General features: G+C 61.2%; 103 protein-coding genes and 3 pseudogenes (2 of these 106 only partly in view). 35 read left to right on the top strand and 71 right to left on the bottom strand.

The annotated features are described in order from the left end of the window. The 3 genes from KHO33_RS00795 to KHO33_RS00785 form a co-directional block, all read left to right on the top strand. Positions 1–1,554: the 3' portion of an efflux RND transporter permease subunit gene (locus KHO33_RS00795; RefSeq protein WP_200562072.1), read on the top strand. The gene continues 1,584 nt to the left of window position 1, outside the view; the window shows 1,554 of its 3,138 coding nt (coding positions 1,585–3,138); its start codon lies beyond the left edge, outside the window; the stop codon is at positions 1,552–1,554. A gap of 31 nt (positions 1,555–1,585) precedes the next feature. Next, positions 1,586–2,392, top strand: a complete 807-nt coding sequence (locus KHO33_RS00790) for an oxidoreductase (RefSeq protein WP_054041351.1) — start codon at positions 1,586–1,588, stop codon at positions 2,390–2,392. A gap of 169 nt (positions 2,393–2,561) precedes the next feature. Beyond that, entirely contained in the window at positions 2,562–3,095 is a 534-nt protein-coding gene (locus KHO33_RS00785; RefSeq protein WP_054041336.1) for a MarR family winged helix-turn-helix transcriptional regulator, read from the top strand. Positions 3,096–3,678: 583 nt separating this feature from the next. Here KHO33_RS00785 and KHO33_RS00780 read toward each other — a convergent pair. The 4 genes from KHO33_RS00780 to KHO33_RS00765 all read right to left on the bottom strand — a co-directional run bounded on the left by KHO33_RS00780 (position 3,679) and on the right by KHO33_RS00765 (position 7,991). After that, positions 3,679–4,563: an NmrA family NAD(P)-binding protein gene (locus tag KHO33_RS00780; RefSeq protein WP_054041338.1), complete on the bottom strand. Its 885-nt coding sequence runs from the start codon at positions 4,561–4,563 to the stop codon at positions 3,679–3,681. A 148-nt stretch (positions 4,564–4,711) separates the two neighbouring features. Further along, a complete protein-coding gene (locus KHO33_RS00775) occupies positions 4,712–5,881 on the bottom strand; it encodes an alpha/beta fold hydrolase (RefSeq protein WP_236074646.1) in 1,170 nt (389 codons plus the stop codon). Further along, a complete protein-coding gene (locus tag KHO33_RS00770) occupies positions 5,874–6,779 on the bottom strand; it encodes an aldo/keto reductase (RefSeq protein WP_200562074.1) in 906 nt (301 codons plus the stop codon). Before KHO33_RS00770 ends, KHO33_RS00775 begins: the two co-directional genes overlap by 8 nt. A 117-nt stretch (positions 6,780–6,896) precedes the next feature. Next, positions 6,897–7,991 carry an alpha/beta fold hydrolase gene (locus tag KHO33_RS00765; protein ID WP_200562076.1) on the bottom strand — a complete coding sequence of 365 codons (1,095 nt, stop codon included), beginning with the start codon at positions 7,989–7,991 and terminating at the stop codon, positions 6,897–6,899. 226 nt (positions 7,992–8,217) lie between these two features. Between KHO33_RS00765 and KHO33_RS00760 the strand changes: the two genes are divergently transcribed. After that, entirely contained in the window at positions 8,218–9,165 is a 948-nt protein-coding gene (locus KHO33_RS00760) for a GlxA family transcriptional regulator (RefSeq protein WP_054041342.1), read from the top strand. A gap of 502 nt (positions 9,166–9,667) precedes the next feature. Here the strand turns inward: KHO33_RS00760 and KHO33_RS00755 are convergent. Further along, positions 9,668–9,901 (bottom strand): hypothetical protein, encoded by a 234-nt coding sequence (locus KHO33_RS00755; RefSeq protein ID WP_407946150.1) that lies wholly within the window; start codon positions 9,899–9,901, stop codon positions 9,668–9,670. Between the two features lie 223 nt (positions 9,902–10,124). Beyond that, the gene (locus KHO33_RS00750) at positions 10,125–10,844 is read right to left on the bottom strand and encodes a Crp/Fnr family transcriptional regulator (protein ID WP_200562080.1); all 720 of its coding nucleotides are present in this window, start codon (positions 10,842–10,844) and stop codon (positions 10,125–10,127) included. A gap of 313 nt (positions 10,845–11,157) precedes the next feature. Between KHO33_RS00750 and KHO33_RS00745 the strand changes: the two genes are divergently transcribed. From KHO33_RS00745 to KHO33_RS00735, 3 genes are all read left to right on the top strand, one after another. Then, a complete protein-coding gene (locus KHO33_RS00745) occupies positions 11,158–11,748 on the top strand; it encodes a BPSL1445 family SYLF domain-containing lipoprotein (RefSeq protein WP_054042588.1) in 591 nt (196 codons plus the stop codon). A 60-nt stretch (positions 11,749–11,808) separates the two neighbouring features. Beyond that, entirely contained in the window at positions 11,809–12,618 is an 810-nt protein-coding gene (locus tag KHO33_RS00740) for a PRC-barrel domain-containing protein (RefSeq protein ID WP_200562082.1), read from the top strand. A gap of 94 nt (positions 12,619–12,712) precedes the next feature. After that, a complete protein-coding gene (locus KHO33_RS00735) occupies positions 12,713–12,946 on the top strand; it encodes a hypothetical protein (RefSeq protein ID WP_200562084.1) in 234 nt (77 codons plus the stop codon). A 131-nt stretch (positions 12,947–13,077) separates the two neighbouring features. Here the strand turns inward: KHO33_RS00735 and KHO33_RS00730 are convergent, their stop codons facing one another. The 4 genes and pseudogenes from KHO33_RS00730 to KHO33_RS00715 all read right to left on the bottom strand — a co-directional run bounded on the left by KHO33_RS00730 (position 13,078) and on the right by KHO33_RS00715 (position 18,235). Continuing rightward, positions 13,078–13,308 (bottom strand): chaperone modulator CbpM, encoded by a 231-nt coding sequence (locus KHO33_RS00730; RefSeq protein ID WP_236074645.1) that lies wholly within the window; start codon positions 13,306–13,308, stop codon positions 13,078–13,080. 138 nt (positions 13,309–13,446) lie between these two features. Then, positions 13,447–13,783: pseudogene (locus tag KHO33_RS00725) on the bottom strand (DnaJ domain-containing protein); the annotation flags it as partial. A 59-nt stretch (positions 13,784–13,842) separates the two neighbouring features. After that, positions 13,843–14,103, bottom strand: a pseudogene (locus tag KHO33_RS00720) (alcohol dehydrogenase); the annotation flags it as partial. 94 nt (positions 14,104–14,197) lie between these two features. Next, a complete protein-coding gene (locus tag KHO33_RS00715) occupies positions 14,198–18,235 on the bottom strand; it encodes a CheR family methyltransferase (protein ID WP_200562090.1) in 4,038 nt (1,345 codons plus the stop codon). A 165-nt stretch (positions 18,236–18,400) separates the two neighbouring features. Between KHO33_RS00715 and KHO33_RS00710 the strand changes: the two genes are divergently transcribed. After that, a complete protein-coding gene (locus KHO33_RS00710; RefSeq protein WP_200562092.1) occupies positions 18,401–19,120 on the top strand; it encodes a Crp/Fnr family transcriptional regulator in 720 nt (239 codons plus the stop codon). 192 nt (positions 19,121–19,312) lie between these two features. Here KHO33_RS00710 and KHO33_RS00705 read toward each other — a convergent pair whose 3' ends face one another. The 7 genes from KHO33_RS00705 to KHO33_RS00675 form a co-directional block, all read right to left on the bottom strand. Beyond that, on the bottom strand, positions 19,313–20,440 hold the full coding sequence (locus KHO33_RS00705; protein ID WP_200562094.1) for an aminotransferase class V-fold PLP-dependent enzyme: 1,128 nt from the start codon (positions 20,438–20,440) through the stop codon (positions 19,313–19,315). A gap of 336 nt (positions 20,441–20,776) precedes the next feature. Continuing rightward, a complete protein-coding gene (locus KHO33_RS00700) occupies positions 20,777–21,985 on the bottom strand; it encodes a hypothetical protein (RefSeq protein WP_200562096.1) in 1,209 nt (402 codons plus the stop codon). A gap of 430 nt (positions 21,986–22,415) precedes the next feature. Next, on the bottom strand, positions 22,416–22,922 hold the full coding sequence (locus tag KHO33_RS00695) for a hypothetical protein (protein ID WP_200562098.1): 507 nt from the start codon (positions 22,920–22,922) through the stop codon (positions 22,416–22,418). A gap of 166 nt (positions 22,923–23,088) precedes the next feature. Then, positions 23,089–24,558 (bottom strand): MFS transporter, encoded by a 1,470-nt coding sequence (locus tag KHO33_RS00690; RefSeq protein ID WP_200562100.1) that lies wholly within the window; start codon positions 24,556–24,558, stop codon positions 23,089–23,091. A gap of 136 nt (positions 24,559–24,694) precedes the next feature. Continuing rightward, entirely contained in the window at positions 24,695–26,653 is a 1,959-nt protein-coding gene (locus tag KHO33_RS00685) for an aconitase family protein (RefSeq protein WP_200562102.1), read from the bottom strand. 106 nt (positions 26,654–26,759) lie between these two features. Then, positions 26,760–27,662, bottom strand: coding sequence for a LysR family transcriptional regulator (locus KHO33_RS00680; RefSeq protein WP_200562104.1), 903 nt, complete (start codon positions 27,660–27,662; stop codon positions 26,760–26,762). A 57-nt stretch (positions 27,663–27,719) separates the two neighbouring features. Continuing rightward, on the bottom strand, positions 27,720–28,961 hold the full coding sequence (locus KHO33_RS00675) for an ammonium transporter (RefSeq protein WP_200562106.1): 1,242 nt from the start codon (positions 28,959–28,961) through the stop codon (positions 27,720–27,722). 528 nt (positions 28,962–29,489) lie between these two features. Between KHO33_RS00675 and KHO33_RS00670 the strand changes: the two genes are divergently transcribed. The 4 genes from KHO33_RS00670 (at position 29,490) to KHO33_RS00655 (ending at position 34,740) form a co-directional block, all read left to right on the top strand. Further along, the gene (locus KHO33_RS00670) at positions 29,490–30,221 is read left to right on the top strand and encodes a gluconate 2-dehydrogenase subunit 3 family protein (protein ID WP_200562108.1); all 732 of its coding nucleotides are present in this window, start codon (positions 29,490–29,492) and stop codon (positions 30,219–30,221) included. Continuing rightward, the gene (locus KHO33_RS00665) at positions 30,221–31,999 is read left to right on the top strand and encodes a GMC family oxidoreductase (RefSeq protein WP_200562110.1); all 1,779 of its coding nucleotides are present in this window, start codon (positions 30,221–30,223) and stop codon (positions 31,997–31,999) included. The genes KHO33_RS00670 and KHO33_RS00665 overlap by 1 nt, the downstream gene beginning before the upstream one ends. Then, positions 31,996–33,363: a c-type cytochrome gene (locus KHO33_RS00660; RefSeq protein ID WP_200562112.1), complete on the top strand. Its 1,368-nt coding sequence runs from the start codon at positions 31,996–31,998 to the stop codon at positions 33,361–33,363. Before KHO33_RS00665 ends, KHO33_RS00660 begins: the two co-directional genes overlap by 4 nt. A gap of 183 nt (positions 33,364–33,546) precedes the next feature. Beyond that, a complete protein-coding gene (locus KHO33_RS00655) occupies positions 33,547–34,740 on the top strand; it encodes a porin (RefSeq protein ID WP_200562114.1) in 1,194 nt (397 codons plus the stop codon). Positions 34,741–34,781: 41 nt separating this feature from the next. Here KHO33_RS00655 and KHO33_RS00650 read toward each other — a convergent pair whose 3' ends face one another. From KHO33_RS00650 to KHO33_RS00620, 7 genes are all read right to left on the bottom strand, one after another. Next, a complete protein-coding gene (locus tag KHO33_RS00650; protein ID WP_200562116.1) occupies positions 34,782–35,639 on the bottom strand; it encodes a helix-turn-helix domain-containing protein in 858 nt (285 codons plus the stop codon). 149 nt (positions 35,640–35,788) lie between these two features. Continuing rightward, positions 35,789–36,337, bottom strand: coding sequence for a carboxymuconolactone decarboxylase family protein (locus KHO33_RS00645; RefSeq protein WP_200562118.1), 549 nt, complete (start codon positions 36,335–36,337; stop codon positions 35,789–35,791). A gap of 197 nt (positions 36,338–36,534) precedes the next feature. After that, on the bottom strand, positions 36,535–37,755 hold the full coding sequence (locus KHO33_RS00640) for a porin (protein ID WP_200562120.1): 1,221 nt from the start codon (positions 37,753–37,755) through the stop codon (positions 36,535–36,537). Positions 37,756–37,835: 80 nt separating this feature from the next. Beyond that, positions 37,836–38,390 (bottom strand): hypothetical protein, encoded by a 555-nt coding sequence (locus KHO33_RS00635; protein WP_234480412.1) that lies wholly within the window; start codon positions 38,388–38,390, stop codon positions 37,836–37,838. 86 nt (positions 38,391–38,476) lie between these two features. Then, complete coding sequence (locus KHO33_RS00630; RefSeq protein WP_054042533.1) at positions 38,477–39,820, bottom strand: MFS transporter; 1,344 nt, start codon at positions 39,818–39,820, stop codon at positions 38,477–38,479. 112 nt (positions 39,821–39,932) lie between these two features. Then, positions 39,933–40,292, bottom strand: coding sequence for a protocatechuate 3,4-dioxygenase (locus KHO33_RS00625; RefSeq protein ID WP_200562122.1), 360 nt, complete (start codon positions 40,290–40,292; stop codon positions 39,933–39,935). Beyond that, entirely contained in the window at positions 40,289–41,134 is an 846-nt protein-coding gene (locus KHO33_RS00620) for a gallate dioxygenase (RefSeq protein ID WP_054042528.1), read from the bottom strand. Before KHO33_RS00620 ends, KHO33_RS00625 begins: the two co-directional genes overlap by 4 nt. 467 nt (positions 41,135–41,601) lie before the next feature. Here KHO33_RS00620 and KHO33_RS00615 point away from each other — a divergent pair, with 467 nt between their 5' ends. Further along, entirely contained in the window at positions 41,602–42,855 is a 1,254-nt protein-coding gene (locus tag KHO33_RS00615) for a LysR family transcriptional regulator (protein ID WP_054042526.1), read from the top strand. A 17-nt stretch (positions 42,856–42,872) separates the two neighbouring features. Next, complete coding sequence (locus KHO33_RS00610; protein WP_200562325.1) at positions 42,873–43,274, top strand: hypothetical protein; 402 nt, start codon at positions 42,873–42,875, stop codon at positions 43,272–43,274. Between the two features lie 319 nt (positions 43,275–43,593). On the opposite strand, the gene KHO33_RS00605 is transcribed toward KHO33_RS00610, so the two are convergent. The 13 genes from KHO33_RS00605 to KHO33_RS00550 form a co-directional block, all read right to left on the bottom strand. Then, positions 43,594–45,213: a methyl-accepting chemotaxis protein gene (locus KHO33_RS00605; RefSeq protein WP_200562124.1), complete on the bottom strand. Its 1,620-nt coding sequence runs from the start codon at positions 45,211–45,213 to the stop codon at positions 43,594–43,596. A gap of 109 nt (positions 45,214–45,322) precedes the next feature. After that, positions 45,323–46,450 (bottom strand): porin, encoded by a 1,128-nt coding sequence (locus KHO33_RS00600; RefSeq protein ID WP_200562126.1) that lies wholly within the window; start codon positions 46,448–46,450, stop codon positions 45,323–45,325. Positions 46,451–46,642: 192 nt separating this feature from the next. Further along, on the bottom strand, positions 46,643–46,774 hold the full coding sequence (locus KHO33_RS42560) for a hypothetical protein (RefSeq protein WP_267914186.1): 132 nt from the start codon (positions 46,772–46,774) through the stop codon (positions 46,643–46,645). Positions 46,775–46,875: 101 nt separating this feature from the next. Beyond that, positions 46,876–47,889, bottom strand: a complete 1,014-nt coding sequence (locus KHO33_RS00595; RefSeq protein ID WP_200562128.1) for an ABC transporter substrate-binding protein — start codon at positions 47,887–47,889, stop codon at positions 46,876–46,878. A gap of 276 nt (positions 47,890–48,165) precedes the next feature. Next, positions 48,166–48,324 carry a hypothetical protein gene (locus KHO33_RS00590; RefSeq protein ID WP_172737769.1) on the bottom strand — a complete coding sequence of 53 codons (159 nt, stop codon included), beginning with the start codon at positions 48,322–48,324 and terminating at the stop codon, positions 48,166–48,168. A 143-nt stretch (positions 48,325–48,467) separates the two neighbouring features. Continuing rightward, positions 48,468–49,037 carry a phasin family protein gene (locus KHO33_RS00585; RefSeq protein WP_200562130.1) on the bottom strand — a complete coding sequence of 190 codons (570 nt, stop codon included), beginning with the start codon at positions 49,035–49,037 and terminating at the stop codon, positions 48,468–48,470. 103 nt (positions 49,038–49,140) lie between these two features. Next, complete coding sequence (locus tag KHO33_RS00580) at positions 49,141–49,338, bottom strand: hypothetical protein (RefSeq protein ID WP_054038930.1); 198 nt, start codon at positions 49,336–49,338, stop codon at positions 49,141–49,143. Positions 49,339–49,914: 576 nt separating this feature from the next. Continuing rightward, entirely contained in the window at positions 49,915–51,021 is a 1,107-nt protein-coding gene (locus KHO33_RS00575; protein ID WP_200562132.1) for a 4-oxalomesaconate tautomerase, read from the bottom strand. A 15-nt stretch (positions 51,022–51,036) separates the two neighbouring features. Then, positions 51,037–51,732, bottom strand: coding sequence for a 4-carboxy-4-hydroxy-2-oxoadipate aldolase/oxaloacetate decarboxylase (locus KHO33_RS00570; RefSeq protein ID WP_200562134.1), 696 nt, complete (start codon positions 51,730–51,732; stop codon positions 51,037–51,039). Next, entirely contained in the window at positions 51,729–52,457 is a 729-nt protein-coding gene (locus KHO33_RS00565; RefSeq protein ID WP_200562313.1) for a PIG-L deacetylase family protein, read from the bottom strand. The genes KHO33_RS00570 and KHO33_RS00565 overlap by 4 nt, the downstream gene beginning before the upstream one ends. Before the next feature lie 217 nt (positions 52,458–52,674). Further along, positions 52,675–53,781 (bottom strand): porin, encoded by a 1,107-nt coding sequence (locus KHO33_RS00560; RefSeq protein ID WP_200562136.1) that lies wholly within the window; start codon positions 53,779–53,781, stop codon positions 52,675–52,677. 68 nt (positions 53,782–53,849) lie between these two features. Then, positions 53,850–55,178 carry a uracil-xanthine permease family protein gene (locus KHO33_RS00555; protein WP_200562138.1) on the bottom strand — a complete coding sequence of 443 codons (1,329 nt, stop codon included), beginning with the start codon at positions 55,176–55,178 and terminating at the stop codon, positions 53,850–53,852. Positions 55,179–55,208: 30 nt separating this feature from the next. Next, complete coding sequence (locus KHO33_RS00550) at positions 55,209–56,324, bottom strand: aryl-sulfate sulfotransferase (RefSeq protein WP_200562140.1); 1,116 nt, start codon at positions 56,322–56,324, stop codon at positions 55,209–55,211. A gap of 104 nt (positions 56,325–56,428) precedes the next feature. Here KHO33_RS00550 and KHO33_RS00545 point away from each other — a divergent pair, with 104 nt between their 5' ends. Continuing rightward, entirely contained in the window at positions 56,429–57,385 is a 957-nt protein-coding gene (locus KHO33_RS00545) for a LysR family transcriptional regulator (protein WP_200562142.1), read from the top strand. 15 nt (positions 57,386–57,400) lie between these two features. On the opposite strand, the gene KHO33_RS00540 is transcribed toward KHO33_RS00545, so the two are convergent. Beyond that, positions 57,401–59,557, bottom strand: coding sequence for a tetratricopeptide repeat protein (locus KHO33_RS00540; RefSeq protein WP_200562144.1), 2,157 nt, complete (start codon positions 59,555–59,557; stop codon positions 57,401–57,403). Between the two features lie 272 nt (positions 59,558–59,829). Here KHO33_RS00540 and KHO33_RS00535 point away from each other — a divergent pair, with 272 nt between their 5' ends. From KHO33_RS00535 to KHO33_RS00495, 9 genes are all read left to right on the top strand, one after another. Further along, positions 59,830–60,231 carry a DUF2946 domain-containing protein gene (locus KHO33_RS00535; RefSeq protein WP_200562146.1) on the top strand — a complete coding sequence of 134 codons (402 nt, stop codon included), beginning with the start codon at positions 59,830–59,832 and terminating at the stop codon, positions 60,229–60,231. Between the two features lie 82 nt (positions 60,232–60,313). Further along, the gene (locus KHO33_RS00530) at positions 60,314–62,698 is read left to right on the top strand and encodes a TonB-dependent receptor (RefSeq protein WP_200562148.1); all 2,385 of its coding nucleotides are present in this window, start codon (positions 60,314–60,316) and stop codon (positions 62,696–62,698) included. A gap of 99 nt (positions 62,699–62,797) precedes the next feature. Then, on the top strand, positions 62,798–64,282 hold the full coding sequence (locus KHO33_RS00525; RefSeq protein ID WP_200562150.1) for a PepSY-associated TM helix domain-containing protein: 1,485 nt from the start codon (positions 62,798–62,800) through the stop codon (positions 64,280–64,282). A 36-nt stretch (positions 64,283–64,318) separates the two neighbouring features. Beyond that, positions 64,319–64,768 carry a copper chaperone PCu(A)C gene (locus KHO33_RS00520; protein ID WP_054038941.1) on the top strand — a complete coding sequence of 150 codons (450 nt, stop codon included), beginning with the start codon at positions 64,319–64,321 and terminating at the stop codon, positions 64,766–64,768. Between the two features lie 158 nt (positions 64,769–64,926). Beyond that, positions 64,927–65,190: a BufA1 family periplasmic bufferin-type metallophore gene (locus tag KHO33_RS00515; protein ID WP_054038944.1), complete on the top strand. Its 264-nt coding sequence runs from the start codon at positions 64,927–64,929 to the stop codon at positions 65,188–65,190. A 37-nt stretch (positions 65,191–65,227) separates the two neighbouring features. After that, a complete protein-coding gene (gene bufB / locus KHO33_RS00510; RefSeq protein ID WP_200562152.1) occupies positions 65,228–66,124 on the top strand; it encodes an MNIO family bufferin maturase in 897 nt (298 codons plus the stop codon). Beyond that, a complete protein-coding gene (locus KHO33_RS00505; protein ID WP_234480413.1) occupies positions 66,096–66,971 on the top strand; it encodes an HvfC/BufC N-terminal domain-containing protein in 876 nt (291 codons plus the stop codon). The genes bufB and KHO33_RS00505 overlap by 29 nt, the downstream gene beginning before the upstream one ends. Positions 66,972–67,118: 147 nt before the next feature. After that, positions 67,119–67,913 carry a DeoR/GlpR family DNA-binding transcription regulator gene (locus KHO33_RS00500; RefSeq protein ID WP_200562154.1) on the top strand — a complete coding sequence of 265 codons (795 nt, stop codon included), beginning with the start codon at positions 67,119–67,121 and terminating at the stop codon, positions 67,911–67,913. Beyond that, entirely contained in the window at positions 67,910–69,088 is a 1,179-nt protein-coding gene (locus KHO33_RS00495) for an MFS transporter (RefSeq protein ID WP_200562155.1), read from the top strand. The genes KHO33_RS00500 and KHO33_RS00495 overlap by 4 nt, the downstream gene beginning before the upstream one ends. Here the strand turns inward: KHO33_RS00495 and KHO33_RS00490 are convergent. The 20 genes from KHO33_RS00490 to gltP form a co-directional block, all read right to left on the bottom strand. Then, positions 69,085–69,807 (bottom strand): methyltransferase family protein, encoded by a 723-nt coding sequence (locus KHO33_RS00490; RefSeq protein WP_200562156.1) that lies wholly within the window; start codon positions 69,805–69,807, stop codon positions 69,085–69,087. The two genes, KHO33_RS00495 and KHO33_RS00490, sit on opposite strands and share 4 nt — an antisense overlap. Positions 69,808–69,814: 7 nt before the next feature. Next, complete coding sequence (locus tag KHO33_RS00485; RefSeq protein WP_200562157.1) at positions 69,815–71,152, bottom strand: vWA domain-containing protein; 1,338 nt, start codon at positions 71,150–71,152, stop codon at positions 69,815–69,817. A gap of 49 nt (positions 71,153–71,201) precedes the next feature. After that, positions 71,202–71,834, bottom strand: a complete 633-nt coding sequence (locus KHO33_RS00480) for a TadE/TadG family type IV pilus assembly protein (protein ID WP_200562158.1) — start codon at positions 71,832–71,834, stop codon at positions 71,202–71,204. 1 nt (position 71,835) lies between these two features. After that, complete coding sequence (locus KHO33_RS00475) at positions 71,836–72,351, bottom strand: TadE/TadG family type IV pilus assembly protein (RefSeq protein ID WP_200562160.1); 516 nt, start codon at positions 72,349–72,351, stop codon at positions 71,836–71,838. After that, entirely contained in the window at positions 72,348–73,214 is an 867-nt protein-coding gene (locus KHO33_RS00470) for a sterol desaturase family protein (protein ID WP_200562162.1), read from the bottom strand. Before KHO33_RS00470 ends, KHO33_RS00475 begins: the two co-directional genes overlap by 4 nt. 34 nt (positions 73,215–73,248) lie before the next feature. Further along, on the bottom strand, positions 73,249–74,217 hold the full coding sequence (locus KHO33_RS00465; protein ID WP_200562164.1) for a type II secretion system F family protein: 969 nt from the start codon (positions 74,215–74,217) through the stop codon (positions 73,249–73,251). Positions 74,218–74,269: 52 nt separating this feature from the next. Beyond that, complete coding sequence (locus tag KHO33_RS00460; protein WP_200562166.1) at positions 74,270–75,247, bottom strand: type II secretion system F family protein; 978 nt, start codon at positions 75,245–75,247, stop codon at positions 74,270–74,272. Between the two features lie 34 nt (positions 75,248–75,281). Then, on the bottom strand, positions 75,282–76,667 hold the full coding sequence (locus KHO33_RS00455; RefSeq protein WP_200562168.1) for a CpaF family protein: 1,386 nt from the start codon (positions 76,665–76,667) through the stop codon (positions 75,282–75,284). Between the two features lie 56 nt (positions 76,668–76,723). Further along, positions 76,724–77,953, bottom strand: a complete 1,230-nt coding sequence (locus KHO33_RS00450) for an AAA family ATPase (protein WP_200562170.1) — start codon at positions 77,951–77,953, stop codon at positions 76,724–76,726. Between the two features lie 46 nt (positions 77,954–77,999). Beyond that, positions 78,000–78,293, bottom strand: a complete 294-nt coding sequence (locus KHO33_RS00445) for a hypothetical protein (protein ID WP_200562172.1) — start codon at positions 78,291–78,293, stop codon at positions 78,000–78,002. Positions 78,294–78,316: 23 nt separating this feature from the next. Continuing rightward, positions 78,317–80,335, bottom strand: a complete 2,019-nt coding sequence (locus KHO33_RS00440) for a type II and III secretion system protein family protein (protein WP_234480414.1) — start codon at positions 80,333–80,335, stop codon at positions 78,317–78,319. Between the two features lie 89 nt (positions 80,336–80,424). Next, positions 80,425–81,258 (bottom strand): Flp pilus assembly protein CpaB, encoded by an 834-nt coding sequence (gene cpaB, locus KHO33_RS00435; RefSeq protein ID WP_200562173.1) that lies wholly within the window; start codon positions 81,256–81,258, stop codon positions 80,425–80,427. A 34-nt stretch (positions 81,259–81,292) separates the two neighbouring features. Then, positions 81,293–81,829 (bottom strand): A24 family peptidase, encoded by a 537-nt coding sequence (locus KHO33_RS00430; protein ID WP_200562175.1) that lies wholly within the window; start codon positions 81,827–81,829, stop codon positions 81,293–81,295. A 135-nt stretch (positions 81,830–81,964) separates the two neighbouring features. After that, a complete protein-coding gene (locus KHO33_RS00425; protein WP_200562177.1) occupies positions 81,965–82,141 on the bottom strand; it encodes a Flp family type IVb pilin in 177 nt (58 codons plus the stop codon). A gap of 1,066 nt (positions 82,142–83,207) precedes the next feature. Next, positions 83,208–83,921, bottom strand: a complete 714-nt coding sequence (locus KHO33_RS00420; RefSeq protein ID WP_200562179.1) for an OmpA family protein — start codon at positions 83,919–83,921, stop codon at positions 83,208–83,210. Positions 83,922–84,033: 112 nt separating this feature from the next. Beyond that, a complete protein-coding gene (locus tag KHO33_RS00415; protein ID WP_054038978.1) occupies positions 84,034–84,798 on the bottom strand; it encodes a flagellar motor protein in 765 nt (254 codons plus the stop codon). Positions 84,799–84,868: 70 nt separating this feature from the next. Further along, positions 84,869–86,107 carry a Crp/Fnr family transcriptional regulator gene (locus KHO33_RS00410; protein ID WP_200562180.1) on the bottom strand — a complete coding sequence of 413 codons (1,239 nt, stop codon included), beginning with the start codon at positions 86,105–86,107 and terminating at the stop codon, positions 84,869–84,871. Positions 86,108–86,380: 273 nt separating this feature from the next. Beyond that, positions 86,381–86,584: a hypothetical protein gene (locus KHO33_RS00405; RefSeq protein ID WP_054038980.1), complete on the bottom strand. Its 204-nt coding sequence runs from the start codon at positions 86,582–86,584 to the stop codon at positions 86,381–86,383. A 239-nt stretch (positions 86,585–86,823) separates the two neighbouring features. Continuing rightward, on the bottom strand, positions 86,824–88,098 hold the full coding sequence (locus KHO33_RS00400) for an aminotransferase class V-fold PLP-dependent enzyme (RefSeq protein WP_200562182.1): 1,275 nt from the start codon (positions 88,096–88,098) through the stop codon (positions 86,824–86,826). Positions 88,099–88,157: 59 nt separating this feature from the next. Next, positions 88,158–89,483 (bottom strand): glutamate/aspartate:proton symporter GltP, encoded by a 1,326-nt coding sequence (gltP, locus tag KHO33_RS00395; protein ID WP_054038983.1) that lies wholly within the window; start codon positions 89,481–89,483, stop codon positions 88,158–88,160. Positions 89,484–89,599: 116 nt separating this feature from the next. Here gltP and KHO33_RS00390 point away from each other — a divergent pair, with 116 nt between their 5' ends. Then, positions 89,600–90,511: a LysR family transcriptional regulator gene (locus KHO33_RS00390; protein ID WP_200562184.1), complete on the top strand. Its 912-nt coding sequence runs from the start codon at positions 89,600–89,602 to the stop codon at positions 90,509–90,511. Between the two features lie 58 nt (positions 90,512–90,569). Here the strand turns inward: KHO33_RS00390 and KHO33_RS00385 are convergent, their stop codons facing one another. The 5 genes from KHO33_RS00385 to KHO33_RS00365 all read right to left on the bottom strand — a co-directional run bounded on the left by KHO33_RS00385 (position 90,570) and on the right by KHO33_RS00365 (position 96,465). Beyond that, on the bottom strand, positions 90,570–91,673 hold the full coding sequence (locus KHO33_RS00385; RefSeq protein WP_200562186.1) for a nucleoside hydrolase: 1,104 nt from the start codon (positions 91,671–91,673) through the stop codon (positions 90,570–90,572). A 134-nt stretch (positions 91,674–91,807) separates the two neighbouring features. Beyond that, a complete protein-coding gene (gene rbsK / locus KHO33_RS00380) occupies positions 91,808–92,740 on the bottom strand; it encodes a ribokinase (protein ID WP_200562188.1) in 933 nt (310 codons plus the stop codon). Between the two features lie 59 nt (positions 92,741–92,799). Next, positions 92,800–93,801 carry an ABC transporter permease gene (locus KHO33_RS00375; protein WP_054038990.1) on the bottom strand — a complete coding sequence of 334 codons (1,002 nt, stop codon included), beginning with the start codon at positions 93,799–93,801 and terminating at the stop codon, positions 92,800–92,802. Between the two features lie 3 nt (positions 93,802–93,804). Continuing rightward, positions 93,805–95,430: a sugar ABC transporter ATP-binding protein gene (locus KHO33_RS00370; protein WP_200562190.1), complete on the bottom strand. Its 1,626-nt coding sequence runs from the start codon at positions 95,428–95,430 to the stop codon at positions 93,805–93,807. 72 nt (positions 95,431–95,502) lie between these two features. Beyond that, positions 95,503–96,465: a sugar ABC transporter substrate-binding protein gene (locus KHO33_RS00365; RefSeq protein WP_054038992.1), complete on the bottom strand. Its 963-nt coding sequence runs from the start codon at positions 96,463–96,465 to the stop codon at positions 95,503–95,505. 205 nt (positions 96,466–96,670) lie between these two features. Here KHO33_RS00365 and KHO33_RS00360 point away from each other — a divergent pair, with 205 nt between their 5' ends. The 4 genes from KHO33_RS00360 (at position 96,671) to KHO33_RS00345 (ending at position 100,567) form a co-directional block, all read left to right on the top strand. Further along, positions 96,671–97,543, top strand: a complete 873-nt coding sequence (locus KHO33_RS00360; protein WP_200562194.1) for a LysR family transcriptional regulator — start codon at positions 96,671–96,673, stop codon at positions 97,541–97,543. 242 nt (positions 97,544–97,785) lie between these two features. Next, complete coding sequence (locus KHO33_RS00355; protein WP_200562196.1) at positions 97,786–99,075, top strand: NRAMP family divalent metal transporter; 1,290 nt, start codon at positions 97,786–97,788, stop codon at positions 99,073–99,075. A 204-nt stretch (positions 99,076–99,279) separates the two neighbouring features. Then, on the top strand, positions 99,280–99,999 hold the full coding sequence (locus tag KHO33_RS00350) for a Crp/Fnr family transcriptional regulator (RefSeq protein ID WP_200562198.1): 720 nt from the start codon (positions 99,280–99,282) through the stop codon (positions 99,997–99,999). Positions 100,000–100,039: 40 nt separating this feature from the next. Beyond that, entirely contained in the window at positions 100,040–100,567 is a 528-nt protein-coding gene (locus KHO33_RS00345) for a universal stress protein (protein WP_093645387.1), read from the top strand. A gap of 46 nt (positions 100,568–100,613) precedes the next feature. Here the strand turns inward: KHO33_RS00345 and KHO33_RS00340 are convergent, their stop codons facing one another. From KHO33_RS00340 to acs, 3 genes are all read right to left on the bottom strand, one after another. Beyond that, complete coding sequence (locus KHO33_RS00340) at positions 100,614–100,853, bottom strand: hypothetical protein (protein WP_054039003.1); 240 nt, start codon at positions 100,851–100,853, stop codon at positions 100,614–100,616. Positions 100,854–100,934: 81 nt separating this feature from the next. Further along, on the bottom strand, positions 100,935–101,534 hold the full coding sequence (locus tag KHO33_RS00335) for an acetate uptake transporter (protein ID WP_093645383.1): 600 nt from the start codon (positions 101,532–101,534) through the stop codon (positions 100,935–100,937). Between the two features lie 54 nt (positions 101,535–101,588). Then, entirely contained in the window at positions 101,589–103,562 is a 1,974-nt protein-coding gene (gene acs / locus KHO33_RS00330) for an acetate--CoA ligase (protein ID WP_200562199.1), read from the bottom strand. A 520-nt stretch (positions 103,563–104,082) separates the two neighbouring features. Between acs and KHO33_RS00325 the strand changes: the two genes are divergently transcribed. From KHO33_RS00325 to KHO33_RS00300, 6 genes and pseudogenes are all read left to right on the top strand, one after another. Then, the gene (locus tag KHO33_RS00325) at positions 104,083–104,433 is read left to right on the top strand and encodes a DUF4148 domain-containing protein (protein ID WP_200562201.1); all 351 of its coding nucleotides are present in this window, start codon (positions 104,083–104,085) and stop codon (positions 104,431–104,433) included. Positions 104,434–104,472: 39 nt separating this feature from the next. Continuing rightward, positions 104,473–104,910: pseudogene (locus KHO33_RS00320) on the top strand (peptidase S53); the annotation flags it as partial. Between the two features lie 393 nt (positions 104,911–105,303). Then, positions 105,304–107,649, top strand: coding sequence for a TonB-dependent receptor (locus tag KHO33_RS00315; RefSeq protein ID WP_200562203.1), 2,346 nt, complete (start codon positions 105,304–105,306; stop codon positions 107,647–107,649). Between the two features lie 27 nt (positions 107,650–107,676). Then, positions 107,677–108,330, top strand: coding sequence for a MotA/TolQ/ExbB proton channel family protein (locus KHO33_RS00310; protein ID WP_200562205.1), 654 nt, complete (start codon positions 107,677–107,679; stop codon positions 108,328–108,330). Next, positions 108,327–108,725, top strand: a complete 399-nt coding sequence (locus tag KHO33_RS00305; RefSeq protein ID WP_054039016.1) for an ExbD/TolR family protein — start codon at positions 108,327–108,329, stop codon at positions 108,723–108,725. The genes KHO33_RS00310 and KHO33_RS00305 overlap by 4 nt, the downstream gene beginning before the upstream one ends. Before the next feature lie 157 nt (positions 108,726–108,882). Continuing rightward, complete coding sequence (locus KHO33_RS00300) at positions 108,883–109,446, top strand: TonB family protein (protein ID WP_234480435.1); 564 nt, start codon at positions 108,883–108,885, stop codon at positions 109,444–109,446. Positions 109,447–109,487: 41 nt separating this feature from the next. Here the strand turns inward: KHO33_RS00300 and KHO33_RS00295 are convergent, their stop codons facing one another. The 5 genes from KHO33_RS00295 to KHO33_RS00275 form a co-directional block, all read right to left on the bottom strand. Beyond that, entirely contained in the window at positions 109,488–110,339 is an 852-nt protein-coding gene (locus KHO33_RS00295; RefSeq protein ID WP_054039020.1) for a carbohydrate ABC transporter permease, read from the bottom strand. A 10-nt stretch (positions 110,340–110,349) separates the two neighbouring features. Beyond that, on the bottom strand, positions 110,350–111,348 hold the full coding sequence (locus KHO33_RS00290) for a carbohydrate ABC transporter permease (RefSeq protein ID WP_200562209.1): 999 nt from the start codon (positions 111,346–111,348) through the stop codon (positions 110,350–110,352). Between the two features lie 118 nt (positions 111,349–111,466). Beyond that, positions 111,467–112,720 (bottom strand): ABC transporter substrate-binding protein, encoded by a 1,254-nt coding sequence (locus KHO33_RS00285; protein ID WP_200562211.1) that lies wholly within the window; start codon positions 112,718–112,720, stop codon positions 111,467–111,469. A gap of 74 nt (positions 112,721–112,794) precedes the next feature. Further along, positions 112,795–114,783 carry a beta-galactosidase gene (locus tag KHO33_RS00280; protein ID WP_200562213.1) on the bottom strand — a complete coding sequence of 663 codons (1,989 nt, stop codon included), beginning with the start codon at positions 114,781–114,783 and terminating at the stop codon, positions 112,795–112,797. Positions 114,784–114,794: 11 nt separating this feature from the next. Next, positions 114,795–115,343, bottom strand: the 3' portion of a protein-coding gene (locus KHO33_RS00275) for an ABC transporter ATP-binding protein (RefSeq protein WP_200562215.1). Its footprint extends 609 nt past the window's final position; the window shows 549 of its 1,158 coding nt (coding positions 610–1,158); its start codon lies off the right edge, out of view; its stop codon occupies positions 114,795–114,797.

Here is a 115,343-nt window from a genome sequence, read left to right as displayed (position 1 = left end):
CTGGTCGCCGGTTCGGTCGTTGGCCTCTTTGCCCTGGCCATCCTCGGTATGGGCGTGGTCAAGAAGCAGTTCTTCCCGATCTCCGATCGCCCCGAAGTGCTGGTCGAAGTGCAGATGCCCTACGGCACATCGATTTCGCAGACCAGCATCGCCACGCGAAAGGTGGAGGCATGGTTGTCTGAACAGAAGGACGCCAGGATCGTCACCGCGTACGTCGGGCAAGGTGCACCGCGCTTTTTCCTGGCGATGGGACCGGAACTGCCCGATCCGTCGTTCGCAAAGATCGTGATCCGCACGGACAGTCAGGAGGAGCGCGATGCACTGAAGGCGCGACTGAGGCGAGCCATCGCCGATGGTCTTGTGCCCGAAGCGCGCGTGCGCGTCACGCAACTCGTGTTCGGGCCATATTCGCCGTTCCCGGTCGCCTATCGCGTCACCGGTCCGGACCCGGACAAACTGCGTGGAATCGCGGCTCAAGTCCAGCAGGTGATGGAGGCCAGTCCGATGATGCGCACGGTCAACACGGACTGGGGCACGCGCTCACCGACGCTGCACTTCACGTTGCAGCAGGATCGCTTGCAGGCGGTGGGATTGACGTCCAGCGCCGTCGCGCAACAGCTGCAGTTCCTGCTCACCGGCGTGCCTGTCACCGCCGTGCGTGAGGATATCCGAACCGTGCAGGTGATCGCGCGCTCGGCCGGCGATGTGCGTCTCGACCCTGCCCGGCTCGGCGACTTAACGCTAGCCGGCGCCAACGGGCAGCGCATTCCGCTGTCGCAGGTCGGCAAGGTCGACGTGCGGCTGGAGGAGCCGATCATGCGCTGGCGCGACCGCGTGCCGACGATCACGGTACGTGGCGACATTGCCGAAAATCTGCAGCCACCGGACGTATCGACGGCAATCACCAGGCAGCTTCAGCCGATCATCGCGAAGCTGCCGACCGGCTACCGGATCGAGCAGGCTGGCTCCATCGAGGAATCGGGCAAAGCGACGACTGCGATGCTGCCGCTGTTCCCGATCATGCTGGCGATCACGCTGATCATCATCATTCTCCAGGTTCGCTCGATCTCGGCGATGGTGATGGTGTTCCTGACGAGTCCGCTCGGCCTCATTGGCGTCGTTCCGACATTGATCCTGTTCCGGCAGCCGTTCGGCATCAACGCGCTGGTCGGCCTCATCGCGCTCTCGGGCATCCTGATGCGCAACACGCTGATCCTGATCGGGCAGATTCACCAGAACGAACATGCCGGGCTGGATCCGTTCCATGCGGTCGTCGAAGCCACTGTGCAGCGGGCGCGCCCGGTGATCCTCACGGCCATGGCGGCGATCCTGGCATTCATCCCGCTGACGCATTCGGTGTTCTGGGGAACGCTCGCCTACACGCTGATCGGCGGCACGTTAGCCGGAACGATTCTCACGCTGGTGTTCCTGCCGGCCATGTTCGCGATCTGGTTCAGGATCCGCCCCGGCAGCCCTGCGGGTTCGCACAAGAGCCGGAATCACCAGTCTTCGCGCTCCGAACCGATGACCCAGGATGCGCTCGACGCGCGTTGAAACACCATCAAATCACCAAACGGAGCTTTTCATGTCGCATTCCAGGGTTGTCGTTGTGACCGGCGTGTCATCGGGTATCGGACGCGCCACCGCCGAGAGGTTTACGAGGCGAGATTGCCGCGTGTTTGGCACAGTGCGCAGCATTGCAAAAGCGGTGCCTATCTCCGGAGTCGAGCTTGTCGAGATGGATGTTCGCGACGATGCTTCGGTCCAGGCCGGAATCCAGTCCGTCATCGAATGCACCGGGCGAATCGACGTCCTCGTCAATAATGCGGGAACGAGCCTGATCGGTGCCGTGGAGGAAACTTCGGCTGCCGAGGCCTTGTCGCTGTTCGATACCAACGTCTTCAGCATTCTGCGCACGACGCAGGCAGTACTTCCCCATATGCGTGCACAACATGGCGGAAGGATCATCAATGTCAGTTCGGTGCTCGGGTTCTTGCCCGCCCCCTACATGGGACTCTACTCCGCGTCCAAGCATGCCGTCGAAGGGCTGACCGAGACCCTGGATCATGAGGTGCGCCAGTTCGGTATCCGAGTATCGTTGGTCGAGCCGTCCTTTACCCGCACAAATCTCGATGTCAATGCACCGGAGGTGAGTTCGAAGATCGCCGACTATGATCGCGAGCGGGTCCTTGCATCAAGTGCAGTCGTCAACAGTGTCAATGGCGCCCCCGCGCCCGACGGCGTAGCGAAGACAATCGTTGAAGCGGCGCTCGGTACCTGGCGTATGCGTCGCACGCCGGCCGGCGAAGCATCCCTGTTGCGCAAATTGCGGCGCTTCATGCCCTCCGGCCCCGTGGATGCAAGCTTGAGGAAAACATTCGGGCTCGCGTGAAATCCTCTCTCCCGCGGCAACGTGCATCACGTTCGCGGGCCCGCCCTGCGCCGACGAGTGATTAGCTTCAGGCGTCTATGGTCATGACAACTTCGGCGCCTTTCAACGACGGCCCGCAGCAGCACGGAACTCTTTGCAACCGAGCCCGTACGCACCCGGAACCGCACATATGGAAAGTCAGAATTTCGAGTCGTCGATGCTCGCAATCGGAGAAATCTCCGCTCTCGCGCTCAACCATTTTTTCGCCCAGCGCGCAATGCGCGCTTTATGGGCTCATTTCGACGAAGCGCTGCGGGATACGGACGTCAACGCATCCCAGTTTTGTATGCTCGCCTTGCTACATCTACGCGAACCAATGGTTTTCGGCGACATGGCAGCAGAACTGGCAATGGACCGATCGAACCTGTCAGCCAATCTGGCACCATTGTTCCGTCGCAAGCTCATCTCATCGATCACCCACAAGGGAGATCGGCGGACACGTCAGCTCGCCGTGACGACCGAGGGACGAAAAGCTGTGGCTTCCGCAATGAGCCCCTGGATGCGAGCTTATCAGGATACCTTTGCGTTTTTGAGACTGATTGATCTTGATTCAATGCGTGATCGTTTCCACGTGATTCGGGATTTGAAAAGGCTCGACGACCTGAACGACGCCAGCGGCGCTCCTGCTCGCCCGGAATCTCGACTGCTGCTGCGCAATGACTAGCCTGGTGAGCCACAAGACGGCCTGAGAGCCTGGAGGATCATCGTGACCTGACATACGTCGGCCGCGTCGATCCAGTTCGGAGCACGGGGGAATCGGTGCGAAGGGGCAATCGCGTGGCCATCAGCTCGAAGCGACCTACCGGGCTTGGTGCGAGTCGATGGAAGCGCGCATTGTCGGCCCGAGTCTTTCAGCAACACCTGTCGAACGGCCGGTTGCCGGTGTGCAGCGATCGCCTTGATGTCCAATCGACGCTGCCGGCGAACGACTCTTGGTGGCCGAACTCAGTCGGATGATGAGCGGCTCTGATCGACCCGGAACTGCCAGTCGGCGCCGCCACAGGAACGACTCCTTTGCATTCGGTAGCGGCCGTATGCACAGTCCGCTCTCTCGGGTCAAAGTTTCGAATCCGATTCAGAATCAACTACGTCATATATCGCGGGTATTGGAACCGGAAGGGTTCGCACTTTGCGCTCAGTGCCAACTACTTCATGCGTTCTCTGGTGATCGGGATACCTGCTCACAAAGCGTCCTTCGCAAGTCCAGACAATCGCGAGCAGCTTCTGTCGAGGGCAGGACTAGACCGTCAGTCTGCGAAGACCGCCACGTGCTTCCGGATGAACGCCTCGACGGTCATGGGCGGGGTGCCCGTTAGTTCCTCGACCAGCGTATTGGTACCGGCGAAAACGCCATTTTGATAGTCGACAGCGACAGACAGGAGATGCTGTGAAAATGCATCGCTAAATTTCGAATCGGTATTCAAACGCTTTTCGAACATATCGAGGTCGATCGGCTGGTACTTCACTTCCCGGCCCAGAACCTTGCTCATTTCATCAGCAATCTGATGGTGGTTCATCTCGACGGGACCGTATAGCGGGTAGACCTTGCCAGCGTGCGGAGCTGGATCACGAAGAATCGCGGCGATGACGCGGCCCTGGTCTTCTGCTGCAATCGGTGCATGACGTCCGTTACCAAACGGCAGTCGCAACGTTCCGTCCTTTTTGACGTTTGCAACCTGGCCGGGATAAGTTAACCATTGTGCGAAGAACGTCGGGCGAATGTGGGTGACCGGGATTCCCGACCAGTCAAATACCCTCTCCGAGATCCAGTGGTCACGTGCGGCGTGACTCGTTGCGTTCCTGCGAGCGGAAATTTGCGACATGTTCACGATCCCGCTGATTCCAGCCTCCCGGGCCGCCTGAGCAAAATAGACGCTCGCCTGTATTCCCCCTGCTTCGATTGGATAGACAAAGTACGCGGAAAAAATGCCCTCGAGAGCTTGTGCCACGTCGTCCAAACTGGAAAGGTTACCGACCAAAACCTCGACTCCACGCGACTTCAGTCGTTCCGAACGTTGGTCCTCCTTCCGCACCAGCGTGCGTACCTTTTCACCAGCCGCTACAAGTGCTTCGGTAGCTGCTCCACCGGTATCGCCTGTCGCTCCGGCAACAAAAATTTTCTTATCGGACATTTCGAACACTCCACGCTGTAGGGAAAGGGCTGTTGGATCTGTGGCACGTCGGGATGCTTGATTAACCTCATGCGAGGAAGCTTTGCCTCAGCCAATCGACGAACTGGTTCACTTCGACCGGGAAACGTTCATGAGGCCGGTCCACCCGCTACAACCCGCTTGTCTTAAGCCACGAACGAATCGCTTGGACAAGTTCAGCCTTACGCTCAAGCGGAAGCCAGTGACCAGCGGGCAGGTTCGTTACGGAAAGGTCGGCGCAGGCGCTGCGCATGGGTTCTCCGAGGCGACTGCGGTTGATGTCGCAGATTGCGTCCCAATCACCGTTGACGAACAAAACAGGCTGGCGTAGCTGGCCGCCTTTCGGCGCTGTGCGCGCGTAGGCAATGTTGGCGGTGTCGTTCAGGTACCAGGCATTGACCGAACGGAAACCACTGACATCGAACGCATCGACCAGCGCGTTAAAGTCGGTGGGCGTCCAGAGCGCCGGATCAGGCGGCGTCGCCGGAGCGCGACGCGCCGAGCCATAACGCCCACCGTTCTTTGTGATCAAGGCGGACGGAGAGACCTGGCCGACAGACGCAGGATTGCCGCGCCGATAGAGCGACGCGAGCGTTGCCGGGGTGTCCGCCTCGAAATCGCTAACCGTCTGGCTGAAGTGCGTCAGGTAAAAGCGGAAGTAATCCCACTGCCCATCCGGATATTGATCCGCAGGGTACAACTGACGGTCGATCAGCGGCACGAGATTGGGCAGCGCGAAGCCCTCCGGAAAGTAAGGGACTGAGATCAGCACCACGCCGCGACTGCGCGCCCCGTGGTGTGCAGCGAGCGCTCCGGCCACGGGGCTTCCCCAGTCGTGGCCAACCCAGATTGCTGGGCGCGCCCCCAAATGGTCGTGCAGTTCGACCATGTCGTGGACGATCTCGTTCAAGGCATAGGCCTCGGAAGCGGCCGGTGCCGATGAGCCGCCATAGCCACGCATATCCGGTGCAACGCAGCGCCAGCCTTCGGATGCGAACGCCTCGATCTGCGCGCGCCACATCAGGCCGATCTCTGGCCAGCCGTGGAGGAAGATCATCAAAGGCCCATCGGCCGGGCCAGCCTCCAGGTAGCGCGTTGTGTGACGCGGCGAGCTGAAGGTATGCACGGTCAGGTTAGGGACATTATCTGAACTGGCACCGACGACCACCGTGCCGCCGGCAGCGCTAGACCCAGACCCAAAAGCTGCCTTACTCATCAACAGACTTGCACCAAAGGCGGTTCCATTGGCGAGCAGACTGCGGCGCGACATGGCTGGCATAAAGAGGTCTGGTTTAGTCACGATTGATTATAGGAAAGGTTTGCGGACTCACCTGCTCCGGGTCCGGTCCGCCACGTTCGCCGGTGTCGAGCGCGCTGATTGCCTGAACTTCCTCCGACGTAAGTGCGAAGCCGAAGATATCGATGTTCTCGGCAATCCGTTCCGGGCGCACGGACTTCGGGATGGGAGACGTGCCCAACTGGATCTGCCAGCGCAGGATAATCTGCGCCGAGGTCTTTCCATATTTCCTGGCGAGCAGCACCACTGTCGGATGGGAGAGAGGATCATGCATCTCCTGCGAGGTCTTCGCCTTTTCTCCGTCGCGTTTGATGCCGCCAATCGGGGACCACGCCTGGGTGATGATTCCGTGCTTCTCATCAGCTTCGCGAAGTTCACGCTGAACGAAGAATGGATGCAGTTCTACCTGATTCACAGCGGGAATATGACCCGTCTTCTCAATCAGACTGTGGAGATGGTTGGAACTGAAGTTGCACACGCCAATCGCTCGAACGCGCCCTTCCTCAAGGAGCTTCAGCGCGGCTTTGTAGGCATCGATAGTTGCCTCAAAGGCCGAAGGGACCGGCCAATGAATCAGATACAGGTCCAGGACATCGAATCCCAGCTTCAGAAGACTTCGGTCGAAAGCACGAAGGGTCTGGTCATAGCCGTAGTCGGTGATCCACACCTTGGTCGTCACGAAGACGTCCTCCCGAGGGACGCCAGACGAGCGGATACCTTCTCCAACCTGCTGCTCGTTCATATAGGCCGCAGCGGTGTCGATCAGCCGGTATCCATTTGCGACTGCCGATCTGACCGCAGCTACGGTTTTCTCAGGCTCGCTACGAAACACCCCAAGTCCGAATGCGGGCATCTCAATTCCATTGTTCAACCTGTACACGGGGCTTTTGCCTGTCACCATCGTTAAATCCGTTTCAGTTGGATGTAGTTCTTGCCGGCGCGGCTGCTGCAAAGTGCGTGGGATCGGGTGCCATCACGCAGGATAGATGTCTCTTCCCCGTATCAATCCCATTGCGAGTCAGGTGGGCGTTACGGTTTGCAGAAACTTCACGAGTTGCTCATTGACCACATCAGGGGCTTCGTGTTGTACCCAGTGGCCCACATTGTCGAGTTCGAGACCGCCAACGAGACCGGGAACGCCGGAGCGCATCTGATCCATGGTCAGCGGATAAAGCTCTTTCAAGCCATCCGCCTTCCCCCAGATGAAAAATGAAGGCTGGGTAATCCTGGCGCCCTTCCAAGGAGCGGACAGGTAGAAGTACGGTTCAGCGGCCCGATAGTAGTTCAGGGCACCGTGAAAGCCGGTGCGCTGAAATTCCGCCACGTTATAAGCGACGTAATCAGGCTCCGCCCATGACGGTAACGGTCCGGGGGCCGCACGGTGAAGGCTGCGTGCCGGATCCATCGGACTCCACCGCTTGTCTGCGGGAGCGGAGCCCGATGCCCAGTACAGCATTCCTGGAATGGTCACCGTGGCGTCGGCCCAGATCTGATCGGCGTCCGGCCGGATCTGTTCGAACATGTAGAAATCATCCTGGTGGCCGGACCTGCGCATCTTCTCGAAGACGCTGACATCCCCACGAGGAACGAATGGCACGCTCAGACAGAACACGGCCTTGAATCGATCGGGACGCATCAACGCTGCTTGCCACACATGCGTTGCACCCCAGTCATGACCCACAAGGACAGCGCTTGGAATCTTCAACGCATCGAGCAGGCCAACCAGGTCGCCGACCGTTTGCAGTGGCGTGTACAAGGTTGGGTCCGTCGGCGCCGAACTGCGTCCATAGCCGCGCATATCGGGAGCAATTGCCCGATATCCGGCAGACGCCACCGCTTTCATCTGCCGGCGCCACGTGTAGGAAGTGTCCGGAAACCCGTGGCAGAAGAGTACGGCTGGCCCATCTCCCTGTTCGGTTACGTGCAGGGTGATGCCATTGGTATTGACGTCGTACTCCTTGATACCCGGTACGCCGCCGGTTCCAGGGCTTTGCGCCTGCGCCCCGCGATCCAGCAGCAGGCTTGCACCAAAGGCCGTCCCGCTCGCAAGGAACACGCGGCGCGAGATAGAGGGTGCAGGAATAGACACTGTTCCAGAGAGGTTGCTTTCCATAGGGGTTTCTCGATTGGTCCGATGTGAGACTCGGGAATCCGCTAATGGTAGAAGCCCTCAACGAGGCGGGAGGGACGTATTTCCGACAATTCTGGCCATGCTGGCGCGGCCACTCTTATCGGCATCGGGATCGCTGGTTAGAATCACAGCTCAGCAGGCGACGGCTCGCGCCAGGCGCCAGCGTGCAGGACGTAACGGTATGTCCTGCTATTTTCCGGGACCTATCATGCTGCGCATTGGCTACATCGTCGTTCCAGGCTTCCAGGTCATGGTTTTCGGCGGACTAACAGTGTTTGAGCTCGCAAACCGACTGACCAAGGAGCCGTACTACGAGATACGTCTGATATCTGAAAGCGGTGGGCCGGTTCAAAGTTCTCTCGGATACTCCGTCATGACGGATAGTTTCGCTGAAGGTGGGTTCGATACGGTGATCATCGGCGGCGTCATCACTGGCGCGTACCCGGCGAGCGCCGCGCTGATTGAATATTTAAGAGGCGCGGTGAAAAACACCCGGCGCGTTGCCTCAATGTGCACGGGTGCGTTCTTTTTGGCTCAAGCCGGCGTTCTGGACGATCGGCGTGCCACGACTCACTGGGCACACGCGCGCGAATTGCAGACGACGTATCCGAAAGTCAAAGTCGAAGAAGATCGGATATTTATCGTGGATGGTCCAGTATGGACATCCGCGGGCATGACTGCGGGGACCGATCTTGCGGTTTCGATGGTGGAAAGAGATCTTGGTGCAAAGGTAGCGCGAATTGTCGCCAAGCGAATGGTCATGTTCCATCGACGTGCCGGCGGACAGCTACAGCACTCCACACTGCTGGACCTCGATGCAAAAACTGACCGAATACAAACCGCGCTGGTCTACGCGAAAAGCAATTTGCACACCCCACTGACGGTAGACAGACTCGCTGAAGCCGCCAATCTGAGTGTGCGGCAATTTAGCCGGGCGTTCCGTGAGGAGACCGGGCAATCACCTGCGAAAGCTGTCGAGAACTTGCGGTTGGAAGCAGCGCGACTCATGGTCGAGCAGGGCAGGCTGCCGATTGACGTCGTTGCGCGGGAAACGGGTTTTGCTGATCCAGACAGAATGCGCCGTGCGTTTCTGCGAGCTTTCGGTGAGCCACCTCAGGCTATTCGCCGCAACGCGCGTGAGCACGCCGACAATTGAGGTATCAACTAGCTGTCATGAGCACGGCGCACGGTCCAGAATTTCGCATCAATCGAATGACCGATAACGTCGAAGCTGCGGCCGTCGCTCGCACATTCGCGACTGGCCCTTAGTGGCCGCAAGCTAACAGCTAGGCTATGGAGGCTACCGCCCCTCGTGTTCGTCTGCCTCGCCGTCGCGGAGTATCCGCAGCACGGCGTTTGCTGATTGTCGCCCTTCACGACAATCACTTAACGAAGGAAGCAATTCGGGTGAGGGCGAAGAAGCGGCCGCGGCCGCCGCCGTATTGGCAAGCTGATCGCCGTTACTCAGCGATTGAAAAGCGCGCCGGGCGGCGTTGCGGCGATTTGGTGGTCCGCTCAACGCGCGGGCTGGCGCCGCGGATGAAGAGGATCGCGCAGATAGCTACCATCGTCCAAATGCTGAGAATTACGGTCAAGGCACTCATTTCAGTCTTCAGAAGTTCGACACTGCGATTAGTTCTGTCTGGCCTGACGGCCAATCAATGTGTCGTAGGTTGGTCGGTACCTTTGAGCAATAGCTCATCGATCAGGCACGTGGCCAGTGCCAGTTGCTTTTCGAGCGATACGCGCGCTACTTCCGCACCCACCGTGTCGCCACGTGCGACAGCGTTGTGAGTCTGCGTCGCGAGGCGCAACACGGACTCCGACGCGAGGTGCAGGCCGCGCATCATGCCCGCGTCGGAGTACGGCGCAGGACCGTTCCAATCGGACATAGATACGTCCGGCAGGTCAACTTCGAACTGGTAACTTTTGTCGTGGCGGAAAGACATCTCAAGCTCCCTGCGCGATTGGCACGATGTCAGTGTGCGCCGACGATGGGGAGTCCAATCCGTTAAAAAGAAGCCAATTTTGGAGTTAATCCGTCGCCATCGAAAGAACGAAAAATTTGCTAAAAATGGGGCCGGGCCGCTACTCGCCCGACGGAATAATGCGCGTCTATATCGCCCTCAGATCAGGCAACAACCGGTCGAACTCCCGTTTCACCACGCCATAGCACTCGCACACACGCTTTTCGAGTCCAGGTCGATCCAGTACCTCGATGTGGCCATGACCGTAGCGGATCAGCCCCGCGTCCTGGAGTTTCAGCGCCGCTTCCGTCACGCCGGATCTGCGCACGCCAAGCATGTTGGCGATCAGCTCCTGTGTCATCTTCAGCTCGTTTGACGGCAAGCGGTCCATGCTGAGCAGCAGCCAGCGGCACAATTGCTGGTCGATCGAATGATGCCGGTTGCAGACGGCGGTCTGGGCCATCTGTGTAATCAATGCCTGGGTATAACGCAGCAATAACCGCTGCACCGGGCCAGCGCGATGGAATTCCTCTTTCAGGATGCGCGCATCCAGTCGATACGCCTGTCCTGCGCTTTGCACGACTGCCCGGTTTGGCGTTGTTTCACCGCCCATGAAGAGCGCAATACCGATGATCCCTTCGTTGCCCACAATTGCGATCTCGGCGGACGCGCCGTCCTCCATCACATAGAGCAGCGATACGATGGACGTTGTCGGAAAATAGACATGATCAAGGCGATCGCCAGACTCGTACACGACCTGCCCCAAGGGCATTTCGACCGGTACGAGATACGGCTCCACGCGCGCCCGCTCTGCTTCCGGCAGAACCGAAAGCAGGTGGTTTTCTTTGAAATGTTGCTCGCTTTCCATTTATCGCTCCCCGACATCCCGTCCAGAAACTGCACCGTTTTCGCAGAATTGTTCTTAACAGTATCAGGCATCAGCAGTAGTTGCATGAATGCGCCAGACGAATGGGGCGAGGACGTCGAACCAGACTAAACCCTGTTTAAATTATAGTTCGCGTGCGTCTGGTGGTACGTCGCGACGCGCCACCGACCACGCCTTAACGGGTCTGCGCGGATTGTGCGTTTGAACATAGACAGATCTCTGTACGTTGTCGTACCGCTTTCTGCCGCGCGTGCGCGTAGCGTGACTTCTATCGTTGACCAGCGCGGAGAAAATCATGCTTAGACGAACCTTTATCTGGAGCACATCCGGATCGCTTCTGGTGCTCGGCGCAGCGCTCTCGGGTTGCACTACCACCTCTTCTTCCGATGCGAGCCGCAGTCAGCAGATGGACAAGCGCCGCACCATCGATGCAGGCGTCGACTCGACTCTGACTCGCCTGTACGGTATGGCAAGCGGATCACGCGAACTGGTCGGCAAGGCGCACGGTGTACTGACGTTCCCGTCGGTGATCGATGCCGGCTTCGTGGTCGGCGGTCAGTATGGCGAAGGCTCCTTGCGCGTCGGCGGACACACGGTCGGCTACTACAGCACGGCGACCGGTTCGATCGGCTGGCAGATCGGCGCGCAATCGCGCGCAATCGTCTTCCTGTTCATGACCGACGAGTCACTCAACCGCTTCCGTAGCAGGGACGGATGGTCGGCTGGCGGCGACGCCTCCGTGGCCCTGCTGAAAGTCGGTGCGAACGGCAATCTCGACACTAGCACCGCGACCGGACAGGTCGACGCTTTCGTGTTGACCAACACTGGCCTGATGGCGGGCGCGTCGCTGGAAGGCACAAAAGTCACGCGGCTCACGTCGCTTTGAAATTGAGGCCGAGGGACGCGCGTGATGTGCGCCCTCGTCGAAACACAGGGTAGAGAAACCATGTTACGAAGCATGCGAGACTTGCACGGAAGCACAGTTAGCGCAGTGGACGGCGACATCGGCTCAGTTAGCCAGGCCTATTTCGACGACGAGTCATGGGGTGTGCGCTACCTGGTGGTCGAAACAGGCAATTGGCTCAATGACCGGCAAGTGCTGGTTTCGCCGTATTCGGTGAAACACACCGATCCCGGATCGAGCGTCGTGCATGTCGGCCTCTCTCAGCAGCAAGTGAGGGACAGCCCAATGCTGGACGCCCACAAGCCGGTATCGCGGCAGCACGAGATCGAGTATCTGCGCTACTACAGCTATCCGACCTATTGGGGCGGCCCAAATCTATGGGGGATGGGCGCCTACCCGGCCTATGACCCAACGGGTGTAGCGCCTGACGCCCTGCCCGATGAGCCACCAGGGCCAACCCAGGATACGACCAAACCGCAACCCGACGTCCATCTGCGTAGCACCGACGAGGTCAAGGGCTACCACCTCAAGACGGCCGACGGCAGCATCGGTCACGTATCGGACTTCATTTACGACGACACCGACTGGGCGATTCGTTACCTGGTCGTAGAGACGCACAACTGGTGGCCCGGTGGCAAGGCCGTGCTCATCGCGATTCACTGGATAGACGAAGTCGACTGGTTCGATTCAACCGTATCGACGAAATTGACGCGTGACGTCATCAAGAATAGCCCAGCTTATGACGACTCGATGCCGATCGACCGGCGTTACGAGGTCGTGCTGCACCAATTTTACGACAAGCATGGATATTGGTCGGACGCAGGCGCCGACGAGCCAGTCGCATCGGAATAAATCGCCGCACGGACCACGGTCCTCATCAAGTCCGGACCGTGCCAGATCAACCGAAAACGAGAACCTTCAAAGGCGTTTAAGGCGGGAGCAGGTCATGAGGCAGAACATTCAGAAGTTGTATCAAGCCCGTATCCATACATTCACCCCCGAATGTCAGGAACTACAGGACGGGACATTCGATTTTCATCTTCGGCACGCTGTTGAAGGCTGCCTTCCTTCGGCCGACAAGCACTACGACGTCGGCGTTTTTGCGACGAGCAAGGAAGGCTATGCGGCAGCACTTGCGTACGGCGACAAATACATTGCGGAACATAAGTTCGGAATGTAGCCGCGCCGACTGTTATCGATGAACCGCGAGCTTTACCCAGCAGCGACGACGGCCAATGTGGCTGTCGTTTACTCAGACGGGCGACACCATCGCGGACAGAATCATCTCAAGCCTGCGTGAAGCGAACTGCCCTATCGCCTCAGATACCGCGCTCGCAAGGCTTCGATTTCATCAAGCAGATCAAGTGCGAGCGCGATGCCGGCAGCGTTGATCTCGAGATCCTGCGCGAGATGGCGAGCCTTGCGGGCGCGGCGCAATGAGACGCCGTCGAAGTGCGGGCCATCGTCCTCGCTGACGTATTTCGGCTCAATCGCGCCTTGCTCGATCCATTCAACGAGCTGGACTTCAGAAGCACCGGACACCCGGCACAATTCGAGTAGCGTGAACTCCACCTGCTCCTCGACGATCAGGCATTCGAGCCAGCCAGTGCGCGATACGTTCATGATGCATCACCTGAAAAATGCGCGCGCGGGTTGAAGTCGCATGCCTGGCATGTTCTCCGCGAAACAGTGCCTCGAAGAATTCGCTGAAGCGTGCATCCTCGGCTCCGCGGTCTTCCCCGCCGCTGAATTCGAAGCCCTCGTCCCACTGCGGCGGCGGCTCGAAGTCCTGACCATTGCGCCACTGGTCGCCCATCCGGTCGTAGGCCGCGCGCTTTTCCGTGTCTTTGAGCACGCTGTACGCCTCGCCGACCTCCTTGAAGCGTGGCTCCGCGTCGTCGAGTTTGCTCAGGTCCGGGTGATATTTGCGAGCGAGCTTGCGATACGTCCGCTTGATATCGTCCTGCGTCGCGCTGCGCGGCAATCCCAGCACTTCGTAATAGTCTTTGTATTTCATATCGAAGGCCTATGAGAGAGGCCGCGCTAGAGCGGTAACACTATCGTCGCGGCGAACGGCTATGCCGAGATGATCACCTTCAGCGCGCGCGTGTCCGCAGCACGCTCGAAGGTCTCGTAGGCGTCAAGAATCTGATCGAGTCGGAAGCGATGCGTAACAAGAAGCCTGGCGTCGAGCTTGCGGGCGCGCAACGTGTCCGGCAGCATCGGTGTACTGACGGTATCGACCAGCCGCGTGGTGATGGTGATATTTCGGTCCCGCAGGTTTTCCAGATGAAGATCCACCTTCACGCCATGCACGCCGACATTCGCAATCGTCCCGATCAGGACGCGTTCGCCGGGCTTGAACCCACTCTGCCGTATCACCCGGAAAAAGTCGGTATGGTGGCAGACCGCATGGCGGCTGAGGGAACCTCTACATGCGTGGTGTCCCCTGCGTCCCTGCGCCAAATAACCGGATCAAGGCTTCATAGTCGACCGGCTTGGTCAGATGATGGTCGAACCCAGCCTCGACTGATTTGAGGCGATCCGCCGGCAGTCCGTATCCGGTGACGGCCACCAGGATCACATTTCGATTTGCCCCGGATTCGCGTAGCCTTCTCGCTACTTCGTATCCGTCCATGCCTGGGAGTCCGATGTCGAGAAGTACGAAGTCAGGGTTGAAGGTTGCCGCAGCGCTGAGCCCCGAAACACCATCTACGCGCGTCTCGACCTGATGACCCTCATTGGCGAGAAGCATGCCCAACGCCTCACTCGCATCGGCGTTGTCATCAATAATCAGAATTCGCTGCGGGCGTGCGGCGACCGGTGCCGGCTGCGCACTGATCCGATCTCCGGGGACGGGTCCCGGACCGAGAGGCAAATCGACGACAAACTCACTGCCAGTCTTGCCGTCGCTAATGGCCCGAACCGAACCGCCATGCAACTCGACCAGTCGCCGCGCCACGGACAGGCCAACACCCAGGCCGTTGTTGCGCTGGCTGCCGGATGCGGGCCCCTGGACAAACATGTCGAAAAGACTCTCCAGCATCGAGGACGGGATACCATTCCCGTTGTCTTTGATGCTGAGCGAAAGCCGATGTGCCGCGGTGGTCGCCCGCAGTTGTATGGAACCGCCCGGCGCGGTGTATTTCGCCGCGTTGATGATGATGTTCTCGATGACCTGCGACAGGCGGGTCGAGTCTGCGTTTAACCAGATGGGCTCTTCAGGCAGGGAGACGGACAATGAATGGCGGCGCTCATCGACGATCGGCTGGCAAACTTCGATGGCGCTCTGGACGATTGTTTTCAGCAGAACCGTCTGTCGATTCAACTCGATGCTGCCACTCGTTATCCGGGTGATATCGAGCATGTCGTTCACGAGGTGCATCATTGCGCGCCCCTGCCTTTGAATGACGCCGGCGGCCCAGTCCTTCTGCGTGACCGGAACCGTTTTCGACGCGAGCAAATCTCCGGCGGAAACCAGCGCCGCAAGTGGATTGCGCAGCTCATGGCCGAGCATGGCCAGAAATTCGTTTTTTCGACGGTCGGCGACCGCCAGCTGTTCGGCACGCTCGCGAAGGTGAGCATTGCTCACGCTGCGGTTGACGAGATCGCGCTCAGTTGACGACACCGCAATAGCGTTGCCCGCGTCGTCCGACAGGACCGACAGCGTGAGCCAGATATCAACCACGCGTCCGTCCTTCGTTACCCGCTGTGTCTCGTAGGAATGCAGCGCCTCGTTGTGCTCAGCGTGGTGGATGAAGTCGAGATGATCCTGCCTGGCACCGCGTGGCACCAGGTCGGAGACGGTCATACGCAACGCTTCAGTCTCGCTATAGCCGTACATCGCGCTAGCCGCGCGGTTCCAGGCGAGAAAGCGGCCTTTGAGGTCGAATACCGTCACCGCGTCGTTCGAATCCTGAACTACTGCGGCAAGGCGCCGGGCGCGTTCGTCGGACAGCTTGACCTGGGTGATATCGGTCCAGGTGACCACGACGCCAGCAGGCGGCATTCCGCGAACCGCAATATAGGGCGTAATGCGGCGGACATACCATTCCGCGGTCGCGGTTTCGATTTCCTTTTCCACCTTCTCGTTGAGGCCCAGAAGTATCCTGTCGACCTCCTCCGGCAACGCGTTGCCGAGCGGGTTGCCGAGAACCTCTACGATCCTGCGCCCGATGTCCGGCGGCGCAAGTCCCAGGATCCTCGCCGCGCTGGGCGTAAACCGTTTGATCAGACCCTGCCTGTCGAGAAGCAGTGTTGATATTTCCGTGCTGGCAAGCAGATTCGTGACGTCCTCACTGAGAACCTCCAACTGATGGAGCTTCTGCTCGAGCTGGGAATTGACGACATTCAACTGTTCGTTGACAGCCTGTAGCTCCTCTTTCGACGTTTCGAGCTCTTCGTTCGCGGAGCGCAGTTCCTCATTCATCGAAAGGATTTCTTCGTTCGATACCCGCAATTCGCTATTGCTCTCCTCCAGTTCCTCGATTGTGCTGCCAAGCTCCACCTGCGTTGTGCGAAGCTCGCTCTCGAGGTGCCAGAGGTCGGAATCCGCGCCGGAGGGCGCCGTCGACACAGACCGGTCGGCCGTCGGCAACCTGGCGAAGATGACAAGCAATGCCTTGCCGGCATGCGTCGTGTCGAACGGTCGCGTCACCGTGATTTTCACCGCGGGCGCACCACCGTCAGCGACGATTTCACTGACCGACGAGGCTGCCTGGTCCTGGATCGCCCGGCGCAATACGATCCGCAGCTTGAGGCGCAGGCCGTCGCGCGCCATGTCGAGAATATTGCCGGTTGGCTCACCTGCCGGCTGCATCAGATATTCGTCCGTCGAGCCGCTCACGTAGAGCACCTGGTGAGCAGAATTGATCAGCACGGAAGCGGCATGGTGCTCTTCCAGCAGCGTGGCGTTGACCAGTTCCGCGTAACCCTTGCTGCGGACACCGACGCGGCTTGCGGGCGGGAATTCCTCGCGGCGTGCCGTACTTGCGGAAAACCGGTAGCCAGTGACAGCCGGTGCGATGACCGGACTGCGCTGGTAAATACGCCAGGCTCTCGACACCTCCTGGAACTGGGTGGAATCGGGATCGGTACTTTCCGATCGTCCGAGAAACAGATAGCGCTTCGGATTGAGCGCGAAGTGGAATAGCTCAAATACCCGCTGCTGGGCTTCGGGCTCGAGGTAGATCAGCAGGTTCCGGCAACTGATCAGATCGACGCGGGAAAACGGCGGATCGGCAATAAGGTTCTGCGGGGTGAACAGAACCGTTTCGCGAAGTTCCTGCCGGATCTGGAATCCATCGCTGTGCGCCTGAAAGAAACGCTCGAGCCGCGCTTCACCCACCGGTGACGCGACGCTGGCCGAATAGATGCCCTGACGTGCGCGTCCCAGCGCAACGCGGTTCACGTCGGAGGCAAGGATCATGAACGGCCGCGTCACCCGGCGCTTCTCGATCTCCTCGGTCAGCAGCATGGCCATCGAATAGGCTTCTTCGCCCGTTGCGCATCCCGGCACCCATACACGAATTGGCTGCTCGCTCTGCGGCTCCTCCAGCAGTACGCTCAGCACGCGTTCGGACAGCGCGGTCCACGCATCAGGATCGCGGAAGAACTCCGTCACACCGATCATCATATCGAGACTGAGTGCCTGAACCTCCTCCGGCGAGGCCGACAGGACGCCGCAATAGGCATCAAGGCTATCAATCCGGTTGACCGCCATGCGGCGGGCAATGCGACGCTGAAGCGTCCCCCGTTTGTAGCCCCTGAAATCTGATCCGGCAGCCGCAAGCGCCCTGAGCACCGGTTCAAGATCGACTGGCCGCGCGGCATCCACCGCGGCTAGCGACGTCCCGGCCGTGGATCGTGTGATGTAATCGAACAGCGCAGCAGGCATGTTTTCGACCGGCAGCACATAATCGACCAACCCCGTTGCGATTGCATGGCTTGGCATTGCGCTGTGCTCCGCCGTGTCAGGCGTTTGCGCCATTACCATGCCGCCCTCGGCCTTGATCGCTCTCAGGCCCGCTGAACCGTCCGCGTTCGCGCCAGTGAGCACGATCCCGATAGCACGGTCCCGTTGGTCAGCCGCTAGTGACGTGAAGAACGCGTCGATCGGCATGGGGATTGCTGGACGATCAACGGCGGCACGCAGCCTGAAGGTATCTTGCTCGATAACGACAGACACCTTCGGCGGAATGACATAGACATGTCCCGCGCGCAGTGTTGCGCCATCCTCAATGGCTGACACGGGTAAACGCGTGTCTTTGGCCAGCAATCCGGGGAGGTGACTCTCCGAACCTGGCGCCAGGTGGACCACGATGACGAAGGCAACATCGCTCGGAATTGCGGAAGCCGCCCTGAAAAACAGGCTCAGCGCGTGAAGGGCACCGGCCGACGCGCCGATCGCGACTATGCGGGGGGCGACTGTTGTACCGGGCGCGGTGGAATTGTTAGTGAAATTATTCATGGCGCACCGCAGGAGACTGCTGGATCGCCAGTGTAGCGCCTATTACATCGCGACCGATCGAACTTGAGGTACAGGCGTATTTCTTATGTCGTCCGGCGTTGCGAACGGACCTGACGAAAATGACCAACTGTAAAGTTGCCTGACCGTCTGCGGGGGATGCAATAAATGTTGAAAGAAGATAGTCGGAACGGTAATAACCTGCTCTCCGTGCTGAACGAAGTGGAGTGGGCTCGCGTCGCTCCGCATCTGATGCCGGTGGATATGCCATTGGGACAGGTCGTGTACGAGGCTGGCGATCGTCTCAACCACGTCTATTTCCCGGCGACATCGATCGTTTCGTTGCTGTACGTATTGGAGAACGGCGCATCCGCCGAGATTGCCATAGTGGGTAACGAAGGGATCGTTGGCATCGCGCTCTTCATGGGCGGTGAAACCACACCGAACCGGGCGGTTGTGCAAAGCGCCGGACGCGCATATCGACTGGATGCCCGTGTCCTGAAAGAGGAATTCCATCGCGCGGGTGCGCTGCAACGCCTGTTGTTGCGATATACCCAGACATTGATCACGCAGATCGCGCAGACAGCCGCGTGCAACAGGTACCACTCAATTGACCAGCAACTGTGTCGATGGCTGCTGCTGAGTATTGACCGGCTACCGTCGAATGAACTGACGATGACGCAGGAACTGATCGCCAACATGCTTGGCGTCCGGCGTGCTGGCGTGACAGAAGCGGCAGTGAAACTGCAGGATGCGGGGCTGATCCGTTACAGCTATGGCCGCATTGAGGTGCTGGACCGAACTGGACTCGAAAGGCGCGTGTGCGAATGCTACAGCGTTGTCAGGACAGAGTGCGAAAGACTGCTGCCAGATCCGAAGGCGGCGTGACGGTTCCTGGCCGGTTGCTCCCTGACGCGGAACAGGCTGCAAGCGAACATTCATCGGCAATACCAGGTAACAACGAACGTCGGCAACGGCCGAACAGTGCGCATAGCCCATCCGCCAAGCCTCGGGTTCCACCTCCCGAGGCGGTCGCGATGACAAGCAATACGCACATCCTCCGCAAAAGGAAAAACCGCCCTAAAGAATACTGTCGAGCGCCTTCGCGAGCCTGGCCACCGCACCTTCAACGTCATGCAGTTTGTCCAAGCCGAATAACCCAATACGGAAGGTCTTGAAATCGTCAGGCTCGTCGCATTGAAGGGGAACGCCAGGCGCGATCTGCAAGCCGGCATCAGCAAACTTCTTACCGGATCGTATTCCGTCATCGTCCGTGTAGCTGACGACGACGCCCGGAGCCCCAAAACCTTCGGCCGCCACGCTTTTAAAACCCTTGTCCACGAGGAGTGAGCGAACGCGCTTGCCGAGTTCAAGCTGCTCTACTCTCACTTTATCGAAGCCGTATGCCTCGGTCTCCTTCATGACGTCACGCAACGTAGCGAGACCGTCCGTGGGCATCGTTGCGTGGTACGCGAACCCACCGTTCTCGTAGGCTTCCATGATCTGCAGCCACTTGCGAAGGTCACAAGCGAAACTGGTGCTGGTAGTTCCGTCGATTCTTTCGCGGGCAAGCGGGCTAAGCATAACCAGCCCGCAACACGGTGACGCGCTCCATCCCTTTTGCGGCGCGCTGATCAGGACGTCAACGCCGCTCGCCTTCATGTCGACCCAGACCGTGCCGGAGGCAATGCAATCCAGTACAAACATGCCGTCGACGTCATGCACAGCATCGGCCACCGCGCGCAAATAAGCGTCCGGCAGCATGATCCCGGATGCGGTTTCGACATGCGGCGCAAAGACCAGATCCGGCTTGTTTTCCCTGATCGCAGCGACCACCTCTTCGATCGGTGGCGGTGCATAGGCAGCCTGTCTGCCTTGTTCGACCGGGCGCGCCTTCAGCACGATCGATTCAGACGGAATGCCGCCCATGTCGAAAATCTGCGACCAGCGAAAACTGAACCAGCCATTGCGAATCACCAGACACTTCTTGCCCGTCGCGAACTGCCGGGCAACGGCTTCCATGCCGAACGTCCCGCTGCCCGGCACAACCACGGCCGACTTCGCGTTGTAGACTTTCTTCAGAGAACCGGAAATATCACGCATCACTCCTTGAAAGAGCTGCGACATATGATTGATTGATCGGTCGGTGTATACGACTGAATACTCGAGCAGTCCCTCGCGGTCGACATCGGGAAGTAAGCCTGGCACGTTTGTCTCCGGTTTTAGATGAATATAAGGATCGCAAACACATTCTAACGAAAGCCGCCTGTAACGGTATCGGCCGAGACGCCCCCGTTACCCATCCAGCAAGTTTCTGGCATGAACCAGCCGTCGAGTCACGCTGGTTGGGAATGCTCCAGTGGCGGCAATCGATACGATTATGGACCTTCACAGGAATCGCCATGATGGGCGATAGGAGTCACGGCAGTGCCATCGCACGTGTCCGGCATGCGCATGTTGTTTCCATTATGGAAACGGGACGCCTGTAACGGCCCGTTGCATACGTGAGTCAGCGCGCCCAGCGGCCCATGCGTGTGAGTGCGCCTACTCCCATCCCTGATATCCGGCAGGCTGCGCCGGATTGCCGTAACCGGCGGGATACGGCCGTCGCATTTCAGGCGGCGTGTACATCTCGTTGTATGCCGGATAGGCAGGCGGGCGGCCCACTATGATGACCTGCTGCGCCGCCGCTTGAGCGGGTGGCCGAGGTACATAGGCGGACTGCGCGTCAACCGGTTGGTACCGCGCGGGCGGATACGGAACTGGCGCGTATTGGTTAGCTTGAACAGTTCGAGGCGGCGGTGCGTATTCCCGCCTGGCGTACCCACCTGACTCCTGAGACTCTGTTGAAGTCTGGTTATAGGCCGGCACCGCTGCATATTGCTGGGGCTGCTGATTCTGATATTGGCGGGCTTGCCGGTTGTAAGCCGCTTGAGTTCCCTGCTCCGCCGCGTATTGCGGTTCCTCATCGGCCTGCCGATACTGCGGCACCGCCCGCTGAGCGCTCTGCACATCGCGCCTCTGCGTCACCTGCGCGTCGTCATCATGCGGCAATGCCGTCACGGCCTGCGTCGGAATCAGTATGGGCGGCTCGGACTCGGTGCCAAACAGCTTCGGCGGCGTGGTCCGGGTAGAAACCTGCTTCAAAGGCAAGGGCGGCATTTCAGCTCGCTTAGGCGGCGTAACCCGCAGTGAAGCCTGCTTCACCGACGCGACCGCGACCGGTGCAGAGACCCGCTTCGGCGGCGCAGACGCGACTTGCGTGGGGGCGTGCTTCAGCGGCACAGGGGCCGCCTGCGCGACGACCTGCCTGGGTGGCGTGGCTCGCGCAACAGCATCCCGCTTCGGCGCTGTGACCGGTGCGGATACTTGCCTCGGCGACGCGGCTTGCGCTACGACCCGCCTTGGGGGTGCAACCCGCTCGGCAACTGGCTTCGGCGATGCGGGCATGGCCGGCGCAGCAGGCTGCTTTTGCCGATGCTTCACCTCGTCGCCCAACGTCGCATAGGATTTCGAGTCTTCTCTCGCGCGCGCGTTATAGCCGATGAAATACGCATAGCGCAGGTCTGCCAGGCGCGCCTGAATGTCGGCATCAGTGGAGACGCGTTTTTCGCCGGGGTCGAGAGAGGCGTCGACGGTCGAGTCTTCGAAGGCCGAGGGTGCAGCATCAGCGGCACGGGCGGATTCGGAATGCAGCGCGCCTACCGAAGACATAAGCGCAGCGGCTACCGCGACGAGCACTTTTTTTTCCATACTTTCACCTCGGAATTCCGTGCGACAGACCGCGTGGGATTCTCCAATCTCCGGATCGGACCTTCACTCGCGCTTACGGGATATCGACTATTTTTAGCACGTCCTTGAGGCCCCAGGGTAGTGCTTCCGGGTATAACCCAGGCGAAAGCCTATATGCCGGACGACCGTAGCAATACTGGCGTTGTCGGTTCGGAAATTCTTGCCTGTTCGGCGGCTATAGAACCGACGAGCATGTCATCGCTGGCAGCGGCGATGAGGAGTGTGTTTACGCCGGGAACATCTGGCGTGTGAATCGATTCGGTCGTGGTCACGATCTGGTCGTGGTCAGGGAGGTTCGGCTTCGGACGGGATTCGGCCACTTTCGGACGGCCGACGTCGTGGCCTGAATTGTTGAGACCTTCAAGGCCAAGTTGACTGGATGCGCCGTCCGCTACCTTTTCAATAGGGCCACGTAGTAGTCGGCGATGCTGTCCTCCGCCCCCTTTGTGATCCGATTGAATACTCGTCCCCATGGCCAGAAGCTGGAACCTGAGGTGGTTTGCAGACCCGGGAATCGGCTTCCGCCAAGGGTGACCATACCCCATTCGCCACCATGATTGCGGCGATACACCTCTCCGACGTAACTTCCGTAGGCTTTCGCAAACGACATAACTTGTTCGTCCGTAGGCTTGGGACTCGTGCCGACGTAGGATGAACTCATTTGCGCCAAGGCCTTTTCGACATTTGCAATACTCGCGTCCGACCAGTCGAGTTTTATTCCAAACTGTTTTGTGGAGAAGTCGACGGCGTCTAGCGAGTAGGCTTCCGCAATTTTCTGGATTTTTGGATCAGGAGAAAAGGACTGATCAGATGGGGTTTCTGCCAGAGCAACTCCACCGCGAACGCAAGCCATCAGGACGATCAGCGCTAACAGGAAGCGCTTTACGATTGTTTTCAAGAGGATTCCCACTCCAAGACAACTCTGAGTCGCTGCAGCGAGTCGGAGTGTTGAATTTTCGCCTCGACCGATCTTATACGTCGGAGCCGCCTATAAGCTATGTGAACGGCAGCTTTCGGCAAATCTGAAGGTCCCATGTGGGTCGAAAGCACCCATTCGTGCCCGTCTACCTGGAAATCTTCTCCAACTCAAGCCCCTTCGTCCGCGGCCCCATCAACCCAATCGCCAGCATCACAATCAGCATCGCGCCAGCGATAAACACAAACACACCAGTCGTGCCAAAGTGCTTCAACACCGCGGCGATCAGAAACGCCGTGAAAATCGCCGAGAAGCGGCTCCACGAATAAACGAAGCCCACCGCTCGCGCTCGGATGCTGGTCGGAAAAAGCTCGGTCTGATACGCATGGAAGCTGTACGAAATGATGTTGCCCGCGAGCGTCAGACATACGCCCAGGCTCACCAGCAATACCGCGCCAGACGCCTGGCTGAACCACAAACCGCACACGATATTCACAGCCGCCATCACCACGATCACCGTCTTGCGTTCGAAGCGGTCGCCGATAAAGAGGCCGATCACCGGACCGATAGGCGCGGCCAACGCGATCACGCTCGAGTACATCAGGCTCGTGGTGATCGTAATGCCCTGCTTGATCAGCAGCGTCGGCACCCAGTTCGCAAAGCCATAAAAGCCGACGGTCTGGAAGATATTGAAGATCGTCATCATCAGCGTGCGGCTGCGGTACGGCGGCACCCACATATCGCGGAAGCTGCCGCGCGGCGCGACCGGCACGGGCGGTGCCGGCGGCGGCAGTTCACCCCCGTATTCGCTGCGTACTTTCGCTTCGAGCGCGCTCATCACGCGATCGGCTTCGGCGAGACGCCCCTGTTGCGCGAGCCAACGCGGGCTTTCCGGCAACGCGCGCCGGATCCACCAGACGAACAGCGCACCGTGCGCGCCGATCAGCACCACCCAGCGCCAGCCGTCGAGGCCGAGCAGCGTACGCGGCACCAATAGATAAGAGAGAAAAGCCACCACCGGGACGGCCGTAAAACCAACGGCCTGCTCGCATGCGAAAGCGCGGCCGCGAATCTGCTTGGGCACAAGCTCCGAAATATACGTGCCGATCGTCACCAGCTCGACGCCGATGCCGATCCCCGCCACGAAGCGCCAGAAGTTCAAACCCGTCGCCGTTTCCTGAAACGCCATCACGACATTGGCCGCCGTGTACCACAGCAGCGAATACGTAAACACGGCGCGGCGGCCGAAGCGATCTGCCAGAAAGCCGCACGCGATCGTGCCGATGAACAGCCCGCTGAACAACGCGGCGATAAAACTCGCGACGCCGGTCGAGCCGAACAGGCCGTGCGTCGTCGCGGTCAGCAGGCCGCTTTTGACAAGGCCTGGCGCGACGTAGCCCGAGTACAGCAGGTCGTACAGTTCGAAGAAGAAGCCGAGGCTCAGCAGCACCACCAGCTTCCAGATGGAACGCGTGGCGGGCAGCCGGTCGAGGCGCGCGGAGATGCTGCCGGCGTCGAGCGTGGTGGACGCTGCGGACGCCGCAGCAGTCGCGCTTGCGGAAGACGCCGCGCCGCCGACGCTGCGCGCGACGGACCCGGCGTGATCGGGGGATGCCATATTGTTTGTCTCCTGGTGATACAGGTCATTCAGGCGATGCACGATGATGCTCGCCGCGGCCGGTCTTGTGCCGGCCTTAGGTACTTTCGTGTGCTACGCGCATCACGATGCCGGGCCGCAAGGTCCGGCCAGCATTCTAGCTGCGCGCGCGCTTCAATTGTTCGAAGGTAGTGATTTTTCCGGCCAGCGCGCTCGCGGCAACGGTGTACGGGCTCGCGAGCCACACATTGCCTGGCCCCGAGCGGCCGGGGAAATTGCGGTTGATCGCGCTGATCGTCACCTCGTTCGCATCCGCCGACTGCCCCGGCCCGCAGTTCGCGCATGAACCGCAGCCCGGCATCACGAGCGTCACGCCAGCACGCTCGAAAACCGGCAAATAGCCCTGGCTCTCGCAATAGGCGCGCACGGCCATGGTGCCGAATTGCAGGAAGAGACGCGTACCTTCGGGCACATGCATGCCCTGCTCCACGCCCCAGCGCAATACCTCGTGATAGAAGTCGAAGTCTTCGCGCTTGCCCGCCGTGCACGAGCCACCATACGCGATATCGATCGCGACGTCCTGCTCCAGTTGCGGCGCCGGCACGCCGTTGCCCGGATCACCCGGACGCGCAAGCATCGGTTCGATGGCGGTGGCGTCGATGCGGATCGTGTCGCGATACGTAGCGCCGGCATCGCTTTTCATCCAGCTTTCAAGGGTGAAATCGACACCGCGACGCTCCTTCAGGAACGCCGCTGTGCGTTCGTCCGGCTCGACGATGCCCGTGAAGCCGCCCAATTCCGCGACCATGTTGGTCAGCGTGGCGCGTTCGTCGATCGACATCGCACGCACTGCGGCGCCGCCGTATTCGAACACGAGGCCGATCGCGCCGCCCGAGCGGATCGCGTCCATCTGCAAGAGGTGCAGCACGAGGTCCTTCGCGGTGACGCCGCTGCGCAACGTGCCGTCGATTTCAATGCGCAAGGTCTCCGGCACTTTGCAGCGCACGTAGCCCGTCACCCAGCTATTCGCGATTTCCGTTGCGCCCGCACCGAATGCAAGGCAACCGAGCGCGCCGGAATGCGGCGTGTGCGAGTCGGTGCCGCACGCAACCTGCCCCGGCAATGCGTACTGCTCGGCCATCAACGCATGACAGATGCCTTCGGAACCCGGCGAGTTGTCGAGCGCGCCGTGCGAGCGCACCGGATAGTCGCGCGAGAACGAGGTGTGCCCTTCCATCAGATTGGCAACGCCCGGCAACAGTCCGTCGCGAACGTGCGGAATGCTTTGCGAGGCGAGCACCAAATGATCCTGGAAAGCGATGATGTGATCCGGCGCATGCAGCGGCGCGGGCTTGCCGAACGCGCGATGCATCAGATGCGCGCACATGCCGGTGAAATAGTCGTGGCTGAAGCGCCAATCGGCGGCGATGAACACGCCGTCGCCGCGCTGCGCGCTTTCAATGCCGGGATGAAGATGGCGCTCGATGATCTTCTCGACCAGCGTCTTCGGTTCGGCGGTGCTTGCTACGTTTGCCGGGTTTGCCGTCTCCCGCACACGTGGCGCGGGCCAGTCCGCGAACTTGCTGTACGCAAGCAAGCCGCCGCTGCGAATGATCTGCTGCGTGAGGGCATCGCGCCCCTTGAGAAACTCGTCGATCGGCACCGCCTCTCCTGCGATCAGACGATCGAGCACGGAGAAATCGGTGGTGGTGAGAATGCCTATGTTGTCGCAGTTCTGCTGATAGATACGCTCGAAACTCTCCGCGACGATCAGGCGAATACCCGCCGACAACTCCGCCAACGGGCTCGATTCGCGCGACGACCCTTTGCCGTAGCGCTTGCCCGCCACCGTCACCTGGAAGCCGCCATTCTTGACCGCATCGCGGCCGATCGGCATGCGCTCGCCCGCCTTGAAGCCGACGTACGGATACTGGCCGAGGCGTTCGTCATAGGTAAGCATGACGGTGACCGGTGTGATTTCGTCGGTGGAGACGTTGTCGCGCAGCGCACCGGCGGTGGCGCGCGTGAAATTTTCGCCGGCGAGTTGCGCCTCGATCACCGCGGGGTCCTGGGACAGGTACAGCACGCGGCCGTCCAGACGAATCGTATCGCTCATGGGCATTCTCCTTGCGCCCACTATACGGCGCGCGCAGGCAATGCCGAAGTGCCGGTCCAGCAACGCAGACGTCTTGTTTGGAGAATGGTGCGAGGCGCCCCGCGGGCTAGGGCTTGCTGCCGAGGAACCCCACCAGCGCCGCCGCGCTGGCGCTTAACTGATCGCGCGACTTGAAGATCATGATGAGATGCCGCACCGCCCAGGCGTCGCTCAAGGACAGCAGGCGCACGTCGAGTGCGTTCACATAGAGCAGCCCCACCTGCTCGGGCACGATCGCGATGCCGAGGCCGGCATGGACCATCCGGCACAGCGCATCGAGGCTGCTGACGCGGATCTTGACGTCGATCTGCCGCCCCGCGTTGACCGCCTGCTGGGCGAGAAGTTTGGTCAGCGCACTCTCGCTGCGCAGGCCGACGAAGCTGTCGTCGAGCAACTCGTCGAACGCCACGCGCGAAGCGGTGGCCAGACGATGGCCGCCCGGCACCAGCACCGCCAGTCGGTCCTCCCGATACGGCACTTGCTCGAAGGCTTCGCTGCCCGCCACCGGATTGCAGATGCCAAAGTCCGCGCCGTGTTCATCGACGATACGCAGCACGTCGGCGCTGTTCTCTTCCTCCAGTTCGATCGACACCTCCGGAAACGCCCGCCCGAAAGCCGCCACGTCCTCCGGCAAAAACTGCACGATCGACGAGAGATTCGCCACCACCCGCACCCGCCCCTTCGCTCCCGAGGAAAAGCGCGACAACTCGGCGCTCATCTGTTCGATGTTGCCGATGATCGCCAGCGCATAGCGCAGCACGGTCTCGCCGACCGGCGTCACCGTAATGCCGCGCGACTGGCGCTGGATCACCGGCAAGCCGATCAGCGCCTCGATTTCAGCAATGCGCCGACTCACCGCGGACGACGCGATGAACTCGCGCTCAGCCGCGCGCGCGATGTTCTGCTCCTGGCAGACGGCGACGAACAGGCGCAGCGAGGTGAGGTCGAGCTTCTTGAGGAGGTTTTCCATGGTGTTGCGCTTAACGTTGGGCCCAGACCCAACGCTAGCACAGAGGCGACCATGGGCTTACGCGTCCAGATAAGCCACTTCGCCATGCAACTCGGTATCGAGCCCGTGCTGCGCGGCGGCTTCACCCACCTTAACGGGTGTCACGCGGTTGATCAGCCACAACATGCCCCACGTGAACACGAACGCCCAGACGCCGGACACGCATACCGCCACGCATTGCTTGACGAAGAATGCGCCGCCACCCAACAGCAGGCCATCCGCGCCATTCGGATTCCACGCCTTCGACGCGAACACGCCGAGCAGAACAGTACCGACGAGGCCGCCCACGCCATGCACGCCCCACACGTCGAGCGCGTCGTCGAGGCCGAGCCGGTTTTTCAGCGCAACAGCGTAATAGCAGATCACACCAGCAGAAATGCCGATTATCGCGGCGGTGCTCAAGGACACATAGCCGGCTGCGGGCGTGATGGTCGCGAGGCCGGCGACCGAGCCGGTCAGCAAGCCGATGAATTTCGGCTGACGTGCGTTGGCCCATTCGATCAGCAACCACGTAATGGCAGCGAACGAAGCGGCGACATCGGTGTTAAGGAACGACGAAGCCGTGATGGCGTCGACGCGCAGTTCTGAGCCCGCGTTAAAACCGTACCAGCCGAACCACAGCAGGCCCGTGCCGAGCGCGATCAAGGGCACGTTGTGTGGTTTGTGCGTGAGGGTCTGACGGCGCCCCACGTACAACACCGACGCTAGCGCGGCGAATCCAGCGGTGTTGTGGACCACAATGCCGCCCGCGTAATCGAGCACGCCCCACTTCGCGAACAGTCCATCCGGACTCCAGACCATGTGCACGAACGGGAAATACACCAGCACCAGCCAGCCGGTCAGAAACAGGAAGTAGGCCTTGAACGTCACGCGGTTGGTGAACGCACCTGTGATCAACGCCGGCGTGATGATCGCAAACATCATCTGATAGGCAACGTGAACCACCAACGGAATGCCAGCGTCGTTGCCGGTGTACATGGTTTGCAGCGTAATGCCGCGCAGGAACGCATAGTAGGTCGGATCGCCGACGATGCCGTGCCAGCTTGGGCCGAAGCACATCGAGTAGCCGAACGCGAACCACAGCACGGTTGTCCATGCGAGCGAGATGAAGCTCTGCATCATGATAGCCAGCACGTTCTTGCGTTCGACGAGGCCGCCGTAGAAAAATGCGAGACCCGGTGTCATCAGCATGACGAGGCTCGCGCACAGCAGCATGAAAGCGGTATTGCCAACGTTGATCGGCATGGTTGCGGGAAGCACAGCTTGTCTCCTTGATGATCGTCGTGATGTGTGCCCCCGGCCGCGCGAGGCACAGGCGTCGAAAAGAGCCCTTCAGCGCGGAATTTCTTTCAATTTGTAGGCTTCATCTGTTTTCGCGCGTTTGCGGCAGGCGAAAAGTATTCTCGCGCCGGGACCGGCGCAATACGGCTGGAAGATATAGCGGGATTCACGTGACCCGTATGGCCGTCTCAGGCCCGGCCCGCGACCATTCGCCGTCGTCAGCGTGCTGTAAGCGCGGGTAAACCACGTCCACCCGAACGGCCGCTCGCAGCCATTGCCGGAGCAAAAGCGTCGCTTTTTCGCGTCAACTTCTCAGTGCTCCGCGCGGCAAAACACTTATGATTTGAAAGACATATTTCTTTCAAGACGACATTTAATCACTTCACGAAACAGCTTATTGTAAAAAAGTAGAGATACTTTGGAACCGGTTCCATTTACTATGGCGCCCAAATCCGACGACCGTCCGGGCGCACCGCGGCGCGCTCTAATCTCGCGATAAAGAACAATATGGCTCAATCTCCTCTTACCTCCCGCCGCGGCTTCTTACGCACGGCTGTCGCGCTGGTTCCAGCCGGGACTCTCGCCGGTTGTGAAGTCAAGCAATCCGCCACGACTGCTCAAGGCGCGAGCGGCGTCGCCGCCGCGGGCCCGGCCACTGGCGCCGACTACAAGCCGCATTTCTTCGACGCGAAGGAATGGGCGTTCATCCACGCGGCGGTCGATCGCCTGATTCCATCGGACAGCGAAGGCCCGGGCGCGGTCGAAGCCGGCGTGCCCGAGTTCATCGATCGGCAAATGGATACGCCGTATGCGCACGGCGCGCTCTGGTACATGCAGGGCCCGTTCCAGCAAGGCGCGCCGGAACTCGGCTATCAGTTGAAGCTCGTGCCGCGCGATCTGTACCGGCTCGGCATCGCGGCGGTCAACGCCTACTGCACGAAGACCTATTCGCATCCATTCGACGCCCTCGACGCCGCCACACGCGACACCGTGCTCACCGCGCTCGAGAAAGGCTCGATCGAACTCGCGGACGTACCGGCCGGCGTCTTCTTCGGCCAACTGCTGCAAAACACCCGCGAAGGCTACTTCTGCGACCCGATCCACGGCGGCAATCGCGACATGGGCGGCTGGAAGATGATCGGCTTCCCCGGCGCGCGAGCCGATTTCATGGACTTCGTCAACCAGAACGGCCAGGCCTATCCGTATGGCCCCGTGTCGATTGAAGGAAAGCGCAGCTAATGACCACACAAATCAAACCGCACGTCGACGCGGTCGTCATCGGCTTCGGCTGGACCGGTGCGATCCTCGCGAAGGAACTCACCGAAGCCGGCCTCAAAGTGGTCGCGCTCGAACGCGGCGAGTATCGCGACACCTATCCGGACGGCGCGTATCCGAACACGATCGACGAGCTGACCTACAACGTCCGCAAGAAGCTGTTCCTCGATCTCTCCAAGACCACCGTATCGATCCGTCATAACGTCGGCGAAACGGCGCTGCCTTATCGGCAGCTTGCCGCGTTCCTGCCGGGCGAAGGCGTCGGCGGCGCCGGCTTGCATTGGTCAGGTGTGCATTTCCGCATCACGCCGGAAGAGCTGCGTCTGAAGAGCCACTATGAAGAACGCTACGGCAAGCGCTTCATTCCTGACGGGATGACGATTCAGGATTACGGCGTCAGCTACGAGGAACTCGAACCGCATTTCGACTTCGCCGAGAAAGTGTTCGGCACCTCCGGCCAGGCTTATAAGGTCAACGGCAAGGTGGTCGGCGACGGTAACGTGTTCGACGCGCCGCGCAGCGACAACTTCCCGCTCCCCGCGCAGTTGAACACCTACTCGGCCGAACGCTTCGGCAAGGCCGCGCGCGAACTCGGACTGCACCCGTACCGCCTGCCTTCGGCGAATACGTCGGGTCCGTACACGAACCCGTACGGCGTGCAGATGGGACCGTGCAACTTCTGCGGGTTCTGCAGCGGCTACGCGTGCTACATGTACTCGAAGGCGTCGCCGAATCTGAACATCCTGCCGGCGCTGAAGCAGTCGCCGAATTTCGAACTGCGCTCGCGTTGCCACGTGCTGCGCGTCGAACTCGACGATACGAAAAAGCGCGCCAAGGGCGTCACGTACGTCGACCCGGCGGGCAACGAAGTGTTTCAGCCTGCGGATCTCGTGATCGTCGCGGCGTTCCAGTATCACAATGTTCACCTGCTTCTGCTCTCGGGCATCGGCAAGCCGTATGACCCGATCTCGGGCGAAGGCGTGGTCGGCCGCAATTTCGCGTATCAGAACCTCTCGACGATCACCGCGTTCTTCGACAAGGACACCTTCACCAATCCGTTTATCGGCGCGGGCGGCAACGGCGTCGCCGTCGACGACTTCAATGCCGACAACTTCGATCACGGTCCGCTCGGCTTTGTGGGCGGCTCGCCGTTGTGGGTGAACCAGGCCGGCACCAAACCGATCAGCGGCATCGCGACGCCGGCCGGCACGCCGAACTGGGGCGTGGACTGGAAGAAATCGGTGAAGGACCACTATGCGCACACGATTTCGATGGACGCGCATGGCTCCAACATGTCGTACCGCGACGTGTTCCTCGACCTCGATCCAACCTATCGCGATTCCTACGGCCAGCCGCTGTTGCGCATGACCTTCGACTGGAAGGACAACGACATCAAGATGGCGCAATACGTCACCGGGCAGATGCACAAGATCGCGCAGCAGATGGGGCCGAAGTCCATCGGCGTCTATACGCGCGAATTCGGCGCGCACTTCGATTCGCGCCGCTATCAGACGACGCACCTCGTCGGTGGCGCGATCATGGGCACCGATCCGAAGACGAGCGTGTTGAACCGCTACCTGCAAAGCTGGGACGTGCATAACGTGTTCGTGATGGGCGCGTCGGCGTTCCCGCAAGGCATCGGCTACAACCCGACTGGCCTCGTCGCGGCGCTCGCTTATTGGTCGGCGCGCGCGATCCGCGAGCAGTATCTGAAGAACCCCGGCCCGCTGGTGAGCGTATGAAGAAAAACATCGATGTGAAACGCCTGGGTCAGGCATTCAGACGCATGCGCGCAGCGTCGTTCTGCGTGGCGGCTACGTTGTCCATTCCGCTCGCTGCGCAAGCCGCAACGCTCCCCAGTCAATCCGACGCGGCGTTGATCGCGCACGGCGAATATCTCGCGCGTGCGGGTGACTGCATTGCCTGTCACACCGCGCAATCGGGCAAACCCTTCGCGGGCGGCCTGAAGTTCGACACACCGATCGGCGCGATCTACTCGACCAATATCACGCCCGATCGCAACACCGGCATCGGCTCATGGACCTTCGCGCAGTTCGATCGCGCGGTGCGCGCAGGCGTGCGGCCGAATGGCGACACGCTGTATCCGGCGATGCCGTACCCCTCGTATGCGCGCTTGAGCGATGACGATATGCATGCGCTGTACGCGTACTTCACGCAAGGCGTCGCACCGGTGAACCAGGCGAACCGTGCCGTCGACATCGTCTGGCCGCTGTCGATGCGCTGGCCGCTCGGCATCTGGCGTTATCTGTTCGCGCCTGATCCCGTGGCGTTCAATTCGAAGCACTATGCCGATCCGGTGGTCGCACGCGGTGCATACCTTGTGCAGGGCCTCGGCCACTGCGGCGCCTGCCACACGCCGCGTGCGGTGACGATGCAGGAGCGCGCGCTGAGCGATCTCGACGGCTCGGAGTTTCTCGCGGGCGGCGCAGCGATTGATGGCTGGGTCCCGTCGAGCCTGCGCGCGAATCCACGCACCGGCATCGGCTCGTGGAGCGAGGCCGATATCGTGCAATTCCTGAAGACCGGACGCACGCAGCACAGCGCGGCATTCGGCGGCATGACCGACGTCGTTCAGCACAGCATGCAGCATATGAACGACGCCGATCTGACCGCGATCGCACGCTACCTGAAGACGCTGCCCTCGACCGATCCGAAGGAAACGCCGTACGTGTACGACGATACGGCGGCTCGCGCTCTGCGCACCGGCGACGCCAGCGCACCCGGCGCTGCGGTATACCGCGACAACTGCACGGCCTGCCACCGCAGTGACGGCCGCGGCTACACGCGCGTTTTCCCGGCACTGGGCGGTAATCCGGTTGTGCAGGGCAAGGACGCGACCTCGCTGATTCATGTGCTGTTGACCGGCAACACGCTCGAAGGCACGAAGACCGCGCCCTCCTCGTTCACGATGCCGGCCTTCGGCTGGCGCCTGAACGATCAGGAAGTCGCTGACGTGACGAACTTCGTGCGCACTAGCTGGGGCAACACCGGTTCGACGGTCAGCGCGGCGGATGTCGCCAAGGTCCGCAAGACGGTCACGGTGCATGCGCCCGAAATGCCACCTGGTGCGGCGCTAAGCCACTAAGCCGCTAAACACGCCCTTGCAGCGCGCCCGCAATCAGGGCGAGTAACAAGGGTCGCGCAAGCCGCTTCCCCCGCTTCACGCAATCTGCTCCGTTGGTCAGGAGCGGACTGCGTGCGCGCGGAAAAAAGAGAGATCGCCGTGCAGGCGACTTGAGATAGACGATCCAACCGAGCTATAACCACGATGAAAAAGCAATTGATTGCTGCACCCCTGCTGTTGTCCTTCGCAGGAATCGCGTTCGCGCAGAGTTCCGTCACGCTGTACGGCATCGTCGACGCGGGTATCAGCTATCGCAGCAACGAGCGCACTGGCTCCGTCGGCGCTTACACGGGACACTCGAACGTCGCGTTGACGAGCGGCAACCTCTCCGGCAGCCGCTTCGGCATCAAGGGTCAGGAAGACCTCGGCGGCGGCTGGAACGCGTTGTTCCTGCTCGAAGACGGCTTCGACATCACCAACGGCAAGACCGGCCAGAACGGTGGACTGTTCGGCCGTCAGGCGTTTGTCGGCATCGGCAGCCAGCAATACGGCACGGTTACGCTCGGCCGTCAGTACACCTCGTTGAACGACTTCGTCGCGCCCGTTGCGCCGGTCGCGTTGGCCGGCGGCTACGGCGCGCATCCGGGCGATATCGACGATCTCGATCAGACTGCGCGCGTCAACAACTCGATCAAGTACACGAGCGCGAACTACTCGGGCTTTACGTTCGGCGCGTTGTACGGATTTGGCGGTCAACCGGGCAGCCTGAAGCAGCAGAACACGTGGAGCGTGGGCGCGGGATACGGCAACGGCCCGCTGCATGTGGGCGTCGGCTATGAGCGTTCGGATAACAGCAAGAGCGGGCCGAAAGATTCGACGGTCGGCAAATGGAACGGCACGGACGACGGCCTGTTCAATTCGTCGATCAATGAAGGCTACGCGAGCGCGCAATCGCAACAGATCATCGCCGCGGGCGCTACGTACAATTTTGGCCCGGCCATCCTCGGTGTGAACTACAGCAACGTGCAGTACCGCTCGGGCGCTGATTCGCTGTTCAACGGGCACGCGACGTTCAATATCGCGGGCGTGTTCGGACAGTGGACGATCCGCCCGGCCGTGCAACTGTTCGCGGGCTACAACTACACGCGCGGCGGCGAAGTGGAAGGTGTGGATGAGCGCGCGCAATATCACAACGTGACGCTCGGCGCGCAGTACAACCTCTCGAAGCGTTCCACGGTCTACCTGATGGGCGGCTATCAGCACGCGTCCGGTGTCACGCTGGATGCGCTCGGCAATCCGGTCGCGGCAACTGCGTCGGTCAGCGATAAGGGCAACAGCCATTCGTCGGACACGCAGTCGCAGGCTATTGTGAGCATCGGCTTGCGGCACCGGTTCTGATGGGTCCGGGCGGCGCTGGAGTGGTTGGCCGGCGCTGCCTCTTAGTGCTGTTGCTGGACCGCGTCGATCATCTCAAGATGACGCGCTTCGGTCTCGTCGTCTGCGGGGAACATGCATTCGATACGCAGCTCCTGTGCCGCGACGGCTTGTGGCGTGCCCACGGTTGCGACCATGGAAAAGTAGTTCAGGACCTTGCCGTCCTTGACGAAACCGATCGGGATCACCGGCATGGCCGCAGCAGCGGCCCCGGTTTCCACGGTCCGTTGAGAAGACTTCACATCAGACTGCACATCCGGATAGGCGCGCAACGCGGCAAGCAACTCATGCGTCTGTTCGTCGACCACGCGACCAACGGATTCCCGATAGACACGCTGAATCAGGCTATTCGACACTGCCTGCCAATCGGCAACGAACGGACGCAGCCCATCCGGATCGAAAATCAGATGCAGCATGTTGCGTGGCCCCTTGCGCGCAGCCATATCGATGAAGCAATTGAAAAAGCGTGGCGCGGATTCATTGGTCATCAGCACGTTCCAGTAGCGGTCCATGACAAGCGCGGGAAACGGCTCGTGCTGGCGCAACATTCGCCCAAGTGCCTTCGTGACGCTCTGCATTTCCTGTGCGTTCCAGGCGCCTTCGGCATACATCGGCGCATAGCCCGCTGCCAATAACAGCGTGTTGCGTTCGCGCAGAGGAATGTCGAGCGTTTGAGCGATATCCAACAGCATCTGCCGGCTCGGCACGCTGCGTCCGCTTTCGATAAAACTAATGTGACGCTGCGAAACACCCGCGTTGAACGACAGGTCCAACTGGCTGATGCCGCGCATGTCTCTCCAGTGACGCAACAACGCGCCGAGTTCATTCGGCGGTGTCTTCCTTTCGGGATTCGCAGGATTCATCGGTCTGTGGTCCGTTAGTCGATACAGATCGGGTTCGGTGATCGATGTTCGATGGCGCCGGAGCATCGTGGATGTCCGGCGCCAACCGGTCGTACGAACCGCGCCGGTCAGCATACTCCCAGTTGCTGACCGGCCCTGCCAAACGCGACCTACGCGGTCCAGACATATTCCTGGAACGGCGCTTCGAGCGGCGGCTTCGTGATGTTGCCGGCGTAGTTCGTGATAGTGGAAGCAGCCAGCACCGTGAGGACCTCGAGCACCTGGTCCTGACGGAAGCCGGCTTCGAGAAATGCGTTCACGTCATTGTCGTCCAGGTGTCCGCGCTTCTCGATCGCTGTTTTGGTCAAGGTCGACAACGCGGCATGCTTGCGATCGGCAGGTGCGCGGCCGTCGCGAATCGCTTCGACATCGGCGGGTGAAAGGCCCTCTTTCAGCGCAAGCGCAGTGTGAAACGCAACCGCCCATGTACACGCGTTGGTCACTGCGTTAGTCAGCAACAGGGTCTGTATCTGCGCTTCCGTGAAAGTACCCGTGTGAACCTTCTGGAAGATACAGATGAAGCCGCCGATCAACACCGGCGATTCAGCCATGGCGCCCGCAATGTTGGGGATAAGGCCGAAGTTTTGCTCGAGTTGGCGAAGCACCGGCTTGGATTGCTCGGGTGCGGATTCAATCGTGTGAATGTGAAACGTCGACATGCTGTGTCCTCGATCGTATGCGCCGCTCGGGATGAGTTGCGCGATGACCGAAGATTAGGCGTGAGCGTGCGACTCGCCAATTACCTCGGATGTAATAGGTTTCGGTAACCGGCACGCGGCCATGCAAGCGTTCACGAAAGAAAAAGACCGGAGTCTGCACCGCACCCCGGCCTTTCTCACCGCAAAAAGACTACCAATCAGAACCGGTGAATAAGGCCCACACCCACCGCCAACTGACTGCCTGAGGAAGACGGCGTACTGTTATACCCATCGCCGAGTGTCGCCGTGGCGTCGATGATCTGCCCGGCGCCGTTGGTGCCCAGCGTCTTGCCCTTCGCCTTCTGATAGGCCTCCAACGCATACAAACCCGTGCGTTTGGACAACGCGTAGTACTCGGAGAGATTGAACTGGTGGTACTGCGCATTGTCCTGAATGCCGTTCGCGCGTGTAGCACGGGTATAGCTGTACCCCGTGGCAAAATCCCACGCAACGGCCGGTTTCCAGTGCAAGACGGTACCCGCCGTATTGAAGATCGCCGTATCGTGGAACTTCGAGCCGCTGCCCGGAATGTACTGGACGTTCGAATAGGTCGCCGTGATATCCCACGCGCCATTGAACTTATAGCCGCCACCCACGGCGAAACGCTGTTGCGCCTGCGCAGTCTGATAGCCGTTCGTCAACGCCGATACGCCAATCTGTGAGCCACCGTTCGTGGTGGTCGAATCCGCGCCCCATGAGCCGCCGCCCGCGGTCGAGTTGTTGATTCGCGAGAAGCCGACTGCAAGGCCGACCGGCCCCATCGCATACTGGACCCCGGTCGCCCAGGTCGAGCCCTGGTTCGTGCTGCCCGCCACACCGCCCAGCGAATACGAGCCGCTCACCGTCAGGCCATAGAGCTTCGGCGACGTGTACTCCAGCGTGTTGTTCGCACGGTAGATCGTGTCGAGGCCGTCGATATCGCCAGGATGCGCGCCGTAGTAGCCGGTGATCCAGGTGGTCGGGCTATACGGTGAGAGCATCTGGTAGTACGAAGCGTATTGGCGGCCCGCCGTGAAGGTACCGTACGTCGGGTTGGTCAGGCCGACCCACGCCTGGCGGCCGAACATCGCGTTGGTGTATTGCTGGGCACCGGTTGCCGAATTGAAGCCGGACTCAAGCTGGAAGATCGCTTTCGTGTTGCCCCCCAGGTCTTCCGCGCCCTTCAGGCCGAAGCGGCTGCCCGCAAATACACCCTGCGCCATTTTGACGGCCGATTTTCCTCCGCTAGTGGAGCCGAGCGACGTTTGATTGTTCGTATAAGAAAGGCCGTTATCGACGATACCGTATAACGTGACACTGTTTTGCGCGAAAGCCGGCACAGAAGCCGCGATCGCTGCTCCCAACAGCACAACGTCTACGCGTCTGATACTTTTATTCATGCTGCAGATCTCCAAATCACACGTGTTGTTGAAATTGTCTTAATCGGCATTGACGCTCGAGGTTCGCCAAACACTTTGTTCTATTGCCCTTGCGGTTGCAGTAGTCGCTTTACCGTCAAGGCCAGGGGGACCGTGAAGAAGATATGGGACATGAAGCCACCGATGATCACAGCCGGGTCGTAGTAGTTCGGATGGTTATCGGAGGCGATCATGATCGCCACATGCATCACGATCCACGCGAAAACCGCGTAAAACAGGGCGACAAAAGTGGCTTCGTATCCGCGCCGGCGAAAGTACGGCCAGATTGCCGCGAACAGAACGCCCCACGCCGACGCGAACACGAAGTGAATGCCCGTGCCGACGATATAAGCCCACACGCCGATTGATTCCTGCACCCCTTTGCCGAACACCAGCCCCGTCGCGTTGCGAGGAATGCCCGCCAACGGCATCAGGTGCTGCGCCCCTACCCAGATGAGCGCTTCGTAAATCCAGATGATCACGGCGCCAACCAATCCGCCGATCACTCCCGCGCGAATCATGGCCATGCGGTTCGGCCATTCCGTCACATTCGTCGTCTCACCCTTGTTGAGCCCACTTCCATTTCCACTTCCGCTCACGCTCAAATCTCCACTCATGTCTGCTCTCCTTCAATAACTTCTGGTAAGGGATGCCGTGCGCGCAGCAGCCAACACGCCGCTGCGTGGGACCACTGCAAACGCGTTCAGGCATCGGCCACGGGACTGGTGATAAAGCGCAACGCGAGACGGTTCATGACGATCGCTGCAGCAGCGATCAGCGCAGGCACAGCGAGCACCGCGAATACAGTTTCGAAACTGAATCCCAGCGACAGCAACGCGCCACCCACGAGCGAGCCCAGAATGCCGCCGAGCCGGCCGAACCCAAGCATCCAGCTCACACCGGTTGCGCGAGCACGTGTCGGATAGCAGCTCGGGGCAAGTGCATTGAGACCGGTCTGTGCGCCGCTCATGAAAAACCCGGCACAGGTAACGAGAACCGGCAGAAGGTTCGATTTGAGCGTGCCCATGCCCAGCGCGAAGATGAACACGCCGCCGAGCAGATACGCCGCACCGATCACCGCATTGCGATCCATGCGGTCCATCGCGAAGCCGACCGCAACGGCGCCCACGGTGCCGCCTAACTGGAACATGCCGGTGATCGCGGCGGCACGCTCGACCGGCAAGCCGGCGTCCTTGATCAAGGTGGGCAGCCAGCCAGTGAGCAGATAGATGATCAACAGGCCCATGAAGTACGTGAGCCACAGCATCAGTGTGCTGAACGCATAGCCGTCCGCGAACAGCATCCGCACCGGCGCCTTCGCAGCGACCACCGGTTCGGGCGCGGTGAAGCGCACGTCTTGACCGAAGACATGTCCGCAGACGCGGCCGAGCGTTGCAGCGATACGCTCGGTCGACATCTTGCGCACCAGCATCAAACGCGCGGACTCAGGCAGCAGCCACAACAGCAAAGGAACACTGAGGATCGGCAAGATACCGCCGAACATGAACACCGCGCGCCAACCGAAGTGCGGAATCAGCGAAGCCGCTACGAAACCGCCAGCCCCCGAACCGAAGTTGAAGCCGGTGAACATGATCGTGAGCAGCAGCGAGCGACTGCGCGACGGTACGTATTCGGAGAGCAGCGTGGTCGAATTCGGCATCGCGGCGCCGAGACCCAGGCCCGTCAGAAAGCGCAACGCGACGAGTTCCATGGGGGAGTCGGCGAATGCGCAAGTCAGGCTGAAGAAACCGAAGCAGAGCACGGAGGCAATCAACACTTTCTTGCGCCCGATGCGATCGGCAATCGGCCCTGCCGCCAGTGCGCCGATCGCAAGGCCAACCATCGCGGCGCTCATCACGGGACCGAAGGCGGCCCGGCTGACATTCCAGTCATGCATGATGACGGGCGCGACAAAGCCCATCACGGCGGTGTCCAGCCCGTCCATCATGACGATCAGAAAACATAGAACGAGGACCAGCCATTGGTACGCCGACATCTTGCGGGCGTCGATAAACGCCTTGATGTCGACTGAGTCTGCAGATTTCATGCGTGTCTCCGGAGAAAACAGTTTCCCGCCCCGGCGTTCTGTCGAAGCCGGGGTCTTCTTGGTATTGAAATGAAAAGCCGCTAAAAAAGATGCGGCGCAGGGTCGAGTCGCCTTAGACGGCTTCCGGCACCCTGCGCGTTTTCAGAAACGCCTCGAGTGTTTCGCCTCGCATGCTGGCGTACATGCCGAGATTCGTAATCTTCACCACACGTGCAAATTTCTCGAGGACGAAGAAACACACGCCATATCGAATCAGCCCGATCCAGTCGGTGTTGTCGACGAGCGCGCGCTCCTCCGCGGTCAGGTTGGCCGCGTCGTATGCAGCGCTCCGGTTCTCCAGCCACAGCGTGCGCGCCGACGCTTCGCGCATCTGCCAGAAGAAGCGGTTCAGGCGCATCGCTTTCATACTCTGGCGGATGTCGAACGGATACGTGCCCGTCAATTCCTCGATACCGATCAGTTGCGGGTTCATTGCGTCACCTCCTCTTCGTAGAGGGTCACGGCCATCGCGGTGCTCGTCGCAAGGTAGTAGCTGCGATGCAGTTCACGAACCTTCGGCCCTAGCGCGCCGCGCATCGCGAGCCACATGATCGTCTCCACGCTCTCCGCGCCGCCAAGGCGCACATAGTCGACATGCTTCATCGCAGCGAGCCGCTGCGGCTCATGCACGATCAGATCGAGGAACTCGAAGTCCCAATCGGTGTTGTTGAAGCCGCTTCGCTCGCCGTGAACCTGGTGCGACAACCCGCCGGTGCCAACCACCACGACATCCAGATCCTGCTCGAACGACTCAATCGCCCGGCGCAGTGCCTGACCGAGCCGGTAGCAGCGGTTCGCGGTGGGCAGCGGATATTGCAGTACGTTGACTTCCATCGGCACGAGCGACATCGGCCAGCCGCCGTCGTGCGGCAACATCAGCGAAAGCGGGGAATTGCATCCGTGATCGAGTGCACGGTCCTGGAAAATCGTCAGATCGAACTCGTCGTTGACGAGTTGCTCGGCAATGTGGATAGCCAGATCGGGATGACCCGCAATGTCCGGCAGCGGACGCTTGCCCGCGCCCTCGTCCGCGAACTCGTGATTGGCCGATACGCCCAGCGCGAAGGTCGGATAGCAATCAAAGAAGAAGCTGTTCGCGTGGTCGTTGTAGAACATCACCATCACGTCCGGCTTGCGCTCGGCGAGCCAATCGGCCACCGGTTCGTAGCCTTTGAAGAGCGGCGCCCACGCGGGATCGTTCTGCTTGCCCTTGTCGTACGCCATGCCGATCGTGGGCACATGCGACGTGCCGATTCCACCAATGATCCTTGCCATATCCCGTTGTCTTCCGTTGCTTCGTGCCGTGCTTCAACAAGCGCCAATCGGATGGGTCGCCGCTACCGGGGTGGCAGCCTTTGCAACCATCTTGAGGTGCAACCATAAGGATCATGCCGGTTTGCCGAAAGTACGGGTAAACCACATTTGTACCGGTTAAATTGCTCGCAAGCGCCTGGAATGTCCGTGGCCGGCACACGGATAAGCGCTGGAAGCCCCACCGGATATAGGGTTTGGGGTACTGCTGGCGAGCGTGCCGAGTCCCGGCTCAAGCTCCCGACTATCCACATGCGATAAACAAAACAGATGCCCGGGAAACAAAGTCGCAAGCCGTCTGGCAAGCGTGGTACGGGACATGATGCGTCGCTATACTTGATGGCCTCGAATGAATAGGCAGCCATGAACGAGACAACCCAGCACACGATCGCGGACGCGTTGAACATCCGCCAGCCGGAACGCCACCATCCGTGAGCAGCAAAGAACTCCTCAACCTCGCGCAATTGCGCGCATTTCGACTCGTTGCCGAAATGGGTAGCGCCACGCGTGCCGCAGCGGCGCTATTTCGCGCCCAATCGGCTGTGACGCGTTCGGTGCAGGAACTGGAGTCGGCACTCGGCGAACCCCTCTTCGATCGCGGCCCCTCCGGCATGCTGCCGACGCCCGTTGGCCGCGCCGTGCTGCAGCGGTGCGAGCGGATTTTCGCCGAACTGGAAGAACTCGCGCAGTGGTGCTCGGCGCGGCAGGCACGCCGGCGGCCGACAGCAGAAGGCGCGCTGCCGGCTTATCTGCTCAACACCCGGCGGCTTCAGCTATTCATCGCATTGGCGCGTCATCGGCATATGCCGAGCGCGGCGAAGACCTTCGGCATCAGTCAGCCGGCCGTGAGCACCGCGATTCGGGTGCTGGAAAGCGGCTCCGGTTTGAGTCTGTTCCATCGCAGCCCGCGCGGCATCCTGCTCACCACGGAAGGCGAAACGTTTCTGCTGCACGTGCGCCGCGCATTGAACGAATTGCGGCATGTGCCCGACGATATCGCCGCTTTGCACGGCAAGATTCAGGGTGCGGTGACGGTGGGCGCATTACCGCTCGGGCGCACGTTGCTCCTGCCCAAGGCGATTGCGCGGATGACCACGCAACATCCGGGGGTGAGAGTCGTCACTGACGAAAGCGCCTATGAGGCGCTGGTCGCCGGCCTGCGCGCGGGCGATATCGACTTCATTCTCGGCGCGCTGCGCGATAACGACGCCAGCAGCGGCCTGAAGAACGAGCGCCTGATGTCGGAAGATATGGTCGTGCTGGTGCGCCGCGATCACGCGCTCACTCGCGCGCGCGATCTCACCATCATGGATTTGCGCGACGCGCAGTGGATCGTGCCACGCAGCAATGCGCCGGCTCGCGCACTGTTCGAAGCGCAATTCAAGCGAATGAAAGTGAAGCCGCCCATGCCCACGGTCGAGACAGCCGACCTTGCGGTGATTCGTGGGCTGCTGCTCGGCACGGACATGGTCGCGGCATTATCGGGCCAGCAACTGCACTACGAAGTTCAATCTGGTCAACTGGCGATGCTCGACGTGCAGTTGCACAACACCCGGCGCGACATAGGACTGACCATGCGCGCAGCCGGCACGCCCTCGCCCGCCGCGCGTGCGTTGATCGACGCGATCCGGCTCTCGGTTGTCGATGTCACGCGGACGATCAGCATCGCGACAAACCAGCTTTAACCAGCTTTAGCGCGGCAATGTCGCTGGAAACTGGAATTCAGAATTACAAAGATAGCCAGAATATGCCGCTGTTGCCTTGGTCGAATAGTGACGATCAAGACAACGGAAGCACTATGAAAAGCCAATCTTTTTTGTTAGCACTATTCGCGGTCACCGCGTTCTGGACCGCGGAGAGCCAGGCCGCGCAGCCGGATTACGCCTATTCGACAACGGTGCGTCTTTCCGACGGCAAAACGCTAAGCTGTGCAGTGAACGAGCCCCTGACCGCCGTGCGCGACACCGGCACCACACTCACCCGACGCGAAACGACGGAAGCCGACGTCTTGGCGACTCAGCGACTGCGCCTCGTCAGCGGCCCCTCGTCTGAGTATCCGTCCCCGTACACTGCGCCGGACGTCACGTGCGGGGCCGTCGGTTGACGCTGAGTGGTGTGACGGAGTTCGTGCGGCTCATTCGGTACGATGCGGAACGTCGTCCGGGAAAGGATAAGGGGTGTGAGGCCCTGGCCATTCCGCCGCCGGTGGACCGCTTAGCGCTTTGCATCCGGCAAGACCGGCGAGAAAGCCGCACGTGAGTAACGTCAGTAAAGCGGCGCAAATGCACCGCACTGCTGCTCGACCGTTCATCCCACACCTCCTCGCATCTACCGCATACGCTACTTCTTGGACCTTCAGTCGGCGTGGCAGGTTGCACATGGACCGGTTCGAACTTCATGGAGCCGGCCTGCGGTCAGGGGCATCATGCGAAAACCGTGCAATCCGGTTCCAGTTCTGTGCGCTGGCTTCGGGGGGTGGACAGTTTGTCCGCTTCACGCAACCTGAACACAGCCACCGCATCGACGAGCGCGCGCGCCTGATCTTCCAGCGACGCTGCAGCTGCGGCGGCTTGCTCGACCAGCGCGGCGTTCTGTTGCGTCGCATTGTCCATCTGCGTCATCGCGGTATTGATCTGATCAATACCGCGCGACTGCCCTTCGGAGGCAGCACTGATCTCGCTGACGATGCCCGTCACGTTGCGGGCCGCCGTGACGATTTCGGCCATGGTCTCGCCGGCGCGAGTCGCCAGTTCGGCACCGTTCCTCACCTTCGCCACCGAATCGCCGATCAGCTCCCTGATCTCCTTCGCGGCGGCGGCCGAACGTTGCGCGAGCGCGCGCACTTCGCCAGCGACCACCGCAAATCCGCGTCCCTCCTCGCCAGCACGTGCCGCTTCGACGGCCGCATTCAAAGCGAGTATGTTGGTCTGGAATGCGATGCCCTCGATCGCGCCGATGATATCGACGATCCTCTCTGAACTCGACGACATGTCCGCGATCAGGTCGACAACCTGACCGACAACGTGGCCGCCGCGTGCTGCAATCTGCGAGGCGTTCTCCGCAAGCGCGCTGGCCTGCCGCGCGCTATCGGCGTTTTGCCGAACCGTCGCCGTCAACTCTTCCATGCTCGATGCGGTCTGTTCCAGGGTCGCCGCCTGCAGCTCTGTACGCGTCGACAGGTCGGCGTTGCCGCTCGCGATCTCACCCACGCCGTGCGTGATCGCCGCCGTTCCCTGCCGCACCTGGCTCACCGCGGCAACGAGCCCCGCCTGCATCCGGCTGAGCGCTGCCATCAAGCGTCCCATTTCGTTGACACGCAGCGTTGCGATCTCACTGGCCAGATCGCCGGCAGCAATGCGCTCGAAATGGCGAATAGCGGCATCAATAGGCCGCACGATCGAATTCGTCAACGCGGATCGCGCGACGAGGCCGAGGATCATGGCGGCGGACCCGATCGCGCCGAACAGCCACAGCAGCATATGAAAACGCTGCTGTGCCGATACAAAGCGCGCTCTTTGCTGCTCTGCCTGAAAATCCTCCAGCGCGCGCACGGCATTCCGGTAGTCGCTAAACAGTGTGTCGGGCGCCTGCCGTTGCGTCGTCCGGAACGACATGAAATCGTTCTGGTCGAGCGCCGCGATTTCGGGACCAAGCGCCTGTTTCATCAATAGCTCGCGCTTCGCACGCAGCGCGTCGGCCAGCTTCCTCTCCACCTCATTCGACGGCGGTTGCGCAGCATACGCCGCCAGTTCGTGATCGCTAGCCGTCTGCTCCTCATGCACTCGCGCGAGCACTGCATCGGTTGGTTTTCCCTGCGCGACGAGCGTTTCGTAAGCGCCGAGATCGACCCGCACCTGCAGCAGCGCTTCACTGCTGGCACCAAGGTGTCGCAGCGCAGCCGTCTCTTCGCTGTACATCCTGTCGAGCGCCGTGTTGGCCGTTTCCAGGCCCGCAATCGACGTTGCGATTACAAGCATCAACGCGGCCGTGTAGCCCGCGATCGTGATGGTCAGAGCGGTCCGGATACTGGTATTGCTGAACATGGCTGTCTTCCTCGACCCGGTGAGCCAAAAAAAAGCGGCGGGCGGATAAGTCCGCCGCCGCTAGCAGGAGCACATCGATCAATGGTTCAGAGCGAATCTGATTCCCGGATCAGAAGCGAGTGCGCACGCCCGTGGTCAGTTCGAGCTGGTTGGTCGCGCCGAAGGTGGATCCGACGGTGTAGCCGCCATGCAGCTTCATATAGTCGCCGGCCAGATACACTTCAGTACGCTTGGACAGGTGATAGAACGCCGACCAGTACAGCGTTTCCTTGTAACCGTTGTGGAGGCCCGACGTCGGATCGAAAGCGCCGATGTTCGCGTTCGGGATGTCGCCGTCACTGTTGTAAGCGGCGTTCTTCACACGCATCTGCTGATAGCCGAGTTCGTAGTCGAACGCACCCTTGGGCGACAGCTTGAGCGACACCGTAAAGGCATTGTCCTGACGCTGGCCGAGCGCGCCCTGATTGCCCAGGTAACGGAAGTAACCCGCATTGGCGCGCAGAATACCGAACGTGTAGTTGCCACCCACCGAGAACGACTGGTTGGTAAAGCCAACGCGATTCGCGTGGCTATAGAAGCCCGACAGGTTGAACGGGCCGCCGTTGTACCCGAGCGCTGCCTGGTAGTTGGCGTTCGAGCCGAAACTCGTCGAGTTGCCGAATGCGTAGCCTGCGCTGGCGAAAATGCCGTTGTCGAACAGTTTCTTCCATGCCACGCCATTGTTATAACGTGTGCCGGTTGCGCTGGCCGCATAGAAAATCATCTGCTTGAAGTTGTTCGCGTTCGTCCAGCCGCCTTCTTCCGTCGTCAGACTCGCGGTGCCGTACGGATCGCCATAAATCGTCGATGCGTCGCGTGCGATCGTGTTCTGGAAGCCCGCCGTAATCTTGCCGAACGTATCGTTCTGGATGCCGACCCAAGCGTCACGGTCGAAGATCTGGCCCGGATCTTCCATCTGGCCGTTGGCGACAACGTATTCGCTTTCAAGCCGGAAAATGATCTTTGAACCGGCACCAATATCTTCGGCGCCCTTCAGGCCCCAGCGGCTGCCGCTGAACCACGGCTCACCGCCCAGACCCATGCCGATCACATGATCACCGTTCGCATTCGCGTGCGACTGATAGGTTGGTACGCTCAGATCCATCAGGCCGTAGAGCTGAACACTCGATTGGGCGTGCGCGCCGGTTGCCGCAAAAGCGCCTGCCGTAGCGGCCAAAGCCAGATACTTTTTCTTCACGATCGTCTCCTCTGATTACAACGTTGAAATTTTCGTTCTCGCCGACTGTGGTGACTGCGGTCCGCAGATCCGGACAACAACCCTCACTGCCGATGAGCGCAATCCTAGTTTTCTCAATCCTTCACGCCGCTTTCCCGCATCACCGGCACAACTAAGTGAATTCACCGATATACGTCGCTAATTCGGCGCTCGCTACGCGGTATCGACGCTGCGCAGGATGGTGCCGACCCTCCTTAGCATCGCCGACAGTTCGGAGAAATAAAGCGGCACGCCACCGGCATCGAACTCGATCACCGGAGCGTCTTTGGAAACAACGGGATTCATCAGGCAAAACCGTGCAAGGCGCCGGTACCGCGAAAGCGGCACCGGCGGCGCAACGAAATCACTCCGCAACCAACACGCGACAGTGACCGGCAAGCGCCGGCTTATTTCGAACCGGTGAACTCGTTGGTGTAGGTTTTCGCCAGCTCGATATGCTTGCCTTTGACTGACGGATTGAAAGCCGACAGCACCTTCAGCACAGTCTCGGGACCATCGGCCGGCATCTTGCCGTCCTTCGTAAACATGGGCAGCGATGCTTTCAACGCGCTCACGTAAAGCGGTTTGTCTTTCTGATAGTCGTCAGGCATCTTCGCTGCAATTTCTTCCGCGCTATGCGTGTTGATGAATTGCATCGTGCGAACGAACGCGTGCGCGAGCTTTGCTGCTTCCGCCTTGTGGGAATCGGCCCATGCCGCCTGCACATAGAGGCTCGATCCCGGGTAGGTGCCGCCCAACGCCGCCTTCGTGCCTTCCACCGTGCGCATGTCGACAAGCACCTTCGCGTCGCCGGACTTCTGCAATGCCGAGACGGTCGGCTCGGTCGTCATGCCGGCGTCGATGCGGCCTTGTTTGATCGCCGCGATGAAGCTGGCGTCGGCGCCCACCGGCAGCATCGTGTATTGCGTGGACGGGATGCCGTGCTGTCCGGCAAGGTATTGCGTCAGGAAGCTGGTCGAAGAACCGAGGCCAGTCACACCCAGCGTCTTGCCCTTCACATCCGCCATCGATTTGACCGTTTCGGCCGCTTTGGTCGATACCATTTCGACCTCGCCCGGCACCTGCCCGAACACGACAATCGCCTTGACGTCCTTGCCCTTGGTTTGCAGATCGATCGTATGGTCGTAGAAACCGACGACGGCCTGAACGGCGCCGGCCAGCAGTTCGTTTTCGGCGTCAACACCTGCGGGCTGCGACAGAAGCTCGACGTCGAGCCCTTCATCCTTGAAATAGCCGAGCTGTTCGGTCAGGCGCGCCGGCAAATAGATCAGTTTCGTGATACCGCCGACCATGATCGTGATCTTCTCGCCGTCGGCTGCTATCGCGTGCTGCGATGCAAGACTGAACAGCAGGCCGGAAGCAACGGCGATATGGCGCAGCATGCGAAAGCGAGGGGTCATCGATTGTCTCCGTTATTGTCCGGTGCGGCGGAGTGCCGCCCGTCTGCATCGATGAGCCGATTCTAGGAGAGCGAATCCTTCCCTCGGCTTACACGGAGAGCGAGAAGCCGTACGGGATTTCCATGAGAGACGAGCACAAAAAAAGCCAAGGCGGTAAAGCCTTGGCTTTAGGAATTCTGTGGGTCGAGCGGTCCAGCAGAATCCGAAGGTGCCTGCTGCGCCCTGGAACGCAGCAGCCCCCAGGTGCGGCAACAGCAGCCTGGCGAGCGCGGAGGCTCAATGCCGGGCTTTGCTCCAGTGCGGCCAATAGTGGCGGTGATCGAGATGTCTAAGGCGCTTGCGACGCATCTGCTCCCGGTAATAATGAGCGGCGACGAACACAGGTGCCAGCGCCAGCACGAACGAACCCATAACGATTCCCACTGCTTCACTCATCGCGACCTCCATTGCAGAACTAGCGAACTATCGGCTTCACTTCAGTCCACGAATTGGGTGCCGGAATTCATGATCCCGGCACCCATCAGCAATCCTTCATATATACCGGAGACCTCGCCACGGGCATTGCTGCCCGTGTAGTTCTATCGCTTCGCTCCCGCAGCGACGGGAGCTTTCTCACCGTTGCTTTGCACGGCCTTTGACGCCGTGGCTGTGACTACATCAAGATTGGTCCCGGCAAACTGCACGGCCTGCTGCCCCGTTTTCTGCAGCGTTTCGTACAGGGTCGTGGTGGCGGCAATCGCGGATTTCCATGCGGCGACTGCAGCTTCGGACCCGGTGGGAGCATGCTTCGCCGTTTGTTCGACGAGCGCCTGCAAGCGATCGTTATACCGCTCGTAGTGCGCCTGTGCGAGCTCCGTCACTTCAGCCTGAGTGGCCGATGCGATCTCGAACACCTGCTTGCCGTATGACAGCGATTTTTCCGCGAAGGGGGCGGTGAAACCGCCTTGCAGCGCGAACCATTGCGGCGGCTCCGTCGCGCCGGGCACTTTCGCCATGTTTTCCTGCGCCTCTGCCAGCGTGGCCCTGACGACCTGCAGGTTCAGCGCGGCCAGTTTTTCGAAGCCTTCAAAGATCTTGCCGGCCACTCCGAAGAACGCGTCGACGTTGGCCTTCTGTGCTTCAATCTGCTCGGGACTCAATAGAGTCATTGTGAATTCCTCAAAATTCGGTCCGGCGCGCGAAGCTCCGATCGGACGGGCGTGCTGCGGCGGATCGCGATGGTTGATGAATCGAAGTGGGTGTCGCAGATGCCTAGCGCATCCGGGCAACCGCCTTGAGAATGGAATCGCCTTCGCTTGTGATCTGAGGACGTGAACGTCCTGACGCGAGGTTTTCCAGGGATATGAGTTGTCGCTCGAGCAGAGCGTCGAGCTCGGCGCGGCCCAGTTCGATCTGATCCGGGGCGTTCTTGATGAGCATTAACGTAGCGAATTCATGGGGACTCAGCATAGCGTCTCCTCGATTTAGTCCATCTGCGCGGGAAGTATTAATTACCCCCTCTAGCTTTAATGCCCGGCAAATGTTCCTGCCGTCTCCGCAAGCGATCGTTCGAGAAATCGCATCTGGGAGACGCCATCATAACCGCTCAATTTTCAAATGCAATATGCGGAATGTGCTTTATCAAAGCGGCTGTTTTGTCTGTTGAATACTTCCGCATTACAGGGCCGCGCAATGCCCCTCGATAACACTGCCACCGGCCCGGGGATGCCCGCCGGGCATGGCTGAAGGGTTGATCCATTCAACACACCAATGTTTGAATCGACGGCTTAATTAACACGATCGTTTCATTTTTAATTCGCTGAGTTTGTTTATATTTGAATATTGTATTTATAGACTGAAACATTATCGAGGCGACCATCCCTACCTCGACATTGCGAAACATTTATTACAACGCGCATCAATTTCAAGAATAGGCAGAATTTCAATCAGCGCAGAGGCCTCTGACTTATTTATCGGGTCGACTCCACGACCCCTAATACGGCTAGTTGCGCAGAAACCGACGGAGGCGATCCGCCTGAAGTCCGCTCATGTCTGTGCCGGCCACACTGCCGAAGGAATGCCGACTGCTCCGTCGAATAGCCATCGCGCGGTACGCAACAGCGCGGCACTCTGCACGTCAGGCTGGCCGGGGCTTCCGCCAAGAACGAGTTCCACCGTAAACTCGCCTGTCGGGTGCTCAACCGGCACGCGTTTTCGCGTGCCCTCAGCGTCCACATCGGCGATACCTTCGCAGACCGTACCCGGCAGCACCGCCGCCGTGGCCACGCTCACCGCGCCAAGTACACCGATCGACGCATGGCAGCGATGCGGAATAAAGCTGCGCGTACTGATCGTGCCGCCCTGGCGAGGCTCGGCCACTAGACACATCTTCGGAACCGTGCGCGCGCTCACGTCACCGAGATTCATCATCGGCCCCACCGCGAGCCGGATCTTTTCGATGCGCGCTTTCAGTTCCTCATCCGCGTCGAGTTGCTCGCGTGTTTCGTAGCCGGTGCGCCCGAGATCGCGCGCTCGCATCAGCACGAGGGGCATGCCGTTGTCGATGCACGTCACGTCGATACCGTCGACCGTATCCTTGAGATGCCCCGTAGGCAGCAGCGTGCCGCAGGTGGAACCAGCCGTGTCCCTGAACTCGAGGGGAATGGCCGCTGCGAAGCCTGGCACGCCGTCAATGCGGGCATCGCCTTCGTAGGTGACCTGGCGTTCCGGCGTGCTTACCGTCGCTACGGCGATTTGCCCGGTGTTGACCATGTGTATCGCAACCGGTGTGCTGCCATCGCGCGCATCCACGAGACCGCGTTCGATCGCAAATGGGCCGACGCCCGCGAGAATGTTGCCGCAGTTCTGCCCGAAATCGACCCGTGCTTCGTTCACAACGACTTGTGCAAACAGATAGTCGACGTCGGCATCTGTGCGCGTGGAGGGCGAGATGATCGCCACCTTGCTCGTCAACGGATCCGCACCGCCGATACCGTCGATCTGACGCGGATCGGGTGAGCCCATCACGGCAAGCAGAACGCGGTCCCGAAGAGCGGGATCGGCCGGCAAATCCGACGCCATGAAATAGGCGCCTTTCGACGTGCCACCGCGCATCATCATGCACGGAATGCGCGTTTGTGCGCGACTGGGCATGACCTCGCCTCTCCGTCAAATATCGTCGGCCGAGGCGACGTAGCGCAGGCCCTTTTGCGCGAGCTTCTCGCGCATCGCGTAGTAGTCGAGTCCCAGCGTGCCGCCGGCCAGCACCGAGCGCGTCTTCTCTTCCTTCGCCATGCGTGCTTGCGACGCCTGCGCAACACTCGCCACGGTATCGAACGGCACGACGACCACGCCGTCATCGTCCGCAACGATGACATCGCCGGGATGCACGATCTGCTGCGCGCATACCACCGGAATATTCACCGAACCGAGCGTTTCCTTGACCGTGCCTTGGGCCGACACGGCCTTCGACCAGACCGGGAATTTCATTTCCCTGAGCGAGGCGACATCGCGGCATCCCGCGTCGATGATCAGTCCGCGCACGCCGCGTGCGGTGAGCGAGGTCGCGAGCAGGTCGCCGAAATAGCCGTCCTCGCAAGGCGAAGTCGGCGCCACAACGAGAACGTCACCCTCGCGGCATTGCTCGACGGCAACGTGCAGCATCCAGTTGTCCGACGGCGGCACCAGCACCGTCACCGCCGACCCCGCGATAGCCGGCCCGGAGTAGATCGGCCGCATGTACGACGCAAGCAGGCCGAGCCGGTTCTGCGCCTCGTGAACGGTGGCGGCGCCCGCATGCTGCAGCACGGCCACATCGCGCGGATCGGCTCGACGGATAGTCGTCACCACGACGCCTCGCTTCATGCCAGATCTCCCGTCACGGCCGGGGTGATGCGTTGATAGCCTTCCGCGTATTGAATATCGCGCGCGGCGGTGATGCCGATATTGCGCTTGGCCTGCACGCCACGTTGCAGGGCGACGCGCGTGTAGTACTCCCACAGGTGCTCCTGGCCGGCCATGCACTCGATTGCGCGGCGCTTGGTGTCCCAGACCTCGGTGATATCAAGGAACGTATTGGGCATCCATTCGCACTGTTCGGTTTGATGCGGTTCGAACGCATAGACGGGCGGCGCACCGACCACCTTCTGCCCGGGATTGTGACCTTCGGCCTGGGCGATGATCCGCGCTTCCTGTGCCACGTGCATGGCAAGCGGGTGATCGAAGTTGTACGGGTCTTTCTGCGAATGGCTCAATACGAACGCCGGCTGCAGTTCACGGTACACATCGACGAGGCGTATCAGAGCCTCGTCCGGCACGCGTAATGGGTAATCGCCAAGGTCGAAAAATTCGACTTCCGCACCGAGGATGTCCGCGGCCCGCTCGGCCTCCTCCCTGCGCGCCGCCTTGACCTTCTCGATCGTCATTTCGCCCTTGCGCCAGAGTTTGGCCGACTCTCCGCGCTCGCCGAACGAGAGGCATACAACCTTCGTACGGTATCCGTTTTTTTTGTGCAGAGCGATTGCACCACCTGCTCGCCACACGAAATCGGCGCTATGCGCGCTCACCACCAACATCGCCTTGCCTGCCATTTCCAACCCACCTGTGTTCACTATGCGATGGGTACTATTGTAGGTTTCGAAGATGGCGAGGAAGCACCTAAAGGAGCGTGCAATACCATCTAATCTGTTTATCGGAATGGGGTCGTTCAACGCGAGACCGGCTTGGTACATTGAGGAGCGCGTTGTTCAACGATGTTATCGAACACGCGGCCCGACGCGGCTGCAACTACGTCGGCCCGCGCTCCAATCAGAACAGATGGTGTATCCCGCTCAGAAACACCGTCTGCCTTCCACCTGACGCCGCGCCGATCCCGAGCGTATTCGCCACCGCCCCGCCACCCGCAGTCTCGAACATCAGATCGGCATAGAGTTGAGTTGCTTTCGAAAGCGAATACACGTTCGCCACAGTCAATTGAGTCCACCGATACCCCGCGAGTGTCGCGGTCCACGCCCCCGCCGCAATCTCCTCGGCAGGCGTCAGGCGCACATTGACGCCGCCGTCGACGGTGCGAAAGTGCTCGCTGCCGCCATCCGACTGGATTCGCACATCCGTTGCGAGCGCATGCAGCGTCACGCGTTCAAAACGATACGATCCTCCGATCCCCGTGTCGCGTACCTGTTTCGCGTTGAAGGTGGCGCCGGGCGCGAGTGTCTGTCCTTCGAACGACGTCAGGCCGAGTCCATTGGAAAGCGGCAGCAAACGGTCTCGGTATTCGGAATACACCGCCACCAGCTTGAGCGGCCCATTCGTATAGTTGGCGCCGAAGCTAATGGTCCGTCCATTGGTGTTGCTGGCCGACGCGCCGGGAAATCCGTAGAGCGCACCGAAACTGAGTCCACTGTAGTTCGCACTCTTCCACTTCACGGTGTTCGACAACTGAACCGGCAAGGTGCTTCCAAGGCCATCGAGATTGCCAGGGTGAAACGCGGAGAAGTCGCCGAGCAGCTGACCGGTCGACACTGAGCCGAGCCAATCGAAATTCCAGTCGGTCTGACGGCCGAGCGTCACGGTGCCGAACATCGGATCGGACAGTCCCACATAGGCCTGACGATTGAAGAAGCTACTGCTGCTGGCGGACGCGCCCGTTGTCGTGACGAAACCGCTTTCGAGTCTGAATACCACCGAGCGGCCCGCGCCGATATCTTCAACGCCCTGGAAGCCGAAGCGGTCGGCCTGGAAGGTGCCCTGCTCAGCGATATAAGCATGGGCGCCGTGCAGATTGCTCACGTAGCCAAGACCCGCGTCGAGACTGCCATACAGCGTGACGCTGCTCTGGGCGTTGGCCGCGGTTGAAACGACGAGCGCCGGCAGGCACGCGACGAGCGTCGCGCGGAAAGCGAAATGGGTTTTCATGGCGTGTTGGTTGAAGCGTTGGAGGGAGAACTGCGTGGCCGTGCGTTAGAAGTTAAAGCCCGAGTTCGTCAGGTTGGTTGGATCTTTTCCGCGTGCCTTACATGCCATACGCCGAAAACCAGATTGACGACGATTGCGGTGAGCGTCCCCGCCGCCATGCCGTTACCCAATACGATCTGCACATAGCCCGGAAACGATGCGTAGACGTTGGGGACCAGAATCGGTATCAGCCCCGCGACGAGCGCGGCGGCGAGCGTGTACTGATTGCCGCGTGCATGCAGGTCGACCTTGCCGAGCAAATTGACGCCCATCACGCCGATCATCGCGAACACGATCAGCGCGGTGCCGCCGACAACCGGTGCGGGAATGGCATAAGCGAAGCGGCCGAGCGGCGCGAACAGCGCGATGACCATCAGCATCGCACCTGCCGTCGCGGTCACGTAGCGCGAGCGCACCCCGGTGGTCTGCACGACGCCGATGTTCTCCGCGCTCGTGATGATGAGCGAGGTGCCCAGCAGCGAGCCGAGCAGCGACGCTACCGCGTCGCCGCGAATGGTCCTCGGCACATCGCGGCGCATGTCGATCTTCCGGCCGGTGATCTCGCCGACGGCAACTGTCTGCCCCGTTGCCTCGGCCATCGAGATCACGCTGAAGATCAGCATCGGCAGCGCGGCGAGTACGTCGAAACGCGGCATGCCGAAAGGCAGCAAAACCGGCAGCGTGAAGAGCGGACCGCCCCACATGCCGCCTGCGGGCATCAGTCCCATTGCCCAGCCAGCACACGTGCCCATCGCAAGGCCGATCAGCACGGCAAGCCGCCCCGCCGTGCCCTTGAAGATACGCGCCACAGCCAGCGTGGCCATGATCGTGAGCAACGCAAGGCCGAGCGACTGCGGCCGAGCGAAACCAGGCGTGCCCGGCTGGCCGACGATGATACCAGCGTAAATCTTGATGAGGCTCACTGAGACAAGCAGCAGCATCGTTCCCACCACCACACGCGGGAAAAACCGCAGGCAGCGCGCGAATACCGGCAGGACGAGCCAGTAGAACAGGCTGGTGAGAATCGCCGCGCCCGCGGCGGTGCGCAGATCCGCCTGCGTGGCGATGACGGCGAATAGCATGGCGGGCGCGCCGCCCGGCACCATCACGAAGGGCAGCCGTGCTCCGATCGACCCGGCCCCGAGCGATTGCAGCAGCGTGCCGGCGCCACAGGCAAAGAAGGTCGCGCCGATCAGTTGCACGGTCATGTCCGACGAAAGCGACAGCATCCTCGACACCAGAAAAACTGCGGTGACGGGCGAAGCCGCCATCGACAGGACATGCTGCAAGCCGAACAGCGCGAGTTGCCACGCGGGCAGGCGCGCGTCGACGCTATGTGTGGCTGGGTCTGGATTCACGTTACCCCCGAGGGATCGAAAACGCGGCGTTCAGGCGCGTAGCCACGGCAATTGCTCGCGGCTGTAGCGGAAGGTCTGGAAGACGCTGTTCAACTGGCCAGGGCCGGTTTTGCGCGCCGCTTCGTCCGGGTACTGGTCGAACCAGGGAATCACGTATTCCCACACCACTTCTTTTGCGGGCGTCACTTCGAAAAGCCGGCCCGTTGCCGACTCGGTGATGTGCGTATTGCCATTCGCGAGTCGCTGCGCGTTGCCCATGAAAGCGCTGTAGAACGCATTCACCATGTCGTCTGCGTAAGACCACACCACCTCGTTGTTCGACGGATCGATCTCGAGCACGCGCGAGAAAGCCACGTGCGCGCCGCTACGGAAATTGCCGTTGTCGAACGTAAGAATGTTGCCGTTGGCGAGCGCCACAGGTGCGTGCTGATGCGACACCACGCTCGGCGGAATGTGCATCGTCACGCCGCCGGTCTTGCGATCGACGGCGATGATGCCCGACGTGGTGCGTAGGCTCATCAACACGTCGCCCTTCGCATTCACGCCGAGCCCGTTCACGAGCGGCCAGTGATACCGACCGAAGCCCGACGCGATCGGAAAGTCTTCAGGTTTGAGGTGTTCCCACGCCTTCCATTCCCACACCAGCTCGCCCGCGCGATTCACTTCGCGGATCACATCGCCGTACATGACTTCTTCGGGACCGTGCGCCGTGCCGCCCGGCACGCGCTCGGCAAATCCCGCCGGCACGGGTGCGCACGCGGCGTAAAGCAGATTGCCGTTGGCGAGCCACTGCGCGTCATGATGATGTGCCGGATCTTCGTAATGCCAGACCACCTCGCCCTCAGGCGTGACTTCGGAGAAATCACCGCCGTGCCACATCGACCATGGCCCGTAGCGGTTTTCCGATTTTTCATGGTTGCCGTTGTAGCCGAGATTGCCGTTGGGAAGAATCACGGCGTGGCGGCCGGCCCGCACCGGCATCTTCCACTCGTGCACGACTGCGCCCTCGATATCGATGAGATAGACGCGACCACCCGCCGTTTGCGGAGCAATCAGCGTATACCCGCCGAATGAAACCCTGGGGTCGTGAGCGATGAGGCCGACGCCGCGGCGGCGCTGGGTAATTTGATCGACTGTCGTGGTCACGGTTCGCTCCGTTAAGATGATGAAGCGAAATCTAGGCTATCCGTTCCGTCAATAAAATCTGATTATTCTTAACGGGCCGTATGGAAAAACTATACGGTCGATTTATGCGTCCAATATCGCAGACATTCCGCTGTTTCGACGAGGTGGTGAGGCGCGGCTCGATCCGCAAAGCGGCCGAATCGCTGCACCTGACCGCGGCCGCCGTGCACCAGCAGATCCTCAATCTGGAGGAGCAGGTCGGCTCGCCGCTCTTCGACCGGTTGCCGCGTGGTATGCAACTCACCACGGCTGGCGAGATCATCATTGCTGCGGTGCGGCGCGGACAGCGCGATTTCGACAACGCGATGACGCAGGTGGAAGACCTGCGTTCGTTGCGCCGCGGGCATATCAACCTCGCGGTGTCGCCTTCGTCGGCCGAGCAGTTGGTGCCCGAAGCCATTCAGGCGGCCATGAAAAGCTATCCGGGGGTGACGTACAGCGTGCGCTCAGGCAACGGCGAGAGCATTCTGAAGTGGGTGGAGACCGGCGAGGCCGACATCGGTTATGGCCTGCGTCGCAAGCCGCCGCCGGGCGTGGTGGAAGTGCGCGCCTTCTCGCAGCACCTCGGGCTCGTCACGCCGCCGGGGCATCCGCTGACGAAGCTCGGCAAGCGTCCACGGCTGCGCGACTGCCTCGACTACCCGCTTATCCTCATGACACCGGATACGGAGTTGCGAGCCATGGTGGATCAGATCGACCACCGCGAGCAACGCAAGGCGCGTCCGCTGGTGGAAACGAGTTCGGTTTCGATGGTGCGCCGGCTCGTTGCCGACGGTGTCGGGATCGGCTTCCTGATTGCGGAGAATGTGGCGGAAGACGTGACGCTACGCAAGCTTGCATGGACTGCGCTTGCCGATGCCGGAGCGAAGTCGTTCAGTTGCCTTTATCAACGCTCCGATCTGACCACGACCGTCGCGATGAGCATGTTCCTGCAGTTCCTCGGCCACGCGATCGAGGCGACCGAGAGCCAGTTCCACGCTTCAACGCAATCGGGCCGCAAGCGTGCGCAGCGGGTCAAGTGAGGAATCCGGAGGAGTTCAGAGTTCGGTAGCACGCTCAACGGCAAACCGCTCCACACACGCCTGCCGCACTCTCTCAACCGTCACGGCCCAGTCTTCGCCCACTGCCCGGCGGAATAGCCGCAGCGTGTGCGGATACCACGGCGAATCGTTGCGCTCGTGCATCCAGCGCCAGTCGATGTCTTTCTCCGGCAGCATCACCCAGCACGGCTTGCCCAGCGAAGCTGCCAGGTGCGCCATGGACGTATCCACGCAGATCACCAGATCGAGTTGTTCGATGATTGCGGCGCTGTCTGCGAAATCGTTCACCGCCGAGCCGAGATCGAGCAGCGGTTGACCGGCGGGCGGGTTTTGCGCCTCGTCCTCGCCCTGACCTTTTTGCAGACTCACGAAGCTCAGGCCCGGCACGCTCCAGAGAGGCGCAAGCGTGGCCAGCGTGGGGATCGAGCGGTTTGCATCGTTATGGTGTTTCGCATTGCCTTTCCAGACCAACCCGACCTTGCGGCTGGGCGGCAGGGTCTCGAGCATCGGCCGCCACTTTTCGACGAGCGACGGCTCGGCCGCGAGACGGACCGGGCGCGGAATCGTGTCCACCGCCGTACGCAAGTGCAGCGGCGCGCTCAACAGGCTCGTCCAGCAGTCGTATGTCGAGGCGGCTACACGGGCCAACGCCGTATCGTGATCGAGCACGGCATCCACGCCGTCCACCGTAGCCATCAGGCGGTGCAAGGCAGGCTGGCACGCAAAGGCGATATGCGCGGCCCCTTGCGCCTTGAGCAGGGCGAAATAGCGGCTGAATTGGACCATGTCGCCGAGCCCGTCTTCCTGCCAGACCAGCAAGGACTTGTCGGCGAGCGAGTCGCCTTGCCACTGCGGACAGCTCAACATGGAGCGCGTCTTGTGATGCACGAAACCCGGCTGGTCGTAGCGGCACTCGTACAAGCGCCAGCCCTCTTCATAGCGGCCCATGCTGAGCACCAGCACAGCCAGACCGAACCTGGCATCGCCGTAATCAGGGCGTAAAGCGAGCGCCCGAAGATAAGCGGCTTCGGCTTCCGGCAGCCGCTTCAGTTGCGCCAGCGCGGCCCCGACGTTGTAGTGAGCCTCGGCGAGATCAGGACAAAGCGCGAGCGCTTGTGCGAAGGCGTCGACCGCCTCCGGTAAACGGTCGAGCTGACGAAGCACGCAGCCCAGGTTGTTGTGCGCGTGAACGATGTCGGGCCGACAGCGAATCGCTTCCCGGTAAGCCATTTCGGCCTCGGGTAGACGCTCCAGGCTGGTTAGCGCGAGGCCGAGGTTGTAGTGCGCCTCGGCATAGTCCGGGCGATGCGCGATTGCCTCCCGATACGCCGCTTCAGCCTCGGGCAGACGCTTGAGATCGGCCAGCACTGCACCGAGGTTGAGGTGAGCCTCCGCGTAATCCGGGCGAATCGCCAGCGCGAGCCGGCAGGCCAGTTCGGCCTCGGGCAGACGATACGTCGCCTTCAGCACGCCGCCGAGGTTATTGAGCGCTTCGGGATACTGGGGCTTGATGGTCAGCGCCTGCCGGTAGGCGGCGTCCGCATCGGCGACGCGACCAAGTTCCATCAGCACGTTGCCCAGGTTGTTATGCGCCTCGGCGTGTTCCGGCAGCCCGATCAGCGCCTCGCGATAGGCCCCTTCCGCCTCATGCAGGCGGCGCAGTTCGTGCAATACGATGGCCCGGTTGTAGTGCGCCTCTGCGTAGTCGGGGCGGATCGTCACCGCCTGACGATACGACGCCTCGGCCTCTTCCCGGTAGCCCATCCCGTAGAGCACGGTTCCGAGATTGTTGTGCGCGTCGGCCTGGCCGGGACGCAGCGCGACCAGTTGCCGATAGACCGCCTTGGCCGCCGACAGGCGGCCGTGCGATTTGAGCAGCATGCCGAGACTGCTGTACACCTCGGCATAGTCGGGTTTGGCACGCAGACACTGGCGCCAATAGGTTTCCGCGTCGGACAGATTGCCCATGCCGTACCAGCAGGCGCCCGCAATATTCAACGCGTCGGCCCGCGCGTCTTCCGCCACCTCGTCGTGCGGGTCGAGGATCGGCTCCACCAACGACCAGGCATCGGCGAATTGCCCGTTTTTGCAGAGCAATGCCGCCTGTTGATTGATGTCGGCTATCGAGGATGCGCTCGTCTGCGTGGCGGTCATGAGTCGTGGTAACGGGTTGCGGCGGCCGGGCCGGGTCAATCGTGTTTTGCACGCCCTGTCCGGCGTTTCACGTATCTGCGCGGCCGCGCAGGGGGACGAAGCGCCGACAGGGAAAGCGGAACATTTACCACACAGATTAAGCGAAACGCTCGGACTGTAACGCCCCGAAATGAGCCGGTTTCGGCCTTCTAATCCAACGCTATAGACGGAATCACAGGAGAAAAGACCGCGCGGCAGTGCTAGAATCGCCCGCGTCTTTACGTTCACCACCAATGACTCCACGCTCCCATAACCGCATGACCGCATGGCTTGGCCTGATCGCCATGTGGCTTGTCGTGTTCGCGCCGGTCGTGAGTCAGATGCTGGTGTCGAACCGCACGAACGAGCCCTTCGCGGCGCTCTGTTCCGCGCTACAGCCGGCCAATCAGAGCCTGGTGAGCCATTCCACGCAGGCCAACCCGGCACCCGTCCACCTCAGCCACGACGACGCCTTCGGCGCATGCGGCTACTGCCATCTGCTGCAGCATCACGTCGCCATGCCGAGCGTCGCGGCCGTCGAACCGCCGCCCGCGCTCGCGCTTGCCGGCACCGTGCCGCCCGCCCTCTCCACCCGCTTCACGCCGCTCGGCGCGTTCCCGTCCGGACGCCCAAGAGGCCCGCCCGCCGTTTCCTGATCGCTGTTGTTCCTGATCGCGCATTTGCCGCACCCGTTGAGGGGGCGCGCGATCGCCTGTTCAATGCATCAAGGAAACGTTCATGCTCAACTTCGCTCTGCGAAGGCTGCCCCTTTGCGTCCGCCGCGGCGCCCGGCGCATTCCGTCCGGCCGGCGGCCGCTGTCGTATTTCCCGGCTTATTTTTCTGCGTTAGTTCCGGCCCTCGCGCCGGCATTTATCGCCTCCCCGGCTCACGCGGATAGCGCGCCTGCCGACGCCACGCTGCCTGCCGTCAGCGTCACCGCCAGTGCCAATTCCGTCGCCACCCCGCGCGCCGTCGACCCTAACCTGCCGGCCTCGGTCGAAACCGTGACGCGCGAACAGTTCGACAACTGGAACGTCGTCAATACCGAAGACGTGTTGAAGTACATGCCGAACCTTGCCGTGCGCAAGCGTTTTATCGGCGATCTGAACTCGATCATCGCCGTACGCGGCACCAGCAATACGCAGAGCGCACGCGGTCTCGTCTATGCGGACGGCCTGCTGCTCAGCAATCTGCTCGGCAACAGTTATTCGTTTCCACCGCGCTGGTCGATGGTGTTTCCCGACGAGATCCAGCAGGTCGACGTGATCTACGGGCCGTTTTCTGCGCTCTATCCAGGCAACTCTTTGGGCGCCACGGTGCTCATCAGCACCCGCATGCCGAAGCAGTTCGAAGCCGACGCGGACGTCAAAGCCTTCACCCAGCACTTCAGCCTGTTCGGCGTGAATCAGAATTTCAACGGCAGCGAGGCGAGCGCTTCGATCGGTGATCAGATCGGGAAGTTCTCGTATCGCCTAGGTGTGAATCACCTTGAGAACACGAGCCAGCCGCTGCAATTCGCCACGCTCGCCAAGTCGAGTACGCCCGCGAAGGCCGGCGACACACCGGTGACTGGCGCGTACTTCTACAACAACCAGACCAACACGCCGACAGCAGTGCTCGGTGTGAACGGCGAGGGGATCGAACACACGGTGCAGGACCAGTTCAAGCTGAAGATGCAGTACGACTTCACGCCGACACTGCAGGCCGCCTTCACACTCGGCTACTGGCACCAGACCTATAACAGCGCGACGTCGAGTTTCCTGCGCGACGCGAACGGCAATCCGGTATACAGCGGCAAGGTCGCGATCGGCGGCTACGAGTACACGATTCCAGCGGCCGCCCTCGCCCCGAGCCTCGGCTACAGCGAGAACTGGTTATACGGGCTCACGCTGAAAACCCGCAACGCCACCGGCTGGAATGGCGAAGCGATCGCTTCGTACTACGACGTCAGCAACAGCGTGGCGCGCACCGCGAATTCGGGCGCGCCGGGCAACGGCCCCGGCACGGTGATCTTCGGCGACGGCACCGGCTGGAAAACGCTCGATCTGCGCACCACCTACACACCCGTCACGCCGCAAGCGGGCCTGACGAGTCATGCGCTGAGCTTCGGCTATCACTACGACAACTATTTCCTCGACAACGAGAGCTACAACACGCTGAACTGGCGCGATGGCGCGGCGACCTCGTTTGCCAATGCATTCAAGGGCAAGACGCAGACCCAGGCGCTGTACGCCCAGGATGCCTGGCACTTTCTGCCGCGCTGGAAGTTGGTCTACGGCGTACGGTACGAAGACTGGCAAGCCTACGGCGGCTCGCAGGCACTGTCTGGCAAGGTCTTTCCGTATAGCGACGCGAACCAGCATCACTTTTCGCCGAAGGCCTCGTTGTCGTTCGATGTCACTGACGATCTCACTTTGCGTGCTTCCATCGGCCGCGCCTATCGGTTTCCGACGGTGGGCGAGATGTTCCAGGGGCAAATCAACGGCTCGTCGGTCATCAACAACAATCCGAATCTGAAGCCCGAAGACGACCTCTCGAAGGAGTTGACCGCTGAATGGGCGCACTGGAACGGCGTGTTCCGCTTCTCGCTGTTTCAGGACGACGTGAAGAACACGATCTTCAGTCAGACCGATACGACTGTGATTCCGAACGTGACGAATTTCCAGAACATCGGCAAGGTGCGCTCGCGTGGCGTCGAAACGAGCTACTCGGGACAGGATGTATTCGTACGCGGTCTCGATCTGCTGGCGAGCGTGGCGTACACGCAGTCGAAGATCATCGCGAATGCACAGAACCCGGCCACTGTCGGCAAGTACTTCTATCGGATTCCGCTGTGGCGCGCGAATCTCGCCGCGACGTATCACATCGACGAACGCGCGGCGATCACGCTCGCCGCGCGCTACTCCGGCCGTGAATACAACACGCTCACCAATACCGACACGAATCCCGATGTATTCGGCGGCACTAGTTCGTACACGGTGGCGGACGCGAAATTCACGTTCAAGCCGACCAAGCTGAGTGAAGTCGGTATCGGCGTCGACAACCTGTTCGACGCACGCTACTTCGTCTATCACCCGTATCCGGGCCGCACGTTTTACGTCGAAGCGAAGTTGCGTATGTGAACACGCGATTGGCATGCGCGGTTTGCGCTCACGAGTTGCAAACCATCGCATGCGTCGCTGCGCAAACCGATCGACCCATTTTTGCTTCAGGAGGATTGAATGTCCACCACCACCGCTCAACGCGCGACCTCGGCAACAGGCGCAGTGAATGCCGGCTACCGGACGCTCTGGCGCTGGCACTTTTACGCGGGACTCTTTGTGATGCCGTTTCTGGTCGTGCTTGCGATCACCGGCACGTTGTATTGCTTCCAGCCGCAAATCGAGCCGCTGCTTTACCCGCACCGTCTGATCGTCGAACCGCAAGCAACGCCTAGGCTGACAGAAGACGCCTTGCTCGCCAAAGCCCGCGCGGCGATGCCGGCCGATGCGCGCGCGGTGACGGCGCCCATCGCGAGCGCACCGAACCGCAGCACCGAGTTCATCTTTCGCCTTGCCGATGGCGAGAAGCAGAGCGTCTATCTGAACCCGTATAGCGGCGAAGTATTGGGCACGCTGAACGTCGAGCACCGCTTCATGCAGGTCGACCGTATGCTTCACCGCAAGCTGCTGCTCGGCAAGCCAGGCGAACTGCTGATGGAGCTGGCCGCGTGCTGGACGCTGGTGATGATCGGCACCGGCGTCGCACTCTGGTGGCCGCGCGAGAAGACCACCGCTCGCGCAGCGCTGGTGCCGCGTTTCTCGCTGCAAGGACGCGCGCTTTGGAAGAATCTTCACGCCGTAATGGGTATCTGGCTCGCGCTCGGTGCGCTCATCTTCGTGCTGAGCGGTCTGCCGTGGACAGGCTCGTGGGGTAAGCAGTTCAAGGCGCTCGCGACCGCCGCCAATCTTGGCGCGCCGCCGGGTTCGTGGGGTGGCTTGCCGTTGCGTTCTGCCCTGCCAGGCGTGCGTGCTGATAAGCATGCGGGTACTGCGGACACAAACGCTGGAATGCAACCGGACCATGCCGCGCACCAGGCGAACATGGACTCGATGCCGGGCATGGTGATGGACGATCTGCCGTTGCCGCTCACGCCATGGGCCGTCGGCAACACGCCGGTGCCGCAATCCGCCGATGCAAACGCGGCGCAAGCGCTGCCGCTCGAACGCATCGTCGCCCTCGTCGCATCGCTCGGTGTCCAGAGCGGCTACGACATCGTGTTACCCGCCTCCGCTACGGGCGTCTACACCGTCTCGTACTTTCCCGCCGACCCGAAAGACGAGCGCACTCTGTACATCGACCAATACAGCGGCACGGTGCTGAAAGACATCCGCTACGGCGACTACGGCACGGTGTCGAAAGCCGTCTCGTACGGCACCTCGTTGCATATGGGCCGCTATTTCGGCGTCGCCAATCAGATTCTCTGCGCCGCGATTTCGCTCGGGCTTGCGGGAATGGCCGTGACCGGCTGCGTGATGTGGTGGAAGCGTCGGCCGCAGCGCTCGCTCGGCGCACCCACGCGCGAACGTGCCGCGCCGCCGATGCGTGGCTGGAAAACCGGCCTCGTTCTGCTCGGCATCGTCTTTCCGTTGATGGGCGCCACGCTGCTCGCCGTGTGGCTTGCCGATCGCACGATTTTTGGCCGCGCCACGCGGCAAGCTGCTTAACGCTTTATTTCCGCCGTTAAAACCAAGGAACACGTCATGAAGACATCACGCAAACTTCTCCTCGCTGTCTTGCTGTGCGGATCATCCATTCAGGCCTTCGCCGGAGCCGCGGCAACCGTGAGCGTATCGGACTGCTGGATCCGCGCCTTGCCGGGGGATCTGCCATCGGGTGGTTATTTCAAGGCCAACAATACAGGAGATCAACCGGTCAATCTCACCGGTATCAGCACTGAAGCTTTCGGCATGGCCATGCTGCATCAGACGCAAAGCCAGGGCAGTACATCTTCGATGGCGATGGTCCATCAGGTGGCGGTGCCCGCACACGGCTCGCTCGTCTTTGCACCGGGCAACTATCACGTGATGCTGGAGCAGCCGAAACAGCCGCTCAAGATCGGCACGACGATCCCGCTGACGTTCTCGTTCAGCGACGGCGAGAAAGTCACCGCCTCCTGTGCCGTGAAAAGCGCGAGTACGATGAGCCAGTAACATGCCGGATAATTAATGCGGCAGGTTTAAAATCGGCTTACACATGGCCCGGCGCTGCGAATCAGGCGCACCGTCTCAGCCCCGAAGCAGCCCATGGCGAAGCGACAGTTGAAATGATGCGGCGGGCGATCCACCGCCGCTTACTCAGGAGAAGCAAATTGAACTCGAAACTTAGCCGGCCGGCATTGATCGCCGCGGCCCTCGCGGGACTCGCGGCCACCGGCATCAGTGCCGCGCATGCGGACGAGAAGGTTCAGTGCTTTGGCATCGCCAAGGCCGGTCAGAACGACTGCGCGAGCAAGACCGGTGTGCACGGCTGCGCAGGTGAGGCCAAGGTCGACAACGACAAAGGCGACTTCAAGACCGTGCCGAAAGGAACCTGCCAGAAGATGGGCGGCACGATCGACGAACAGCATTCCTGACGCCAATGCGGCGACCCTGTGCGAGTCGAAGCCCGTGATGCATCCCCTCGTCCCTTCTGCTTGCGCGCCGCCCGGCATCGGTATCGGGTTGCGCCATGCCCATTACCGCGACTTCCTCAGCGCTACGCCGGCGGTCGACTGGGTCGAGGTGCACAGTGAAAACTATTTCGGCGACGGCGGCTTCGACCTGCACGTTCTCGCCGCCGTGCGACGCGACCTGCCTGTCAGTTTGCACGGGGTCGGTCTCGGCCTTGGCTCTGCGAGGCCACTCGACGAAGTACACGTTGCGAAGCTCAAACGTCTGATCGAGCGGATCGAGCCCGCTGTCGTCTCCGAACATCTTTGCTGGGGCGCGACATCCGCCGGTCATCTGAACGATCTTTTGCCGATGCCCCTGACTGAGGCAGCGCTTGCGCTCCTCGCTTCGCGTGTCAGCGAATTGCAGGACGCGCTCGGCCGGCCCGTTCTACTGGAAAACGTCTCCACCTACGTTCGATTCCGCGACGATCAGTACGGCGAGACGGCGTTCCTTGCCGAACTCGCGTCACGCACGGGTTGCGGCGTATTGCTCGACGTGAACAACCTGTATGTGAACCAATGCAATCATGGAGAGGACGCCGTCGCGGCCATGAACGCGCTGGCGATCGGCACGATTGGCGAGATTCATCTTGCGGGTCATCGCGTGACGGACGTTGCCGTCATCGACGATCACGGCTCACGTGTCACCGACGAAGTCTGGGCGCTCTATGAATACGCACTAAAGCGGTTCGGCACGGTACCGGCGCTGATCGAGTGGGATACCGATGTACCGGCGTTGAGTGTCTTGCTCGACGAAGCGGGTCGCGCCCGTGATATCCAGAAAGCCGTTCATGCCAGGCGATCAGCCCCCACCCCTTCGACTCAGCATGACGCCGACGATGCGCACGCCGCTTGAGTCACTGCAGCGCATGTTTGCCGAATCGCTGGAAGGCGAACAGCGGCCTGTGCTTTCGCAACTGCAATACACGAGGCGCGGAGTCGATCACGTGCTAAGCCGCGCTGAGAGCCCTGCATGCGTCGCTGAACAAACACCATGCTTCAGCGGTAACGACAATGGCAACGAGTTCGCGGACAATCTGCGCCAGCGCGTCGACCTCTATCGGAGCAGCATTCGCGCCAACCGGCGAACTGCACTCGCGAGCGCCTATCCGGTCTTGTTGGCGCTAGTCGGTGAAGCCTACTTCGATGCGCTGACATTGGCTTACGGAGAGGCCCATCCGTCACAGAGCGGCGACCTCAATCGTTTCGGCGCAGCGCTACCGGCTTTCGTCGAAACCTACGAACAGGCCCCCCGTTTCCGCTATTTCGCCGACCTCGCGCGTCTCGAGTGGTCGCTGCATCTGGCCTACTTTGCCGCGGACGCCAACGTGCTTACGCAAGCGGAATGGGCTGCCATCCGCCCCGAAGTTTTACTCGAAGCGAAACTGGCCGTGCATCCCGCCTGCGCGCTCATCTCGTCACGCTATGCGATCGCCGATATCTGGACAGCGCATCAGCCGGGTGGCTCCTTTCCGGCCGACCTCGAATCACCGACCTACGCACTGATTGTGCGACCGCAATGGCGGCCGCAGATACTCGTTCAATGTGCCGCCGCGCATGCGGCTTTCGATGCGTTGCAACGCGGAGCGACGCTCAATGAAGCGCTCGACTCGGCATTTGCAATGGATGCCGAATTCAATTTCACGTCGCAATGGCGCGCGTGGATTGCGGCCTCGGCGATTACAGGCCTCCGACCCTTTTAAGCAGATCGCAGACCACCCCGCCGGCGCCTTAACGACCTGCCCAACCTGCCCTTTCAACAGAATTTCGACTACACCGTTGCTCGGCCTGCTCGTTTACGTTAAATTATGCTCGATTATGATCGTTTCACAATCGAGCAAGGTGAAGTCATGCAACGAACGCGGCAGGATGCAGTGGACGGGCTTTTGCCCGAGGAACGGGAGCGGCAGATTCTGGAACGGCTGCGGACACAGGGCCGCGTATTGGCGTCCGAACTCGCCACCGAACTCCAGACATCCGAACATACGGTCCGCCGTCACTTGCGCGAACTGGCCGATCAGGGCCATTGCAAGCGCGTGTACGGCGGCGCCCTGCTGATCTCGCCTGCCGGCGTAGACGCCTCGGTCCGCATGCACGAAGCCGTGGATCGGAAGGCATCTCTCGCCGTCGTCGCTGCGTCCATCGTCCGGCCGAGGCAGATCATTTTGCTGGACACGGGATCGACCAACGTCGCGATTGCCACGGCGCTCCCGGACAACGCGGATCTAACCGTCGTGACGAACTCGCCCGAGGCATGCGTGCGCCTCCTGAACCGGCCGGGCTTCGACATCATTCTCATCGGCGGGCGCATCGCTCAGCACGCAGCCGGCGCGACCGGCGCCACCGCTTTGCTGCAGATCCAGCAGATCAAGGCCGACTTTTGCTTTCTGGGTGCGTGCGCGTTCGATCCAGACGAAGGAGTCGCCGCGTTCGACGCTGAAGAGGCCGAACTCAAACGGGCGATGGTGCAGGCCAGCAGCCAGGTCGCCATCGCCGTGACGTCGGAAAAACTGATGACCGCTGCGCCGTTTTACGTTGCGCCGGCGCGCGCCGTGGACCATCTATTCGTCGAAGCGGATGTGACAGCCGCGCGGCGCGCCCAACTCGCAGCAGTGTGCGACAACGTGATGGTGGCGCGCTCATGAAAGCACTCGCTAATCCGGTCAGCACCCCGCTCATAAAACCACTCAAGGAGCGGGTAGCCACCCTCGGCGTGTTTCTCGCCAACGGATTCGGGATCGGCGCCTGGGCAGTCGAAGTGCCGCGCATCAAGGAGAGTCTGTCGCTCAGCGACACTTCGTTGGGGATCGCGTTATTCGCCTTCGCGCTGGGGGCCATCATCGCGATGCCCCTGGCCGGACAACTGGCGCCGCGCTTCGGCAGCGGCCGAGCCACCGCGCTGCTCGGCGCGGCGTTTGTCATCGCGCTGCCGCTGCCCGCCTTCGCGCCAAACCTGGCGACGCTGTGCATCGTGCTCCTCGCGCTCGGTGCCGCGAACGGCGCGCTCGACGTCTCGATGAACGGCCACGCCAGCACCATCGAAACGCAATGGAAGTCGCCCATCATGTCGTCGTTCCATGCGGCGTGGAGTGCGGGCGGCCTGCTCGGCGCAGCGACGGGCGCCATGCTGCAGAAAAACGGTGTCGGCGTGATCGGCGGTCTCATGCTGCCGGCCGTGTTCATCGCCGTCCTCATGGCCGCCGCCGCGGTGCTGGCGTTGCGTGATCTCGGTCCGCGCGAAGCCGCGCCCTCCAGCGGCTTCGCGTTGCCCAACGCCAAAGTGATGAAGCTTGCGTTGCTCGCGTTTCTTTGCATGATGGTGGAAGGCGCGGTGGCCGACTGGAGCGCGGTGTATTTGCGCGCTACCTTGAGCGAAGCGGCCAGCGTCGCGGCAGTCGGCTATTCCGCGTTTGCGTTCTCGATGGCGGCTTGCCGCATCGTCGGCGATGTGTCCGTGCGGCGCTTCGGTTCGAACAAGGTGGTCGGCTTCGGCGGCCTGCTGGCGGCGGCCGGACTCGCGCTGGTGTTGAGCCTGCCCACCGTGCTTACGGCTTGCGTGGGCTTTGCCATGGTCGGCGTCGGCCTCGCGAATATCGTTCCGGTGATTTTCAGCGCGGCGGGCCGCTCTACTGTTACGCCGGCTGTTGGTGTTTCGATGGCGGCCACCGCGGGTTATGCCGGCTTCCTGGTCGGTCCGCCCTTGATCGGACTCGGCGCGGGTTTGCTCGGCTTGCGCGTGGCGCTAAGCGTGCTCGTCGTGGCCACCATGATCGTTTGTTTGACGGGTGGTAAGGCGGTGCGTGGGGCGAGTGTTGGTTAGAACACGCCGGGAATCACGCGATAACGTACCCGCCCCTTGTACGTCCGATAACTTTCGTCAGCCGATAGAAGCTGCTCTTCCCGCACGATCCGTCCGACCTGCAAGGCAAACTGGCAGCCGTACACCAGCAGGTTTTGCAGGCCGAAGTTCACTAGCAGAAAGCCGATGTCGGTGATGAAGTAACCCAGATACATCGGATGACGCACGAAGCGATATGCCCCGCGCGATACGACGCCGCGGTTCGCCGGCAAAATGCCGAACGAACGGCGCAGTGACGCCTTCGCGAACAGTTGCCAGAGAATCCCCAGCAGTTGCAACGATGCACCGACCATCTCCGGCACCAGTTGCGCGCCGGGTGCAAGACGCACAGCGAGGAAATAATACGTGCCGCCCATCGAACAGATGAACGCGAACAGCCGCCAGTCGCGCTTCATCGGCACGCGCGAAAACAGCGAAAGACCGACTGTCACACACGCGGCCACCACCAGCAGCAGCAACGTGATCCGAGAGGGCGCCGCGCGCCACTGAATGATCGCCGCATAGGCGAACAGGCTCAGCATCGTCGCGGCGCCGGCCCGTGCTGTGATTTCCACTAGCGCGTGGCGCAAGCCGGTGGACTCGCCTACATCGGCAGCGGATGAAGATGGTCGGGACAAAGCCGCCACGTCCACAGGGCTGGGCGCGAGAGGCAGATCCTGCAAAGATGTCGTCGGTGTCATGGCGTGCTCACTTGGAAATGCGGAGAATTTGCGAGGCCAGTTGCGTGAAACACGGCTTCAGATCGGCGGGTGTCGCGGCGTAGCAAAACACGCCGACCGGTTGTGCCGGGTTGTAGCAACGGGGCAGCGAATCCGGCGTGTTGGCCATGCATTTGAGAACATCCTCGCCTAGTTCGTTGTCCGGGCCGGCCGGCGCGACGAGTTCGGGTCCATAACCGAGTGTGAACACATACGTGCCCTCGATCCGCGCCTGCGCCGCCATTGCTTCGAGCAGATTGCGTGACGCTCGATTGACGTTCACATACGTGATGTTGCCATTCGGCACAGCGCGAGGTGCGGTCACGGGCCAGATCGGAAAGATCTGTTCGTTGACGTCATGCGCGTTGTACCACTTCGGCATGGCGGTGACGAGCTTGGTCGCGTTGCTCTGGAAGCACGGCGAGCCCAGCGCCTGATTCAGCGCGTTCATGTTGTACAGGCCCGACATCGTCCCCGCGCTATCAGGGCTCGCGATCGTACCGGCCGTGTTATTGCAGCCGCTCTGATTCGTCGTGAAGAACGACGAGAAACTATTCGGCGCACCGTCCGAGAAGAACACGATCACTCGCAGACTGGACGGTTGCGTGATCACCGTATTCAACTGGTTGCGCGCATTCCAGATCGCTTCAGCTGAATTGGTGCTGCCGTTGAAGGTGTATTTGTTGATATCGGCGTCCATCGTCGTGCGATCGAAGCCGCGTGTATTGCCGTTGAACGGCACGTCCACCACGGTGCCGTACGCGAAGTGCATCAGCGCCACGCGATCGTTGGTCACATCGAAATTGTTCAGGAACGCAACCGCATTCGAGCGCACCGCAGCCGGCACGCCGGACGTGTTCAGCGAGCCGGTGTTATCGATCACGAACGCCATATCCAGCGTCTTGCGGATGGCCTGCGACGAAGCACTCACATTCAGCACCTTGAACCCGAGCGTCTGCATAAACGTGACCGGCACGCTCGCTTGCGCCGTCATGCCGATGGTGACCGTGCCGGCATTGAACACGATCGACGGCGTACCCGCCGTTACGCTCGACCCGAGAAAGCCCGCCGGGTAATTTGCAGCAAAGAAAGCGGTGGCCGCCTGCTGCGCGTTCGCGGTCTGCTCTGTCTGGTTGTTGCCGCGCGTGACTGCTTCGCCGGCCGCGATCACCGCGCCGTCGGTAGCGGCGTCGAGCCGCGCCTTGATCATGTAGCCGAAACCGGAGTCCACCGCAAGCCCGAGAATGCCCAGCAAAGCAATCAGCGACACCGCAACGATGATGCTGACCGAGCCTTTCTGCCGTTTATGTGCCGCTATTCTTTTCATTGAATCCCCCGACCTGCGCTTTTTTATTTTGAGTCAGTACCTGCTTGAATCAGAACACCGTCATCGCATAGAGATTCGGCGAGAGCGCCGGTGTCTTGACGCCGTTGCCCAGATCCAGTGAACCAAGCAGCGGTGTTTGCAAATAAAACGTCTCGACTGCATAGGCGATCTGGCCATCGGAAAGCTTGCCTTGTAGCAGGTTCACCACCGGCGACTTGGTCCCTGCCGCCGGAATGCCGCTGCAACTGCCGCTGCCGTCGGTCGCCCAGCGTGTGCCGCTGCTGCCGCAACTCCACAGTTGGCTCGCCGGGAAATAATTGCCGCCGTTCCAGCGATACTGGGCGACCACGACGCCGGTACAGTTGTTGCCGTTGCTGTCGCAGTTGTTGTTGCCCATGATTTCGGTGATGTAGATCATCCCGTGCGCGTCCATATCCAGTGGCGGAGTGGTCGAAGTCAACGACGACATGATGGTCTGCATCGGATACGTAAGCGATGCCCGCGACGACAGGCTCGCGCCCTCGCGGCTCACGTTGATCAGAATCATCTGTGCCTGGATGTTGCGCGCAATGTCGTAGACGGGCAATGCGAGCGCCACCAGCACCGGCAGCAACAGCGCCATTTCCACGCTGACGATGCCTCTGGTTGCGTGGCGGCTTCTTGGCGAAGAACGGGTGCGCATGTCAGAAGCCCTCGTTACGCATTGTCGCCGCGACGCTAAAACTGAACTGGCCGTTGGCAAAAAACGGCTTGACCAGCGGTGTCAGCAGCGGCCAGATGCAATTGATCTGCAACACGACGATGTCGCCCGGATTGCCGAACATGCCGGTGCTGTAACTGGTCTGCGTGTTGTAGGTTTGGGTTGCTCCGTTGATGGTGATCACATAGCTCGGCGAAACGAGCGTGTAGAGTCCCATCGAGCTGTCCTTGATTTCCTGCACGATCGCCAGATAGCGCTGCTGATTGGTTGCGTTCGGATCCAGGTTGCTTTGACCGGTCACCGAGTAACGCGCGCCTTCCCGCACGGCGTACTGCATCGTCAGGTTGACCCACAACGCAACCCCCAAATCCATCGCAATGCACAACAGCAGGAACAGCACCGGCGCGAGCAGTGCGAATTCAATCGTCGCTACGCCGCGTTGCTTGCGCGTCTTCCGTTGTGCGAATCCCGGACGAGTAACTTTGCAAGTGGCTTTCATTTCGCCTCCTTGTTCAGGATTGCAATCCGCTCGCCGTCCAATCTGGCGCTCCCGCCGGTCTGCGAGCGCAGCGGCCAGCTCAGCGCACCCAGCAACGAACGCGGTTGCGCGCCGTCGTTCAGACCGGTGGCGGGCCATTCGTGCTTTGCCGGCACCCACAACGTGCCGAACAGGTGGTCCCACAGCGGCAGCAGTTGCGTGAAGTTGTGATCAAAGTGCTCGGCGCGGATCGAGTGATGCAAGCGGTGATACTGCGGATTGTTGACCCAAGTCGTGAAGCGGCCCAGGTCGACGCGCAGATTCATATGCGCGAAATAATTGCCGAACATGAACACGATGGAGCTCACGCCGACAATCCATGGCTCGACCTTGAATAGCACGCCGACCACCGGATAGAGCAGACAGCCCTTGATGAACACTTCGAACCAGTGATGCCGGAACGTCACCGTGACATTGAAATCAGCGGCACTGTGGTGCAGCGAATGCAACTTCCATAGCACGGGCCATGCATGCTGCAAGCGGTGAAATGCATATTCCAGCAGATCGATCGTCAATACCACGACCACGATGGAAGCCAATGCGCCCCACCCCTGCGAGGCGAGCACGACCCAGCCGCCGCCGAGCGCGTTGACCACTGCGACGCTGATCACTGCTGTCAGCGGCCGCATTACCTCTGCGAGCACCATGTACAGCGCCGCGTAGATGAGGTTAAAGCGTATCCCGGCGCGCGATTGCAGCAACACGACAGGCCAGCGCCGCTCTAGCGCCGCGCCCACAGCCATCATCACCAGTGCGAGCGCATAGCCGCCCAACCAGTGAGTAACGTGGCGCAGCAGTTCAGGAAACGGGCTCGACGCAAACATGTAATTCCCCGGTAGATACGGTGCGCTCGATCGCTCAACCACCCGACATGGCAGCCATGGCCGGGAACAGCTGACGCACGACCTGGATCGCCGACGGACCGACTAGCACGGCCAGAAGCGTCGGGAAAATAAAAAACATCAGAGGAAAGAGCAGTTTTAATGCGATCTTCGCAGCCTGCTCTTCGGCGCGCAAGCGCCGTTTGGTGCGCAGGTTGTCGGTATAAACGCGTAGCGAATCGCCGACGCTAGTGCCGAAGCGGTCTGCCTGAATCAGCATCGCGGCGAGTGTGTCGATATCATCCACGCCGGTGCGCAGCGACAGATTGCGCAACGCCTTGTCGCGACCCGATCCGGCACGCAATTCCAGCAGCACCATCTCGAACTCGTCCTTCAACGTGTGGCTCTTGACGCCGATTTCCTGGGTGACACGCATCATCGCCGCATCGAGCCCGAGGCCCGCTTCCACGCACACGGTCATCAGGTCGAGCGCGTCGGGCAGGTCTTCGAACAGCTTGCGCTGGCGGTTTTCGATCAGACGTGTGAGTACCAGGTTCGGCAAATAGAAACCGACCGCCGACACCCCCAACTCCGCCAGCAACAACCAGATCCGCTTGTCAGCGTCGAAACTGTTGCCGAGAAAGATTAGCGCAACGGCCGGCAGAACGAGCGCCAGCAGCGTCTTGGCGGCGAAATAGATGGCCGGCGCCGATGGCGTGCGAATGCCCGCATTCGCAAAGCGCAGGCGCAGAGCCGACTTGTCCCAGTCGTCTTTCGGAAGCGAAAGCCTAGCGACACGCTCCGATACCTTGGTGACGGTTTCGACCCAGCTCTTCTGTGCACCGGCCTCGTCTTCTGCATCGGCATGGTTCGTGGCGCCGGACTGTCCGACCTTCTCGATGCGCTGCTGCACCGGATCGGGTTTCAGCAGCATCATCGCTTTCAGCGCGGCGCCGAACACGATCAGGAACATCACCCCCAGCATAACGATCTGTTCTGTTTTCATGGTCTGCGGGCAGAACCCGCGCTCCTCTTTCCGAACCTTTGGAACCAGCGGTCTAGATACGAATGCGCACGACTTTGCGCATCCACAAGATGCCGAACAGCATCATCGTGAGTGAGATACCGGCAAGTTGCACACCCGCCGGGTCTTTCCAGAACACAGTGATATAACCCGGATTGAGGACCGATAGCAGGCCGAGAATCGCGAACGGCAGGACGCCGAGCACCCATGCCGACAACCGCCCTTCTGCCGACAGCACCCGCACCTTGCCGAGAAGCTTCAAGCGCTCGCGAATGATGCCGGCGATGCATCCGAGAATCTCCGCCAGATTGCCGCCCGCTTCACGCTGAATCAGCACAGCAATCACGAAGTAGCGCAGATCCTCGACCGGTACGCGGTTCACCATGTTCAGGAGCGCGTCGTTCATCGACACGCCATAGTTGATCTCGTCGAACACCAGCGCAAATTCGCCTCCGAGCGGCTCGGGCAGTTCCTCGCCGACCATGCCGAGCGCGGCGGGCAACGAGTGGCCCGCACGCAGGGCACGAGCAATCAGGTCGGCTGCGTCGGGCAACTGGCGTTCAAGTTGCAGCACGCGTTTCGCGCGCTTGCGGCGCAGGATCATCACGGGCAGCAGGCTCAGCACCCCTGCCAGAATCACTATCACCATAGCTGGCACCTGCATCAGGAAGCCCAGCACGGCGCCGGCGACGGCGCACAACAGCGTATAGGTGGCAAACCGCGCCACTGACCAGCGCATCCCGGCCTGCTGCAACTGCCGGTCGAGCGTATGCACACGCGGCACACGCAGCAGCAGCCGTGTGACAAACGGCGATTCGCTCAAGAGGCGCTGCTTGAGGATCGACATTTGCTCCTTGCTGACATTACCGCCCGCCGAGATTGCGCGAAGGCGCTCATCCATGCGCTTGACGGCCGTGCCATGACGACTGTTCCAGAACAGATAGACGGCTTCGATCAGCAGCACGATCGCAAGAAACGCCAGCACCGCAAAGCCGATAAACGAAGTGTTCATATCCGCCTCCCTGAAGCCATTGTGTTAGGCATGCTCATACCTCGAAGCGCCGTGCCGGATCGAACATCTGGTCCGGCAACGCAATGCCGAAACCCGCCAGCCGCTCGCAGAACTTCGGTCGTACGCCGGTCGCGCAGAAATGCCCTTTGATCATGCCGTTTTCGTCGACGCCGGTCCGCTTGAACGTGAAGATTTCCTGCATGTTGATGATGTCGCCTTCCATACCGGTGATTTCCTGAATGCTCATCAGCTTGCGGCGGCCGTCGGTCAAACGCGAAGCCTGCACCACCACCGTGATCGCCGATGCGATCTGCTGGCGCACCGCCTTGATTGGCATCGTCAGGCCCGCCATGCCCACCATATTTTCGAGCCGCGTCAACGCATCGCGCGGCGTGTTCGCGTGCAGCGTCGCCATCGACCCTTCGTGGCCGGTGTTCATTGCATGCAGCATGTCGAGCGCTTCGGCGCCGCGAACTTCGCCGAGCACGATGCGGTCGGGGCGCATCCGCAGCGCGTTGCGTACCAGCGAGCGCTGCGAGATTTCACCCTTGCCTTCGATGTTCGGCGGCCGCGTCTCGAGTCGCAGCACGTGTTGCTGGCGCATCTGCAGTTCTGCGGCATCTTCGATCGTGACGACGCGCTCATCTTCGGGAATGAAGCCGGAGAGCAGATTGAGCAACGTGGTCTTACCGCTGCCTGTGCCGCCCGAAATTAGTACGTTCAGCTTCGATTTGATGAGCGCTTCGAGCAATTGCGCCATCGCGGGCGTAAAACTCTGGTTGTTAATCATGTCGGCAACCGTCAGCGGATTCACGGCGAAGCGACGAATCGACACCAGCGGACCGTCGATCGCCGACGGCGGAATGATCGCGTTGACACGAGAGCCGTCGGGCAGACGCGCGTCGACCATCGGCGTGGACTCATCGATCCGGCGACCCACCCGCGAGACGATGCGCTCAATGATTTTCATCAGATGCGCGTCGTCGTAGAAGGTCACGTCGGTGTGTTCGAGGCGGCCGCGCCGCTCCACGTACACGTGCTGCGACGTGTTGACAAGAATGTCTGAGATGGTCGGGTCGTTGAGCAGCGGTTCGAGCGGGCCGAGCCCAACCATTTCGTCGTGAACGTCCTGCGCGAGACGGCGGCGCTCGAGCTCGTTCATAGGAATCTTGTCTTCCTCGAGGATCCGCTCCACCAGTTGCGCGAGTTCGCGCTTGATCTGCTCCGGCGACAGGCGTTGCAGCTTGTCGAGCTCGACCCGGTCGATGATCGCCTGATGAACGTTCATCTTGAGTTGCTGGTACGCGCGCCGTGCCGCGAGGCTTTCGGCCGCAACGCCCGCTGCTGCCGCGGTGCTTCCGCTGCTGCCGTCGAACGGCATGGTGCCGTTTTGCATCATTAACTGTTCGCGCAATGACATGGTGCTCTCCGCTTTTCTTTTCGATGGCAACCGGGCTCAGTCGGACCTGGCCGGGTTCAATGTCCGGCCTTCAGTTGCGGCGGCGATTTCGATGCGTTCGACGGATTAGAAGTATTCGTCCTGCTTGCGAACAGACGCCCGAGCACACTCTTGCGCGCCCTTACAGGCTGCGGCCAGAGCATCTCGGCCAGTAGCGAGATGCCGTGTGCAAGCGCACTGCCTTTCGCCGACGTCACTAGCGGCACGCCATGGTTCAGCGCCTCAGTCGCCTGTTTCTCGTCGCGCGGCAGCCGGTGCGCGACCTTTGCGTTGAGCGTTGCTTCGAGCGTCGCGAGATCGATGCGCGCCTTCTTGTCGTACTGGTTGACGATCACCTTGACCTTGCTCGCCGGATAGCCGAGCTCCCTGAAGATGTCGAGCATGCGGCGGCCAGCATGGAGATACAGGATGTTCTGCCGCACCACCATCCAGATCGAGTCGCTGTGATCGAGCGCGTGAATCGCCAACGGGTTGACGTTCTGGCCGACGTCGATCAACACCGCATCGTATTGCTCACGCACCAGCGTCAGAATCCGCTCCAGATGCGCGGCGCGCAGTTCACCCGATTTGACCGGATCGCCCGCGCCGGCCAGTACGTCGAGATTCGCGTGCACGTGCATCACGCAAGCTTCGAAGAGCGCCACGTCGAGGCGGTCGATCTGCCCGCACAGGTCAGCCAGCGTCGCGGGTGGCGGCTTATCGGCCACCAGCAGGCTCGCGTCGGCGAACTGCTGGTTCAGATCGATCAGCAGCACGCGTTTGTCGCGCAACGCGGCCAGTGTGTAGGCGAGATTCACGGCGATCAACGTGGTGCCACTGCCGCCTTTGCACGATGTGAACGACACTACGCGTCCGTCGCGACGCACGCCTGCGGTTTTCTTCGCCGAGATATGCGCGAGCGCATCGCCGATTTCGCGTTCGTCGAGCGGCCAGGAAAGCACGTGCCGCACGCCCACGCGCATCGCCGCCACCAGGAGCGTGGTCGACGGTGCGGGCGTCACCAGCATGCAGTGCAGATTCGGCGTGTGGGACAACGCCTCTTCCACGCCACCCAGTTCGCGTGGCGTCAACTCGGCATCGTCGACGATCAGCAGATCCGCGCTCTTGATCGCCGCAGCATGCACGCGCAACTGCTTCGCGGTGCCGTGCAGCGTGCGCAGACGGAACGCAACGCCGCTGGCTTCGAGACGCGCTGCGATGTGCGGCGCGCGCTCCGCGCTGGACGAAATCAGGAGAATGTCGATCATGGTGTGTCTCCGCTGGCTCGAGCCCGAGCCGCCTGGCCGCGCTGTTTCAATAGCTGCTCGATGAGCCGACGCCGATCGTGAGGCTGTTGGTCGGCGGAGGCGGTGCCGTGAACGATTTGGTGTAGCTCTTCTGTGCTGCGGCCGCCGCATTGCCGTCGACGCCCGCGACCGGATCGGTATTGGCCGAGGCTTGCGGGTTGAGCGTCTGCATTTCCTTGATCTGGTTGACTGAGTCGCCGAACGTCGCGTCCCAGTGCGGGGTTGAAGTCAAGCAGCCGGCGAGCGCGGCGCTCAGACCTGCGCACACGGCAGCGCGGATCAGTGTCTTGGTGGATGTCATGTCGATCTCCGATGAGTCGCGATTCAGCGCGCGGCGTGTGAGTCGGCGCCGGCCGCCGATGCCTGGCTGACGAGCGCAGCGTCGTGGGCGGGGTCGGGCTTCACAGCGGTGAGCAATTGCGACGCGCCGCCAGCCGTTGCCGTCGATGACCGGGCCGGGGTGGTCGCGGCCACCGGGGCCGGCGTACGATCGTCCTGGCCTGGCTTGGGTTGCGTGGGTGGCAACGGATGCGTCGACGTGGCCGGCGTTGCGACTGGCGTAGTCACGACAGGTGTCTGGCTGATTGCCGCGGGCGTGTCAGGCGCGGCCGGTGTCGAAGGCGCGTTCGGCGAATTCGGTGCAACCGGTGCCATGGCCCCCGCTGCAGGCGCGGCGCGCTTCGTGCCTTCCATATGGCCGGTCAGATACACGTTCCCTTCGTTGGCGTCGCTGAAACCGTCGGTCGGCAGCGGATAGTGCTGCGGCAGCGGCTTGGCGAGACGCGGCGTCACGACAAACACCAGTTCGGTCTTGTCCTGCTCGTAGCTGGTGCTGCGAAACAGCGCGCCGAGCACCGGCAGTTCAGCCGCGCCAGGCAGACCTTTGATCGAGCCGGTCACATTGCTCTTCAGGAGACCGCCGATCGCGAAGCTCTGACCGTCGAACACCTGCAGCGTGGTCGAGGCGCGCCGCGTCGTGATCAGCGGCAGGATCGACGTCGTGTTCGAGTTGCCGGCAGTGACCACCACACCGGTCGACGACAGCTCTGACACTTCCGGCGAGACCTTGAGATTGATACGGCCGCCTTCGAGCACCGTCGGCGTGAAGGTTAGCCCGACACCGTATTGTTCTTCCTGCAGCACGATCGTCGTGCCGCCAGCGCCGTTGCTTTGCGGTACGGGAATGTAGACCTTGCCACCCGCGAGAAAGCTCGCTTCCTGGCCGCTGATCGCCATCAGATTCGGCTCGGCGAGGATCTTCACGAGTTGATCGGTTTTCTGCGCATCGACCGCGAGGTTGAGCGGCAGATTGTTCGCCTTCGAGGCAGTCAGCGCGCTCAACCCGCCAGACAGGTAATTGGCCAGCAAGCCGAAACTCCAGCTGCCGATGCCACCCTGGATGTTGGCCGCGACGCCGAGCTGGTCGATCAGCGTCTTCGAGACTTCGGCGACCTTCACTTCGAGCATGACCTGCTGCGGTGCAGCCACATGCATCATGTTGATGATGCGCTCGCCACTCCCGCCACCGAGCGCCGGTGCCGGCGCTGGCACGCCCATCGCGCGCGGCGCCGCACCGATCGGCAACGGACCGCTTCCCATCTGCGCACCGCCTTGCAACGCGGTGGTCGGCCGGGCCACGAAGGCGCGCGCCAGTTCCATCACGCGCTCGGCCTTGACTGCATCAGTGACCGTGCCGGTCAGCACCAGCGTATCGGCGGCTGTTTTGACCTGGATGCCGGTTTCCTCCGGCATCAGCGCGGCGAGCGTCTGCTGCAGGCCGCCCGGGTCCGCGCCGACGCTCACGTCGATAATCGTGCAGGAGCCGCTGCGGCCTTGCACGATCATGTTGGTGGCACCGACGTCCGAGCCGAGAAGATAAAGCGTTTGCGGTGACACCAGCATCGCCTGCACGATCGACGGATTACCGACGGTGCGGCTGCGCACGGGTTCGCGCACATCGACCATCGCGGATTTGCCGACCGGGATCGTCACCGAGGTATGTTCGGCAACAGGGCCACTGCAGTTGGGTCCGCGGCTGGCCTGGGCCGCGCCGCCGGAAGAGGCGCCGCCGCTCATGCCCGTTGCCGCGATGGTCAGATGCACGGCTCCGTTTGACGCCATCGTGACCGGCATATCCGGCAAACTCGGCACATTGGCAGCCGCATTCTGTCCGGCCGCTTGCGCGACCGGCAGCATTGACAGATACAGTCCGACCACCACGCAGGTGCAAGCTTCAGCGATCCGGGTCCGGCCGCGGGCTGAGCGCGCATGCAATCCGCGCGATTCACCTGGGCCAAGCGGGTCCTGCGGCGCGCTAGCGCGCTGATTCGTTCTGGCTTTCATGTCCTACCCCCGTTATGTGCCGTTTTTTTAACGCGCTGGACCTGGTAGTCAGCCACGCATATCGGTCACGGCTTGCAGGCTAAGGCCTGTCAAAAGCATTCTTGTCGTGCGTCGGCACCGTCGAGCACGCGGACACAGTTGCCCGGCGCGCGCACCGCCACTTTCCGTACGATGTGCACCGGTTTCGGTTCAGACGCGGCGACTACTGCAACCGGCATCTTGAGCAGCGTTGCCTTGGTCGCGCCGGCAGTGTCGATCGCCTGCGGGTCGATCTGGTTGCGCAACACCAGTGAGAGCGTGCCGATGCTGCGCGCCAGGTCGATTTTCTCGGCCTGTTCCGGCGACACTTCGAGCGTCACCGCATCGACCACCTTCGGCTTGGTTTCGTCGCGGCCCACTTCCTGAGCGACGGCCAGCACGAGAATCTTTTCGAGCACGATCTTCGAAATGTTCTGATCGCGCTGCGTACCGGGATCACGATTGTCTTTCTGCGTGTTGACGATGATGTCGACGTAGTTGCCCGGCAACGCGAAGCCTGCTACGCCGATCACGTCGTTCACCCGCACCGTGATGGCCCGCTTGCCTTCGCCGATGACCGCCGACAGACCACCGAGCGTGCCGACCGGTGTCAGCTTCGCGTCGACAATCGGTTCACCATGCAAGAGGCTTTCCTTTATCACGCGACCATCGAGTTTCTGGACGTCGGTGAACGCGCCGGGCGGCACGCTGTCCGACGGCCATTCGGCGACTTTGAGGAAGTCTGGTCCAATCCGCTGACCGAGATTGATATCGGTTGCGGCTACCACGATTTTGGTCGTAGCATTCGACGCCTGCGAAGCCATCCAGCGCGAGGCGAATACCACCGCGGTGAGACCGGCCAGCGTCGCGATCAGCAGCATCGTTACAGCGCGCGCGTTTTTCATTTTCAACCCCCGATTTTTTGCCTGCGGGTCTGCGTCACACGCTGTAGAACAACACGAGTGCGCTACCTATTGCTATGGCCACTCCGTACGGCATGGTCCCCGTCGCACTACTCTCAGCCACACTGCCCAGCCGTTGCTTTGTGCCGTTTCCCGGCGTCGTGCAACTGATCAGCAATGTCGCCACTCCGCTCAGTCCGGCGCGCATCTGGCGCCGCCGGAGCAATATTGCAAGCGACCCGATTCCGCCAATCACACAGGTCACCAAACCTATTTCGAGTGCGCCGTACGCGCCGCAGAAAGCGCCGATTGCTGCCATCAGCTTCACGTCGCCCGCCCCCATCAGCCGCATCGCGTAGCCCGGCAGAAATATCGCGCCGCCTACGAGCATGCCGCCCAGCCACATCTGCATCCCGTCGACACCGCCCTGCGTGAACCATTGCACCGGTATCGCTACGATCAATCCTGTCGCCACCAACCAGTTAGGAATCCGGCGCGTTTGCAAGTCCCACAAGGCGACGAGCAACGCCAACGTCATTACGCACGGTCCAACCGGAAAAGGAACCCCGTTCATTGTCTGCTCCGTTTCAAGGATCGAATTGCCCTTCTGGAGTCGCTTCTTTTAAGCGCCGAGCCGCCGCTACCCTATCTCGAAAGAACGTCGAGACAGGGCGGGCGATCGGTTTTGCGGCTGGGGCTGTGCGGTACGTCAGGCCGCGGCAGTGGCCAACTTGTTCGAGATGGTGGTGAACACGGCTTTCAGGTTCGTACCCATCGTCGTCACAGTCGCAATGATCGCCACCGCAATCAGCCCGGCCAGCAGGCCGTATTCGATCGCTGCAACACCGTCTTCTTCGCGCAGAAATTGTTGGATCGTGTTCTTCATGCTAACCCCCGTAAGAGTGAAAGTTGACTTCGGTTTGTGCCGCCCCATCTGCCTGAAAACAGGTCCGCTGGTGCGGCGTTGAGGCCCGTCCACAGAGACGGAAAAAGTGGCGAGGTCAGCGCTTCACGTCGTCCCGGTCGCGAATCGTCGATACCCCGTATCGATCGTTCGTGCCGTGCTTTATCGACATCCGTTTTTCGTTGGCCCCGCCGCACCCCGTAAAGCGCGTTGAACTCCCCGACGCGTTCTACGAAGACTGTTGCTGCTGCCGGGATTTTTTCTGCTGCTACTGCTCGTTTGCTGCTTCCCGGCTGCAACGTGTTTCGCTTTGTGACTCGCTTATTGCACGCGCTGTGCCATGTGCCATCAAAGCCTTGCTGGACGGAGCAGTCCGATTCGGCGTACCCCGCAGAAGGGAGTTCGCATCACGCGATGATTCGTGTTTGATACGCCGTGAGCGGCCGTAGCGGCGGGTTGCCGCGATGCGCGACGCGTGCTTTCAGGAGGGTGGGGAAACCCTTGGCCACAAGAACTGGCAATGGTTTGACGAATACCCAGGTCAAAAATGCCGGGTCTCAACACACAAAAGTAGCTTTTACGGATCGCGGACCGGTGTGTCGCAAGCTTGAGACAGCAAGCCGTCGTTGTGGCCGACAGGTTGCGAGATTGACGCACCCCGCGCTTGCATCGCTATGTGTGCTGGCCCGCACTACGGGGATTGACGGAGGATTTATGAATCGCTTGGACGCGGGACAAGGCGGCAGCCGCACACATTTTTTTGTGTGACGTAAGCGATGCGCCCGCTTCGCCTCTCACCAGGCGCAGCGCCTTGCTGGAAGCGCGTCACGCGGCGAAAAGCTGCGTTTCAAACGATGGGGTTTTGCGAGCGGCGGATCAAAAACTTCACATCTGGCGCGTCGCATAGCGCCCTTGGACGCTCGCGAGGCACATGGTGTCCGGCTTAGTTCAACGCTGAGTAAGATTCGGCAAGAAATGGCCGGTTTTGATTCATGTGGACCGTGGAGATATCCATGTTGATGCGCAGCGTACTCACTCTGCTTGCGAATCAATATTCCACGAGGATGGTGACGCGGCGATTCGCGGCGCGCGCCGCGGCATCGTCGCCGATGATCAGGGGGAAGTTGTCCGCCCTGCCAATGGCGGCCATTCTGTGAGCTTCAATGCCCGTGTCGGCAAAGAATCGAACCACGGCGCCGGCGCGTGCCGACGACAGCTCCCAGTTGGACTCGTACTTCGCGGTCGATATCGGCACGCTGTCCGTATGCCCCTCGACGAGGATGTTGTTCTTTGAGCGGTCGCGCAGCGCCCCTGCGATCTGTTCCAGAACGCCGAACGACTCCGGCAACAAGCGCGCGTCGCCCGAGTTGAAGAGAATTTTTGCGTTGATGGCGATTTCCACGCCCTGTGAGGCATTCGAAATCGTGATCTGGCGGTTGTCCTGAAGCGGCGCCAGCAAGGAAAGAAGCTGCCGCCTCGCGGCTTCCGGTGCGCCGGGAACGGTGGCTACCGGAGCGTGGGCGCTGCTGGCGGCCGTCGCCGTTTTCACGTCGCGGCGCTCGAGCATCCTGACTTCGAGCTCCCGGGTTTTCGCCAACTGCAGCACGTAAAGCGCGAGGAACAGCACCATCAAGGTGGTGATGAGGTCCGCGTACGAGATCAACCAGCGTCCGGATTGCGCCTCGCCATCGCCGTCGTCATCGTCGTGCCGATAGCCGGCTTTGTCCGCCGCAAGGCGCTTGTTACCCGAGGAGATTGTCATGCTCGAAACGTCTGCTTCCGAATTGTCCGAATTGCGTTTGAATGGGCGCCTCGCGCGCTAGCGCCGACCGAGCGAGGCCGGCTATCCGGTGTTATCCCAAGGCAATCCCGGGTTATCCCAGCAACTCAGCCGATCGTTCCCGGACATCGCCCGCGAGCCGGGTTTCGATCGTATGGGGCGACTCCTTGCGCGAAATCGCGAGCAAGCCGTCGAGGTACAAACGTCTGAAGCGCAATTCGCTATCCACCTGTGCCCTGATCTTTCCGTACAGCGGCAGAAAGACCAGATTCGCCAACGCGAGACCGTATAGCGTCGCCACAAAGGCGACCGCAATCCCCTGCCCGAGTTGCGCCGGCTCGAGCATATGGCCCGTGACCTGAATCAGGCCGAGCACCGCCCCCAAGATGCCGAACGTGGGCGCATAGCCGCCGGCCTGCTGCCATATTCGGGCAGCCGCCATGTGGTTGCGCTCGTAGGCATCCAGTTCGCGTTGCAGGGCGTCTTCGAGCACGGCAGTCGACACCCCGTTGGCCAGAAGCTCGAGACCTCGTTTGGCAAACGGATTGATGTTGCCCGCCTCGATCGACTCGAATACGAGCATGCCGTTCAGCTTCGCCTGATCGCCCCACTCGAGCAGAATCGACAAGCTTTGCCGGTCGACCTGCCGCGCTTTCACGAACGCGAGCCGCAGCTGCTTTATGCCGTCATAAAACCTCGCCCACGTGTTCTGGATCATCACCGCGCCGAAGGTGCCGCCCAAAACGATGACGAACGCCTCCAGCTGAAACAGCGAGGTGAAGTGACCACCCTCGAGCGAAAATCCGGCCACGATGGCGGTCACGCCGAACAGCGCGCCGAATAGCGTCAAAAGATCCATACATCCCCTCGAACGGCTGCGTCAGTGATCGGACCGGACCTGAAAGCGTCCGTGGTCCGACCGTCAGGCGTCAGGCATCCACGTTGGAAAGCGGCGCGGCAGCCGGCGATTTGATCGTGCGCACGGTCTCGATGAAGCGCTCCTCGATCTCGGCGATCTCGAGCGGATCGATCTTGATCTCACGGCGCATGACCCACGACACCTCCTTCTTGCGCGCTTCGGTCATCACCGAGAACAGGCGATCGCAGATCGGCTCGCCGGTCACGGCGGAAAGCAGTTTCGCGAGGTCATAGGTGTCGAAAGCGCTGATGGCTTCGAACAAGGTTCGCTGGTCGACAAACTCCAGATCGGCCAGCGACTTCAACTCGCTTGCACCACGGGGAGCACGCTTGGAAAAATACGTGATGCCCTTTTCCTCGACGTAATTCAACACCTTGGTCTTGCGGAAAGCGAAGATGTCTTCGGCGATTTCCGCATGCGAGAGCTTGTTGAGAATCAGATTCTTGTCGACGCCGATCAGGGCTTCCAGGTCGGCCAGTTCGATCAGTTCCAGTTCGCTATTGATCGACACGTCGAGATCGTGGTCCGCCACCTGCTGAGCCCGTTCCGTGATCCGTACGGGATCGAACGTCACGAGCTGCCGGCCGGCTGCGCCGTCCTGCGCCGAATAGCGCGCCGACAAGGTGCTCACGCGATCGGAGCGGCCTGGTTCGAGCGTGACGAGGTTGAGTTTTTCCATGCGCTTGAGCATCGCCATCACATGCGGACGGGAATGACCGGCAATCGCATGACACTTCTTGATGACTTCGGGCAGCGGCACCGAGCACTCCTCCCCCTGACCGCGGCGCGAGCGTCCGTCCACCCGGTCCGCGCTCTCAATCCCCGCCATCAGCGACAGCACATGCGCGTAGGAGAGAACACCGGGCAGAAAATCAGCATGCGTGTTGGTGGCAAGGACATCGTCCTTCTTCTTCACGCGTCGAATCATCGTGCGCACGATATGGCGCAGCAGCGGCGATACGCGCTCGAGCTCCTCTTCCACCACGCTTGCCGCGATGACGGTCAATTGACAGAAGCTGATGGCTTTCGCGGTGTGCGCTCGTGGTTCGGCCGGCAACAACGAGGCTTCGCCAAAAAATTCACCCTTGCCGAGCGTGGCGAGAATGACTTTCTTTTCGTCGCATTGAGTGGAGATTTCGACTTTGCCGTCTGCGATTACGTAGATGACGGCGTCGCCTGCGAAGCCTTCGGAATAGATGACTTCGCCCGGAGCCGCTGCGCGCGACCATGGCGATCGTTGCTGATTCAAAATTCAATCCCCCGTAGAGCTATTGCCTCGCGCATCCCGCGTCTTCATGAGGCACGGGTATGTGCGATGGTCCTGACTTATTTGACTGGATAACGACATGCAAAACGCAAATCTTTAACCCTCTCAATCGTCAGACATAATCGCTCAAATGGCGCAAACGTTTGGCAGGCCGTGAGCCTACGTAAGGGATGGGTCTTCCTGGCCGGGTTTCGGCGGCGGCGCGATGCACACGGTCGGGCATGCGGGGTGAGTTCCGATCGCGCCGTCTTCGGCTCATTGCGGTGCGCCGGTGCGCAGACGCTCCAGTAATTCACGACCCTGACGGGTCAACTGCAGTGTCGAACCTTGGCGGCCACGCTGCCGGACTTCCACTAACTCGTAACGGCGTAAGGCCAGTACGTCCGGATCAAAAGCTTCCAGCCGCTTGTCCGTGTCGCCAAGCAGCATGAGTGTCGCAAGTTCGTGGTGGCTGAGCATCCGGTACCTCCATTGATCGATACATGGGCGATGGAGGCATCCTAGACAAACGACGCTACAGTTTGGCTACGGTTGTGTTTCTACGGATTACCTGCGGTGCTGTAAGCGTCGGCGGTAAGCGTTGATGCATCGGCGCGGTAGAAGTATTGAGTGAGGCGCGTAAGTAAAGGGGCGCAATACTTTCTGTGCGCCCCGTAATTGGGGTCTGCGTATGGGCGCGGCACCGTTGCCTGACAGCCTTACAGTGTCGTCAGCGCTTCTGTAATAGAAAGAAAGCGTTCGACGTCGCTGGGTGCATGGCAATGCAACGGCGAAATCCGCACTGCGCCCGCCAGATTGAACGACTTCAGCATGCGGCCAGAGTACAGACTCGAGGCGATCCGTTCGTAGACGATTACGCCGCGCTTCTCGTACTCGCGCACTGCGTCGGTCGGGCTCAGATTCGCGAAGCCGATACCCAGGATCAGGTCGCGCTTCGTAAGATCGGCATGATCCCAGAACACCTCAACGCCATCGAGTCGCCGCAAACCGCGCCGCCCACCTTGACCGTCGAGCAACGCCGCCAGCAGCGCACGCTCGTGCAACTCGATGCGCTTCATCCCTTCCACGAAACGCTCACGGCGCGTGGCGGCATCGCTGAACTGGCCACCGATCCACGTCACGTACTCGACGATCTCGGTCACGACCGCGAACTGCGCGGGCGCCGGACTGCCGAGTTCCCACACGCCTTCCTGCTTCGCGTCGAGGCGGTGATGCGGCAGCGCGGCCAGCCGCGGCGACAGCCACGAAATGCCGGAGCCGCGGCAACCAAAAAACTTGTAGGGCGCGAAATTGATACCGTCTACCGGCGTCTTCTGCAGATCGATGACACCATGCGGCGCGTGCTGGACCGCATCCACCACGATGAAGAGTCCGGGCTTCTTTTCTCGCGCACGCTCGACAAGCGTCGCGATGTCGAACTTGGCGCCGGAAATATTCGATGCGTACATCACGCTGAGCAGCGCCGTGTCCGCGTCGATCAACGACAGAATCTCGTCCACGTCCACCCCGCCCGTCTCCGGATTGCTGGGCGCAACACGCAACGACTTGCCCGTGCGTTGCGCGTAGTACGTCATTGCATCGAAAGAAGACGGATGTTCGAGGATCGTCGTGACGGCGTTGGTGCCCGGCACGTTTTCCATAATCGCGCGCACCATGTCGAACATCGCGCCCGACGCAGTCAACGAGGGATAAATGCTGCCGTCCTTCGCGTTGAGGATCGTGCGGCTGTCCGCCTCACCGCGCGCCTGAACGTCCTGAAGATAACGTGCACGTGCGTGGATGCGCTCCGGGCAATCGGGCAGCGCATCGATTCGCGCAAACGCGTCGACGGCCGCCTTGAGGCGGAACGAGCCACCCGCGTTGTCGAAGAAGAGTCGCTCGCTCCCGTCGATGTCGTGGTCGACATGGTGGAAACGCGCCTTGATCTCCTGCATCAACGACTCGGAAAAGAACTCGCCTTGATTGCTGCTCATCTGAATGCTCCTGATCTCTCTATCTACTCAGTGATTGTCGTGCTGCGAACCGTGCCCGCTCAAGCATCAAGCGACGCGAGATACGCTTTGCCCTTCTCCGCGTCGTACTGGCGCTCCCATTTGGCGATGACGAGCGGCGCAAGCGCGTTGCCCACCACGTTCAGCGCGGTACGTCCCATATCCATCACGCGGTCCACGCCGGCAATGAACGCAAGCCCTTCGAGCGGCAACCCCGCGCTCGCAAGCGTCGCGAGAAGAATCACGAACATGAAGCCCGGCACGCCGGCCGCACCCTTGGACGTCACGACCATCGTCAATACCAGGACCATCTGCTCCTGCCAGCCAAGATGAATGCCGTACAACTGCGCGACGAACAACGTGCCGATGCCGAGATAGATCGATGCGCCGTCGAGATTGAACGTGTAGCCGGTCGGCACGACGAAGGTCGTGATGCTTTTCGGCACACCGTAGTCCTCCATCTTCTTCATCAGTTGCGGCAGCACGGTTGCCGAGCTGCAGGTCGAGAACGCGATGATGAGCTCGTCCTTGATAACCCGCAGCAACGTGAAGATACGAAAGCCGAACAGCCGGGCGGTGATACCAAGCACGACAAGCACGAACAGCACGATCGCCAGATACGTGACGGCCACCAGCTTGAGCAAGGGCAACAATGAACCGAAGCCGAAACTCGCCACGGTCACCGCGATCAGCGCGCACACGCCGATCGGCGCGTAACGCATCACCATGTTCGTCACCTTGAACATGGCTTCCGCGACGCCCTTGAGCATGGAGATCACCGGCTTGCGGAATTCTTCCGGGACCGATTGCAGACCGAGGCCGAATAACACCGAGAAGAAGATCACCGGCAGCAGGTCGCCTTTGGCCATCGAAGCGAGGATATTGTCCGGAATCACGCCAAGCACGAGCGTCATCAGGCCATGATGACCCTGCACCTGCTGCGTTGCCTGCTGATAGCGGGAAATGTCGGCGTGGCCGAGCTGCGACATGTCGGTGCCGACGCCTGGCTGCAGCACGTTGCCGAGAATGAGCCCGAGCAGGATCGCAATCGTGGTGATCACCTCGAAGTAGACGAGGGTTTTCAGGCCGATGCGCCCGAACGATTTGCCATCGCCGACACCGGCGATTCCGACCACCATGCTCGTGAAGACGATCGGCACCACGATCATCTTGATCAGCTTGATGAAGATGTCGCCGGCGGGCTGCAACAGCCCTGAAATGGTCGCGTCCCGCATTTGCGGAAAGTGGTTCAACACAAGTCCCGTGGCGACGCCAATGACGAGACCGATCAGTATCTGCCATGCGAGTCCGACACGCGGTTTGCGCTCGATATGGTTGACAGGCGGGCTTTCGACGACGGTATCCATGCTCTCTCCAGATTGGGGGCGGGGCGATGGAGGAACCTTAAGCAGCCGAAATAAGTAAAAAAAGCGATTTTTTTGTATGAGAAACTATCGCTTTAATTCATGCAAAGGAAAGCGCGATGCTGACATTCAAGCAGATGGAAGCGCTCTACTGGATTGTGCAACTGGGCTCGTTCGAGGCCGCTTCGAGCCGCCTCAACACCACGCAGTCGGCCGTTTCGAAGCGGATTCAGGAGCTCGAGCGCGCCTTCGACCTGACGGTATTCGACCGCGCGCACCGCAGCGCGCGGCTGACCGAGAAAGGCGCCGAGTTCTTCGCCTACGCGAAAGAACTGCTCGAACGGCGCGACCAGATCGTCGAGCGGATCAGTTCAAAGGAGGCGCTGGTGCGTCAGGTCCGCATCGGCGTGACGGAGCTGACCGCCTTGACGTGGCTGCCCCGGCTGATCGGCGCGATCCAGGCGGCGTATCCGAAGGTCGTGGTCGAAGCCGAGGTGGATTTGAACGCGACGCTGCGCGACCGGCTCGCGGACGACACGATCGATATCATCGTCGTGCCGCAAATCCACAGCACCGAGTCATTCGTCATGACGCAGGTCGGCGAAGTGGAGAACGCGTGGATGTGCGCGCCGGCACTGGCGCCGAAGCAGGACGTCCTTCCGCTTACCGAGATTGCGCAGTACCCGCTGATCCTGCAGGGCGGTCTGTCGGGGACAGGCTTTATCTATAGCCGCTTCCTGCAGGAGCACGGGGTCAGCATGCAACGCATTCTCGCGAGCAACAGTCTGATCGCGCAGATCGGACTGACACTGTCGGGCCTCGGCATCAGCTATCTGCCGAAGGCGTGCCTGAACCACATGGTCACACGCGGCGCGCTCGGCATGATTCAGACGCAACCGGCGCTGCCGCCTGTCTCATACGTCGCGATGCATCGCGCGGAGCAACCGCACTCGCTGAATGCCGAAATCGCAAGGCTCGCCGCGCAGTGCTGCGATTTCACCTCGAACCTGCTCGATCCGGGCCGGGTCTGAGCGGGACCGCGGCCCTGCGTTGCGAATAATCCGCCGCGCATGTGTATGTCCTTCCTCGTCAAGGCAACGTAATCGGCACAGGCCGCGTCAGCAGATCGACATAGAGACTAAAGAACCGATTGTTGTCGAACTGCGTGACGTACGTGATCTTGTTCGGTGACGCGCCCGCTGCAGGTTGATCGGGGTAGACCGTCACGTGTCCCTGATCCTCGCCGCTCGTGGTGTCGATATCGAGGTAAGCGCTCTTCGTTTGCGTGGCGTAGGTCGGGTCCATGAAATAAGCGATCGTCAAGGTATCGAACAGATCGGTGTTGTTGGCGAATGCGCCTGCGTTGGCGATGCCGTACGCCTTGGTGACCGCGGTCTGTTTGCTCGGATTGTTGACGATCTGGTCGTACACGCTCTGCGTGAGCGGCACCGTATTCGTGACGTCGAGTGGAATGACGGCCTGAGGAATCGTGGTTTGAAGAACCGTGCGCACGGCAAGCGGATCAAACCACCAGTTGAGTTCTCCCACCGCATTCGCATTGCCCGGCACCGCCATCGCGCCGCCCATGTAGACGATCTGCTTGATCAGCGGCACGATCTCCGGCGCCTTCTTGATGGCCGTGGCGAGATTGGTGGGTGGCCCGACCTCGAGAATGGTGACCTGATTCGGATAGCGCTTGATGGTCTGGATCATGAAGTCCGCGGCGCTTTGCGTCTGCAGTTTCGTCGACACCGCGAAGCCGTCCGGCGGCGCCACAAGCTGGGACTGCTGGGTCGGTTCCGTCCGCATCCATGCGCCGAAGTAGCCTTGCGGGTTGGCGGCCTGCTGTGCACGAATGCTCGCCACATCGTATTGCAACGGATAGTCGGCGCCGCCGTAGACGCCCACTACGTTCTGCACGCCCATGCGCTCCACCGCCTTCAGCGCATCCGCTTCTTCCTGGAGCAACCAGTCATTGCCGGTCACAACGGTCAGCCCGAGCAGGTTGACCTTGCCCTGCCCCATCAGTTGCGTGGTCATGGCGAACAACTGGCCGTCGTCGCCCATCGTGTTGAAGTCCGAATCGATGATCACCTTCGGCGCGTTGGCGAGCGGATCGGTGGTCGTCACGTTGCCTCCGCATGCGGCGAGCAGCGACGTTATCATCAGGATGCCTATGCATTGTGATTTCATGTTTGGTCCTTTTATTCCAGTAGAGATCGCGATCAAACCAGGGGGAACACCATCCGGAGATGGTGCCGGTCATTCAACGTCAAGCTACGCAGAGTTGCAGGCCGGACTGCCTCATGTCACAACAGGCATCCGTTTCAGGCTGCGCTTTCGACTTCCGCGCGAGTCGGGATCGATGGCTGTGCACCAGCGCGCGTGACCGAAATCGAAGCAGCGCGTTGCGCGAGGCTGATTGCGCCTTCCAGCGGCTGCCGGGCGGCGAGTTGCGCTGCAAAGACACCGATAAAGGTGTCGCCGGCCGCGGTCGTATCCACGGCCTTCACCTGCGGCGCGGGAAAATGCATGCCTTCGCCGCCTTCCGGCAACAGGTAGGCACCTTGCGCACCGAGCGTGACGATCACGTTGCGGGCGCCGCCGCGTTGCAGCTCCAGCGCCGCCCTTCTCGCACCGCTTTGCGATTCGACCGGCAGGCCGGCGAGTATCGCGGCTTCGACTTCGTTCGGCACGAGGTAGTCGACGAGAGGCAGCCATTCCGCGGGCAGCGGGCCGGTTGCCGGCGCCGGGTTCAACACGGTGATCTTGCCCAGACGCCGGGCGAGCGCGAGTGTCGCGTGGACGGAATCCCAGGGCGTTTCCAGTTGGCAGACCACGACGTCGCTCGCCTTGATCGCCGCTTCGTGGCGCGCAACGCCTTCAGGCGTGAGCTCACCGTTACTGCCCGCGACCACCACGATCGTGTTCTGGCCGTCGTCCGAGACTGTGACCATGGCGACGCCCGTGGGCTGCACGGCATCGACCTCGACACCCGCGCAATCGATTCCTTCAGCTTCCAGATCCTTGACCCGCTGTGCGCCGTTCGCATCCTTCCCCACGCGCCCAACCATCGCCACGCGCGCGCCGATGCGGGCGGCCGCCACGGCCTGGTTGCCACCCTTGCCGCCGGCAACCTGCGAGAACTCCTGTCCGCTGATCGTCTCGCCCGGTCGCGGCAAATGCGGTGCACGGGCGACGAGGTCGGTATTGATGCTGCCCACCACGAGCACGCGGCCCGGCTTCACTTCTTTCGACACGTTCACTCTCCTGCTGACCGTTCACGAAAGGTCGCTGACGGTCATTAATGGGTCAATATTTATGCAGCGCGACGTCGGCTTCGATACGTATCCAGCACGACGGCCACGACAATCACGGCCCCCGTGATGATGCGTTTGGTCGGCTCGGTCGCCCCGATCTGGGCAAGACCCGCGGCCAGCACCGAGATGATCAACACGCCAAAGAAGGTGCTGATCACCGAGCCGCGCCCGCCCATCAAGCTCGTTCCGCCGATCACGACCGCCGCGATCACCTGCAATTCGATGCCCGCGCCGGCATTCGGGTCGGCAGCCTCGAGCCGCGAAATCTGGAACAGGGACGCGAGGCCGGCCAGCAAGCCCATCATCGCGAACACAGCAATCTTGTACGGACGTGGGTTGACGCCCGCGAGGCGCACCGCTTCCTCGTTCGTGCCGATGCCGACCAGATAACGCCCGAACACCGTGCGGGTCAGCACCAACTGCGCGACGACCATCACAACGATCGCAATCAGGAACGCGGGAGAAATGCCGAACGCAATCGGGTTGGACAGGAAATCGAACGCATCGCCGATATAGGCCGTGCGGGAGTTGGTCATCTGGTACGCGAGACCGCGGGCCGCCTCGAGCACGCCGAGCGACACAATGAACGACGGAATCCGCCAGGCCACGGTAATCGCGCCGGTCACGCAGCCCGTCAAGGCCGCCCCCGCCATGCCGAGCAAGGCGGCAGGCAGCGCCGGCCAGTGCCATTGCAAGGCCGCCACGCTCGTAAGCGCCGCGCCGAGCGCCAGCACGGAGCCGACCGACAGGTCGATCCCGGCGATGATCAGCACAAAGGTCATGCCGACCGACATCACAACCAGATCGGGAATCTGGTTCGCGATCGTGCTGAACGTGTCGTAGCTGAGGAAGTGCGAGCTCAGCAGCGAGAACAGGACGATCATCCCGAGCAACGCGCCGAGCAGGCCAATATAGTTCGAGAATCCAAGGCGCGTGCCGATCGGCTTCGCGTCCTTGGGCGGTTCGTTCTGCACGGAAGGCAGGCTGGTTGGTGCAGTCATGCTTCAATACTCCACAGATTTTTGATCGGGCGCCGCTGAGTCAGGCGCTTTGGCGTCGGGTTCGATCGGGTCGTGCAGCAGCGCGTCGCGTTTCGTATAGCCCGCGAACGCCGCTGCGAGCAGCGCGTCCTGGGTCCAGCTTCCGCGTTCGAACATACCCGTCATCCGTCCCGCCGACATCACCCCGATCCGGTCGCAAATCGACATCAATTCGCGCAGATCGCTCGACACCACCACCAACGCGCGGCCTTCCCGCGCAAGCGCCCCCATCAGGGCATAGATATCGAACTTCGCTCCGACGTCGATGCCACGTGTGGGCTCGTCGAACAGCAACACCGTGCAATCGCGCGCGAGCCAGCGACCGATCACCACCTTCTGCTGGTTGCCGCCGGAGAGTTCCGACACTGGCTGCGACGGCCCCGAGCTGCGGATGCTCATCGCGTCGATCTGTTTGCGCGCCAGCGCCGCCTCGCGACGGGCATCCACCACACCGTTCTTGGACACCGAGCGCAGATGGCCAAGCGAGATGTTGGCGGCGATAGGTTGCGTCAGCAGGAGGCCCTCGCCTTTGCGATCCTCCGTAATCAGCGCGATGCCGTTCTTCACTGCATCCGACGGCGACGATACCGTCACCGTCTGCAGCGGGCCACCGCCATGCGCGATCTGCACCGTACCGGCATCCGCGCGATCGGCCCCGTAGACGAGCCGCATCAATTCCGTGCGACCCGCGCCGATCAGACCGCTGATGCCGAAAATCTCGCCTGCTTTGACTTCGAATGACACATCGCGCACAACCGGCTCGCGGGTCATGCCCGCTACCTTGAACGCCACGTCGCCAATGCGCCGCTCGCCCAGATCGATCCGCTCGCCAATATCACGCCCAACCATCAGCGTGACCAGGCGGTCGGCCGAGAGATTCGCCATCTCGTCGACATGTACGAGCCGACCGTCGCGCAAGACGGCAGCGCGCCGCGCGATCCGCTTCAATTCTTCCAGTCTGTGCGAGATGTACACCAGCGCCACGCCGCGGGCCTTGAGCCGTTCGACCTGCTCGAACAGCAGGTCCACCTCGCGGGCGGTCAGCATCGCCGTGGGTTCGTCGAGGATCAGCACGCGGCAATCGCCGATCAGATTGCGCGCGATCTCGACCATCTGCTGATGGCCGATGCCCAGCGTGCCCACCAGCGTGTCAGGGTCGATCGCGTCGAGCCCGACTTGCGCCATGGCATGCCGGGCGTCCTCGCGCAGCTTGGCGCGGTCGATCCAGCCGAACATGCCGCGCTGCGGCAAACGATTCAGAAACAGGTTCTCCGCCACCGAGAGGGTCGGCAGCAGGTTCAACTCCTGCATGACCATGCGCACGCCGAGCGCCTCGGCGTCTTTGCGGCTGCCCGGCGTGTAAGCCGCGCCGCCAAGCGTCATTGAACCGGTGGTCGGCGTAACGAGGCCGCCGACGATCTTGGACAAGGTGCTCTTGCCCGCGCCGTTTTCGCCGGTCAGCGCCAGCACCTCGCCCGCGTACAGATCCAGCGAGATATCGGCGAGCACCGGCCCGGCGTAGGTTTTGCCGATGCCGTGAACAGTCAGCACGGGCGGGGCAACGGCAAGGGATGGATTGGGAGTGGACATCAGATTGATAAAGCCAGACAAAGATCAGGCGGGGTGGCCCGCAAACGACGCGGGCCACGTGTTACGCCAATCTTACTTGGTGACCAGATCGACAGGCGTTTCGACAACACCCGACAATTCCGACTGCTTCTTGTGTTCAGCAATTGCCTTCAAAGCCGTATCGATACCGAACACGGCCTGTCTGGCAGCGTACTGATTGGCAGTGGCAAGAACACGGCCGTCGGCGAGCATCGGCTTGATCGCGTTGATGTCGTCGTAGCCCACCACCTGCACCTTGCCGGCCTTGCCCGCTGCGCGCACGGCCGATACCGCGCCGATTGCCATGTTGTCGTTACCGCACAGCAGCGCCTTGACGTCCGGGTTCGCATTGAGAATCTGGCTCGCGACGGCGTTGCCCTTGTCGATTTCCCACTCACCCGATTGCAGCGAGACGACCTTCATGCCGCCCGTCGCCATGGCCTGTTTGAAGCCGGCCGTGCGTTGCTGCGCGTTGGTGGTGGTCGAGACGCCTTCGATAATGGCGACGTTGTCGCCCGACTTCAGGCGCTTGGCCAGGTAGTCGCCCACCTTCTGTGCGCCCTTGGCGTTATCCGGGCCGACGAACGGGATGTTCAGGTCCTTCGACTTGAGCACGTCCGGGTCTAGCTTATTGTCGATATTGACGACGATGATGCCGGCATCGACCGCTTTCTTCAGAACCGGCACCAGCGCCTTGGAATCGGCCGGTGCGATCACGAGTGCGTCGACCTTCGACACGATCATCTGTTCGACGATGCGAATCTGGTTACCCGTATCGGTCTCGTCCTTGATGCCGTTCGTGACGAGATCGAATTTCGTGGGGTTCTGCTTCTGATAGTCTTTCGCGCCGGTTTCCATGGTCAGGAAAAACTCGTTCGCCAACGACTTCATCACCAGGGCGACTTTCGGCTTGTGGGCGGCCTGAGCGAACGCTGCGCCCGGCAGAATCGACACTGCGAAGAAGGCTGCGCTGGCTACGATAGCGCGACGCCGCGCCGGTTGAAAATGACGAATCATTGATGTCTCCGTATCGCTCGTTCGGTCTACGTAGTGACTGATAGCCGTTGAGTCGTGTGATGGGCAGGTTCGCCACACTTGCCGCCAAAGTCAATGAAGCCCTCGGGTTTCTTTGTCAGATGCTGGGACGAGTATGGCCAGGTCCAATGCTATCCTCGCGATCCACGTTATGCTATGCCTAATTTCAAAATCGAGCGTTTCAAAAATGGAACACGTAGACTGGGACGACCTGCGGATTCTGGTGGCGATCGCGCGCGGCGGCACGATGCGAGCCGCCGCGACGGCATGCGATCTGAGTCCGCCCACCCTGTCGCGCCGCCTGACCGAGCTTGAACGGCGGCTGGGCGAGCCGCTTATCGACCGGGTGCCGTCGGGCTGTACGGTGACGGCATTCGGCGCGCGCGTGCTGGCCTGGGCCGAGCAGATGGAGGACCTGGCCCACCAGATCGAGCGTGCCGCGGACGTGACCGGCGGCGCTGCGGCTCACGGCACCGTGCGGATCAACGCCGTCGAATGGCCATCTTACATTTTGCTTAAACTGCTCGGGTCGTTCCAGGACCGGCTGCCCGGCCTCGCCATCGAGGTGCTGACCTCACGGCGGCCGTATAGCCTTGCCCGCCGGGAAGCGGACATCGCGCTCTGGTCCGAATGCCCTGACGAGGGCGATCTGTATGTCCGGCGCATCGGCCGGATCCGCTTCGGGCTGTTCGGTTCGCGCGACTACTATCTGCGCCACAAGGCAGCAATTACCCGGAAGGAGTGGGACAAGCTGTCGTTTGTCGGTTATGACGACCGGCAGCCCGATCACCCGGCCACGCTATGGCTGAAAACGCTGCCCGGCGCGCCTGCGCCTTCGCTTCGGAGCAGCTACGGCATGGGCGTATTCGATGGCGTGCTGGGCGGCTCCGGGCTCGGCGTGCTTGCCCAGCTCGCGGGCGACACCACGAGCGATCTCGTTTGCATCGAGAAACACATCAAGGCGCTCGACCAGGATGTGTGGATGGTGCTGCACCCCGCCCTGCGCGATAGCGAGCGCATCCGCACGGTGGCCAACCTCATTGCCGAGATTTTTCGTTAGGGCAGCGTCGCCGGGCACATACAGAGTGGGCAGCCGGGCAGCGTGGTACGACACCGTACCGACTGCATCGGCGAATCGGCGCACCCTCGACTCGACACGCCTCACATCGGCAAAAGCAGCGCGCTGGCTGGCCGTGTCACGCCGGCCGCGATGCGCATGAAGGCGTGTCAGCGACCGAACCGGCGGCCCCGCAACCATCCGACAGGTGGTGGCGCCGCGCCCGCCACCAGGAGCTCCCGGCCATGGACACGCTAGCCCGCGATCCGGTCAAGCAGCCAACTCGCCCGAAACTGCTTCAGGTGATGGGGCCCGGCCTTATCACCGGCGCCTCCGACGACGACCCGAGCGGCATCGCCACCTATTCGCAGGTCGGCGCGCAATTCGGCTATGGCCTTGCGTGGACCTTGCTGTTCAGCTACCCGCTGATGGCCGCGATCCAGGAAATCAGCGCGCGCATCGGGCGCGTGACCGGCTGCGGCATCGCCGGCAATTTGCGGCGGCACTATCCGCGCTGGCTGTCCACCAGCGTGGTCAGTCTGCTGCTGATTGCGAACATCATCAATCTGGGCGCGGACCTCGGCGCGATGGGCGCGGCGCTCAAGCTGTTGATCTCAGGCCCCGCGCTGCTCTATGTCTGCGGTTTCGGCCTGCTCTCGGTAACGCTCGAAGTTTTTACGCGTTACTCGCGCTATGTGTCGATACTCAAATGGCTGTGCCTGTCGCTCTTCAGCTACGTGATCTGCGCGTTCGTCGTCAAAGTGCCGTGGACCCAGGTGGGCTGGGCGGTGCTCTGGCCGCCGCTCTCGGCCAAGCCGGATTACATCGTGGCCATTGTGGCGGTCATGGGGACGACGATCAGCCCTTACCTGTTTTTCTGGCAGGCCGAACAGGAAGTCGAAGACGAGCTGGAACGGCCCGGCGCCCATCCGCTCACTCACGCGCCGTGGGAAGCCCGCGCCGAGTTCGCGCGAATCCGCATCGACACCTATCTCGGCATGGCGCTGTCGAATACCATCGCGTTCTTTATCGTCGTGACCACAGCGGCGACGTTGCATGCGCACGGGCTCAACGATATCCAGACCTCGGCCCAGGCGGCGGAAGCGCTGCGAGCGGTGGCGGGACCGTTCACGTTTGTCATTTTCGCGGCCGGCATTATCGGCACCGGTTTGTTGACGCTGCCGGTACTGGCCGGCTCGGGCGCCTACGCGGTGGGTGAACTGTTCGCATGGCGGGTCGGTCTGGCCCGTCTGCCGCTGCAGGCGAAGGCGTTTTATGGCGTGATCGCCATGGCGACAGCGATCGGCGTCGGTTTGAATTTCACCTCGATCGACCCGGTCAAGGCGCTCTTCTGGAGCGCCGTGCTTAACGGGGTGGTCGCCGTGCCGGTCATGATCGTCATGATGCATCTGTCGATGCGCACCGGCATCATGTCGCGCTTCACGCTGCCGCTGACGCTGCGCGTCCTCGGCTGGATTGCCACCGGTGTGATGGCGGTTACGGTCATCGCGATGGCTGTCAGCTGGGTTGCATGAGCCATGCGTTCAAGGCGTGAACGCCACCGTACAGACGCGCACCACGAAGCGTGCCAGAATGGTTGCTGGCCCTGTATGCACCAGCGATTTCCAAACCGCTTTCCAGTCGATTTCGCAACCGCCCCGCCAGGAGGGCCCGAAAACTTTTCAGATCAGTTCTGCGAATGCGAAGTCATTTTTCGGCAGGACACTGTGGGGTGGTTCATGTTGACCACACATCAACCGAAAGATAACCATCTGCTTTCCGTGCTGCCGAAAGCAGAGTGGGAACGCATCGTACCGCACCTCATCGCGCTCGATATGCCGCTCGGGGAGGTCGTCTACGAATCGGGTGACCGGCTCGACCATGTCTACTTCCCCACTACCGCGATCGTCTCGCTGCTCTATGTGATGGAAGACGGCTCGTCGGCCGAGATCGCGATTGTCGGCAATGAGGGGTTGATCGGTATCGCGCTCTTCATGGGCGGCGAAACGACGCCTAGCCGCGCAGTCGTGCAAAGCGCCGGAAAGGCATACCGGCTCGATGCGCGCATTCTGAAAGAAGAGTTTCATCGTGCCGGCCCGGTGCAGCGCTTGTTGCTGCGTTACACGCAGGCACTCATCACGCAGATGGCGCAAACGGCGGTCTGCAACCGGCATCACACGATCGACCAGCAACTGTGCCGCTGGTTGCTGCTGAGTATCGACCGCTTGCCGTCAAACGAACTCAAGATGACCCAGGAGTTGATTGCCAACATGCTCGGCGTACGCCGGTCCGGTGTCACCGAAGCGGCCATGAAGCTGCAGGACGCGGGCTTGATCCGCTACAGCTATGGCCATATCGAAGTGGTTGACCGGTCGGGCCTGGAGGAACGCGTGTGCGAATGCTACGGCGTGGTGAGGCGGGAATTCGACCGCCTGCTGCCCGATCTGAGAGCCGTTTAAGTGACACGGCAACTCTTTGAACAAACTCTTCGAGGCTGATATGTATAAACACATTCTGGTAGCGATCGACGGCAGCGACACGTCCGAGCATGCATTCAACGCCGCTTTGCAACTCGCGAGCGAGAGCGGTGCGCAACTGCAGCCGCTCTATGTCGTCGACAATCCGCTAATGGCGTACGACGCCTCCGGCTACGATCCGACGATCCTGCATGACGCGTTCGTGGAAGAAGGTAAACGACTGTTAGCAGACGCACTGGCGCGCATGAAACACGAAAACGTGGCCGGCACGCCGCGCATGGTGGACGTCGAGCCGATCGGCGAGGATATTTCGGAGCGCATCCGCATCACGGCCAACGAATTCAATGCGGACCTGCTGGTGCTCGGCACGCACGGCCGGCGCGGCTTCAAGCGTCTGTTTCTCGGCAGCGTCGCCGAACGCGTGGTGCGCAGTGCGTGCTGTCCGGTATTGCTGATACCGAGCCGCCAGGCGCAAACCACGCACGTGGAGTCGGCCAAACCGGGGCATGCCGACGTTGCCGCTGTGATGTATGAGATGCCGCCGCACTAGAGCCGGGGCGCTTGATGTCGCGGCGATGGTGGGAAATACGGCGCCGTCAGGCAGCGCAAATCGTATTCGAGGTCGTCAGGTCCACCCACGACATGCCTTGCTTCAGGCCATCCAGCACGGCCTCCTGCTGCGTGCTGAAGGTCCTGTCGTGGGTGAATTCACGCACGACCACGCCGTCCGGCACGGCAACGCTCGTGCCGATCAGACAGCCAAATTCGGTGCCGCTTTCACGTGCACAAGCCGTGACCGTCCAGCCGTCGCCGTCCACTTTTCCCGACAGGTTCATAACGTTTTGCCTCGTGCCTGCTCAACGCAACGTGGTGCGTGTTCGACGCTCGCGGATTGCGCGCGCCGCCCAACTGGTCTATCAGAGCGCCACAGCATGCCGGCTAAGCACCCGTGGATCGCCGACCGGCAGAACCACTCGCCCGTGCACCTCGTTGATCACGTCGGCTGCGGACAGATAGAACGCCAGCGCCGCGGTGATGAGCCCCATATAGCCGCCCGCCATCCGGACGAGGCCTGAGCCCGTCCACTCGCCTCCAGCCAGCAGGCCGAAGGTGATCCAGAGCGCCAGAAAGATGAACTGCAGCGCGCGAGGCGAGCGAAAGGTGGCCAGCCACATGTAAAACGTGAAGACGCCCCAAAGAAACAGATACCAGCCGACGAACGCGGGCGGCACCTTGTCGTGTAAAAAGAGCACGAACAGTGCAAACGACCACCAGAACGCTCCATAACTTAGAAAGGCCGTCGCGCCGAAGGTATTGCCGCGCGGCAACTCCATCATCCCGGCAATGGCCTGCGCGGTCCCGCCGTAAGCGAGCGCACAGGCGAGCACGAGCCCCATCGACTCGCCCGAAAACCAGCCGGCGTTGATCATGCTGAGCAGCCACGTCGTCAATGCAAAACCGGCGAGACCCAGTGGCGCGGGGTTCGCAAGCGTGGTTCGAATCGGTGCGCTGGCCATGGCCTGCTCCTGAAGATAAAAACGTTCCGGCAATCTCGCGGCTTTCGCGAACCATCACCCGAGCTGATCGAGAATCGCCGGATTTTCCAGCGTGGATATGTCCTGGGTAATTTCTTCGCCGGCCGCCAGCGAGCGCAGCAAGCGGCGCATGATCTTGCCCGAGCGCGTTTTCGGCAGGTTCTCGCCGAAGCGGATTTCCTTGGGCTTCGCGATCGGCCCGATCTCCTTGCCGACCCAGTTGCGCAATTCGGTCGCGATTCTGATCGCCTGGTCGCCAGTTGGCCGCTCGCCCTTCAACACCACGAACGCGACGACGACTTCGCCGGTCGTCTCGTCGGCACGGCCGACAACCGCGGCTTCCGCCACCAGCGGGTTCGCGACGAGCGCCGACTCGATCTCCATCGTGCCGAGCCGGTGGCCCGACACGTTGAGCACATCGTCGATACGGCCGGTAATCGTGAAGTAGCCGGTGTCTTCGTCACGCACCGCGCCGTCGCCGGCGAGATACAGCTTGCCGCCGAGCTCTTCGGGGAAGTAACTCTTCTTATAGCGCTCCGGGTCGCCCCAGACGCCGCGCAGCATCGACGGCCATGGCCGTTTGACGACGAGAATGCCGCCCTGCCCGTTCGGCACGTCCTGCCCGGTTTCGTCGACGACCGCGGCCATGATGCCAGGCAGCGGCAGCGTGCACGAACCCGGCACCAGTGGCGTGGCGCCCGGCATCGGCGCGATCATGTGGCCGCCCGTTTCCGTTTGCCACCAGGTATCGATGACAGGGCAATGGCTATGGCCTACGTGTTCGTAGAACCACGTCCACGCGGCCGGGTTGATCGGCTCGCCGACTGTGCCGAGCAAACGCAACGTCGACAGGTCGTAACGGTCCGGATGAACTTTGGGATCGGATTCGGCCAGTTTGATCAGCGAACGGATCGCGGTCGGCGCGGTGTAGAACACCGTCACGCGGTGTTTCGCGATCATCTCCCAGAAACGGCCGGCGTTCGGATAGGTGGGCACGCCCTCGAATACGACCTGAGTCGCGCCGATCGCAGTCGGGCCGTACGCGATATAGCTGTGACCGGTGATCCAACCGATGTCGGCTGTACACCAGAATACGTCGCTGCGCTTCGCATCGAAGGTCCACTTCATGGTCTGCGCGGCCCACATCAGGAAGCCGCCCGTGCTGTGCTGCACACCTTTGGGCACCCCCGTCGAACCAGACGTATACAGAATAAAGAGCGGATGTTCCGCGCCGACCCATTCGGGCTCGCACGTGTCTGCTGCGGCTTCTGTGAGTTCGTGCATCCACAGGTCGCGCCCTTCATGCCACGCAACCTTGCCGCCCGTGCGCCGATAGACGATAACGTTTTTCACCGCTTCGCAGCCGCCCATCGCAAGGGCCTCGTCCGCGATGTTCTTTAACGGCAGCGCCTTGCCGCCGCGCATCTGTTCATCGCAGGTGACCAGTGCGATCGCGCCCACGTTGACGATCCGCTCATTGAGCGACTTCGACGAAAAACCGCCGAACACGACAGAATGCGTCGCGCCGATGCGCGCGCACGCCTGCATCGCGACGATGCCTTCAATCGACATCGGCATGTAGATCACCACGCGGTCGCCTTTCTTCACGCCGCGCGTTCGCAAAGCGTTGGCAAAGCGACTCACTCGTTCGAGCAATTGCTGGTAGGTGACGTGCGTGACCGTGCCGTCGTCTGCTTCGAAGATCACCGCAACATGCTCACCGTTGCCGGCTTCGACGTGGCGGTCGAGGCAGTTGTAGGACGCATTGAGAGTGCCGTCGTTGAACCATTCATAGAACGGCGCGCGCGATTCATCCAGAACCATGGAGAACGGCTTTTTCCAGGCGAGCGTCTCACGCGCGAGACGCGCCCAGAATCCGGTGTAATCGCGTTCCGCTTCAGCGACCAACGCGCGGTAGGCATCCATGCCGGAGATCGCGGCGTAAGCCGCCACGCTGGCATGAGGAAGGAAGGCTTGCGGCTCCTCCAGAATCGAATCGCTGGTTGACATTTTGTGTCCCTTGCACGCTTTCGTGCGTGCTTGATAGATGTGTTGCGCTCGTGGCGGCGCCCCTGCTGCGCCGGGCGTGACATGGCATTCCGCGTGATCGGCTCGATCAAGCGGTTGGCCGCTCCGGGCGAAATGGGGATGGCGCACAAATCGGTCAGGGAAGCCTTGTCACGCGAAACTGTTTCGCTCGGCGGTGACGGAGAAAAGCAGAGGGCTTGCAACGACGGTGCTCGCGTAGGAGGGGGAAGTCGGTACGGTGGCGTACAGGGCTTTGTCCGCGCCTTCAGGCAAATGTAAGTTTTGTACCATTCCCCCGGGGCTGCAGAAAAAATTTGGAATAAGCCGCCAAGCGGTGTGTTTGCCCTTACGTGGACGGCAGCAAACAGACGGTCCACGAGCGACAGCAGAAAGGCTTCTGCGCAGCTTCAGCAGCACGTGGATCACATTGGTGGACAAGTAAAGACGTAGTTCTCAATCACATAGATCGTTAGATTCAATCAACCTTAATTAGGCATCCAAAATGAAACTCAATCTTGCAATGACCCTTTCGATGATCCTCCTTGCATCAGCCGGCGCAGTCACCCAGGCATCGGCACAGGAAAAGACCCGCGCGGAAGTGCGCCAGGAACTGGTTCAGGCAGAAGCAAACGGCTCGCTCCTCGTGACCGATGCGTCGTACCCCGAGATCAACCCGATCTTCGCGCAGCAGGCCGCGCGCCTGAAGATGAACACGAGTGGCGAGGGTCCGGCGATGTCGGGTTCGACGGCGGCAGGCCAACGCTCGTCCAGCACGCCCGTTCGTTCAGCAGGCGCGGCGATGCCGGCGTGCGTTGGCCCCGCAAGCTTCTGCTCGCCGTACTTCGGCAGCTGACCGTTGACGATGCATTTTTGGAAGTGGTTCGGGCTTCAGGGCAAGCTCTGGGCGACCGGCGGCGGCTACAGCGTGTACGAGGCGAAGCCGTCGTGGCAATCGGTGGTAAGCGGAACGCCGGGCCGGCGCCTGCTGCCCGACATTTCCTTCGACGCGGCGCAGAGCACGGGTGCGCTGATTTACAACTATGGTCAACTGCAGCAGATCGGCGGGACGAGCCTCGCGTCGCCGATCTTCGTCGGGTTGTGGGCGCGTTTGCAGACTGCGAATTCGAATAGCCTGGGCTTCCCCGCAGCCAGCTTTTACAGCGCCATTAGCTCGACGCCTTCGCTGGTGCACGACGTGAAATCGGGCAACAACGGCTATGGCGGCTATGGTTACAAGGCGGCCACCGGTTGGGACTATCCGACCGGATGGGGCAGTCTGGATATCGCGAAACTGTCTGCATATATCAAGAGCAACGGCTTCCGACACTGAGTCTGCAGTCCGGTTGATGTAAATGCCTGAACGCTCGCCGATGACTTCGTGACACGAGGGTCATCGGCGACGACGGGCAAACCGTTCGTCGAAACCGCTGCGCGCGAGCATCCCTCCCCTCGCGCCGAACGATTACGGCGGTCCGAATCCGGACCGCCACTCACGCGTAAAACTCCCTTCCTCTATTTCCCCAATAGCTCGCCATGCCCTCCATCGGGTTGTCATTTTTGTTTTGCGATGTAATGATATAACATTCCTAGCAACGAATGACGACAAGGTGCCCGCTTGATCGGGACCGGTCAGCGCACGCCTGGTCATCCGTACTTCGTCCTGGAAAAAACGTCAGCAAGACAGAAAACACCTCCACCCAGTGCTCACCCTGAACAAATAACGATGAAAAACCGCACGCGTGTCTCCCATGCAGCCCTGCTGCTGTTCGCTATCGCCGCTCATGCCCATGCCGCGCCCGACGAAGGCTCGGTGACGGGCGCCGTCACCGACGCAGCTGGCAAGCCCGTCCGGAATGCCACCGTGAGCGTTCAGAACGCAAGCGGTGCCGCAGTCAATGAGGCAAAGACGGATGCAGACGGCCGTTTTGCGATCGGCCACGTGACACCGGGCACTTATGCGATCGTGGTTACGGCACCGGGATTTGCGAGCGGCAGCAGCGTGACAACCACGACAGCAGGTGCAGAAAGCGCAGTAAGCGTCAAACTCGCTCAAAGCGACACACTTGACGTTCAGGTGAACGCTAAGCGTCTCGATCGAGCCCGCAACGGACTGCTGCCGGAAACCGGCAGCAGCGTGTACCGTTTCAGCCAGGCCGATATCAATGCGCTGCCCGCGGGGCAAGACACGCCGTTGAACCAGGTGCTGCTCCAGGCGCCCGGCGTGGCGAGCGACTCGTACGGACAACTGCACGTGCGCGGCGACCATGCGAACCTGCAGTACCGCATCAACGGCATCATCATTCCCGAGCCGATCAGCGGTTTCGGCCAGGCACTCGACACCCGCATCATCGATCAGGTGAACCTGCTCACCGGCGCGTTACCGGCGCAGTACGGCTACCGCACGGCAGGCGTGGTTGACATCCGCACGAAGACGGGCGATGCCGGCAACGGTGGCTCCATCGACGTGTTCGGCGGCAGCCATCAGACGATCAAGACCAGCGCGGACGTATTCGGCAGTGAGGGGCCGTTCAGCTACTACTTCAGTGGCTCGCTCGGCATGAACAACCTCGGGATCGAGAATCCCACTGCGAGTGCCAACGCGATTCACGATCACACCCGTCAAGGCGATGCGTTCGGCTACATGTCGTACATCATCAACCCGCTCACCCGTGTGAGCGTGATGTTCGGCACGACGAGCAACCAGTTCGAAATTCCCAACACACCCGGCTTGCCGACTAACTTCACACTCAACGGCAGCAACACGTTCGATTCGAGTCAACTGAACGAAACGCAATCGGAGTTGAACAACTTCGCGGTGGTGGCCCTCCAGGGCACCAATGGCGGCGCACTCGACTATCAGGTTGCGTTGTTTACCCGCTACACGCGGACGCAATTCAATCCCGACCCAGTCGGCGATCTGCTCTTCAACGGGGTGGCGTCGCAGGATTTTCACAGCAACTCGGCCAATGGCGCACAGGTGGACACGACCTGGCGGCTGAACGACAAGCATACGGTGCGGGCAGGTATCTTCTTCCAGCAAGAACACGCCGTGTTTAACGACAGCGTCAACGTATTCGCGACGGACAGCAACGGCAACCAACTTTCCGATCAGCCCTTCAATATTCAGGACTCCAGCAGCAAGACCGGTTATCTGTACAGCGCCTACGTACAGGACGAGTGGAAAATCACGGACAAGCTCACGCTGAACTATGGTCTGCGCTACGACAAGATGGACGAATATGTCAGCGCAAGCCAGCTTAGCCCACGCATCGGTCTCGTCTATGCGCTGACGCCGGCCACGACGCTCCATGCCGGTTACGCGCGCTATTTCACGCCGCCCGCGTTCGAACTGGTGTCCGGCTCGACCATCAGCCGCTTCAATGGCACGACCAACCAGAGTCCATCGAACCAGAACGATCAGGTGCAACCGGAACGCAGCCATTATTTCGATCTCGGCGTGACGCAGCGTCTTGGATCTAACGTGACGGTCGGACTCGACGCTTACTACAAGAAGTCGGCGAACCTGCTCGATGAAGGACAGTTCGGCTCCGCGCTCATCTTCACGCCGTTCAACTACAGGGAGGGGCGCGTGTATGGAGTTGAGTTCACGGCCAACTACAAACAGGACAACGTATCCGCGTACATGAATCTCGCGTGGAGCCGTGCGCAGGGCACGCAGATAGATTCAGCGCAGTTCAATTTCGATCCGGCGGAACTCGCCTACATCAACAATCACTGGGTCTATCTGGATCACGACCAACGCATCACCGCGTCGTTCGGTGGAACTTACGATCTCGGCAGAACGACATTCACGTTCGACGGACTCGTAGGAAGCGGTTTGCGCAGCGGTTTTGCGAACACGGATCGGCTGCCGCTCTATGCGCAAGTCAATCTCGGTGTGATACAGCACTTCAATCAGCCGCTCATCGGCAAATTCGATGCACGCCTCGTCGTGATCAACGCGTTCAATCGCGTCTATGAGTTGCGCGACGGGTCGGGTATCGGTGTCGGCGCACCGCAGTACGGCCCGCATTTCGCCGTCTACGCCGGCGTCACTAAGCATTTCTGATTCCGTCCAGCTACGAAGAGGTAGAGCATGCAAGATTGGACAAGCGTTCTAGCGGCGGTACGTGTAGGCGGATGGGTCATCTATCCGCTGACGATACTCGCCATTCTGGCAGTCGCCATTGCCCTCGACCGGGCCTATGTGTTTGTGCGTTTTGGGCGGTTGTCGGGCACGTTGCGTGGCACACACGAGATTGCAGCGCCCGGCTCGGCCCTTGATTGGGCCGGCAGATTGAAGGATGTCTCCAGTCAGAACGCATTCAGACGCATGAGCGCGCCGTGGGCGCCCGATCCTTCTGTGCCGCTGTGGCTGCGCGAGGCGAAGGCGCAATCGGTTGCCGTGCAAATCGAACGCGACATGAGCAAAGGTTTCTGGGTGCTGGAAACCATCGTGACGGCGGCGCCTCTGTTGGGTCTGTTGGGCACTATCGTCGGCATGATGCATTCGTTCCAGTTGTTCGGCGGCGATGGTCTCGTCGATCCGGGTGGCGTGACCGGCGGCGTGGCACAGTCGCTCGTGGCAACCGCGATTGGCCTCGTCGTCGCCCTGTTCGCGCTTTTTGCGTTCAACTATTTTTCTCGTCGACTCGAACGACTCATGGATGAACTCGAGTCGTTCGCGAATGCGCGGCTCAGCGAAATCCGTCTTGCCGTTGCCGATACGTCAGCGGGAGCGCAGCCGTGAAGTTCAAGCGCTCGCGCGCGGCGAAGCGTGGTCGCATCGAAATCATTCCGATGATCGATGTGATGTTCTTTCTGCTGGCGACCTTCATGCTCGCATCGCTCGCGATGCAGCGGCTCGACGCGCTCAAGGTCAATCTCCCTGCCGGCAGCGCGCAAAAGATGGCGGCCCATGAACCGCTGACTATTTCAGTGGACAGCAGCAATGAGGTATTCGTGAACCATCAGTCCGTCCATCTCGATCAGGTCGAACCGGCGGTGAAACGTCTGCTGCAAGCGGACGGCAACGTTGTGATCGCCGCCGACGACGCGGCGGGTCACGGCGTGGTCGTTCAGGCGATGCTGGCTGCGCGCCGCGCGGGCGCTGAGCGGTTTTTGATCGCCGTGCGTCGTGAGTAGCCGGATGCGCCTCGCGGACACTGTGGACGATTCTCCGCGGATACGGATTGCGCTAGCGGTGCTGGTCGCGCTAGTCGTATGGATCGGGTTCCTGTTTCAGTTGGGGAGTTGGTTGGGTACGTCGCCGTCTGTACGTGTGCCTGACAAACCACTCGAGATGCGTGTGGTGGAACTCGATCCGCCGAAGGCTCCGGTTGCGCACACTTCGCCAGCTCCGGTCGCACCGGAAAAGCCTCGACAAGCTGCCGATCCGCGCCCTCGCGTGTCAGCACGAGCAAGCACGACGCCATCTGTCCCATCGAAGCCGGATGTGCGATCGGTACAAAGCGTTGCACCTGCTCAGTCGGCGCCCACGACTCAAGAGCCGAAGCCGGCAGCCGAGCCGCCTGCGCGTGCCGCGGGCCCCTCTTCCGAAGAAAGAGCAAACGCCACGCCATCAGCCACGTCATCCGGCGAGGTGACCGCACACGCCATTGCCCAACCGTTGCCGGAACTCCCTGACGATTTACGTGACCAGGCGTATCAAACCGTCGCGACGGCTCGCTTCGCCATTCATGTTGACGGCTCGGTCGGTGTCGAACTCATCAAGCCGACCGCCAACCCGCGCCTCAATCAGATCCTGCTCGAAACGCTGCGTAAATGGCGATTCTTTCCAGCGATGCAAGCGGGACATCCGGTTGAAAGCCGACAGGACATCCGTGTGCATTTCAACGTGAGCTAGCCCGAGGAAAGTTGCACGTTGAGTTTCTACCAGCGCCTACCTCACCCCTTCGTCGCCCCAAACGTCAACCCCGCCACGAAATGCTTCTGCATCGCAAAGAACATCGCGACCGAAGGCAACGCGGCAAGAATCGACCCCGCCGAAACCAGATTCCACGCCGTGGTCCACTGTCCTTTCAACGCCGCGACACCTACGGTAATCGGCGCAGCATCGTCACCTTGCGTCAGACACAGTGCCCAGAAGTAGTCATTCCACACGAACGTGAACACGAGAATCGCCAGCGCCGCCAGCGCGGGACGGATCAACGGCAATACGATCTTGAAGAACACGGTCCACTCATTGGCGCCTTCGATCCGCGCCGCCTCGACCAGCTCAAACGGCAACTGCTTGATGAAATTGCGCAGAAACAGCGCGCAAAATCCAGTCTGAAACGACACATGGAACAGAATCAGCGCGCTTACCGTATTGAACAAACCGAGCTGCAAGGACAGATCCCGCACCGGAATCATCAACACCTGCACCGGCACGAAATTGCCCGCAACAAACGTCGCGAACAACGTCGAATTTCCGCGAAACCGATAGATAGCTAGCGCGAACCCTGCCATCGCCGCAAGCGCAATCGAACCCACCACAGCGGGCACCGTAATCAGCACGCTGTTCCAGAAGTAATGCAGCATCGGCGAGGTCGTCAGCGCCTCGCGATAGTTATCGAACATCGCGAAGTGCTTTGGCCAGCCCCAATAGTTGCCTTCGCTCAATTCTTCCGTCGAGCGCACCGACGTCACGAGCACCGCGATCATCGGCAGCAACCAGATCAGCAGCGCGAGCGGCAAGGTCAGTTTGTACGCGCGGCGCGTCACCGGCTTCCATTTGTCGATCGGGATTGGAAACATGATCGGCTCCTTATTGCTCGGTGCGCAGCATGCGGCGCAGGTGATAGACGATGTACACCAGCATGATGGCGAACAGCACGACCGCCACCGCCGCGGAATACCCAATGCGGTAATACTTGATCGCCTGGTCGTACATGTAGTACGCGAGCACGGTCGAACTTTCGAACGGTCCGCCGCTCGTCATCACCGAAATCAGATCGAAGCTGCGCAGCGCGCCGATCACCGTGACGACGATCGCCATGAACGTGGTCGGCCGCAACTGCGGCAGGATCACATGCCACAGCATCGACCAGCCGCGTGCGCCTTCCATGCGCGCCGCCTCGATCTGCTCGGCGTTCAGCGACGTCAGGCCAGTCAAGTACAGAATCATGCAATAGGCGGTTTGCGGCCACAGCGCGGCGAACACGATCCCGAAGGTCGCGTAACGCGGGTCGCCGAGTACCGGCACGCCGTGCCCGAGAATCACCGCGAGCAAGCCGAAGGTCGGGTCGTAGAACCACGAAAAGATCAAGCCGACCACCACGCCCGACAGCACGAACGGCGCGAAGAACAGCGATTTGACGATGCGGATGCCGGCTACGGCCTGATTCAGATAGAGCGCGACGGCGAGCCCCATCGGCGGCGCGAGCAGGAACAACAGCAGCCAGATGAGGTTGTTCTTCAGCGCCGTGTAGAACGTCGGCGTATGGAACAACTCGATATAGTTTGCGAGGCCGACGAAGGATGGGTCGGTCATCCCGTCCCAGTTGAAAAAACTCAGGCGCATGGTCGAAATGATCGGCCACACGACGTAGATCGCCACCATCACGCAGGCCGGCGCGAGAAACAGGAAAGCGGCTCGCCGCTGCCGGCGCGCGGTCGGCGACGGACGGCGCCGGCGCGCCGCGCCAGGCGGCCCGCCGCGCAATGCACCGCCCGAGGCCGGTGCGCTCGAACCGGGCAAGCCAGAACCGCCCGGTTCGGCAGGACCGCCGACTGTGTGACGGGTGACGGAATGCGACACGATCATTCTCCTGTCGACCAGAGTTGGCGTTTTGACGCCTTACTCTGGTTCCATGCAGCATGGTTACAAATCTAATACCGCAAGTAGCGGCCCAAGCCAAAACCTACGACCGAGCCGCCACCCCTCACTTCTTATAGATCCGCTTACGCGTCTGCTCGAGTTGCGCGAGCACCTCGTCGAGCTTCGAAGGATCGGAGATGAATTGCTGCATCCCCTTCATCCCTTCATCGGCCATTTCCTTCGTCATGTCGCGATCGTAGAACTGCGCAATGCCGCCCTTCGTATTCGCGAGAATCTGGAAGCCGATCTTCGAAATCGGATCCTCAGGTTCCGGCGACTTGCTGTTCGCCGACAGCGAGCCGAGCCCGGTCGCCAGCTTCGCGCCATTTTCCGGCGTCTGGACGAACGCCAGGAAGGCATGCGCATCCGCCTTGTTCTTCGCCTTCGACGGAATATGCAGTGATTCGACCGGGCCGTCTTCGGCGGTCGGTACGTTCGCGTCGATGATCGGGAACTGGAAGTAGCCCATTTCCGGCTTGACGTTCGGCGGGAAGCCACCCGTGATGAAGGTGCCCATCAGCATCATCGCAGCCTTGCCCTGGAACAGGAACGGCTGCACCGCATCCAGATCGTAGGAAAGCGAATTGTCGATGAAATAGCCGGCGTCGATCAGTTGCTTCCACGTCGTGTAGACCTTCTTCACTCGCGGATCGGTGTACGCGATATCGCCCGCCATCAGTTTCTGATGGAACGCGTTGCCGTTCAGGCGCAGGTCGAGATAATCGAACCAGCCGGCGAGCGTCCATGAATCACGGCCCGCCACGGCAATCGGCGTAATGCCTGCCGCTTTCAGCTTCTTGCAGTCATCGAGAAACTGGTCCCACGTTTTCGGTTCGCCGGTAATGCCGACCTTCTGAAACAGGTCCTTGCGATAGAACATACCCCACGAGTAATACACGGTCGGCGCGGCGTACTGCTTGCCCTTATACGACGACGCTTCCTTCGTCGACGCATACATGTCGTTCCAGCCGTTCTTCGCCCAGTCGCCGCTCAGATCCTCGAACAGGCCGCGCTGCGCGTAATACGCCATGCGCTCGCCGTCATGCCAGTTCACGATATCGGGCGCGACGGTGGAGAGCCAACCGGGCAACTGAACTTTGTACGCTTCTTCGTCGACGAACGACACCTTCACGTCGGTGCCGGGATGCGTTTTCTTGAAGTCGTCGATGATCGACTGCCAGACTGCGCGTTGACTTGCGCCCTTGAATGCGATGTTGACCGCGAGCGTGCCGGCCTGCGCCGTGCTGACGACGGACACGCCTGCGGCGGCCGCGGCCAGCGCAAGTGCCAGCAGAATCTTGCGAGGTTTCAGTGCCATGTTGCTGTCTCCTTTATGCCTTGATTTTGCGTCGTTGTTGTTACTGCATGGAATCCTTCGTTCAGCCCTATAAATCAGTTGCCGGATCGATAGACGGCCACACCTTGCGGTTCGATGGCGCGTGAACCGATCACGAAAGCGTCGTCGGCGACATTGGCCAGCGTGTGCGTCTGGTCGCCGTAGTTCAACACGTAGGTCAGCGCGCCGCGACGGCTGAAGCGCACGGTGTCGCCGAGCGATGTCGTTTCGACGCCCGCTTCTTCAGCGATCTGCTTCAGAAGGCGGACCGTAAGCGCATCGTCAAACAGGCTCGCGAAGTAATGAAACGCGCCGCTTTTCGCATAAGCAGGATGACCGTCAGCAAAACGGGCTCGCACGTCGAGCGAATCCGCAGCATCGCTGTCGATGAAATCGCGCCAGTGGCGCGCCACGCCGTCCTCCGGAATCGCGTCCTGGTTATCCACGAGCAGCACGGCTTCGGTCACATTCGGCCGCATCGATTCGACACGCCACACACGCAGCGGCAACACAGAAGCGAGCGCGCCCGGCGGCAGGTTCGCCGGAATCTGCACGTCCGCCGTCTTCGAACCGGTGCGAGGACCCAGTACGACTTGCGCGCCCGAGCTCGCCAGCCTGGCGGCGAAATCCGCAGGCACAACCGGCAGCGGCGGCACGACGATCAAACGATAGCCGTCGAGGGCCGCATCCACCGGCACGATATCGACATCCAATCCGAGCGAGCGCAGCGCCGAGTAGTACTCGAATGCGAAACGCGGATAGTGAAAGTCCGCGCCCTGCGGATGAATCTCAAAGAGCCACTTCGCTTCGTAGTCGTAGACGAGCGCAACCTTCGAGCGGATCGCAGCGTTAGCGTCGGCGTTCGCGGCGAGCACCGCGCGAATCTCGTCGGCGACCTGCGCCGCTTCGTTGCCGCCCACATCGAGCCGGTTGTCGGGCGTATTCAAACCAGCGTGCATCTGCTCCTGCGCAAACGGCGCCTGGCGCCAGCGGAAATACGACACGCAGCCCGCGCCGTGCGCAAACGCCTCCCAGCTCCACAGCCGCACCATGCCGGGCAGCGGCGCCGGATTCCACTGTGCCCAGTTCACCGGGCCCGGCTGCTGCTCCATCACCCAGAACGGCAGCTTCGACATGCCGCGGTACACGTCATGATTGAACGACGCGAAGTCGGGATGCCCGCTGCGCAACCAGCGCGCTTTCACGTCCGGCGCAAACCACTGCTCTTCGAGCGCGCCGAGCGGATAGCTGTCCCATGCGGCAATGTCCAGATCGGCCGCCACCTTGTAGTGATCGAATTCGGTAAAGAGCTGCATGAAGTTGTGTGCGACCGGCCGCCCCGGCGAATGCGCGCGGATAATCTCGACCTGCATGCGGTTATAGCGCGCCACTTCGTCGGAAGCGAAGCGCCGGTAATCGAGCCGGTGCGACGGATGCGCTTCGGTGACGGTCGCCACCGGCGCGTCGATCTCGTCGAAGCTGCGGTACTCCATGCTCCAGAACACAGTGCCCCACGCACGGTTCAGCGCATCGATCGTTTGATAGCGCGCCTTGAGCCACTCGCGAAAGCGCCCCACTGCCGCCGGCGAATAGCTGACCACCGTGTGATGGCAGCCGAATTCGTTATCCGTCTGCCAGTAGGCAACGCCCGGGTGCTTGCCGTAACGCTCGGCGACCGCCGTGCAGATTCGCTGCGAGGCGGTGAAATACGACGGCGAGGAGAAATCGTAATGACGGCGTGAGCCGAAGGCGCGCGGACGACCATCGGCACCGATCGGCAGAATGTCCGGATGACGGTCGATCAACCACTTGGGCGGCGTCGCGGTGGGCGTGCACATAACAACTTGCAAGCCGGCCGCGCCGAGCACATCGACCGCGCGATCGAGCCAGCCCCAGTCATACTCGCCAGGCGTTGGCTCCATCCGGCTCCACGCAAATTCGGCGATACGCACCTGCTCGATGCCGAGTGCTTTCATCCGGCGAGCGTCGTCTTCCCACATCGACTCCGGCCAGTGTTCCGGGTAATAACAGACTCCAAGGCGCATCCGAATGTCCTCTATGCGTAGTGTTCGACGGATTCGAGCGAAGCAGCGGCAAAGCCGTCTTCGGTAAACAAGTGGCAAGCGCGACTGGAGACGCGCAAGCTCGCGCGGTCGCCCGGCGCGAGACGTGTGTCGCCGGGCGCCTTGGCGATCAGCGTGGCGCCGCCGGGCTGATCGAGGTGGACATAGCTGTGCTCGCCGAGTTGTTCGACGAGGGAAACGATGCGGATCAGAACGGCGTCCTGCGGGTTGTCAGAAGCAGCCGCGTCGATGAATTCCAGGTGTTCGGGGCGCACACCGAGCGTGACGGGTTGCGCCGCCTGGAGTCCTTCGCCGCTGACGGGCACGCGCACGTTTTCGTCAGTGTGATCGAGCGTAACAACCACGCCCTGCGGATCAATTGACGCCACCCGCCCCGGCAGGAAATTCATCCGCGGCGATCCGATGAAACCGGCGACGAAGCGGCTCTTCGGCCGGTGATACAACTCGAGCGGCGCGCCGATCTGCGCGATGCTGCCGTAGCGCTCCGTGTCCTTACCCGCATGCAGCAGCACGATCTTGTC

It is taken from the genome of Paraburkholderia nemoris, from assembly GCF_905221015.1.
GTDB lineage: Bacteria > Pseudomonadota > Gammaproteobacteria > Burkholderiales > Burkholderiaceae > Paraburkholderia > Paraburkholderia nemoris.
The sequence above is the reverse complement of the archived record's forward strand: the minus strand, read 5'-3'. Positions and strand labels throughout refer to the sequence as shown.

What these genes read in the sequence shown, in the direction of transcription:
- KHO33_RS00445 (WP_200562172.1), bottom strand. Translation starts at nt 78,293, where the DNA reads ATGACATCCACCAAGACACTGATCCGCGCTGCCGTGTGCGCAGGTCTG.
- KHO33_RS00660 (WP_200562112.1), top strand. Translation starts at nt 31,996, where the DNA reads ATGAAGAAAAACATCGATGTGAAACGCCTGGGTCAGGCATTCAGACGC.
- KHO33_RS00560 (WP_200562136.1), bottom strand. Translation starts at nt 53,781, where the DNA reads ATGAAAACCCATTTCGCTTTCCGCGCGACGCTCGTCGCGTGCCTGCCG.
- KHO33_RS00325 (WP_200562201.1), top strand. Translation starts at nt 104,083, where the DNA reads ATGAAACTCAATCTTGCAATGACCCTTTCGATGATCCTCCTTGCATCA.
- KHO33_RS42560 (WP_267914186.1), bottom strand. Translation starts at nt 46,774, where the DNA reads ATGAATCCCGTTGTTTCCAAAGACGCTCCGGTGATCGAGTTCGATGCC.
- KHO33_RS00700 (WP_200562096.1), bottom strand. Translation starts at nt 21,985, where the DNA reads ATGGAAAAAAAAGTGCTCGTCGCGGTAGCCGCTGCGCTTATGTCTTCG.
- KHO33_RS00460 (WP_200562166.1), bottom strand. Translation starts at nt 75,247, where the DNA reads ATGAACACTTCGTTTATCGGCTTTGCGGTGCTGGCGTTTCTTGCGATC.
- bufB (WP_200562152.1), top strand. Translation starts at nt 65,228, where the DNA reads ATGCATCCCCTCGTCCCTTCTGCTTGCGCGCCGCCCGGCATCGGTATC.
- KHO33_RS00400 (WP_200562182.1), bottom strand. Translation starts at nt 88,098, where the DNA reads ATGAGCAGCAATCAAGGCGAGTTCTTTTCCGAGTCGTTGATGCAGGAG.
- KHO33_RS00450 (WP_200562170.1), bottom strand. Translation starts at nt 77,953, where the DNA reads ATGATCGACATTCTCCTGATTTCGTCCAGCGCGGAGCGCGCGCCGCAC.
- KHO33_RS00360 (WP_200562194.1), top strand. Translation starts at nt 96,671, where the DNA reads ATGGAACACGTAGACTGGGACGACCTGCGGATTCTGGTGGCGATCGCG.
- KHO33_RS00415 (WP_054038978.1), bottom strand. Translation starts at nt 84,798, where the DNA reads ATGGATCTTTTGACGCTATTCGGCGCGCTGTTCGGCGTGACCGCCATC.
- KHO33_RS00310 (WP_200562205.1), top strand. Translation starts at nt 107,677, where the DNA reads ATGCAAGATTGGACAAGCGTTCTAGCGGCGGTACGTGTAGGCGGATGG.
- KHO33_RS00785 (WP_054041336.1), top strand. Translation starts at nt 2,562, where the DNA reads ATGGAAAGTCAGAATTTCGAGTCGTCGATGCTCGCAATCGGAGAAATC.
- KHO33_RS00635 (WP_234480412.1), bottom strand. Translation starts at nt 38,390, where the DNA reads ATGAGTGGAGATTTGAGCGTGAGCGGAAGTGGAAATGGAAGTGGGCTC.
- KHO33_RS00760 (WP_054041342.1), top strand. Translation starts at nt 8,218, where the DNA reads ATGCTGCGCATTGGCTACATCGTCGTTCCAGGCTTCCAGGTCATGGTT.
- KHO33_RS00585 (WP_200562130.1), bottom strand. Translation starts at nt 49,037, where the DNA reads ATGACTCTATTGAGTCCCGAGCAGATTGAAGCACAGAAGGCCAACGTC.
- KHO33_RS00335 (WP_093645383.1), bottom strand. Translation starts at nt 101,534, where the DNA reads ATGGCCAGCGCACCGATTCGAACCACGCTTGCGAACCCCGCGCCACTG.
- KHO33_RS00440 (WP_234480414.1), bottom strand. Translation starts at nt 80,335, where the DNA reads ATGAAAGCCAGAACGAATCAGCGCGCTAGCGCGCCGCAGGACCCGCTT.
- KHO33_RS00620 (WP_054042528.1), bottom strand. Translation starts at nt 41,134, where the DNA reads ATGGCAAGGATCATTGGTGGAATCGGCACGTCGCATGTGCCCACGATC.
- KHO33_RS00630 (WP_054042533.1), bottom strand. Translation starts at nt 39,820, where the DNA reads ATGAAATCTGCAGACTCAGTCGACATCAAGGCGTTTATCGACGCCCGC.
- KHO33_RS00530 (WP_200562148.1), top strand. Translation starts at nt 60,314, where the DNA reads ATGCTCAACTTCGCTCTGCGAAGGCTGCCCCTTTGCGTCCGCCGCGGC.
- KHO33_RS00595 (WP_200562128.1), bottom strand. Translation starts at nt 47,889, where the DNA reads ATGACCCCTCGCTTTCGCATGCTGCGCCATATCGCCGTTGCTTCCGGC.
- KHO33_RS00735 (WP_200562084.1), top strand. Translation starts at nt 12,713, where the DNA reads ATGAGGCAGAACATTCAGAAGTTGTATCAAGCCCGTATCCATACATTC.
- KHO33_RS00470 (WP_200562162.1), bottom strand. Translation starts at nt 73,214, where the DNA reads ATGTTTGCGTCGAGCCCGTTTCCTGAACTGCTGCGCCACGTTACTCAC.
- KHO33_RS00610 (WP_200562325.1), top strand. Translation starts at nt 42,873, where the DNA reads ATGTCGCTGGAAACTGGAATTCAGAATTACAAAGATAGCCAGAATATG.
- KHO33_RS00640 (WP_200562120.1), bottom strand. Translation starts at nt 37,755, where the DNA reads ATGAATAAAAGTATCAGACGCGTAGACGTTGTGCTGTTGGGAGCAGCG.
- KHO33_RS00500 (WP_200562154.1), top strand. Translation starts at nt 67,119, where the DNA reads ATGCAACGAACGCGGCAGGATGCAGTGGACGGGCTTTTGCCCGAGGAA.
- KHO33_RS00590 (WP_172737769.1), bottom strand. Translation starts at nt 48,324, where the DNA reads ATGAGTGAAGCAGTGGGAATCGTTATGGGTTCGTTCGTGCTGGCGCTG.
- KHO33_RS00655 (WP_200562114.1), top strand. Translation starts at nt 33,547, where the DNA reads ATGAAAAAGCAATTGATTGCTGCACCCCTGCTGTTGTCCTTCGCAGGA.
- KHO33_RS00505 (WP_234480413.1), top strand. Translation starts at nt 66,096, where the DNA reads ATGACGCCGACGATGCGCACGCCGCTTGAGTCACTGCAGCGCATGTTT.
- KHO33_RS00520 (WP_054038941.1), top strand. Translation starts at nt 64,319, where the DNA reads ATGAAGACATCACGCAAACTTCTCCTCGCTGTCTTGCTGTGCGGATCA.
- KHO33_RS00540 (WP_200562144.1), bottom strand. Translation starts at nt 59,557, where the DNA reads ATGACCGCCACGCAGACGAGCGCATCCTCGATAGCCGACATCAATCAA.
- KHO33_RS00685 (WP_200562102.1), bottom strand. Translation starts at nt 26,653, where the DNA reads ATGAGCGATACGATTCGTCTGGACGGCCGCGTGCTGTACCTGTCCCAG.
- KHO33_RS00285 (WP_200562211.1), bottom strand. Translation starts at nt 112,720, where the DNA reads ATGGCACTGAAACCTCGCAAGATTCTGCTGGCACTTGCGCTGGCCGCG.
- KHO33_RS00495 (WP_200562155.1), top strand. Translation starts at nt 67,910, where the DNA reads ATGAAAGCACTCGCTAATCCGGTCAGCACCCCGCTCATAAAACCACTC.
- KHO33_RS00390 (WP_200562184.1), top strand. Translation starts at nt 89,600, where the DNA reads ATGCTGACATTCAAGCAGATGGAAGCGCTCTACTGGATTGTGCAACTG.
- KHO33_RS00625 (WP_200562122.1), bottom strand. Translation starts at nt 40,292, where the DNA reads ATGAACCCGCAACTGATCGGTATCGAGGAATTGACGGGCACGTATCCG.
- KHO33_RS00340 (WP_054039003.1), bottom strand. Translation starts at nt 100,853, where the DNA reads ATGAACCTGTCGGGAAAAGTGGACGGCGACGGCTGGACGGTCACGGCT.
- KHO33_RS00315 (WP_200562203.1), top strand. Translation starts at nt 105,304, where the DNA reads ATGAAAAACCGCACGCGTGTCTCCCATGCAGCCCTGCTGCTGTTCGCT.
- KHO33_RS00780 (WP_054041338.1), bottom strand. Translation starts at nt 4,563, where the DNA reads ATGTCCGATAAGAAAATTTTTGTTGCCGGAGCGACAGGCGATACCGGT.
- KHO33_RS00690 (WP_200562100.1), bottom strand. Translation starts at nt 24,558, where the DNA reads ATGGCATCCCCCGATCACGCCGGGTCCGTCGCGCGCAGCGTCGGCGGC.
- KHO33_RS00475 (WP_200562160.1), bottom strand. Translation starts at nt 72,351, where the DNA reads ATGAAAGCCACTTGCAAAGTTACTCGTCCGGGATTCGCACAACGGAAG.
- cpaB (WP_200562173.1), bottom strand. Translation starts at nt 81,258, where the DNA reads ATGAAAAACGCGCGCGCTGTAACGATGCTGCTGATCGCGACGCTGGCC.
- gltP (WP_054038983.1), bottom strand. Translation starts at nt 89,483, where the DNA reads ATGGATACCGTCGTCGAAAGCCCGCCTGTCAACCATATCGAGCGCAAA.
- KHO33_RS00350 (WP_200562198.1), top strand. Translation starts at nt 99,280, where the DNA reads ATGTTGACCACACATCAACCGAAAGATAACCATCTGCTTTCCGTGCTG.
- KHO33_RS00740 (WP_200562082.1), top strand. Translation starts at nt 11,809, where the DNA reads ATGTTACGAAGCATGCGAGACTTGCACGGAAGCACAGTTAGCGCAGTG.
- KHO33_RS00345 (WP_093645387.1), top strand. Translation starts at nt 100,040, where the DNA reads ATGTATAAACACATTCTGGTAGCGATCGACGGCAGCGACACGTCCGAG.
- KHO33_RS00770 (WP_200562074.1), bottom strand. Translation starts at nt 6,779, where the DNA reads ATGGTGACAGGCAAAAGCCCCGTGTACAGGTTGAACAATGGAATTGAG.
- KHO33_RS00490 (WP_200562156.1), bottom strand. Translation starts at nt 69,807, where the DNA reads ATGACACCGACGACATCTTTGCAGGATCTGCCTCTCGCGCCCAGCCCT.
- KHO33_RS00485 (WP_200562157.1), bottom strand. Translation starts at nt 71,152, where the DNA reads ATGAAAAGAATAGCGGCACATAAACGGCAGAAAGGCTCGGTCAGCATC.
- KHO33_RS00670 (WP_200562108.1), top strand. Translation starts at nt 29,490, where the DNA reads ATGGCTCAATCTCCTCTTACCTCCCGCCGCGGCTTCTTACGCACGGCT.
- KHO33_RS00290 (WP_200562209.1), bottom strand. Translation starts at nt 111,348, where the DNA reads ATGATCGTGTCGCATTCCGTCACCCGTCACACAGTCGGCGGTCCTGCC.
- KHO33_RS00565 (WP_200562313.1), bottom strand. Translation starts at nt 52,457, where the DNA reads ATGGCAGGCAAGGCGATGTTGGTGGTGAGCGCGCATAGCGCCGATTTC.
- KHO33_RS00425 (WP_200562177.1), bottom strand. Translation starts at nt 82,141, where the DNA reads ATGAAGAACACGATCCAACAATTTCTGCGCGAAGAAGACGGTGTTGCA.
- KHO33_RS00710 (WP_200562092.1), top strand. Translation starts at nt 18,401, where the DNA reads ATGTTGAAAGAAGATAGTCGGAACGGTAATAACCTGCTCTCCGTGCTG.
- KHO33_RS00755 (WP_407946150.1), bottom strand. Translation starts at nt 9,901, where the DNA reads ATGTCCGATTGGAACGGTCCTGCGCCGTACTCCGACGCGGGCATGATG.
- KHO33_RS00375 (WP_054038990.1), bottom strand. Translation starts at nt 93,801, where the DNA reads ATGACTGCACCAACCAGCCTGCCTTCCGTGCAGAACGAACCGCCCAAG.
- KHO33_RS00370 (WP_200562190.1), bottom strand. Translation starts at nt 95,430, where the DNA reads ATGTCCACTCCCAATCCATCCCTTGCCGTTGCCCCGCCCGTGCTGACT.
- KHO33_RS00750 (WP_200562080.1), bottom strand. Translation starts at nt 10,844, where the DNA reads ATGGAAAGCGAGCAACATTTCAAAGAAAACCACCTGCTTTCGGTTCTG.
- KHO33_RS00715 (WP_200562090.1), bottom strand. Translation starts at nt 18,235, where the DNA reads ATGAATAATTTCACTAACAATTCCACCGCGCCCGGTACAACAGTCGCC.
- KHO33_RS00525 (WP_200562150.1), top strand. Translation starts at nt 62,798, where the DNA reads ATGTCCACCACCACCGCTCAACGCGCGACCTCGGCAACAGGCGCAGTG.
- KHO33_RS00605 (WP_200562124.1), bottom strand. Translation starts at nt 45,213, where the DNA reads ATGTTCAGCAATACCAGTATCCGGACCGCTCTGACCATCACGATCGCG.
- KHO33_RS00545 (WP_200562142.1), top strand. Translation starts at nt 56,429, where the DNA reads ATGCGTCCAATATCGCAGACATTCCGCTGTTTCGACGAGGTGGTGAGG.
- KHO33_RS00765 (WP_200562076.1), bottom strand. Translation starts at nt 7,991, where the DNA reads ATGGAAAGCAACCTCTCTGGAACAGTGTCTATTCCTGCACCCTCTATC.
- KHO33_RS00745 (WP_054042588.1), top strand. Translation starts at nt 11,158, where the DNA reads ATGCTTAGACGAACCTTTATCTGGAGCACATCCGGATCGCTTCTGGTG.
- KHO33_RS00355 (WP_200562196.1), top strand. Translation starts at nt 97,786, where the DNA reads ATGGACACGCTAGCCCGCGATCCGGTCAAGCAGCCAACTCGCCCGAAA.
- KHO33_RS00420 (WP_200562179.1), bottom strand. Translation starts at nt 83,921, where the DNA reads ATGACAATCTCCTCGGGTAACAAGCGCCTTGCGGCGGACAAAGCCGGC.
- KHO33_RS00365 (WP_054038992.1), bottom strand. Translation starts at nt 96,465, where the DNA reads ATGATTCGTCATTTTCAACCGGCGCGGCGTCGCGCTATCGTAGCCAGC.
- KHO33_RS00575 (WP_200562132.1), bottom strand. Translation starts at nt 51,021, where the DNA reads ATGCCCAGTCGCGCACAAACGCGCATTCCGTGCATGATGATGCGCGGT.
- KHO33_RS00535 (WP_200562146.1), top strand. Translation starts at nt 59,830, where the DNA reads ATGACTCCACGCTCCCATAACCGCATGACCGCATGGCTTGGCCTGATC.
- KHO33_RS00680 (WP_200562104.1), bottom strand. Translation starts at nt 27,662, where the DNA reads ATGGAAAACCTCCTCAAGAAGCTCGACCTCACCTCGCTGCGCCTGTTC.
- KHO33_RS00430 (WP_200562175.1), bottom strand. Translation starts at nt 81,829, where the DNA reads ATGAACGGGGTTCCTTTTCCGGTTGGACCGTGCGTAATGACGTTGGCG.
- KHO33_RS00580 (WP_054038930.1), bottom strand. Translation starts at nt 49,338, where the DNA reads ATGCTGAGTCCCCATGAATTCGCTACGTTAATGCTCATCAAGAACGCC.
- KHO33_RS00455 (WP_200562168.1), bottom strand. Translation starts at nt 76,667, where the DNA reads ATGTCATTGCGCGAACAGTTAATGATGCAAAACGGCACCATGCCGTTC.
- KHO33_RS00280 (WP_200562213.1), bottom strand. Translation starts at nt 114,783, where the DNA reads ATGCGCCTTGGAGTCTGTTATTACCCGGAACACTGGCCGGAGTCGATG.
- KHO33_RS00465 (WP_200562164.1), bottom strand. Translation starts at nt 74,217, where the DNA reads ATGAAAACAGAACAGATCGTTATGCTGGGGGTGATGTTCCTGATCGTG.
- KHO33_RS00480 (WP_200562158.1), bottom strand. Translation starts at nt 71,834, where the DNA reads ATGCGCACCCGTTCTTCGCCAAGAAGCCGCCACGCAACCAGAGGCATC.
- acs (WP_200562199.1), bottom strand. Translation starts at nt 103,562, where the DNA reads ATGTCAACCAGCGATTCGATTCTGGAGGAGCCGCAAGCCTTCCTTCCT.
- KHO33_RS00790 (WP_054041351.1), top strand. Translation starts at nt 1,586, where the DNA reads ATGTCGCATTCCAGGGTTGTCGTTGTGACCGGCGTGTCATCGGGTATC.
- KHO33_RS00665 (WP_200562110.1), top strand. Translation starts at nt 30,221, where the DNA reads ATGACCACACAAATCAAACCGCACGTCGACGCGGTCGTCATCGGCTTC.
- KHO33_RS00405 (WP_054038980.1), bottom strand. Translation starts at nt 86,584, where the DNA reads ATGCTCAGCCACCACGAACTTGCGACACTCATGCTGCTTGGCGACACG.
- KHO33_RS00645 (WP_200562118.1), bottom strand. Translation starts at nt 36,337, where the DNA reads ATGTCGACGTTTCACATTCACACGATTGAATCCGCACCCGAGCAATCC.
- KHO33_RS00385 (WP_200562186.1), bottom strand. Translation starts at nt 91,673, where the DNA reads ATGAAATCACAATGCATAGGCATCCTGATGATAACGTCGCTGCTCGCC.
- KHO33_RS00570 (WP_200562134.1), bottom strand. Translation starts at nt 51,732, where the DNA reads ATGAAGCGAGGCGTCGTGGTGACGACTATCCGTCGAGCCGATCCGCGC.
- KHO33_RS00300 (WP_234480435.1), top strand. Translation starts at nt 108,883, where the DNA reads ATGCGTGTGGTGGAACTCGATCCGCCGAAGGCTCCGGTTGCGCACACT.
- KHO33_RS00650 (WP_200562116.1), bottom strand. Translation starts at nt 35,639, where the DNA reads ATGAATCCTGCGAATCCCGAAAGGAAGACACCGCCGAATGAACTCGGC.
- KHO33_RS00295 (WP_054039020.1), bottom strand. Translation starts at nt 110,339, where the DNA reads ATGTTTCCAATCCCGATCGACAAATGGAAGCCGGTGACGCGCCGCGCG.